The organism is Cupriavidus pauculus (assembly GCF_003854935.1).
In the GTDB taxonomy this organism is placed as follows: Bacteria; Pseudomonadota; Gammaproteobacteria; order Burkholderiales; family Burkholderiaceae; genus Cupriavidus; species Cupriavidus pauculus_C.
Genome location: NZ_CP033969.1, coordinates 226864 through 340641, shown reverse-complemented (window position 1 = coordinate 340641; position 113778 = coordinate 226864). Strand labels below are relative to the sequence as shown.

100 protein-coding genes and 1 tRNA gene (2 of these 101 cut by a window edge) are annotated in these 113778 nt (G+C 69.2%); 36 read left to right on the top strand and 65 right to left on the bottom strand.

What is annotated here, in order from left to right:
• From EHF44_RS03240 to EHF44_RS03210, 7 genes are all read right to left on the bottom strand, one after another.
• Positions 1 to 1069 carry the 5' portion of a UbiH/UbiF/VisC/COQ6 family ubiquinone biosynthesis hydroxylase gene (locus EHF44_RS03240; RefSeq protein ID WP_124682417.1) on the bottom strand. It extends 221 nt beyond the left edge of the window, so 1069 of the gene's 1290 nt are visible here — the first part of the coding sequence; its start codon is at positions 1067 to 1069; its stop codon lies beyond the left edge, outside the window.
• Positions 1047 to 1520 carry a hypothetical protein gene (locus EHF44_RS03235; RefSeq protein ID WP_124682416.1) on the bottom strand — a complete coding sequence of 158 codons (474 nt, stop codon included), beginning with the start codon at positions 1518 to 1520 and terminating at the stop codon, positions 1047 to 1049. Before EHF44_RS03235 ends, EHF44_RS03240 begins: the two co-directional genes overlap by 23 nt.
• Entirely contained in the window at positions 1517 to 2914 is a 1398-nt protein-coding gene (locus EHF44_RS03230; RefSeq protein WP_124682415.1) for an aminopeptidase P N-terminal domain-containing protein, read from the bottom strand. The genes EHF44_RS03235 and EHF44_RS03230 overlap by 4 nt, the downstream gene beginning before the upstream one ends.
• A 117-nt stretch (positions 2915 to 3031) precedes the next feature.
• Complete coding sequence (murU, locus tag EHF44_RS03225; RefSeq protein ID WP_124682414.1) at positions 3032 to 3742, bottom strand: N-acetylmuramate alpha-1-phosphate uridylyltransferase MurU; 711 nt, start codon at positions 3740 to 3742, stop codon at positions 3032 to 3034.
• Positions 3739 to 4062, bottom strand: coding sequence for an AzlD domain-containing protein (locus tag EHF44_RS03220; protein WP_124682413.1), 324 nt, complete (start codon positions 4060 to 4062; stop codon positions 3739 to 3741). Before EHF44_RS03220 ends, murU begins: the two co-directional genes overlap by 4 nt.
• A complete protein-coding gene (locus EHF44_RS03215) occupies positions 4059 to 4745 on the bottom strand; it encodes an AzlC family ABC transporter permease (protein ID WP_253700031.1) in 687 nt (228 codons plus the stop codon). Before EHF44_RS03215 ends, EHF44_RS03220 begins: the two co-directional genes overlap by 4 nt.
• A gap of 87 nt (positions 4746 to 4832) precedes the next feature.
• Positions 4833 to 5891, bottom strand: a complete 1059-nt coding sequence (locus EHF44_RS03210; protein WP_124682411.1) for an aminoglycoside phosphotransferase family protein — start codon at positions 5889 to 5891, stop codon at positions 4833 to 4835.
• Positions 5892 to 6071: 180 nt separating this feature from the next.
• On the opposite strand from EHF44_RS03210, the gene EHF44_RS03205 reads away from it, so the two are divergent.
• The 5 genes from EHF44_RS03205 to trpS all read left to right on the top strand — a co-directional run bounded on the left by EHF44_RS03205 (position 6072) and on the right by trpS (position 13058).
• A complete protein-coding gene (locus EHF44_RS03205) occupies positions 6072 to 8552 on the top strand; it encodes an LPS-assembly protein LptD (RefSeq protein ID WP_124682410.1) in 2481 nt (826 codons plus the stop codon).
• A 9-nt stretch (positions 8553 to 8561) separates the two neighbouring features.
• Positions 8562 to 10037, top strand: a complete 1476-nt coding sequence (locus EHF44_RS03200) for a peptidylprolyl isomerase (protein ID WP_124682409.1) — start codon at positions 8562 to 8564, stop codon at positions 10035 to 10037.
• An 18-nt stretch (positions 10038 to 10055) separates the two neighbouring features.
• On the top strand, positions 10056 to 11120 hold the full coding sequence (gene pdxA, locus EHF44_RS03195) for a 4-hydroxythreonine-4-phosphate dehydrogenase PdxA (RefSeq protein ID WP_124682408.1): 1065 nt from the start codon (positions 10056 to 10058) through the stop codon (positions 11118 to 11120).
• A 3-nt stretch (positions 11121 to 11123) separates the two neighbouring features.
• Positions 11124 to 11966 (top strand): 16S rRNA (adenine(1518)-N(6)/adenine(1519)-N(6))-dimethyltransferase RsmA, encoded by an 843-nt coding sequence (rsmA, locus tag EHF44_RS03190; protein ID WP_124682407.1) that lies wholly within the window; start codon positions 11124 to 11126, stop codon positions 11964 to 11966.
• 63 nt (positions 11967 to 12029) lie between these two features.
• Positions 12030 to 13058, top strand: a complete 1029-nt coding sequence (gene trpS / locus EHF44_RS03185) for a tryptophan--tRNA ligase (protein WP_124682406.1) — start codon at positions 12030 to 12032, stop codon at positions 13056 to 13058.
• A gap of 67 nt (positions 13059 to 13125) precedes the next feature.
• Here trpS and EHF44_RS03180 read toward each other — a convergent pair whose 3' ends face one another.
• A complete protein-coding gene (locus EHF44_RS03180; RefSeq protein WP_124682405.1) occupies positions 13126 to 14031 on the bottom strand; it encodes a DMT family transporter in 906 nt (301 codons plus the stop codon).
• Between the two features lie 20 nt (positions 14032 to 14051).
• Entirely contained in the window at positions 14052 to 14459 is a 408-nt protein-coding gene (gene gloA, locus EHF44_RS03175; RefSeq protein WP_124682404.1) for a lactoylglutathione lyase, read from the bottom strand.
• 286 nt (positions 14460 to 14745) lie between these two features.
• On the opposite strand from gloA, the gene EHF44_RS03170 reads away from it, so the two are divergent.
• The gene (locus EHF44_RS03170; protein ID WP_124682403.1) at positions 14746 to 17478 is read left to right on the top strand and encodes an autotransporter family protein; all 2733 of its coding nucleotides are present in this window, start codon (positions 14746 to 14748) and stop codon (positions 17476 to 17478) included.
• 54 nt (positions 17479 to 17532) lie between these two features.
• On the opposite strand, the gene EHF44_RS03165 is transcribed toward EHF44_RS03170, so the two are convergent.
• From EHF44_RS03165 to EHF44_RS03105, 13 genes are all read right to left on the bottom strand, one after another.
• Positions 17533 to 18414 (bottom strand): M48 family metallopeptidase, encoded by an 882-nt coding sequence (locus EHF44_RS03165; RefSeq protein ID WP_124682402.1) that lies wholly within the window; start codon positions 18412 to 18414, stop codon positions 17533 to 17535.
• Positions 18411 to 19172: a lysophospholipid acyltransferase family protein gene (locus EHF44_RS03160; protein ID WP_124682401.1), complete on the bottom strand. Its 762-nt coding sequence runs from the start codon at positions 19170 to 19172 to the stop codon at positions 18411 to 18413. The genes EHF44_RS03165 and EHF44_RS03160 overlap by 4 nt, the downstream gene beginning before the upstream one ends.
• Before the next feature lie 25 nt (positions 19173 to 19197).
• Positions 19198 to 19788, bottom strand: a complete 591-nt coding sequence (gene gmhB, locus EHF44_RS03155; protein ID WP_124682400.1) for a D-glycero-beta-D-manno-heptose 1,7-bisphosphate 7-phosphatase — start codon at positions 19786 to 19788, stop codon at positions 19198 to 19200.
• Between the two features lie 30 nt (positions 19789 to 19818).
• Positions 19819 to 21942, bottom strand: a complete 2124-nt coding sequence (gene glyS / locus EHF44_RS03150) for a glycine--tRNA ligase subunit beta (RefSeq protein WP_124682399.1) — start codon at positions 21940 to 21942, stop codon at positions 19819 to 19821.
• A gap of 30 nt (positions 21943 to 21972) precedes the next feature.
• On the bottom strand, positions 21973 to 22590 hold the full coding sequence (locus EHF44_RS03145; protein ID WP_124682398.1) for a hypothetical protein: 618 nt from the start codon (positions 22588 to 22590) through the stop codon (positions 21973 to 21975).
• Positions 22587 to 23540: a glycine--tRNA ligase subunit alpha gene (gene glyQ / locus EHF44_RS03140; protein WP_124682397.1), complete on the bottom strand. Its 954-nt coding sequence runs from the start codon at positions 23538 to 23540 to the stop codon at positions 22587 to 22589. Before glyQ ends, EHF44_RS03145 begins: the two co-directional genes overlap by 4 nt.
• Before the next feature lie 447 nt (positions 23541 to 23987).
• Positions 23988 to 25625, bottom strand: coding sequence for an apolipoprotein N-acyltransferase (gene lnt, locus EHF44_RS03135; protein ID WP_124682396.1), 1638 nt, complete (start codon positions 25623 to 25625; stop codon positions 23988 to 23990).
• A complete protein-coding gene (locus tag EHF44_RS03130; protein ID WP_124682395.1) occupies positions 25622 to 26509 on the bottom strand; it encodes an HlyC/CorC family transporter in 888 nt (295 codons plus the stop codon). The genes lnt and EHF44_RS03130 overlap by 4 nt, the downstream gene beginning before the upstream one ends.
• A 188-nt stretch (positions 26510 to 26697) precedes the next feature.
• Positions 26698 to 27453 carry an rRNA maturation RNase YbeY gene (gene ybeY, locus EHF44_RS03125; RefSeq protein WP_124682394.1) on the bottom strand — a complete coding sequence of 252 codons (756 nt, stop codon included), beginning with the start codon at positions 27451 to 27453 and terminating at the stop codon, positions 26698 to 26700.
• A gap of 2 nt (positions 27454 to 27455) precedes the next feature.
• Positions 27456 to 28451 carry a PhoH family protein gene (locus EHF44_RS03120; RefSeq protein ID WP_124682393.1) on the bottom strand — a complete coding sequence of 332 codons (996 nt, stop codon included), beginning with the start codon at positions 28449 to 28451 and terminating at the stop codon, positions 27456 to 27458.
• A 6-nt stretch (positions 28452 to 28457) separates the two neighbouring features.
• The gene (gene miaB, locus EHF44_RS03115) at positions 28458 to 29810 is read right to left on the bottom strand and encodes a tRNA (N6-isopentenyl adenosine(37)-C2)-methylthiotransferase MiaB (RefSeq protein WP_124682392.1); all 1353 of its coding nucleotides are present in this window, start codon (positions 29808 to 29810) and stop codon (positions 28458 to 28460) included.
• Between the two features lie 63 nt (positions 29811 to 29873).
• Positions 29874 to 30275 carry a hypothetical protein gene (locus tag EHF44_RS03110; RefSeq protein ID WP_124682391.1) on the bottom strand — a complete coding sequence of 134 codons (402 nt, stop codon included), beginning with the start codon at positions 30273 to 30275 and terminating at the stop codon, positions 29874 to 29876.
• Positions 30276 to 30457: 182 nt separating this feature from the next.
• The gene (locus EHF44_RS03105; protein WP_124682390.1) at positions 30458 to 32146 is read right to left on the bottom strand and encodes a ClcB-like voltage-gated chloride channel protein; all 1689 of its coding nucleotides are present in this window, start codon (positions 32144 to 32146) and stop codon (positions 30458 to 30460) included.
• Positions 32147 to 32387: 241 nt separating this feature from the next.
• Between EHF44_RS03105 and EHF44_RS03100 the strand changes: the two genes are divergently transcribed.
• Positions 32388 to 34019 (top strand): DEAD/DEAH box helicase, encoded by a 1632-nt coding sequence (locus tag EHF44_RS03100; protein WP_124682389.1) that lies wholly within the window; start codon positions 32388 to 32390, stop codon positions 34017 to 34019.
• A 24-nt stretch (positions 34020 to 34043) separates the two neighbouring features.
• Positions 34044 to 35093 (top strand): serine/threonine protein kinase, encoded by a 1050-nt coding sequence (locus EHF44_RS03095; RefSeq protein WP_124682388.1) that lies wholly within the window; start codon positions 34044 to 34046, stop codon positions 35091 to 35093.
• 36 nt (positions 35094 to 35129) lie between these two features.
• Here the strand turns inward: EHF44_RS03095 and EHF44_RS03090 are convergent, their stop codons facing one another.
• Positions 35130 to 35579, bottom strand: coding sequence for a universal stress protein (locus tag EHF44_RS03090; protein WP_124682387.1), 450 nt, complete (start codon positions 35577 to 35579; stop codon positions 35130 to 35132).
• A 308-nt stretch (positions 35580 to 35887) separates the two neighbouring features.
• Here EHF44_RS03090 and EHF44_RS03085 point away from each other — a divergent pair, with 308 nt between their 5' ends.
• Together EHF44_RS03085 and EHF44_RS03080 are read left to right on the top strand one after the other, a co-directional pair.
• A complete protein-coding gene (locus tag EHF44_RS03085; RefSeq protein WP_124684975.1) occupies positions 35888 to 36340 on the top strand; it encodes a hypothetical protein in 453 nt (150 codons plus the stop codon).
• Complete coding sequence (locus tag EHF44_RS03080) at positions 36337 to 36861, top strand: glycine zipper family protein (protein WP_124682386.1); 525 nt, start codon at positions 36337 to 36339, stop codon at positions 36859 to 36861. Before EHF44_RS03085 ends, EHF44_RS03080 begins: the two co-directional genes overlap by 4 nt.
• On the opposite strand, the gene EHF44_RS03075 is transcribed toward EHF44_RS03080, so the two are convergent.
• The 9 genes from EHF44_RS03075 to recA all read right to left on the bottom strand — a co-directional run bounded on the left by EHF44_RS03075 (position 36858) and on the right by recA (position 46223).
• On the bottom strand, positions 36858 to 38678 hold the full coding sequence (locus EHF44_RS03075) for a PglL family O-oligosaccharyltransferase (protein ID WP_124682385.1): 1821 nt from the start codon (positions 38676 to 38678) through the stop codon (positions 36858 to 36860). The two genes, EHF44_RS03080 and EHF44_RS03075, sit on opposite strands and share 4 nt — an antisense overlap.
• A gap of 117 nt (positions 38679 to 38795) precedes the next feature.
• A complete protein-coding gene (locus tag EHF44_RS03070) occupies positions 38796 to 39284 on the bottom strand; it encodes a pilin (protein ID WP_301337472.1) in 489 nt (162 codons plus the stop codon).
• Positions 39285 to 39496: 212 nt separating this feature from the next.
• On the bottom strand, positions 39497 to 39937 hold the full coding sequence (locus EHF44_RS03065) for a pilin (protein WP_253700025.1): 441 nt from the start codon (positions 39935 to 39937) through the stop codon (positions 39497 to 39499).
• A 390-nt stretch (positions 39938 to 40327) separates the two neighbouring features.
• On the bottom strand, positions 40328 to 41026 hold the full coding sequence (locus tag EHF44_RS03060; RefSeq protein WP_124682383.1) for a TerC family protein: 699 nt from the start codon (positions 41024 to 41026) through the stop codon (positions 40328 to 40330).
• A 289-nt stretch (positions 41027 to 41315) separates the two neighbouring features.
• Positions 41316 to 42197, bottom strand: coding sequence for a succinate--CoA ligase subunit alpha (sucD, locus tag EHF44_RS03055; protein ID WP_124682382.1), 882 nt, complete (start codon positions 42195 to 42197; stop codon positions 41316 to 41318).
• A gap of 68 nt (positions 42198 to 42265) precedes the next feature.
• Positions 42266 to 43432 carry an ADP-forming succinate--CoA ligase subunit beta gene (gene sucC / locus EHF44_RS03050; RefSeq protein WP_124682381.1) on the bottom strand — a complete coding sequence of 389 codons (1167 nt, stop codon included), beginning with the start codon at positions 43430 to 43432 and terminating at the stop codon, positions 42266 to 42268.
• Between the two features lie 87 nt (positions 43433 to 43519).
• A complete protein-coding gene (locus EHF44_RS03045; RefSeq protein ID WP_124682380.1) occupies positions 43520 to 44191 on the bottom strand; it encodes a DUF2889 domain-containing protein in 672 nt (223 codons plus the stop codon).
• Positions 44192 to 44531: 340 nt separating this feature from the next.
• A complete protein-coding gene (recX, locus tag EHF44_RS03040; protein ID WP_124682379.1) occupies positions 44532 to 44984 on the bottom strand; it encodes a recombination regulator RecX in 453 nt (150 codons plus the stop codon).
• A 177-nt stretch (positions 44985 to 45161) separates the two neighbouring features.
• The gene (gene recA, locus EHF44_RS03035) at positions 45162 to 46223 is read right to left on the bottom strand and encodes a recombinase RecA (protein ID WP_124682378.1); all 1062 of its coding nucleotides are present in this window, start codon (positions 46221 to 46223) and stop codon (positions 45162 to 45164) included.
• Positions 46224 to 46486: 263 nt separating this feature from the next.
• On the opposite strand from recA, the gene EHF44_RS03030 reads away from it, so the two are divergent.
• From EHF44_RS03030 to EHF44_RS03010, 5 genes are all read left to right on the top strand, one after another.
• Positions 46487 to 47176: a response regulator gene (locus tag EHF44_RS03030; RefSeq protein WP_124682377.1), complete on the top strand. Its 690-nt coding sequence runs from the start codon at positions 46487 to 46489 to the stop codon at positions 47174 to 47176.
• Between the two features lie 27 nt (positions 47177 to 47203).
• Positions 47204 to 48772, top strand: a complete 1569-nt coding sequence (locus tag EHF44_RS03025; protein ID WP_124682376.1) for a sensor histidine kinase — start codon at positions 47204 to 47206, stop codon at positions 48770 to 48772.
• Positions 48769 to 49116: a DUF4212 domain-containing protein gene (locus tag EHF44_RS03020; RefSeq protein ID WP_124682375.1), complete on the top strand. Its 348-nt coding sequence runs from the start codon at positions 48769 to 48771 to the stop codon at positions 49114 to 49116. Before EHF44_RS03025 ends, EHF44_RS03020 begins: the two co-directional genes overlap by 4 nt.
• 315 nt (positions 49117 to 49431) lie before the next feature.
• Positions 49432 to 51123: an MFS transporter gene (locus EHF44_RS03015; RefSeq protein ID WP_124682374.1), complete on the top strand. Its 1692-nt coding sequence runs from the start codon at positions 49432 to 49434 to the stop codon at positions 51121 to 51123.
• A 194-nt stretch (positions 51124 to 51317) separates the two neighbouring features.
• Positions 51318 to 51394, top strand: a tRNA-Met gene (locus tag EHF44_RS03010).
• Between the two features lie 113 nt (positions 51395 to 51507).
• On the opposite strand, the gene panP is transcribed toward EHF44_RS03010, so the two are convergent.
• From panP to moaC, 3 genes are all read right to left on the bottom strand, one after another.
• Positions 51508 to 53151, bottom strand: a complete 1644-nt coding sequence (gene panP, locus EHF44_RS03005) for a pyridoxal-dependent aspartate 1-decarboxylase PanP (RefSeq protein WP_124682373.1) — start codon at positions 53149 to 53151, stop codon at positions 51508 to 51510.
• Between the two features lie 109 nt (positions 53152 to 53260).
• A complete protein-coding gene (locus tag EHF44_RS03000) occupies positions 53261 to 53938 on the bottom strand; it encodes a response regulator transcription factor (protein ID WP_124682372.1) in 678 nt (225 codons plus the stop codon).
• A gap of 193 nt (positions 53939 to 54131) precedes the next feature.
• Positions 54132 to 54608 carry a cyclic pyranopterin monophosphate synthase MoaC gene (gene moaC, locus EHF44_RS02995; protein ID WP_124682371.1) on the bottom strand — a complete coding sequence of 159 codons (477 nt, stop codon included), beginning with the start codon at positions 54606 to 54608 and terminating at the stop codon, positions 54132 to 54134.
• 254 nt (positions 54609 to 54862) lie between these two features.
• On the opposite strand from moaC, the gene EHF44_RS02990 reads away from it, so the two are divergent.
• Positions 54863 to 56644, top strand: a complete 1782-nt coding sequence (locus tag EHF44_RS02990; protein WP_253699947.1) for a beta-barrel assembly-enhancing protease — start codon at positions 54863 to 54865, stop codon at positions 56642 to 56644.
• 202 nt (positions 56645 to 56846) lie between these two features.
• On the opposite strand, the gene EHF44_RS02985 is transcribed toward EHF44_RS02990, so the two are convergent.
• From EHF44_RS02985 to EHF44_RS02960, 6 genes are all read right to left on the bottom strand, one after another.
• Positions 56847 to 57416, bottom strand: a complete 570-nt coding sequence (locus tag EHF44_RS02985; protein ID WP_124682369.1) for a DUF2946 family protein — start codon at positions 57414 to 57416, stop codon at positions 56847 to 56849.
• Positions 57404 to 58453, bottom strand: coding sequence for a YheT family hydrolase (locus tag EHF44_RS02980; RefSeq protein ID WP_124682368.1), 1050 nt, complete (start codon positions 58451 to 58453; stop codon positions 57404 to 57406). Before EHF44_RS02980 ends, EHF44_RS02985 begins: the two co-directional genes overlap by 13 nt.
• Before the next feature lie 14 nt (positions 58454 to 58467).
• Positions 58468 to 58908, bottom strand: coding sequence for a YybH family protein (locus tag EHF44_RS02975; protein ID WP_124682367.1), 441 nt, complete (start codon positions 58906 to 58908; stop codon positions 58468 to 58470).
• A gap of 10 nt (positions 58909 to 58918) precedes the next feature.
• Positions 58919 to 59941, bottom strand: a complete 1023-nt coding sequence (gene waaF, locus EHF44_RS02970) for a lipopolysaccharide heptosyltransferase II (protein ID WP_124682366.1) — start codon at positions 59939 to 59941, stop codon at positions 58919 to 58921.
• Between the two features lie 112 nt (positions 59942 to 60053).
• Entirely contained in the window at positions 60054 to 60248 is a 195-nt protein-coding gene (locus EHF44_RS02965; protein WP_029051276.1) for a zinc-finger domain-containing protein, read from the bottom strand.
• 46 nt (positions 60249 to 60294) lie between these two features.
• Positions 60295 to 61215, bottom strand: a complete 921-nt coding sequence (locus tag EHF44_RS02960) for a branched-chain amino acid transaminase (protein ID WP_124682365.1) — start codon at positions 61213 to 61215, stop codon at positions 60295 to 60297.
• Between the two features lie 132 nt (positions 61216 to 61347).
• Between EHF44_RS02960 and EHF44_RS02955 the strand changes: the two genes are divergently transcribed.
• The 5 genes from EHF44_RS02955 to EHF44_RS02935 all read left to right on the top strand — a co-directional run bounded on the left by EHF44_RS02955 (position 61348) and on the right by EHF44_RS02935 (position 69023).
• Positions 61348 to 64275: a DEAD/DEAH box helicase gene (locus EHF44_RS02955; RefSeq protein ID WP_124682364.1), complete on the top strand. Its 2928-nt coding sequence runs from the start codon at positions 61348 to 61350 to the stop codon at positions 64273 to 64275.
• A gap of 587 nt (positions 64276 to 64862) precedes the next feature.
• Positions 64863 to 66338: an amidase gene (locus tag EHF44_RS02950; RefSeq protein ID WP_437340326.1), complete on the top strand. Its 1476-nt coding sequence runs from the start codon at positions 64863 to 64865 to the stop codon at positions 66336 to 66338.
• 30 nt (positions 66339 to 66368) lie between these two features.
• The gene (locus EHF44_RS02945; protein ID WP_124682362.1) at positions 66369 to 67691 is read left to right on the top strand and encodes an MFS transporter; all 1323 of its coding nucleotides are present in this window, start codon (positions 66369 to 66371) and stop codon (positions 67689 to 67691) included.
• A gap of 214 nt (positions 67692 to 67905) precedes the next feature.
• A complete protein-coding gene (locus tag EHF44_RS02940; RefSeq protein ID WP_124682361.1) occupies positions 67906 to 68703 on the top strand; it encodes an AzlC family ABC transporter permease in 798 nt (265 codons plus the stop codon).
• A complete protein-coding gene (locus EHF44_RS02935; RefSeq protein WP_124682360.1) occupies positions 68700 to 69023 on the top strand; it encodes an AzlD domain-containing protein in 324 nt (107 codons plus the stop codon). Before EHF44_RS02940 ends, EHF44_RS02935 begins: the two co-directional genes overlap by 4 nt.
• On the opposite strand, the gene EHF44_RS02930 is transcribed toward EHF44_RS02935, so the two are convergent.
• Both EHF44_RS02930 and EHF44_RS02925 read right to left on the bottom strand, forming a co-directional pair.
• Entirely contained in the window at positions 69020 to 70255 is a 1236-nt protein-coding gene (locus EHF44_RS02930) for a helix-turn-helix transcriptional regulator (protein WP_124682359.1), read from the bottom strand. The genes EHF44_RS02935 and EHF44_RS02930 overlap by 4 nt on opposite strands.
• 120 nt (positions 70256 to 70375) lie before the next feature.
• Complete coding sequence (locus tag EHF44_RS02925) at positions 70376 to 71482, bottom strand: helix-turn-helix transcriptional regulator (RefSeq protein WP_124684973.1); 1107 nt, start codon at positions 71480 to 71482, stop codon at positions 70376 to 70378.
• Positions 71483 to 71841: 359 nt separating this feature from the next.
• On the opposite strand from EHF44_RS02925, the gene EHF44_RS02920 reads away from it, so the two are divergent.
• From EHF44_RS02920 to EHF44_RS02890, 7 genes are all read left to right on the top strand, one after another.
• Positions 71842 to 73038, top strand: coding sequence for a phosphoglycerate kinase (locus EHF44_RS02920; RefSeq protein WP_124682358.1), 1197 nt, complete (start codon positions 71842 to 71844; stop codon positions 73036 to 73038).
• An 88-nt stretch (positions 73039 to 73126) separates the two neighbouring features.
• On the top strand, positions 73127 to 74572 hold the full coding sequence (gene pyk, locus EHF44_RS02915) for a pyruvate kinase (RefSeq protein WP_124682357.1): 1446 nt from the start codon (positions 73127 to 73129) through the stop codon (positions 74570 to 74572).
• A 117-nt stretch (positions 74573 to 74689) separates the two neighbouring features.
• A complete protein-coding gene (gene fba / locus EHF44_RS02910) occupies positions 74690 to 75754 on the top strand; it encodes a class II fructose-bisphosphate aldolase (protein WP_124682356.1) in 1065 nt (354 codons plus the stop codon).
• Positions 75755 to 75884: 130 nt separating this feature from the next.
• The gene (locus EHF44_RS02905) at positions 75885 to 76793 is read left to right on the top strand and encodes a phosphoribosylaminoimidazolesuccinocarboxamide synthase (RefSeq protein ID WP_124682355.1); all 909 of its coding nucleotides are present in this window, start codon (positions 75885 to 75887) and stop codon (positions 76791 to 76793) included.
• 17 nt (positions 76794 to 76810) lie between these two features.
• On the top strand, positions 76811 to 77308 hold the full coding sequence (gene purE / locus EHF44_RS02900) for a 5-(carboxyamino)imidazole ribonucleotide mutase (RefSeq protein WP_124682354.1): 498 nt from the start codon (positions 76811 to 76813) through the stop codon (positions 77306 to 77308).
• Positions 77309 to 77352: 44 nt separating this feature from the next.
• Entirely contained in the window at positions 77353 to 78597 is a 1245-nt protein-coding gene (locus EHF44_RS02895) for a 5-(carboxyamino)imidazole ribonucleotide synthase (RefSeq protein ID WP_124682353.1), read from the top strand.
• Between the two features lie 6 nt (positions 78598 to 78603).
• Complete coding sequence (locus EHF44_RS02890) at positions 78604 to 79596, top strand: L-threonylcarbamoyladenylate synthase (protein WP_124682352.1); 993 nt, start codon at positions 78604 to 78606, stop codon at positions 79594 to 79596.
• Positions 79597 to 80347: 751 nt separating this feature from the next.
• Here the strand turns inward: EHF44_RS02890 and dacB are convergent.
• Both dacB and EHF44_RS02880 read right to left on the bottom strand, forming a co-directional pair.
• Positions 80348 to 81937, bottom strand: coding sequence for a D-alanyl-D-alanine carboxypeptidase/D-alanyl-D-alanine endopeptidase (gene dacB / locus EHF44_RS02885; protein WP_124682351.1), 1590 nt, complete (start codon positions 81935 to 81937; stop codon positions 80348 to 80350).
• Between the two features lie 106 nt (positions 81938 to 82043).
• The gene (locus tag EHF44_RS02880; protein WP_124682350.1) at positions 82044 to 82514 is read right to left on the bottom strand and encodes a PACE efflux transporter; all 471 of its coding nucleotides are present in this window, start codon (positions 82512 to 82514) and stop codon (positions 82044 to 82046) included.
• Positions 82515 to 82631: 117 nt separating this feature from the next.
• On the opposite strand from EHF44_RS02880, the gene EHF44_RS02875 reads away from it, so the two are divergent.
• Positions 82632 to 83531 carry a LysR family transcriptional regulator gene (locus EHF44_RS02875; RefSeq protein ID WP_124682349.1) on the top strand — a complete coding sequence of 300 codons (900 nt, stop codon included), beginning with the start codon at positions 82632 to 82634 and terminating at the stop codon, positions 83529 to 83531.
• Between the two features lie 15 nt (positions 83532 to 83546).
• Here EHF44_RS02875 and EHF44_RS02870 read toward each other — a convergent pair whose 3' ends face one another.
• From EHF44_RS02870 to EHF44_RS02850, 5 genes are all read right to left on the bottom strand, one after another.
• Positions 83547 to 83975 (bottom strand): hypothetical protein, encoded by a 429-nt coding sequence (locus EHF44_RS02870; RefSeq protein ID WP_124682348.1) that lies wholly within the window; start codon positions 83973 to 83975, stop codon positions 83547 to 83549.
• Positions 83976 to 84117: 142 nt separating this feature from the next.
• Complete coding sequence (locus EHF44_RS02865; RefSeq protein ID WP_124682347.1) at positions 84118 to 85635, bottom strand: efflux transporter outer membrane subunit; 1518 nt, start codon at positions 85633 to 85635, stop codon at positions 84118 to 84120.
• Complete coding sequence (locus EHF44_RS02860; protein ID WP_124682346.1) at positions 85635 to 88943, bottom strand: efflux RND transporter permease subunit; 3309 nt, start codon at positions 88941 to 88943, stop codon at positions 85635 to 85637. The genes EHF44_RS02865 and EHF44_RS02860 overlap by 1 nt, the downstream gene beginning before the upstream one ends.
• Positions 88940 to 92134, bottom strand: a complete 3195-nt coding sequence (locus EHF44_RS02855) for an MdtB/MuxB family multidrug efflux RND transporter permease subunit (RefSeq protein ID WP_124682345.1) — start codon at positions 92132 to 92134, stop codon at positions 88940 to 88942. The genes EHF44_RS02860 and EHF44_RS02855 overlap by 4 nt, the downstream gene beginning before the upstream one ends.
• An 18-nt stretch (positions 92135 to 92152) precedes the next feature.
• A complete protein-coding gene (locus EHF44_RS02850) occupies positions 92153 to 93649 on the bottom strand; it encodes an MdtA/MuxA family multidrug efflux RND transporter periplasmic adaptor subunit (protein WP_124682344.1) in 1497 nt (498 codons plus the stop codon).
• 309 nt (positions 93650 to 93958) lie between these two features.
• Between EHF44_RS02850 and EHF44_RS02845 the strand changes: the two genes are divergently transcribed.
• Both EHF44_RS02845 and EHF44_RS02840 read left to right on the top strand, forming a co-directional pair.
• Positions 93959 to 94693, top strand: a complete 735-nt coding sequence (locus EHF44_RS02845; protein ID WP_124682343.1) for a response regulator — start codon at positions 93959 to 93961, stop codon at positions 94691 to 94693.
• Positions 94694 to 94702: 9 nt separating this feature from the next.
• The gene (locus EHF44_RS02840) at positions 94703 to 95986 is read left to right on the top strand and encodes an ATP-binding protein (protein WP_124682342.1); all 1284 of its coding nucleotides are present in this window, start codon (positions 94703 to 94705) and stop codon (positions 95984 to 95986) included.
• A gap of 96 nt (positions 95987 to 96082) precedes the next feature.
• Here the strand turns inward: EHF44_RS02840 and plsY are convergent, their stop codons facing one another.
• The 6 genes from plsY to EHF44_RS02810 all read right to left on the bottom strand — a co-directional run bounded on the left by plsY (position 96083) and on the right by EHF44_RS02810 (position 100545).
• Positions 96083 to 96691 (bottom strand): glycerol-3-phosphate 1-O-acyltransferase PlsY, encoded by a 609-nt coding sequence (gene plsY, locus EHF44_RS02835; protein ID WP_124682341.1) that lies wholly within the window; start codon positions 96689 to 96691, stop codon positions 96083 to 96085.
• A gap of 105 nt (positions 96692 to 96796) precedes the next feature.
• Positions 96797 to 97288 (bottom strand): aminoacyl-tRNA deacylase, encoded by a 492-nt coding sequence (locus tag EHF44_RS02830; RefSeq protein ID WP_124682340.1) that lies wholly within the window; start codon positions 97286 to 97288, stop codon positions 96797 to 96799.
• A 22-nt stretch (positions 97289 to 97310) separates the two neighbouring features.
• The gene (gene xerD / locus EHF44_RS02825) at positions 97311 to 98219 is read right to left on the bottom strand and encodes a site-specific tyrosine recombinase XerD (RefSeq protein ID WP_124682339.1); all 909 of its coding nucleotides are present in this window, start codon (positions 98217 to 98219) and stop codon (positions 97311 to 97313) included.
• Positions 98216 to 98695 carry a methylated-DNA--[protein]-cysteine S-methyltransferase gene (locus EHF44_RS02820; protein WP_124682338.1) on the bottom strand — a complete coding sequence of 160 codons (480 nt, stop codon included), beginning with the start codon at positions 98693 to 98695 and terminating at the stop codon, positions 98216 to 98218. Before EHF44_RS02820 ends, xerD begins: the two co-directional genes overlap by 4 nt.
• A 155-nt stretch (positions 98696 to 98850) precedes the next feature.
• Positions 98851 to 99831: a tripartite tricarboxylate transporter substrate binding protein BugE gene (locus EHF44_RS02815; RefSeq protein ID WP_124682337.1), complete on the bottom strand. Its 981-nt coding sequence runs from the start codon at positions 99829 to 99831 to the stop codon at positions 98851 to 98853.
• 96 nt (positions 99832 to 99927) lie between these two features.
• The gene (locus tag EHF44_RS02810) at positions 99928 to 100545 is read right to left on the bottom strand and encodes a chalcone isomerase family protein (protein WP_124682336.1); all 618 of its coding nucleotides are present in this window, start codon (positions 100543 to 100545) and stop codon (positions 99928 to 99930) included.
• A 163-nt stretch (positions 100546 to 100708) separates the two neighbouring features.
• Here EHF44_RS02810 and EHF44_RS02805 point away from each other — a divergent pair, with 163 nt between their 5' ends.
• The gene (locus tag EHF44_RS02805; protein WP_124682335.1) at positions 100709 to 101602 is read left to right on the top strand and encodes an AEC family transporter; all 894 of its coding nucleotides are present in this window, start codon (positions 100709 to 100711) and stop codon (positions 101600 to 101602) included.
• 4 nt (positions 101603 to 101606) lie between these two features.
• On the opposite strand, the gene queG is transcribed toward EHF44_RS02805, so the two are convergent.
• The gene (queG, locus tag EHF44_RS02800; RefSeq protein WP_124682334.1) at positions 101607 to 102806 is read right to left on the bottom strand and encodes a tRNA epoxyqueuosine(34) reductase QueG; all 1200 of its coding nucleotides are present in this window, start codon (positions 102804 to 102806) and stop codon (positions 101607 to 101609) included.
• Between the two features lie 16 nt (positions 102807 to 102822).
• Between queG and tsaE the strand changes: the two genes are divergently transcribed.
• The gene (gene tsaE / locus EHF44_RS02795) at positions 102823 to 103368 is read left to right on the top strand and encodes a tRNA (adenosine(37)-N6)-threonylcarbamoyltransferase complex ATPase subunit type 1 TsaE (protein WP_124682333.1); all 546 of its coding nucleotides are present in this window, start codon (positions 102823 to 102825) and stop codon (positions 103366 to 103368) included.
• Positions 103362 to 104864 (top strand): N-acetylmuramoyl-L-alanine amidase, encoded by a 1503-nt coding sequence (locus EHF44_RS02790; RefSeq protein WP_124682332.1) that lies wholly within the window; start codon positions 103362 to 103364, stop codon positions 104862 to 104864. The genes tsaE and EHF44_RS02790 overlap by 7 nt, the downstream gene beginning before the upstream one ends.
• Before the next feature lie 73 nt (positions 104865 to 104937).
• Here the strand turns inward: EHF44_RS02790 and EHF44_RS02785 are convergent, their stop codons facing one another.
• Entirely contained in the window at positions 104938 to 105963 is a 1026-nt protein-coding gene (locus EHF44_RS02785) for a bile acid:sodium symporter family protein (RefSeq protein ID WP_124682331.1), read from the bottom strand.
• Between the two features lie 94 nt (positions 105964 to 106057).
• On the opposite strand from EHF44_RS02785, the gene EHF44_RS02780 reads away from it, so the two are divergent.
• Complete coding sequence (locus EHF44_RS02780) at positions 106058 to 106960, top strand: LysR family transcriptional regulator (RefSeq protein WP_124682330.1); 903 nt, start codon at positions 106058 to 106060, stop codon at positions 106958 to 106960.
• Between the two features lie 27 nt (positions 106961 to 106987).
• Here EHF44_RS02780 and EHF44_RS02775 read toward each other — a convergent pair whose 3' ends face one another.
• The 7 genes from EHF44_RS02775 to EHF44_RS02745 all read right to left on the bottom strand — a co-directional run bounded on the left by EHF44_RS02775 (position 106988) and on the right by EHF44_RS02745 (position 112266).
• Positions 106988 to 107746 (bottom strand): 3-hydroxyacyl-CoA dehydrogenase, encoded by a 759-nt coding sequence (locus EHF44_RS02775; protein WP_124682329.1) that lies wholly within the window; start codon positions 107744 to 107746, stop codon positions 106988 to 106990.
• 172 nt (positions 107747 to 107918) lie between these two features.
• Positions 107919 to 108584, bottom strand: a complete 666-nt coding sequence (adk, locus tag EHF44_RS02770) for an adenylate kinase (RefSeq protein ID WP_124682328.1) — start codon at positions 108582 to 108584, stop codon at positions 107919 to 107921.
• A gap of 334 nt (positions 108585 to 108918) precedes the next feature.
• Complete coding sequence (gene kdsB, locus EHF44_RS02765; RefSeq protein WP_124682327.1) at positions 108919 to 109728, bottom strand: 3-deoxy-manno-octulosonate cytidylyltransferase; 810 nt, start codon at positions 109726 to 109728, stop codon at positions 108919 to 108921.
• Between the two features lie 44 nt (positions 109729 to 109772).
• The gene (locus EHF44_RS02760) at positions 109773 to 109973 is read right to left on the bottom strand and encodes a Trm112 family protein (RefSeq protein WP_101680194.1); all 201 of its coding nucleotides are present in this window, start codon (positions 109971 to 109973) and stop codon (positions 109773 to 109775) included.
• Positions 109954 to 111075: a tetraacyldisaccharide 4'-kinase gene (lpxK, locus tag EHF44_RS02755; RefSeq protein ID WP_124682326.1), complete on the bottom strand. Its 1122-nt coding sequence runs from the start codon at positions 111073 to 111075 to the stop codon at positions 109954 to 109956. Before lpxK ends, EHF44_RS02760 begins: the two co-directional genes overlap by 20 nt.
• Positions 111076 to 111195: 120 nt before the next feature.
• Positions 111196 to 111627: an ExbD/TolR family protein gene (locus tag EHF44_RS02750; protein WP_124682325.1), complete on the bottom strand. Its 432-nt coding sequence runs from the start codon at positions 111625 to 111627 to the stop codon at positions 111196 to 111198.
• A gap of 18 nt (positions 111628 to 111645) precedes the next feature.
• Positions 111646 to 112266 carry a MotA/TolQ/ExbB proton channel family protein gene (locus tag EHF44_RS02745; RefSeq protein ID WP_124682324.1) on the bottom strand — a complete coding sequence of 207 codons (621 nt, stop codon included), beginning with the start codon at positions 112264 to 112266 and terminating at the stop codon, positions 111646 to 111648.
• 1032 nt (positions 112267 to 113298) lie between these two features.
• Here EHF44_RS02745 and xseA point away from each other — a divergent pair.
• A protein-coding gene (gene xseA / locus EHF44_RS02740; RefSeq protein ID WP_124682323.1) for an exodeoxyribonuclease VII large subunit crosses the window boundary here: on the top strand, positions 113299 to 113778 show its 5' end (the start). Its footprint extends 906 nt past the window's final position; the window shows 480 of its 1386 coding nt (coding positions 1-480); its start codon is at positions 113299 to 113301; its stop codon lies beyond the right edge, outside the window.

The window sequence follows — 113778 nt, the reverse complement described above, 5'->3', positions numbered from 1 at the left end:
GGGAATCGGCCAGCGCGAAGGCGTCGCGCAGGCCCAGGTTCAGGCCCTGGCCGGCCACCGGATGTAGCGTCTGCGCCGCATTGCCGACGGCCACCACCCGGTGCTGCACCGTGACCGGTGCCGCGTTCAGGCCCAGCGGAAACGCGTGGCGCTTGCCCACCAGCGTGAAGCGGCCCATGCGCGTGCCGAAGGCGCGGCCCAGTTCATCGGCAAACAGGTCGTCCGGCAGTGCCAGCCGCCGCTGCGCCTGCTCCGGGGCGCAGCACCAGACCAGCGCGTAGCCGGTGACACCATGGTCCTCGTGCGGCAGCAGCGCCAGCGGCCCCTCGTCGGTGAACCGTTCCCAGGCCCAGCCCGGCAGCGGTTGCGTGCAGGTGACGTGGCCGATGATCGCCGTCTGGCCGTAGTCGCGGCGGCGCGCCGGATCGGTGCCGCGCGACAGGCGCTGCGCCTGCTGGTGGAACAGCCCGCCTTCGGCCTGCACGGCGATGCGGGCCGCAAAGGCCACGGGCAGGCCCTCATGGTCGGCGTGCGACACGCCGGTCAGCCGGACCACGGCGCCGGGCTGGCGTGCGCGCGCATCGTCGCCGCTGCCCTGGTCGAGATCGTCGATGCGGGTCTCGAACGCGCGTTCCAGCCGGCCGGGCGCCGCGTCGGCCGCCCGCGCCAGCGCGCGTTCCAGCGCCAGGCACAGGTCGCCGTACTTGACCACGTGGCCCAGCGCGGGCACGCCGTAGTCGTCGTGATGAAGCTTCACATGGCCAAAGCGGCCGCGCTGCGACACGTGGATGTGCTCGATCGGCTGCGCCGGCACGGGCCACGCGCCAATCTGCTCCAGCAACTGGCGGCTGCCGTGCGACAGCGCGATGGCGCGCGGGTCGCGCGCGGCGCGGGCCGGCGTGGCGGCATCGATCAGCACGATGCGCCATGGCGTGGTGCGCAGCAACTGGCAGGCCAGCGCCAGCCCCACCGGGCCGCCGCCGACGATGGCCACGTCGTGCGGCTCGCCGTGGCCGGTGCCAGGGGTGCCCAGGGTACCGAGGGTGTCAGCGTTGGCCGGCTGTGTCATGGTCGGGCTCCTCGTGCGCCGGGGCGGCGTTGGCCGCCGGGGCTTCGCCGCGCTTCCAGAGGTTTGCATCGGTGCGGGCCTTGCCCGCGGCCGCGTCGCGCATCGCGTTGTCGAGCTTCTGCTGGTGGAAGCCCGGCAGCGCCTGCAGGCGCCGCAGCAGCGCGTCGTGGTTGGCGGCGGTCATCGGCACCACGCAGCCCTGCTGGCTCTGCGCGTCGCCGGCCAGGATCAGCCACGGCGTGCCGGTCCACGGTGCGCGGTCGGACACCCGCACCACCACGCGCTCCAGCGCGTCCCACGCCAGTTCTTCGCGCTGGCCGTCCGGGCGATGCACGACCAGGCGGTCGTCATGGAGATTCACCACGAACGGCTGGTTCGGATCCACGGGATGCACCGTGCTCCGGTGCTTCGGTACGCCCACGCCAAACAGCTTGCTCAACAACGCCTTCATCGCGCCGCTCCTCCGTTGCCGCGCATCAGTGCCTCGATCTCGTCGGCCTTCACAGGCACGCCGCGCGTGATCAGTTCGCATTCGCCCGCGCGCACCACGGCGTCATCCTCGATGCGGATGCCGATATGCCAGTAGCGCTCGGGCACGTCCTCGGCCGGCCGCACGTAGATGCCCGGCTCGATCGTCAGCACCATGCCGGGTTCCAGCGGCCGCCACGGGCGCTCGCCCTCGTGGCCGGCCGGCAGCGGGCCGGGCACGCGGTATTCGCCCACGTCGTGCACGTCCATGCCAAGCCAGTGGCCGGTGCGGTGCATGTAGAAGCGGCGGTAGCTGCCGCTGGCCAGCACGTCGTCGAGCGTGCCTTCCTTGTTGCGGTCCAGCAGGCCCGTGTCGAGCATGCCCTGCGCCAGCACCTTCACCGCGGCGTCGTGCGGCACGTTGTACGGCACGCCGGCGCGGGTCTCGGCGATGGCGGCTTCCTGCGCGGCCAGCACCAGGTCGTACAGCTCGCGCTGGGCCGGCGAGAAGCGGCCCGAGACCGGGAACGTGCGCGTGATGTCAGATGCATAGCCGTCCAGCTCGCAGCCGGCGTCGATCAGGCACAGGTCGCCGTCGCGCAGTTCGCCGGGGCCGGCGCGGTAGTGCAGCACGCAGGCATTGGCGCCGCCGGCCACGATCGAGTTGTAGGCCACGCTCTGGGCGCCATGGCGGCGGAATTCGTACAGCAGCTCGGCTTCCAGGTGGTACTCGCGCAGCCCGGCGCGCGACGCGCGCATGGCGCGCACGTGGGCCTGCGCCGAGATCTCGGCCGCGCGGCGCATCGTCGCCAGCTCGCCGGCATCCTTGAACAGCCGCATTTCGTCGAGCAGCGTGCGCACGTCCATGGCCACCGACGGCGACGAGACCCCGGCGCGGCCCTGCATGCGCACGCCATCGATCCAGCGGCGCACGTCGGCGTCGATGGTGGCGGTGGCGGCCAGCGGGTAGGCCAGCTGGGCGCGGTTGGCCAGCAGCGGGGGCAGCAGCTTGTCGATGTCCTCGACCGAATGGGCCTCGTCGAAGCCGAACGTCGCGCGGGCGCCTTCGGGGCCGAAGCGGAAGCCGTCCCAGATCTCGCGTTCCTCGTGCCTGGGGCGGCAGAACAGGATGCTGCGGTCGCCGTCTTCGCCCGGCGCGCCGGCCACGAGCACCAGCACGGCCTCGGGTTCGGTGAAGCCGGTCAGGTAATAGAAATAGCTGTCGTGCCGGTATGGGTAGTCGCTATCGCGGTTGCGCATGGCTTCCGGCGCGGTGGGCACGATCGCCACGCCACCGCCGGTGGCGCGCAACTGTTGCAGCACGCGGGCACGGCGGTCGCGGCACGCGCCAAGGAGAGCGGAATCGGGTGCGGACATGAGGCAGGCCGGTGAGGGGAATGTGCCGATTCTAAACCCGCCGGCCGGCGGTGCGGGCACGCCATGCGCCGCAACGGGCGCCCAGTAGGCCGCTTGGCGGGGCGGCGGGCGCGGGCGTCAGGCCCGCAGGGCGCGGTCCAGCGCGTCCAGCTGGGCCGGCGTGCCGACGTTTTCCCAGCGGCCGTCGAAGCGCTCGCCGGTGGCGGTGCCGGCCCCGATCGCAGCGCGGTAGTACGGCGACATGGCCACCTTCTGCCCCGGCGCGATGTCGCGGAACAGCCGCGTGTCGTAGAGGCCGATGTTGCCGAACGTCAGCGCCTGGCCCGGCTGGCTGGCGTCGGGCAGGTGCAGCCGGCCGTCGTCGCCGAGCACGAAGTCGCCGCGCGGATGGAAGTCGGGATTCGGCACCATCACGAGGTGCATCTGCGGCCGCGCCGCGCCGGCCATCCTGCGCGCGCGCGGCAGCAGCGACGCGTAATCGAAATCGCAGAAGATGTCGCCGGATACGGCCAGGAAGACGTCGTCGCCCGCGCCGGCGGTCAGCAGCGGCAGCGCCTGCGCGATGCCGCCCGCCGTCTCCAGCGCCGTGCCTTCCGCCGACCAGTGCAGGCGCACGCCAAACTGGCGGCCGTCGCCCAGCGCCGCTTCGAGCCGGTCGCCCAGCCAGGCATGGTTGATGACGATATCGGACAGCCCGGCGCGGGCCAGCGCCTCGATCTGCCAGACGATCAGCGGCTTGCCGCCCACGGCCAGCAGCGGCTTGGGCGTGGTGTCGGTCAGCGGGCGCATGCGGTCGCCGCGCCCGGCGGCAAATATCATCGCTTTCAAAGCAGGCACTCCAGGGCGATCAGCGTGGCCATGCCGCCGGCAATGGTCCAGCCGACGCTGCGCGTGCGCGCGGCGATCACGATGGCGACCAGGCCGGCCACCAGCCGCGCGTTGTAGGGGCTCAGGTACACCGCGCCGTCGCGCATCAGCAGGTCCGGCGCGATCAGCGCGGACAGCATCGCGGCCGGCACGAACTGCAACGCCGTGCGGAACCACGGCGGCAGGTGCACGCGGCCTTCGACGGCGATGAACGACAGGCGGATCAGGTAGGTGGCCAGGCCCGCGCCCAGGAACACCCAGAGCAAGGTCAGCGAACTCATGCCGCGTGCTCCTTGCCGTCGGCGCGGGGCGCGCGCTGGCCGCCACGGGGGTGCCCCCGCAGCAGCAGCATGCCCGCCGCGATGCCGCCCAGCGCCGCCACCATGATCCCGAGCTTGTGCGGCATGGCGTAGCACACCACGGCCAGCGCCGTGGCCACCAGCGCGGCGGCCACGTGGGCGCGATGCTTGAGGTTGGGCACGATGATCGCGATGAACGTCAGCGGCAGGAAGAAGTCGAGCGGCCAGTCGCGCGGCACCTGGGCGCCCACCAGCACGCCGGCCAGCGTCGACACCTGCCAGCTCGTCCAGAGCGAGACGCCGGCGCCGAAGTAGAACCAGTGGCGATAGCGCGCGCGGGGGCCGGTATCGCCCAGCCGGCGCGTCATGGCGGCGAAGGCCTCGTCGGTCAGCAGGTAGGCCACCAGCGCCTTCCAGCGGCGCGGCAGCGGCGCCAGCGACGGCGCGATCGTGGCCGAATAGAGCGCGTGCCGCAGGTTGACCATCGCCACGGTGAACGCGATGACCAGCGCCGGCGTGCCGGCCGACCAGAGCTGGGTCAGGATCATCTGCGACGCGCCGCCGAAAACGATGGCGCTCATCGCGCAGGCCAGCCAGGCCGGCATGCCGGCGTTGACCGCCAGCACGCCATAGATCAGGCCGAACGGCACCACGCCGAGCAGCATCGGCGCCAGCGCGCGCACGCCGGCCCACCACTCGCCACGGCGGGTGATGGCGGGGTCTGCGGCGGCGTCAGGGGGCGTCGGCACGGTTCAGAACGTCAGGCCGGTGGGGCGCTCGGTGCCTTCCAGCGCGTCCAGCAGCCGCACCAGCTTGCGCATTTCGGAGTAACGGCCGGCCACGCTGCGCGTGTACTTGAGCACCAGCGGCAGGTTGGCCAGGTAGCCGTCCTTGCCGTCGCGGTGGTACAGCCGCGCGAAGATGCCAAGCACCTTCAGGTGGCGTTGCAGGCCCATCCACTCGAAATCGAGGTAGAAATCGCCAAAATCGGCCGCCACGGGCAGGCCGGCCTTGCGGGCGCGTTCCCAGTAGCGGATCAGCCAGTCGAGCTGCTGCTCTTCTTCCCACTCGATATAGGCGTCGCGCCACAGCGACACGGCGTCGTAGGTGATCGGCCCGATCACGGCGTCCTGGAAGTCCAGGATGCCGGGGTTGGCACCCACGCTGGCGCCTTCGGGCAGGACCATCAGGTTGCGCGAGTGATAGTCGCGGTGAACGTAGACCTGGGGCTGGGCCAGGTTGTTGGCCAGGATGGTGTCGAAGACTTCGCGCAGGTCGGCCTGCTGGCGGTCGTCCAGCGTGGCGCCGAGATGGCGGGCCACGTACCACTGCGGGAAAAGGTCCAGCTCGCGCTGCAGCAACGCGCGGTCGTAGGCCGGCAGCTCGCCGGGGCGCGTGGCGAGCTGGATGCGGACCAGCGCGGCGGCGGCGTCCTCGTACAGCGGGCGGGCGGAGGCCTCGTCCAGGCGCGACAGGTAGGTCTGGCTGCCCAGGTCGGCCAGCAGCAGGAACCCCTGGTCGAGGTCCTGCGCCAGCACGGTGGGCACCGTCACGCCGGCATCGCCGAACAGCCGGGCCACGTGGATGAACGGGCGGCAGTCCTCGTGCGCGGGCGGGGCGTCCATCACGATGGCGGTCGGATGGGCCGGATGGCCGGTGCGCACGCGGAAGTAGCGGCGGAAGCTGGCGTCGGCCGAAGCCGGCGCGCAGGAAGACGGGTCGATCGACCACGCCGCGCCGAGCCCGGCTACCCACGATTTCAGTTGTTCGATACGCGGGTCGTGGCCCGGGTCGTCATTGAGTGCTGCCATGCCGGAAAGGGAGAATACGATGCCCCGTATAATACCCGACCAGACCCGGGCGCCGGGTGGCCCCCGGGAGGGGCCTTTGTCGCCCCGCAGCCCGCTCTGGCATTGGGCTGGGGGCCGTTGGGAGCCGCCATGCGGCGTCCCGCGCCGCGCCCGCCGCCGAGCCGACCGACAACCGTTTGCATGACCGAACAACAACGACGATCGCCGCATACAACGGCCACCCGACCGCCTGCGCGCCAGGGCCAGCCCCGGCGCGCCCTTGCGCATGCCTCGGCCTTGCGGCCGCTCGTGCTGGCCATGGCCGGCCTCTCGGTCAACGCGCACGCCCAGTACGGCGGCGCGTCGGCGATTCCCAACATCGAGATGGTGGAGCCCGTCGTCACCGAGGTGGTCGAGCCTCCGCCCCCGCCGCCCGAGGCGGGCGAACTGGTACCAAGCCTGACCGAGCCGCCGCGCCGGCCAGGTACCGCCAGCAGCAACACGCTGGGCGTGGCGCCCGCGTCGACGCCGTCGAACCCGAATGCGCCGGCCTACGTGTCGGGCGACCGCATGACGGGCTACAACGAGAAGGGCGTCGAACTGGAAGGCAACGCCGAACTGCGCCGCGACGGCGGCGTGGTCAAGGGCGACAAGCTGACCTATGACCAGGACACCGACGAGGCCCATGCCACGGGCAATGTGCGGATGTCCAAGAGCGGCACGCTGGCGGTGGGCCCCGAGGCCAAGCTGCGCGTGCAGGCCAACGAAGGCTACATGCTGTCGCCGGACTACTATTTCCAGCAGACCGGCGGCTCGGGCAGCGCGGAGCGGATGGATTTCATCGATCCCGACCGCAGCACGCTCAAGAAGGCCACCTACACGACCTGCTCGCCCGACAACGCGGACTGGTACTTCAGCGCCCGCAAGCTCGACCTGGACAGCGACCGCGAAGTGGGCGTCGCCTATGGCGGCGTGCTGCACTTCTTCGGCGTGCCCGTGGCCGGCGCGCCGGCGTTCTCGTTCCCGCTGAACAGCGAGCGCCGCAGCGGCGTGCTGCCGCCGCTGTTTGGCTACAGTTCCAAGTCCGGCGCCGATATCACGGTGCCGTACTACTTCAACCTGGCACCGAACCGCGACCTGACGCTGTTCCCGCGCATCCTGTCGTCGCGCGGCCTGCAGCTCGGCGGCGACTACCGGTACCTGGGCGACGGCTACAGCGGCCGCATCCGGGCGGAAATCCTGCCCGACGACAAGAAGGCCGACCGCGACCGCTGGGCCTACTCGATCCAGCACACGCAGCGGATCATCCCCGGCATGACGGCGTTTGCCAACGTCAGCAAGGTGTCGGACGACCAGTATCCGGACGACCTGACGCGCAGCGTCTCGCAGTCCACGCTGCGCCAGTACACGCAGCAGGGCGGGGTGACCTACAACTGGGGCGACTTCACGTTCCTGGCGCAGGTCCTGAAATTCCAGACGCTGCGGCCCAGCGAGCCCTCGTACGAGCGCGAGCCGCAGCTCAATGCGAAGTACACGAAGTACGACGTAGGCGGCTTCGACATCGCCATCGACACCGACTACACGCGCTTCAAGATCCCGCTGACGTCCACGGGGTTCCAGCAGCCGGAAGGCAACCGCGCGTACTTCCAGCCGACCATCAGCTACCCGATCATCCGGCCGGGCTGGTATGTGACGCCGAAGGTCATCTTCAACGCGGCCCAGTACAACATGGACGCCGGCACGAACACGGCCGGGGCGCCCAACACGCTGAGCCGCACGATCCCGACGGTCAGCCTGGACTCGGGCATGACCTTCGAGCGCGAGGCGCCCGGCATCAGCCGGCTGTTCGGCGTGAACTACACGCAGACGCTGGAGCCGCGCCTGTTCTACGTCTACACGCCGTTCCGCGACCAGAGCCAGTTCCCGCTGTTCGATACGGCGCAGTCCGACTTCAGCTACGGCCAGATCTTCACGGAAAACCCGTTCAGCGGCGCGGACCGGATTGCCGACAACAACAAGCTGACCGCGGGCCTGACCACGCGCCTGATCGAGTCCGAGACCGGCGTGGAGCGCTTCCGCGGCACGATCGCGCAGCGCGTGGACTTCACCGGCCAGCGCGTGCAGATCAGCGGCACGCTGAACGACACCAAGCCGTCGTATTCCGATCTGCTGGCGGCCACGACGATCCAGCTTTTCCGCGGCTACTACCTGGACGCGGGCATCCAGTGGAATCCCGACGAAAACCGCGTCAACTACTCGAACGTGGCGTTCCAGTGGCGGCCGGACTCGCGCAAGCTGCTCAACATGGGCTATCGCTACCGCCGTCCGACGTCGGTCACCGACAACACGGCCATCGACCAGTTCGAGGTCTCGGGCCAGTGGCCGATCACGCAGCGCGTCTACGGTATCGGCCGCGTGGCGTACGACCAGTCGGCCAGCCAGCTTGTGGACGCGCTGGCCGGCTTCGAATACGCGGCGGACTGCTGGGTGGGCCGCTTCGTCTACCAGCGCTTCCGCAACACGACCAACGGCTATACCGGACGGGTGTTCCTGCAGGTGGAATTCCGCGGCCTGTCGAAGGTTGGCTCGAATCCGCTGGACATGCTGCGCCTGAACGTGCCGGGCTACGAGCCCGTGACCGCGCGGCCGGTGCCCACGTCCCCGTACGATCACTATGAATGACGGACCAAGATGAAACGTCAAGCTTTTTCGGTAATGTTCCGCCTGAACTCGTGGCAGCAACTGCTGCTCTCCGCGGTGCTGGTCACGCTGGCCGCACCGGCCGCCGCGCAGCTCCGCGCCCCGGGGTCCAGCGGCCGCACGCAGGGCATCTTCATGCCGGGCGGGTCGCCGTCGTCGTCCACGGTGGCGCCGAGCCAGCCACAGCTCGGCGTGCCGCAGCCGGCGCAGAAGCGCTCGCAGCTGGTGGACGAGGTGGTGGCCATCGTCAACAACAGCGTGATCACGCGGCGCGAGCTGCTTGACCGGGCCGACGAGGTCGAGAGCCAGCTCCGCGCGTCCAACCGTCCGGTGCCCGAGCGGCCCGACCTGCTGGGCGAGGTGCTGGAGCGGCTGGTGATGGACCGCGTGCAGACGCAGGCCGCCCAGGACGCCGGCATCAAGGTGACCGACCAGGAAGTGGACCGCGCGATCGAATCGGTCGCGCAGCAGAACAAGATGTCCGCCACCGAGCTGCGCCGCCGCGTGGAAGCCAGCGGCATGACGTGGTCCAAGTACCGCGACGAACTGCGCAAGCAGGTGCAGGTGATCCGCCTGCGCGAGCGCGAGGTCGATTCGAAGGTGCAGGTCTACGACGGCGAGATCGACAACTACCTGGCCGCCCGCAGCGGGCAGTCGGCGGCCACGGGGCCCACCGAGTACAACGTGCAGCAGATCCTGGTGCGCGTGCCCGAGGACGCCTCCGAAGCCCAGAAGGCCCAGTTGAAGGCCAAGGCCCAGGGCCTGCTCAAGCAGGCGCAGGGCGGTGCCGACTTTGCCGAGCTGGCGCGGTCGAATTCCGACGCGCCCGAGGCGGCGCAGGGCGGCGCGATCGGCTTCCGCGAAATTGGCCGCCTGCCGGCGCTGTTCGCCAACGCCATCGTCGACCTGCAGCCGGGCGGCGTGGTGCCGGACGTGGTGGAATCGGCCAACGGCTTTCACGTGCTGAAGCTGGCCGCCAAGCGCACCGGCGCGCCGGCCCAGCAGGCCGCCAGCGACCGCATCACGCAGACGCAGGTGCGTCACATCCTGATCCGCACCGGCCCGAACATGCCCGAGGCCGAAGCCCGCCGGCAGATGACCACGCTGCGCGACCGCCTGACCCACGGCACCGATTTCGCCGATGCGGCGCGGCGCTACTCGCAGGACGGCTCGTCCCAGCAGGGCGGCGAACTGGGCTGGGTGTCGCCGGGCGAACTGGTGCCCGAGTTCGAGCAGGCCATGAACCGCCTGCGTCCGGGCGAGATCTCCGAGCCCGTGGTCACGCAGTTCGGCGTGCACCTGATCCAGGTGGAAAACCGCCGCGAGACCGAGGTATCGGCCGAGAAGCAGCGCGACTTCGCCCGCCAGGAAGTCCGCGAGCAGAAGCTGCGCGCCGCCTATGATGACTGGGTGCGCCAGCTCCGCAGCGCGGCCTACGTGGAATACCGGATCAACCGCCAGCGCTGACGCGCCGGCCAGCCTGCCATGCCCGACCCTGCACCCGCTCCCCTCGCGCTAGCCATCACGACCGGCGAACCCGCCGGCATCGGCCCCGACATCACGATCGGTGCCCTGCTGCAGCTCGTGGGCACCGGCAACGGCATGGGGCAGGGGCACTACCGGTTCCATGTGATCGGGGACGCGCGCCTGCTGGCGCAGCGTGCCCAGGCGCTGGGTGTGGCGCACGCGTGGCAGCGGCGCATCGCCGACGGCCAGGTGGTGGTGGAAGACGTCGCGCTGGGCGTGCCCTGCGCGCCCGGCCAGCTCGACGCGCGCAACGGCCGCTACGTGCTGGCGCTGCTCGATGCCGCCATCGACGGGCTACGCGATGGCCGCTATGCCGCCATGGTCACCGCGCCGGTGCAGAAGAGCACGATCAACGACGCCGGCGTGCCGTTCACGGGCCATACCGAATACCTGGCCGAGCGGGCCGCCGTGCCGCGCGTGGTGATGATGCTGGCCGGCCCGCAGCCCGCGCATGACAACGCGATGCTGCGCGTGGCGCTGGCCACCACGCACTTGCCGCTGCGCGCGGTGCCCGACGCGCTGGCCGTGCCGATGCTGCTGGAAACGCTGACCATCGTCGACCACGACCTGCGGCGCCACTTCGGCATCGCGCGGCCGCGCATCCTGGTGACCGGCCTCAACCCGCATGCCGGCGAGTCCGGCCACATGGGCCGCGAGGAAATCGACATCATCTCGCCCGCGCTGGCGCTGGCCGTCGACGCCGGCATCGACGCGCGCGGCCCCTATCCCGCCGACACGCTGTTCCAGCCGCGCCACCTGCGCGATGCCGACTGCGTGCTGGCGATGTACCATGACCAGGGACTGGCGCCGCTCAAGTACGGCACCTTCGGCCACGGCGTCAATGTCACGCTGGGCCTGCCCTTTATCCGCACATCGGTGGACCACGGCACCGCGCTCGACCTGGCCGGCAGCGGCCGGGCCGAGCACGGCAGCATGATCGAGGCCATCCGGTGCGCCACTTTGATGGCTGGCCACGCCAGCGGACGCCACGGCAACGGCGCGTCCGCCAACGGCCGCCACTGACCTATGCGTTCAAACGTGCACCAGGGCCATGTGGCCCGCAAACGATTCGGGCAGAACTTCCTGGTCGACGACGGCATCATCTACGGCATCGTCAACGCGATCGACCCGCAGCCGGACGACGTCGTCGTCGAGATCGGCCCGGGCCTGGGCGCGCTGACCAACCCGCTGCTCGAACGCCTGCCCGCCATGCAGGTGGTGGAACTCGACCGCGACCTCGTCGAGCGCCTGCGCAACCGCTACACCGACCGCCTGACCGTCCATGCCGGCGACGCGCTGGCATTCGATTTCGGGCAGCTCAAGCAGGCCGGCCGCGCGCTGCGCATCGTCGGCAACCTGCCGTACAACATCTCCAGCCCGCTGCTGTTCCACCTGATGGATTTTGCCGATGTGGTGCGCGACCAGCACTTCATGCTGCAGAAGGAGGTGGTCGAGCGCATGGTGGCCGAGCCCGGCAGCAAGGTGTTTGGCCGGCTGTCGATCATGCTGCAGGTGCGCTACCACATGGAACACGTGCTCGACGTGCCGCCCGCGTCGTTCAACCCGCCGCCCAAGGTCGATTCGGCCGTGGTGCGCATGATCCCGTGGCCGCGCGGCGAGGACGGCGCGCTGCAATCGCCGTACCCGGCCTGCGACCCCGAAGTGCTTGGCGACGTGGTGACGGCGGCGTTCTCGCAGCGCCGCAAGGTGCTGCGCAACACGCTGTCGTTCCTGCGTGACCAGGTCGACTTCGACGCGCTCGGCTTCGACCTGGGCCGCCGCGCCGAGGAAGTGCCGGTGGCCGAGTACGTCGAGCTGGCGCGCATCGTCGGCAAGGGCGCGGCGCCGCCCGCCCGCGGCGTGGCCTGAGGCCGGCCGCCGCCCACAGCATTCCCAGAACCCCCGAACATTCCCGAAGCTTTCGCGACGCTCATGACCGAACCGACCAAGACCGACCCGCGTCCCGTCATCCTGACCGGCGACCGCCCGACCGGCCCGCTGCACCTGGGCCACTACGTGGGCTCCCTAAAGAGCCGCGTGGCCCTGCAGGAAACGCATCGCCAGTACGTGCTGCTGGCCGACACGCAGGCGATGACCGACAACGCCCACGATCCGGACAAGGTGCGCCGCAACGTGCTGGAAGTGGCGCTGGACTACCTGGCCGTCGGCATCGACCCGGCCAAGACCACGATCACGGTGCAGTCGCACCTGCCGGCGCTGGCCGAGCTGACGCTGATGTACCTGAACTTCGTCACGGTGTCGCGCCTGGAGCGCAACCCGACGATCAAGGAAGAGATCCAGGCGCGCGGCTTTGGCCGTGACATCCCGGCCGGCTTCCTGTGCTACCCGGCGTCGCAGGCCGCCGACATCACCGGCTTCAAGGCCGTGCTGGTGCCGGTGGGCGAGGACCAGGCGCCGCTGATCGAGCAGACCAACGAGATCGTGCGCCGCATCAACCACCAGGTGGGCCGCGACGTGCTGCCCGAGGCCGCCGCGCTGATTCCCAAGCACGGCCGCCTGCCGGGCGTCGATGGCAAGGCGAAGATGAGCAAGTCGCAGGGCAACGCCATCCCGCTGGGGGCGTCGCCGGACCAGATCCGCGAGGCCGTGCACAAGATGTACACCGACCCGAACCACCTGAAAGTGTCGGACCCCGGCCAGGTGGAGGGCAACGTCGTGTTCACGTACCTGGATGCGTTCGATCCCAACGTCGAGGAAGTGCAGGCGCTCAAGGATCACTACCAGCGCGGCGGCCTGGGCGACATGGTGCTCAAGCGCCGGGTGGAAGGCATCCTGCAGGAAATGCTGCGCCCGATCCGCGAGCGCCGCGAGGCGCTGGCGAAGGACCCGGGCTACGTGTTCGACATCCTGCGCAAGGGTACCGAGGTCAGCCGCGAACTGACCCAGCAGACGCTGGACGAAGTGCGTGGCGCGCTGGGCATGTTCTCGTTCCCGCGCTAAACCCGTCCGTTACCGTCCCTCCGCCGCCTGGCGGAGGGGCCGGCCAGCCCCCTCCCAGCCGCGGGCGTCAGCCCCGCCGGTTCACCAGCACGATTCCCGCCAGCACCAGCACCGCCGCCACGGCGAAGCGCAGGGCGACCTGGTCGTGCATCAGCAGCACGCCGAATGCCACGCCGAACAGCGGCGTCAGGAACGAGAAGACCGACAGCCGCGACGCCAGGTACTGGCGCAGCAGCCAGAACCAGATCAGGTAGCTGGCAAAGGCGATCAGCACCGACTGGTAGAACAGGCTGGCCACCACGAAGCCGGTGACTTCCACGCGGTGGACCTGTCCGGCCGCCAGCGCCATCGCCAGCAGCAGCACCGCCGACACCGCCAGCTGGTACAGCAGCGTCTTGCTGGCCGGCGCGTGGGACAGCTTGCTGCCGCGCACGAGGATCGTCGTGGCGGCCCAGAGCGCGCCGGCCAGCACGCCCAGCGCGTCGCCGAACAGCGTGCCGCCCTGCGCCGACGGCGAGACGATGCCATCGGCAAATGCCAGCACCATGCCGACGAAGGCCAGCACCACGCCGGCCCACTGGGCGCGCTGCAGGTGCTCGCCGGCGACGAACAGGTGCAGGCCCAGCGCCGTGAAGATCGGCGCGGTGTACAGGAACACCGCCATGCGCGACGCGGTGGTGTGTCCCAGCCCGACGAAGATGCAGAAGAACTCGGCGCCGAACAGCAGCCCGGCGCCGATGCCCGCGCGCAGCGTGCCGTCGCGTTCCCAGAGCGGGGTGCCGCGCCAGGCGGCAAACGCAAAGACCAGCAGCGCGGCGATGGCGGAGCGGACGCCGGCCTGCAGCACGGCGCCCATCAAGGGGGCGGTGACCTTGATCACCACCTGCTGGAGTCCCCATGCGGCGCACAGCAGCACCATCAGGCCGATGGCCGTGCTGTCCAGCGGGCGCCTTGTTATCGTTTGTGTACCCATCGCGGCGTGGCGTACGCCGCTTACGGGCGCGCCGCGTCGCGCGTGGAATTGCGCTCGATCAGCTCGATCTTGTAGCCGTCCGGGTCTTCCACAAACGCGATCACGGTGGTGCCGCCCTTGACCGGGCCGGCCTCGCGCGTGACCTTGCCGCCGGCGGCGCGGATACGCTCGCACGCCTCGGCGGCGTTCGGGGTCTCCAGCGCAATATGGCCGTAGGCCGTGCCCAGGTCGTACTGATCCACGCCGTAGTTGTAGGTCAGCTCCAGCACCGCGGTCTCGCTCTCGGGGCCGTAGCCGACAAAGGCCAGGCGGTACTTGTACTCGGGATTGTCGCTCTCGCGCAGCAGCTGCATGCCCAGCACGCGCGTGTAGAAGTCGATCGAGCGCTGGTAGTCGCCAACGCGCAGCATGGTGTGAAGGAGTCGCATAGGGGGGCCTTGGGTTGTTATGGCTGCGGAATCCGCCATTTTAGTCCCGTCGGCCGACATCCGCCGAGGACGCTAAATTCCCCTTGCGACAAATTTCAGGACGCCACGCCGGGGGCCGGGGCCGGCAAGTTGCTACAGTGAAGCTACCTGCACCGCATGTGCGGGGTCGCCTACGCCGTCTTGACGGCGCGGCAGCGCCGAAGATCGCGGCAGCGACTTTCCCTGACAGGAGAGACACTGTATGACGCGATGTTTCCGACGCAGCGCCTTCAAGGCGCGAATCTGCATGCTCGCAGTCTGCGCCGCCGGCGAAGCGCACGCGGCGGCTTGTCCGCCCCCGGCGTCCGGCGCCACGTCGTATGTCGCGGATGGCTGCGACGGCACCGTCGCCGGCGGAACATTCGACACCGGCGCCACGGCCAACGCGCTGGTATTCCAGGCGGTCAACAACGGCAGCATCACGACCACGGCCCCGGTGACGCTGCGCGCCGGCGGCGACGGCGCGACGGGCGCATATGCCAGCGCGGGCGGCGCCATCCGCCTCGACGCGCCCGGCAGCACGCTGAGCTTGTCGGGCGCCGATGCGCGCGGCGTGCATGCGTCGGGCACGGGTGCCGTGGTGTCGGGCCAGGCCGCCATCACCACCACCGGCGCCAGCGCCCACGCGGCGCTGGCCACCGACGGCGGCCTTGTGCAGTTGCGCGATTCGGTGCTGGCGACGCAGGGCCAGGACGCGGCCGGCATCGCCGTCTCGTCCGGGCGCGTCGAACTGCTCGGCGCCAGCGCCATCACCACCACGGGGCTGGCCGCGCCGGGCGTGGTCCAGACCGGCACGCTCGGCTCGGTCCTGGTCGATGGACAGGCGGGCCGGGCGAGCATCCGCACCACGGGCCGCGAAGCGCCGGGCGTGGCGGTGCTGTCGCCCGGCAACGTCCATTTGCGCAACGTCGACGTGTTGTCCGAGAACGATCGCTCGTACGGGCTGTTTGCCTCGGGCGTCGGGGCCAGCGTGACCACGGAAAACACCACCGTGCAGTCGCTGGGCCGGATTGCCAGCGCGGTGGAAGTGCTGGACGGCGCCAGCGCGCGGCTGGTGGGCGGCAGCGTGGCGGCGACCGCGGCGGTGGCCGACGGCATCTCGGTGCTCGGCCCGGGCAGCCGCGTCGACGCCGACGGCACCACGGTCACCGTGAGCGGCCTCTACGCCTACGGCATCCGCGTGCGCGACGGCAGCACGTTCACGCTGTCCAACGGCGCGATCGAAGCCACGGGGCTCTATGGCGTCGGCGTGGTGGCGCTGGGCATCAACGCGCCCACCATGCAGACCGTCACGCTGTCCAACACGCGGCTGAGCACGCTGCTGGGCCCGGCCCTCACGGTCAGCGGCGGCAATGGCGTGATCACGCTGACGGACGCCACGGTCTCGGGCGCGCAGATCTGGCTCGATGTGGAGGGCGACCGGCAGTTCGAGACGCGCGCCGACGTGACGGCCAGCCGGTCCACGCTACGTGGCACGGCCATCCTGATCGATGGCATCGAGGGGGTGCTGCCCACCACGTCGAATGTCACGCTGCGCGACCGCTCCACATGGTGGGTGACCGGCCACTCGCGGCTGACCCGGCTGGACAACGTCGACAGCACCGTGGCGTTCACCCCGCCGGTCGACGGCATCTTCCCGACGCTGACCGTGCGCGACTACGCCGGCAGCGGCGGCACGCTGGTGCTGTCGGCCGCACTGGGCGGCGACGGCTCGCCCGCGAACCGGCTGGTGGTGAATGGCGGCACGGCCAGCGGCGCCACGGCGCTGCGCGTGGTCAACGCCGGCGGCGCCGGGGCGCTGACCAGCGAAGGCATCCGCGTCGTGGAAGTGACCGGCGGCGGCAGCGCGCCGGCCGGCACGTTCGCGCTGGCCGGGCGCGCGGTGGCCGGCCCCTACGAATACCGGCTCTATCGTGGCGGCGTGCGGCAGCCCGACGACGGCAACTGGTACCTGCGCTCGCAGCAGATGCCGGACCCGCCCACGCCACCCGATCCGCCCGTCCCGCCGATCCCGCCGTCGCCCCCCGCGCCGCCCGATCCGCCACGGCCGCTCTACCGGCCCGAAGTGCCGGCCTACATCGCCAACGAACACGCCGCCGCCACGCTGTTCCAGCACAGCCTGCACGACCGCATGGGGCAGTTGCAGTTCTCGGGCGCGCCGGCCGCCTGGCTCAGGCTGGCCGGCAAGACCGGCGAGAGCGGCAGCCGGGGCCACGACTACAGCGCGCGGGCCGATACCGTCGTGCTGCAGGGCGGCGGCGACATCGCGCGCGGGTCGTTGTTCGGCGCGGCGGACCGCCTGCACCTGGGCGCCATGCTGGGCTACGGACACGTGCAGACCGACGGCCTTGCCGCCGGCAACAGCGCGCGGGCCAAGGGCGAGGTGAACGGCTACGGCGTGGGCCTCTATGCCACGTGGTTCGGCCAGGCGACGACGGACCTGGGCCCGTACGTCGACACGTGGTTCCAGTACGCGTGGTTCGACAGCAACGTCCGGGGCGACCAGCTGCCGAAGGTGGACTACCGCAGCCAGGCGTGGAATGCGTCGGTCGAAGCGGGCTGGGCGCTGCCGCTGGGCGCCACGCCATGGCGCGTGGAGCCGCAGGCCCAGGCGGTGTGGGTGCGCCATCGCGGCGTCAGCGTGAACGAACCGGGCGGCACGCAGGTGACGGGCGGCGATACCAAGGGCGTGGTGACGCGGCTTGGCATGCGGGTCTTCCGCACGCTGGAGCGCGACGATGGCGGCCGGCTGCAGCCGTATGCCACGCTGAACTGGTGGCACGACCGCGCGAGTACGTCGATCGGGTTCAGTGACACAGTGCTCGGGCAGCTGTTCCCGCGCGACCGCTACGAGGTCAAGCTCGGCCTGGCCGCCCGGATGGGGCGCGGCTGGACCAGCTGGGGCAACGTGGGCGGGCAGTGGGGCAGCCAGGGCTACCGGCAGTACGCGCTGCGGCTGGGCGCGCGGTATGCGTGGTGAGGGGCGGAAGGGCTGGAAGGGCTGGAAGGGGTGGGCGGGGCAGGGCGCCCCGCCTCAGAACGTCGGCAGCAGTTCGGGGGGATGCGCGCGCAGTTGGGCGCGGGCGTCGCGGAACTCGGGGAAGATTGATGCCACGGTTTCCCAGAAGCGCGGGCCGTGGTTCATCTCCTTGAGGTGGGCCAGCTCGTGCGCGGCCACGTAGTCGATCATCGACAGCGGAAAATGCATGAGCCGCCAGTTCAGCCGGATCTTGCCGTCGGCGGTGCAGCTACCCCACCGCGTGGCGGCGGACGTCAGCGCAAAGCCGGTATGGCGCACGCCGAGCTTGTCGGCGTAGATGTCCAGCCGCTGCGCCAGCAGCCGGCGCGCCTGGTTCTGCAGCCAGCCCTGCACGCGGTCCTTGACCTGCTGCTCGTCGGCGTGGGCGGGCAGGGCCAGGTGCAGCACGCGGGTGTCCGCGTCGAACATCAGCACGCCGGCCGGCGATTCCAGCCGCAGCGTCAGCGGCTGGCCCAGGAACGGCAGTTCGGCGCCGTCGCGCCACTGCACGGTCGGCAGCACGCGCCGCGTCTCGCGGTGGCGCCATTCGCCTAGCTTGGTGAAGATCCAGCGCTGTTTCTCGAAGATGGCGGCCTCGACGTCGGCCTGCGTCACCCAGCGCGGCGCCGTGATCGACAGGCCGCGGTCATCTACGGTGAAGCCAATGGTCCGCCGCGACGAGCGCTTGAGCGAATAGTGCAGCGTGCGTTCCCCCACCTGGAGCCGGCGGCCGTTGGGCAGCGCGGGCGGCCACGGCTCGGCCGGCGGGGCCTGGTCGGGCGCAGGCGCCAGGCCATCCACCGGTACCGGGGGCACGGCGGCCGCTGGCGGCGTGGCATCGGCCAGCGGCAGTTCCAGCTGGGCGCCGGGGTCGGCGGTGGGTCGCAGCAGCTTCATGCGGTGGCCTGGCTCCCGGCGCGGCGGTAGCTTTCCGGGTCGATGCGGCGCATCTCGGTCTCGATCCAGGCCTGCACCTCCTGGTTCAACTGGTCGGCCGTCTTGTTGGCCGACGGGATCGCGTCGCCGATCGAAATCGTCACGGTGCCCGGATGCTTCAGGAATGTGTTGCGCGGCCAGTGGCGGCCCGAATTGACCGCCATCGGGAACACCCACGCGCCGGTTTCCACGGCCAGCCGGGCGCCGCCGCTCTTGTAGCGCGGATGCTCCATGCCGGACGGCGTGCGGGTGCCCTCCGGGAACATGATGATCCAGGCGCCCTCGTTGAGCCGCTCGCGGCCCTGCCGGGCGGCCGACGCAAACGCGCGCGAGCCGTCCTTGCGGTTGATGTGGACCATCTTGAGCATGCCCAGCGCCCAGCCGAAGAACGGCACGAACAGCAGCTCGCGCTTGAACACGAAGCACAGCGGCTTGGGCATCAGCGCCACGTAGGCCACCGTTTCCCAGGCCGACTGGTGCTTGGACAGCAGCACCACGGGCTTGTCCAGCATCGCCAGCATCTTGTCCATGCCCTCGATGCGGTAGTCGATGCCGCAGATCAGCCGCGCGGCGCCGATCACCAGGCGCGGCCAGCCGCGCACGAAGCGGAAGCGGTTTTCCGCGTTCATGAACGGGAAGACGATGAAGCAGGCGCACGCGTAGGGCGGCGTCAGGACGATCAGGTACAGCGCGAACAGCAGGGAGCGGATAAAGGTCATCGGGGGGCGACGATGGGTCGTGATGTCAGGGGGCGGGCGATGCGTGCGCCACGGTCTTGTGCGTGCCTTCGGCGATCAGCCAGCGGGCAAACGCCGCCAGGTCGTCGTGCACGCGGGTGCCGGCCGGCAGGCCGCCCTTTTCCAGCGTGCGCAGGCCCTTGCCGGTGCGCACCAGGTGCGGCACGCAGCCCACGGCCACGCCGGCTTCCAGGTCGCGCAGCGAATCGCCGACGGTCGGCACGTGGCGCAGTTCGATGCCAAAGCGCTCGCCAATCTGCTCGTACAGGCCGGACTTCGGCTTGCGGCAGTCGCAGTTGTCGGCCGCCGTGTGCGGGCAGAAGAACACCGCCTCCACCCGGCCGCCAAGGTTGGCCAGCGCCTTGTACATCTTCTCGTGCATCGCGTTCAGCGCGCTCATCTCGAACAGCCCCCGCCCGATGCCGGACTGGTTGCTGGCGATCACCACGCGGTAGCCGGCCTGGTTCAGCATGGCGATGGCTTCCAGGCTGCCGGCGATCGGCACCCATTCGTCGGGCGTCTTGATGAACTGGTCGCTGTCCAGGTTGACCACGCCGTCGCGGTCCAGGATCACGAACTTGGGCAGGGACTGTGGCATGGCTGCTCTCCGATGCGTGCCGGCCGCGGCTTACGCCGCCAGCTTGGAAATGTCCGCCACGCGGTTGGCCAGGCCGTGCAGCGTGGCCAGCAGCGCCAGGCGGTTGGCGCGCAGCTTCGCGTCGTCGGCCATCACCATCACGTCGTTGAAGAAGCGGTCGACGGCGTCGCGCAGTTGCGCCAGGTCGCGCAGCGCGGCCGTGAAATCGCCGCCGGCGAACGCGGCTTCCACGCCCGGGCGCACGCGCTCGATGGCGGCGTGCAGCGCGCCCTCGGCGGGCTCCTGGAACAGCGCCGTGTCGACGGAGCCGATCGCCTCGTCGGTCTTCTTCAGGATGTTCGTGATGCGCTTGTTGGCGGCGGCCAGCGCCTCGGCCTCGGGCAGCGCGGCAAACGTGCGCACGGCCTCCATGCGGGCCAGCACGTCGTGCAGCGACTGCGGGCGCAGGCTGACCACGGCTTCCACCTCGTTCGTGGTGTAGCCCTTGTCCTTCAGGTAGCCGCGCACGCGGTCATAGAGGAAGTCGGCAATCGCGTCGCGCGCCGGCTTGACGGCGGCGATGCCCGCGAACGCCTGCTCGGTCAGCGCCAGCAGCGTGTCCAGCGGCACCGCCAGCGGCTTTTCGATCAGCATGCGCAGGATGCCCAGTGCGTGGCGGCGCAGCGCGAACGGGTCCTTCTCGCCGGTCGGCTGCAGGCCGATGCCCCAGATGCCCACCAGCGTTTCGAGCTTGTCGGCCAGCGCCACGGCCGTGCTGACGTTGCCCGCGGGCAGCGCGTCGCCGGCAAAGCGCGGGCGGTAGTGTTCGGAGCACGCCAGCGCCACGTCCTCGGCCTCGTCGTCGTGGCGGGCGTAGTAGGTGCCCATCGTGCCCTGCAGCTCGGGAAACTCGCCAACCATGTCGGTCAGCAGGTCGGCCTTCGCCAGCTCGGCGCCGCGCATGGCGGCGGCCTTGTCGACGCTGGCCCCGGCGGCGTTCATGGCGTCGGCCACGTGGCCGGCAATCTGCTGCAGCCGCTGCACGCGGTCGAGCTGGCTGCCGATCTTGTTGTGGTAGACCACGTTGGCCAGCTGCGGCACGCGCGACGCCAGCGACTTCTTGCGGTCCTGGTCGAAGAAGAACTTGGCATCGGCCAGGCGCGGGCGCACCACGCGCTCGTTGCCCGAGATGATCGACTCCGGCGTGTCGGTGGCCAGGTTCGACACGATCAGGAAGCGGTTGCGCAGGTGCCCGGCGGCGTCGGTCAGCGCAAAGTACTTCTGGTTGGTCTGCATCGTCAGGATCAGGCACTCCTGCGGCACGGCCAGGAACGCCTGCTCGAAGTGGCACGGGTAGACCACGGGCCATTCGACCAGCGAGTTGACCTCGTCGAGCAGCGCATCGGGCATCACCACTTGGTCGGCGCCCGCTTCCTTGAGCAGCGCGGTGCGGATGCGCTCGCGGCGGTCGGCATAGCTGGCCACCACGCGGCCGCGCGATTCCAGCAGGCCGGCATACTCGGCGGCGTGCGGAATCTCGATCGTGCCCTGCGACAGGAAGCGGTGGCCCTGCGTCACGTTACCGGCCGGCAGGCCCAGCACCGACACCGGCACCACTTCGGCACCGTACAGCGCGATCAGGCTGTGCGCCGGGCGCACGAAATGCACGGTCTCGCCGTCCGGGCGCTGGTAGCTCATCACCTTCGGGATGGGCAGCTTGCCCAGCGTGTCGTCCAGCGCGGCCTGCAGGCCGTCGGCCAGCACCGCGCCCTTGGCGGTATAGCGATAGAAGAACGCCTCGGCCTTGCCGTCGGATGCGCGCTCCAGCGTCTGCCAGTCGATCTCGGCCACGCCGACGGACTTGGCCAGCGCGGCCAGCTTCTTGCCCAACGGGGCGGTGGGGGCGCCATTGGCGTCCAGCGCCACGGTCAGCGGCAGCACCTTTTCGCGCTGCTCGCGGTCCGGCGCGGTGCGGCGCACGCCGGTCACCAGCGCGGCCAGGCGGCGCGGCGTGGCAAACGGCGTCACGGCGGCGCCGGCTTCGAGCAGGTCCCGCGCGCCGAGGCCGTCGAACAGGCCCTGGGCGAAGGCGTCGCCCAGGCGGGCCAGCGCCTTCGGCGGCAGTTCTTCGGTGAACAGTTCGATCAGCAGCGAATCGGTCATGGGTTGCGACATGAATCTATCCAACAGGTATGGGCGCGCGCGTCAGCAGCGCGGCGCGAGATTGGGTTCCACGCCAGACAGCAGCCACAGGCCGTTCTGCTGGCGGAATTGCAGCGTGGTGTAGGCGCATTGCGCGGCCACGCCGGACGCGCCGCGCGCACCGGCCGCCGGAAAGCGCGCGTCGATGCGGTGCGAGCGGCGGTCGTAGCGGATCTCGTCGATGCGCCCGCCCACCCAGAAGTCGATCTTCGCCGGGAGCTGGGTGGCCGAGTAGTAGGTGCGCACGGTGCGGCGCGAGCGGCCGGCGCGCTCTTCCCATTCCACCCACTGCAGCGGGTAGCGGATGGCGCTCTCGTAGGCGCGCAGCGGCACGCGGTGCCAGCCGAGGTCGCGCGAGCCCGAGAGGTCGCACGAGAACGAGCGCACGAGCTGCGTCCACTGGTCGATCGACGTCAGCGACGGCCGCCAGTGCCGCGTGATGGCCTGCTGCAGTGCCTGGGCGTCGGCCTCGCAGATGTTGGCCAGCTCCGCCGGCAGGTACAGGGCCTGCGGGGAGGGCGCGGGGACGGCGCGGGCGGCGGCAACGGCGCCGGTGGGCGACAGCGCCACCGGCAGGGCGAACGCGGCCAGCGCCAGGGCGCCGCGCACGCGGGCCGTCATGCGCGGGCCCCGTTGTTGCACATCGGGAAGCCCAGCGCCTGGCGCGAATCGAAATACGCCTGCGCCACGGCGCGCGACAGGTTGCGGATGCGGCCGATGTAGGCGGCCCGCTCGGTCACCGAGATCGCGCCGCGCGCGTCCAGCAGGTTGAACGTGTGGGCGGCCTTGAGCACCTGCTCGTAGGCCGGCAGCGCCAGGCGGGTGTCGGTGGTCTTCGGCGTGCCGTCGTCGTTCTTCTCGCCGGTATCGCCCATCAGCCGCCGGGCCTCGCTCTCATGCTCGGCGAAGTGGCGGAACAGGATGTCGGTGTTGCTGTGCTCGAAGTTGTAGGTGGACTGTTCCACCTCGTTCTGATGGTAGACGTCGCCGTAGGTCAGGCGGCGCGTGACGCCGTTCTCTTCCCACTCGGTCCAGACCAGGTCGTAGACGTTTTCCACCTTCTGCAGGTACATCGCCAGGCGCTCGATGCCGTAGGTGATCTCGCCCGTGATCGGCTTGCAGTCGATGCCGCCCACCTGCTGGAAGTAGGTGAACTGGGTCACTTCCATGCCGTTGAGCCAGACTTCCCAGCCCAGGCCCCAGGCGCCGAGCGTGGGGTTTTCCCAGTCGTCCTCGACAAAGCGGATGTCGTTCTGCTTCAGGTCCAGGCCCAGCGCCTCCAGCGAGCCCAGGTAGAGCTCCAGGATGTTCTCGGGCGCGGGCTTGAGCACCACCTGGTACTGGTAGTAGTGCTGCAGCCGGTTCGGATTCTCGCCATAACGGCCGTCCTTGGGGCGGCGCGACGGCTGCACGTAGGCGGCGCGCCACGGCTCCGGGCCGATCGCGCGCAGGAACGTGTGCACGTGCGACGTGCCGGCGCCGACCTCCAGATCGATCGGTTGCAGCAACGCGCAACCCTGCCGGTCCCAGTAGGCCTGCAGGGTGAGAATCATTTGTTGGAAGGTCAGCATAGGAATACGAAAAGGAAAGCCGGCGGGCAAGTGCGCGAACCGTCTCGCGCGGGGTTTGCCAAACCTTGGATTCTATCGGGTTTTTGCCCCCGTTCCGCCGGGCCGGGGCAGGAAAAGCAGGCCGGACGGCACGGATCGTGCATGGGACGGCCATGTCGGGCGGGCGCAACGGGTCGGGTAAATCCTGACAGGGGATTCAGAACCGTCTGATAGTTGCCGATACCGTTTTTGTATACAGTGGTCGCACGCAGTCACCGCAATACAAACCAGATGACTGCCAGGCCGGACCGGCTGCCCCGCAACGCTTCAGCGGGCCAGGCGGGACGGGCTCGAAACAACAACTTCAAGGGGATTGGTCATGTCGCTGCTTTCTCGCAAACCTTACCTCGTCGCCATCGCCGTGATGGCGGCCGCCGCCGCCGTGTCGATGGCTACCTCGCTGGTCGGCTAGGCCCCGCGCCGGCGCTGCGCCCGCAGCGCCAGCAGCAGCACCAGCACGCTGCCGGCCAGTGCCGGCACGTTGCCCCAGCGGATATACGGCGTCAGGCCTTGCATGCCCTGCACGTCGGCCGCAAGCGTGCCCGCTTCGAACGTCGGCAACCTCGCCTGGACCGTGCCGTCCGGCCGCACCACGGCCGTCATGCCCGTATTGGTCGCCCGCAGCATCGGCCTGCGCATTTCCAGCGCGCGCATGCGCGAGATCTGCAGGTGCTGGTCCAGCGCGATCGTGTCGCCGAACCAGGCCAGGTTGGTCACGTTCGCCAGCAGGTTGGCCGGCGTGGCCTGTTGCCGCAGCGTGGTGGCGATTTCCTCGCCGAACAGATCCTCGTAGCAGATGTTGGGCGCCACGTGGATGCCGCGCACCGGCACGGCGGGCTGGTCCAGCGTGCCGCGCCGGAAGTCGCCGAGCGGCATCTTCATCATGTCCACGAACCAGCGGAATCCGAACGGGATGAACTCGCCGAACGGCACCAGATGGTGCTTGTTGTAGCGGTACAGCTCGTGCTGCTCGGGGCCGATGGCGAACACGCTGTTGGTGAAATCCACCGGCGAATCGGCGCCGGCCGCGCCAAATACCACGGTCGTGCCGGTCTGCTCCATATAGGTGCGGACCGCCTTGGCGATGTCCAGCGGCAGGTCCTGCAGGATCACCGGGAACGCGGTTTCCGGCGTGACCACGAGGTCGGCCGGCGCGGCGGTGATCATGTCGCGGTACAGCTCCAGCGAGCGCTGGATGCCGACCGGCTCGAACTTGATGTCCTGCGCCACATTGCCCTGCAGCAGCCGGACGCTGATCGGCTGGCCGATGGGCGTCGTATAAGCCACGCGCGACAGCGTCAGGCCGCCGCCGAGCATCCCGACGACCAGCCCGGCCGCCCACGCCACCGTGCGCGTCGCGCCGGGTGCCGACCGCCGCAGCGCTGCCCGGACGGCCGCCACCAGCAGGGCCGCCGCCGAAGCGGCCAGGAATGCGATGCCATAGACGCCGATCACCGGTGCGAAGCCCGCCAGCGGGCCATCGGTGTGCGGATAGCCGCTGCCGAGCCACGGGAAGCCCGTGAACACGACGCCGCGCAGCCATTCCGACAGCGCCCACGCCGCGCCAAACGCCAGCGCCGCCAGCACGCCATCGCGGCCGCGCCGGGTCAGCCAGTGCCAGGTGCCGGCCGCCAGCGCGGGCCAGATCGACAGATAGCCGGCGAACAGCACCACGGCCAGCGCGGCCATCCATGCCGGCATCTCGCCGTAGACGTGCATGCTGATGTAGAGCCACCAGATGCCGGACAGGAACCAGCCCATGCCGAACGCGTAGGCCGTCGCCGCCGCCGCGCGGGGGCGCGGTGCATCGGCAACCAGCGCCACCAGCCCGGCCAGCGACAGGATCTGCAGCCACCACCAGTCATGCGGGGCGAACGCCTGGGTATGCGCCACGCCCAGCACGGCGGCCAGCAGCAGGCGCGACAGCGCGCCGCGGGCCACGGCGGGCCGGGCGCCGGCAGGCATGGAAGAAGGGGAAGCAGGGTTGCCGATCGTCGGATCGGCGCGATGGGTACCCACGGCGTCGGGCGCGCCGGCGCGCTTCATGCGTCGGCCACGCCGTCGGTCTCTGCCGGGGCCTCCCGGCGCACCTGCAGCAGGTGTACCTGCCGCGCGTCGGCCCGCAGCACCTCGAACCGGATCGGCGGCAATGTGATGATTTCGCCACGATGCGGCACGTGGCCCACGTGGTTGGTCAGCAGGCCGCCCACGGTATCGACGTCCTCGTTCGAGAACGCCGTGCCGAATGCCTCGTTGAAATGCTCGATCTCGGTGAGCCCGCGCACGCGCCAGGCGCCGTCGCTGGTCGGCAGGATCATGTCCTGGTCCTCGTCGAGGTCGAACTCGTCCTCGATGTCGCCAACGATCTGCTCCAGCACGTCCTCGATCGTCACCAGCCCGGCCACGCCGCCGTACTCGTCCACGACGATCGCAATATGGTTGCGATTGATCCGGAATTCACGCAGCAGGATGTTCAGCCGCTTCGACTCGGGGATGAACACGGCCGGCCGCAGCGTTTCGCGCAGGTCGAACTCCGCGTCGGTGTAGTACCGCAGCAGGTCCTTGGCCAGCAGGATGCCGATGATGTTGTCGCGGTTGCCCTCGTACACCGGAAACCGCGAGTGCGCGGTCTGCTGCATGAACGGGATGAACGTTTCTGGCGCATCGGCGATGTTGACCGCGTCCATCTGGGCCCGGGGCACCATGATGTCGCGCGCGGTCAGCTCCGACACCTGGAACACGCCCTCGATCATCGAGAGCGAATCGGCATCGATCAGGTTGCGCTCATGCGCGTCCTGCAGCACTTCGAGAAGTTCGGCGCGGGTGTCCGGCTCGGGAGAGATGAAATCCGAAAGGCGTTCGAGAAGGGATCGGGGCCGATCCGGCTGCTTGAAGTGGGCAGCCTTCGAACTGGGATAGGGGTCGTTCATGTCGCGGCGAGCGCGTGGTGGAGATCGTCTGAAGCATACACTAAAAGGCTTGCAGCCCCGTGACGGGGGGATGACGGGTGGCGGGGGCGGCGCTTTGCCCGCCCGTGCGACCGGCGGACCTGACGGCTCTCAGGAAACTCGCCAGGCGGTCAAGGGCTGACGCCTCGGCCCCAGCCCGCCGCCCTGCCTCAGATTTCCCGGACCGGTTCGTACGGGTTGTCGAAACCCAGCGCCTGCAGCGTCTCGGTCTCGATGGCTTCCATTTCCTCGGCTTCGGCGTCGTCCTCGTGCTCGTAGCCCTGGGCGTGGAGCACGCCGTGGACGATCAGGTGGGCGTAGTGGGCCTGCAGCGGCTTCTTCTGCTGGCGGGCCTCGGCCTCGACGACGGGGCAGCACAGCACGATGTCGCCGGTGACCGGATCGTCGTCGGTTTCCGCGTAGGCGAAGGTCAGCACGTTGGTAGCGTAGTCCTTGCCGCGATAGGTGCGGTTCAGCGCGCGGCCTTCTTCCTCGTCGACGAAGCGGACGGTCAGCGCGGCGTCGGCGTAGAGCGCCGATTTCACCCACTTTTCGATCGGCTTGCGGCCGGGTACGCCGGCGCGCTGGCGCGTGCCGTCGCCGAACTGGATGTCCAGTTCCACCTCGGGCGGCGTGGCGGGCGTGCCGGTGGTGGTGACCAGCGGCGTGGCGGTGACGGCCACCGACAGCGCGTCGGCGTTGTCGGGCCGGACCAGCAGGCCGGCCTGCTGGCGCGGGTCGGTGTGCTCGGCCAGCAGCGCGACCACGCCGTCGTGGGCCTGCGACAGGTCCAGCGTCAGGCTGCGGCCGTCGGCAAGCTGCAGGCGCAGCGCGTGGGCAGATGCCTTGCGGGCACGGCCGTCGGCGTCGAACAGGACGACGCGCGTGGCGTCGGAGGGGCGGGTGGCGGGAGACTTCTTGGTCAAGTTCAGGCGTCCTTGTGCTGGGCGTGATATTCGTCGTAGGCCTCGACGATGCGCGCCACCAGCGGATGGCGCACCACGTCGACGCTGGTGAATCGGGTAAAGGCCACGCCGCGCACGTCGCGTAGCACGTGCTGCGATTCCACCAGGCCGCTCTTCTGGCCGCGCGGCAGGTCGATCTGTGTCGTGTCGCCGGTGATCACGGCCTTGGAGCCGAAGCCGATCCGCGTAAGGAACATCTTCATCTGCTCCGGCGTGGTGTTCTGGGCCTCGTCCAGGATGATGAACGCGTGGTTCAGCGTGCGGCCGCGCATGTAGGCCAGCGGGGCGATCTCGATCATCTGGCGCTCGAACATCTTCTGCGTGCGGTCAAAGCCGAGCAGGTCGTAGAGCGCGTCGTAGAGCGGGCGCAGGTACGGGTCCACCTTCTGCGCCAGATCGCCGGGCAGGAAGCCCAGCCGCTCGCCCGCCTCCACGGCCGGGCGGGTCAACACGATCCGCTTGACCACGTCGCGCTCCAGCGCGTCCACGGCGCAGGCCACGGCCAGGTAGGTCTTGCCGGTGCCGGCCGGGCCGATGCCGAGCGTCAGGTCGTGCGACAGGATCGCGCGCAGGTATTCGCGCTGCGTGGCCGTGCGGCCCTGCAGCCCCGTGCGCCGCGTGTGCAGCACCGGGGAATCGTCCTCGGGGCTCTCCGGGCCCGCGTCGCCGTTGCCGGGCAGGTAGGCGCCATGGGCCGACACCTGGCGCGATTCCACCAGGCCGAGCTGCACGTCGTCCACCGACAGCGCGACCCGGGCATTGTTGTAGAACCGCTCCAGCGCCAGCGCGGCGTCCTGCGCGCGCTCGCCGCGCACGGTCATGCGATGGCCGCGGCGCTGGATCGTCACGTCGAGCGCCTGTTCGATCTGGCGCAGGTTTTCATCGAGCGGCCCGCACAGGTTCTGCAGGCGCGTGTTGTCGTCCTTGGGGGCGACGAATTCCGCGGAAGGGATCTTCATGGTTGCTTATTGGCGCACGACGATGTCGCCGCGCAGCGAGTGCGGGAACGCCTGCGTGATGTTTACGTCGACCATCTGGCCGACCAGGCGGTCGCGCTGGGCCTGGGGCACGCCCGGCAGCGCGAAGTTGACCACCCGGTTGTTCTCGGTGCGGCCGTGGAGCTCGGTGGGGTCCTTGCGCGCGGGGCCTTCCACGAGGATGCGCTGCACCGTGCCGACCATGCCCTGGCTGATGCGCACGACGTTTTCCTCGATGGCGGCCTGCAGCACCTGCAGGCGGCGCAGCTTGACGTCGTGCGGCGTGTCGTCGTGCAGGTTGGCGGCGGGCGTGCCGGGCCGGGGGCTGAAGATGAACGAGAACGACGTGTCGTAGCCGATCTCGTGGACCATCGCCATCAGCTTGTCGAAGTCGGCATCGGTCTCGCCGGGGAAGCCGACGATGAAGTCCGACGACATCGACATGTCGGGCCGGATCGTGCGCAGGCGGCGGATGATGCTCTTGTATTCGAGCACGCTGTAGCCGCGCTTCATCGCCATCAGCACGCGGTCCGACGCATGCTGCACGGGCAGGTGCAGGTGGTTCACGAGCTTGTCGCAGCGCGCGTACAGATCCACCAGCCGCGAGGTGAATTCCTTCGGGTGGCTGGTCGTGTAGCGGATGCGCTCGATGCCGGGAATCTCGGCCACGTATTCGATCAGCAGCGCGAAGTCCGCGATCTCGCTGGTGCCGCCCATCGTGCCGCGGTAGGCGTTCACGTTCTGGCCCAGCAGCGTCACCTCGCGCACGCCCTGGTCGGCCAGCCCGGCCACCTCGGCCAGCACGTCCTCGAACGGGCGCGACACTTCCTCGCCGCGCGTGTAGGGCACCACGCAGTAGCTGCAGTACTTCGAGCAGCCTTCCATGATCGACACGAATGCGCTGGGCCCGTCCACGCGGGCCGGCGGCAGGTGGTCGAACTTCTCGATTTCGGGGAACGAGATGTCGACCTGCGACAGGCCGGTGGACTGGCGGCGGTGGATCAGGTCGGGCAGCCGGTGCAGCGTCTGCGGGCCGAACACCACATCGACGTACGGCGCGCGCGAGACGATGGCGGCGCCTTCCTGGCTGGCCACGCAGCCGCCCACGCCGATCACCAGGCCGGGCTTGGCGGCCTTCAGGGCCTTCATGCGGCCCAGTTCGGAGAACACCTTCTCCTGGGCCTTCTCGCGGATCGAGCAGGTGTTGAACAGGATGACGTCGGCGTCCTCGACGTTGTCCGTGGGCTCCATGCCCTGCGTGGCGTTCAGCACGTCCACCATCTTGTCCGAGTCGTACTCGTTCATCTGGCAGCCGTACGTTTTGACAAATACCTTCTTCATGGTGCCGGTCTCAGTGTTATACCTGGGGGCATCGGGGGCACGACAGGTCGATTCGAAAAGGGGTCAGTGCGCGGCCTTCCACGCCTTCACCTCGGCGTCGGTCAGGACCCACGCGGTCAGAAGCTGGCCGTAGAGGTCGAGCTTGTATCGCACATTGAGCTTCCTGCCCGCCACCGCGCCGGCGTTCAGCAGCACGGTGTCGGTGCTGAAGATCCGCAGGCCGGGCGCCACGCCGACGGTCTTGCCGTCCAGCCTGGCACGCATCGGCTCGGTGGCCGACGGCGGGGCCAGTTCCATGCGCGCCAGCGGGGCATCCGCCGGGATCACACGCACCGGCGCGCCGGGCATCTGGCCTGGCACCGGCGGGGCCGTGGTCTGAACTTCCTGCGCCAGGGCAGGGATGGCGGACAGCAGCAGCACGGCGATGCACGCCAGGCGCGGCGCACGCGAATATGGCTTGGACATGAAAGCTCCCGACAAGAAAAACAGCGATCTCTTTTATTGGAATACCGCCGGCGCCGGACGCCATCACGCTTGCAGCCCATCGCGCAGGCAGGGTAGCCCGCGATTTTACCCGTTTGCGCCGCGCGCTGGGGAACGGCGCAGCGCGTCAATGTGGCGTGTACCGTACATCGGCCGCGCCGGAATCAGAACAGGCAGGACGCTTCCTGCAGCACGCGCTGCTTCGACACGGTACCCATCAGCTCGCGGCTGGCCGCGTCGCGCACCAGCGGGATGCGGTTGATGCCGTGCTCCGAGAAGATGGCCAGCGCATCGCGCAGCCGCGAGTCCGGCGTGAGCGACGGGAAGGCGAGGTCGCCCAGCGACAGCAGCGTGGCGTCGGGCGCCTCGCGCTGGGCGCGCTGGACGGCGTGGATCGAGATCGCACCAAGCAGCCGGCCGGTGGCATCGACGAGATAGAGGTAGCGCGTGCCGGTCTCGGCGAACTTGTCGGCCGCCTGGGCCACGGTGGCGGCCGGGTCGATCACGGTATGCGTGGGGTCGCAGAGCCCGGCCAGCCGCAGCCCCCGGGCGCGCTCGACGGCGGCAGAAGCCTGCGCGCGCTCCACCACCACGCTGTAGAGCGACAGCGTCTGGCAGCGCGACGCCGTGTAGTAGGCCGCCACCGCGCCGATCATCAGCGGCAGCAGCAGCGTGGGCGCCAGCGTCATCTCGAAGACCATCAGGATCGACATCAGCGGCGCCTGGCTGGTGGCGGCCAGGAACGCGGTCATGCCGACCAGCGGCAGCACCGGCGTGGCCGTGCCGCCCGGCACCGCCAGCGCCACAAGCTGCCCCAGCGCCGCGCCGACGAACATCGACGGCGTGAACACCCCGCCCACCGCGCCGGAGCCCATGCTGACCACGGTGGCGACGAGCTTGGCCAGCAGCACGCCCCAGACCGCCACGGACAGCGGCTCGTTGCGCAGGATGGTCTGGACCGTGTAATAGCCGTTGCCGACCACCTCGGGTACCACCACCGCCAGCAGCCCCACCAGCAACCCGCCCAGCGCCAGCCGCGCCACGGGGCCGCCCGGCACGTGTTGGAAGCCGTTGCGGGCCAGCGTATTGGCCCGCATGAAGACGGCGCCGGACACACCCGCGATCAGGCCGATGCCGGCCGCCGCCAGCAGCAGGTGCGGCTGCTGGAGCAGGTCTGGCCCGATATGCAGGCCCGTGTAGAGCGGTTCCAGCCCGCCGTGCCACTGGCTGACCATCGTGCCGGCCACCGATGCCAGCAGCAGCGGCATCAGGCGCTGTACCGCCAGTGCGCCGAACACCACTTCGGCAACGAACACGGCGGCGGAAAGGGGGGTGTGATAGGCGGTGGCCAGCCCGGCGGCGGCCCCGCAGGCGGTCAGCATGCGGCGCATGTTGCTGTCGCCGGTGGCCTGGTCGGCGCGCCCGGACGGAAAGACCGACCCGGTCAGCGCGGCAAGCTGGATCATCGCGCCTTCTTTGCCGACCGAGCTGCCCGAGACGATCGAGCAGAACGACGACAGCGCGCGCAGCAGCGTGATCCGCACCGGCAGCCGACCGGTGCCGCGCGCCACGGCTTCCATGTATTCGCTGGGCAGCGTCTCGGTGCGCGCAAAGTGCTGCGCGGCCACCAGCAGCGCGCCGGCCAGCGCGCCGCCCACGGCGGGAATCAGCACGCGCCACGCCACGGCCAGCCCGGCAAAGACCAGCACGATGTCGGCGTCCTTGCCGAACATCACCAGCCCGCTGGCTTCCAGCGCGTCCTTGAACAGCGTGGTCACGATGCCCGCCAGCAGGCCGACCGGAATGGCCGCGAAAAGGGTGACTTCCTGGTCTTCGATGAAACGGAACCGCATGGCGATGAGGAGGGGCTGGGGCGCGCCGGCACCGGGTGGCCGCATGATAGCGCAGCGCCACCCGGCCACCGATGGCAGGGCGCCGGTTTCCACAGACTGGTACACTACGGGCCTTTCCTAGCCCGGGAACGGGGGCAATCGACCCATCCCGCCGGCCTGGTTCCCAGGCACGGTCATCTACCCGAGCCGCTCCACGATTGGCGCACACCTGCTGCGCGAAGGGCGGCCGAAGCGTCTTTTCATGTCTTTTTCCGAACTCGGCTTGTCCGACAAGCTGGTGCGTGCCGTGGCCGAACAGGGCTACACCACGCCGACCCCGATCCAGGCGCAAGCCATTCCCGCAATCCTGAAAGGTGGCGATCTCCTTGCCGGCGCGCAGACCGGCACCGGCAAGACGGCCGGCTTCACGCTGCCGATGCTGCAGTTGCTGGCCGATTCCGCGGCCCGCAATCCCGCCCCGCGCGGCGCCCGCCCCCAGGTGCGCGCGCTGGTGCTGACGCCCACGCGCGAACTGGCCGCCCAGGTCGAGGAAAGCGTGCGCAACTATGGCAAATACCTGAAGCTGCGCTCGATGGTGATGTTCGGCGGCGTCGGCATCAATCCGCAGATCGACGCGCTCAAGCGCGGCGTGGACATCGTGGTGGCCACTCCCGGCCGCCTGCTGGACCACGTGGCCCAGCGCACGATCGACCTCGCGCACGTGGAGCTGCTGGTGCTCGATGAAGCCGACCGCATGCTCGACATGGGCTTCATCCACGACATCCGCAAGATCCTGAACGTGCTGCCGGCCAAGCGGCAGAACCTGCTGTTCTCGGCCACGTTCTCGGACGATATCCGCGCGCTGGCCGACCGCCTGCTGAACAACCCGGCGTCGATCGAGGTGGCCCGCCGCAACACCACGGCCGAGACCGTGGCGCAGCGCGTGTTCCCGGTGGACCGCGAACGCAAGCGCGAACTGCTGGCCCACCTGGTGCGCCAGCACGACTGGCACCAGGTGCTGGTCTTCACGCGCACCAAGCACGGCGCCAACCGCCTGGCGGAACAGCTCACCAAGGACGGCCTGTCCGCGCTGGCGATCCACGGCAACAAGAGCCAGTCGGCCCGCACGCGCGCGCTGAGCGAGTTCAAGGCCGGCACGCTGCGGCTGCTGGTGGCCACCGACATCGCCGCGCGCGGCATCGACATCGACCAACTGCCGCACGTGGTGAATTTCGACCTGCCGAACGTGCCCGAGGACTACGTGCACCGCATCGGCCGCACGGGCCGCGCGGGCGCCGAGGGCGAGGCGATCTCGCTGGTCTGCGTCGATGAGCACGCGCTGCTGCGCGACATCGAGCGCCTGATCAAGCGCCAGATCGAGCAGGTGGTGCTGCCCGGGTTTGAAGTGGACCCGTCGATCGCGGCCGAGCCGATCCAGAAGGGCCGCCAGCAACGGGGCGGCGCCGGCCAGGGCCAGGGCCGTGGCGCCCAGCCGCGCGGCAATGCCGGTGGCAACGCTGGCGCCGGTGAGCGCCGCGCGCCGCGTGCGCCGCAGGGCCGCGACGGACAACGCCAGCCGCAGGCTGCCCAGCCGGCGCGCCAGGGCGCGAACGGGGGCGGCAATGGTGCGAATGGTGGCAATGGTGGTAATGGCAACGGCAACGGCGGCGCCCGTGGTGGCGCGCGCAATGCCGGTGCCAATGGTGGCAACGGTGCCGGCAAGCCGGCCGGCCAGCGTCCGCAGGAACCGCGCGGCCAGCAGCAACGTCCGCAGCAGGCGCGTCCGCAACAGGCGCGCCCCGCGCAGGACGCCGCTGGCGCACCGCCGGCCCGCAATCGCCGTCCCGCGCCGCAGGCGGCGCTGCTCGGCGGCAGCCGCAAGCCGGCGCCCTGAGTCGCACGACAAGGCGAATTGCCGATGACCGCACCGGCCCCCCGGTCCCCCGCCGATGACGTGCCGTACGCCGGGCTGACGCCCGAGTGCATCCTGGACGCGCTGGAGTCGGCGGGGTTCTATCCCGATGGCCGGCTGCTGGCGCTGAACAGCTACGAGAACCGGGTCTGGCAAGTCGGCATCGAGGACGCCTCGCCGGTCGTCGTCAAGTTCTACCGGCCCGGCCGCTGGAGCGACGCGGCGATCCTGGAGGAACACGCGTTCGTCCAGCAACTGGCTGACGCCGAAATCCCGGCGGTGCCGGCGCTGGCCGCCAGCGTGGCCGGGCAGCCGGCCAGCACGCTGCTGTCGCACGCGGGGTTCCGCTTCGCGGTGTTCCCGCGCTGTGGCGGCCGCGAGCCGCCGCTGGACCAGGCGGCCGCGCGCACCTGGCTTGGCCGTTTCATCGGCCGCATCCACGCCTGCGGCGCCGCCACGTCGTACCAGGCGCGCCCGGCGCTGGACATCGACACCTTCGGCGTGGCGTCGCGCAACTACCTGATCGAGCACGATTGCATTCCGGCCGAACTGCTGGCGCCGTGGCGCGCCGCCGTGGACCTGGCGCTGGATGCCGTGCGCCGCTGCTACGAGCGGGCCGGCGACGTGCGGCGGCTGCGCCTGCATGGCGATTGCCATCGCGGCAACGTGCTGTGGATCGACGAGGCCGACGCGCGCGGCCGGGGCACGCCGGGGCCGCATTTCGTCGACTTCGACGACAGCCGCATGGGCCCGGCCGTGCAGGACATCTGGATGTTGCTGGAAGGGGACCGCGCCGCGATGTGCGACCAGCTGGCCGACATCGTGGCGGGTTACGAGGATTTCGCCGAGTTCGACACGCGCGAACTGTGGCTGGTGGAAGCGCTGCGCACGCTGCGGCTGCTGCACTACAGCGCCTGGCTGGCCAGCCGCTGGCGCGATCCGGCGTTTCCGGCGGCGTTTCCGTGGTTCGGCACCGCCCGCTACTGGCAGGACCGCATTCTCGAACTGCGCGAGCAGATCGCGCTGATGGACGAACCGCCGCTCTGGTCGGCCTGACCCCGGCTGGCCCGGGGCCCTCTGGCAGTGGCCGCGTCAGGCGGCCGGCGTCTCCGCCTTCACCATCACTACCGGGCAATTGGCCTGCGCCAAGACCCGGCCGGCCACCGACCCCAGCACCGCATCGAAGAACGTGCCCCGGCCGTGGGTGCCCATGACGATGGCGCCCGCATTCACCGACTTGGCGTAACCGAGGATCTTCTCGGGCGGATAGCCGTGCAGCGCGTGGCGCTCGAACGGCACGTTGGCGGCCTGCAGGATCGCGCAGACCGACGCCATCGCCTTTTCGCTGGCTTCGTTGTGCCAGGCGTCGATCGTTTCCTTGCTCACGAACGCGCGCACCTGCCCGGTCACGTCGGGCGATACGTGCACCACGTGCACGGTGAATCCGGTCTGCAGCAGCTTGCCGTCCGCGAGAAAGCGTGCCGCGGCATCGCTGAAGGCAGAACCGTCGGTGGCAAGCACGATATTGGACGTCGAGGGCATGGCGCAATCTCCTTGGAAAGACATTGGGCGCGGGTGGCGCACGAAGATCATCTTGGCACGCAAAAGGTGCGCATACCGTAACGTAGATCAAATCGTGTCCAAATTTTTAAGGATTTCACGATTGTCATTCGCTTGTTAGTCTGAAGGCATCCGCCCGTAATAAAGGTAACGCTGCATTTCGGAATGACCCGAAAGGCCCCTCGTTCGCACGGTTTGATATTCAATACAAGGCAGCCACGGGCGTTGGCCGGTCAGCCGGACGCGCCGACGGGGCGTTGAAAGACAGGCAGCAACTTGGGATGCAGATCATGAAAGGGCGCAAGCTCTGCCAGATCGTTCTGGCATTGGCCGCGGTGAGCGCGGCGGGGTACAGCACGACGTCGCTGGCCGGCGGATACCACCACACCCGCGCGCGCGTGGGGGTCGGGGTCTACGTCGGGCCCGGCTGGGGCTACGGCCCGGGCTGGGGGCCGGGATGGGGTCCCGGCTGGTATCCGTATGGTCCGTACTACTACCCCGGCTACTACCCGGCGCCCGCCGTGGTGGCCGTGCCGGCGCCCAATCCGCCGCAGTACATCGAACAGGGCAGCGACGGCAATCCGACGCTGACCGACGGATCGTCGCCCAACGCCTGGTGGTACCACTGCACGCAGCCCGAGGGCTACTACCCGTACGTGCGCGAATGCCCGGGCGGCTGGCAGCGCGAGCAGCCGCGCGCCCCGTCCTCGGCCGTTCCGGCCACGCCTGGAGTCACATCATGAGAACGCGTTCGATCTGCCTGCTTGCGGCCGCCTCGCTGGGCCTGGGCGCCTGCGCGGTGATGCCTTCCGGGCCGAGCGTGATGGCGCTGCCCGGCACCAACAAGTCGTTCGACCAGTTCCGCGGCGACGACTACAACTGCCGGCAATACGCGTTCGCGCAGATCGGCGGCACGTCGCCGCAGCAGAACGCCAACGCGGCGGCCGTCGGAAGTGCCGCAATCGGTACCGCGCTGGGCGCGGCGGCCGGTGCGGCGTTCGGTGGCGGCGAGGGTGCCGCCGTGGGCGCGGGCGTCGGCTTGCTGACCGGCTCCGCCGTTGGGGCGGGCAATTCGTACAACGCCGGCTATGGCTCGCAGCGCGCGTACGACGCCGCCTACGTCCAGTGCATGTATGCGAGCGGCAACCGCGTGCCCGTGTACGGCCAGATGGTCACCTCGCAGCCGCCCGTGCGCGCGGCGGTGCCGCCGGCCAACTATCAGCCTTACTACCCGCCGCCCCCGCCGCCCGGCTATACGCGCTAGTTGCTGCCCGGCGCGGCCCGGCCGTGGCCGCGCTGCTCGCGCACGCGGACCCACGTGCAGAAATCCCTCGGCCGGCGGTCGGCGCCCAGCGCCTCGCAGTCGCGCGATAGCGCCGCAAACTGTGCCGCCTCGTCGCCCTGGTAGTAGAAGCGCAGGCGTTCCATCAAGAGCCGCGCGCGGGCCTGATCGCCGGTCAGTGCCAGCAGCCAGGCGCTACGCCGGATCAGGTTCGGCGTCGGCAGCAGGTGCAGCGCGTCCAGATGCGCCGGCAGCAGGCTCGCGGCGCTGTCGGGCGTGATTGTCGTGTGCTCGGCGATGTCGGCCGCCGCATGTTGCCGGAACCAGAAGCGCGGCAGCGGCAGCGACACGCGGTGCTCGTCGCTGGCGTACTCGCGCGCCTCCACGCGCTTGTAGTCCTGCCAGAGCGTGGCCAGCACGCCCGCGGACACGATCACGAATGCCACGCAGGCCACCGTGGCCACGCCGCGCGGCCACGGCCGGCCGACCCCGGCCGGTTCCAGCCACGCCAGCAGAAAGCAGAACGGCAGGAAGAAATAGAGGTAGTGCAGCGGGTATTCGAGCATGGAGTGGGCGGCCAACATCGCCAGCCAGACCAGCAGTAGCGCCGTCGCACCCCGTTCCACCGTGGCGCCGCGCCAGAGCCGGTCGCGCACCACGCGCCAGAGCCACGCGGCCAGTATGACGACGACGCCGACGGCGCCCACGCCGCCAGCCTTGGCCATCAGGTCCAGCAGCGCGTTGTGGGCATGCAGTGACATCTCGGCCACCACCTGCACTTGCGCCGCCTGCTGGAACTGCGCCCAGCCAAATTCGCCATAGCCGACGCCCAGCCACGGATGGGCGCGGAACATCGCCAGCGCCTGGCTCCAGAGCGCGCCCCGGTACGACATCTGGTTGCCGGACTGCAGTTGCGAGACGGTGTCGAACAGGCGCCAGTCGAACGCCTTGCCGGCCAGCTTGATGCCCGGCTCCATCGCCACGATGCCGACGACGAGGATGACCGCGGCCGCCACAAGCCCCGGCGTCCGGTGCATCGGGCTGGCGCCACGCGGCGTACCGCGCGCCATCGCGGCCGCCAGCAGCGCGTACAGCGCCGCCAGCCCCACGTGGACGATCAGCCCCGTACGCGAGCCCGACAGCACGATGCCGCTTTCGAGCAGCAGCGTCGCGGTCAGCCACGCGGGAAACTGCAGCCAGCCGCGCGTGGCGAGCCAGATGGCCGCGGCCAGCGCCAGTCCGTTGACCGTGGCCTGGTGGTTCGGCTGGTTGAGGTTGCCCCAGAGGCGGCGATTCGCATCGTAGAAGTATTCGGACACCAGCCCCAGCGTCTGGTCCTCCAGATGGAAGACCTGGATCCACTGCGCCAGCGTGCCAAGCAGCCCGGCGACGATGAAGGCGATGGCCAGCGCATCGACAATGCTCGCGCGCCGGTCGGCGGACATCGACCGGCCGGTCCGCCACGCCCCGATCATCACGGCCGCGCCGAGCGCCAGCACCAGTTGCGTGGTCAGGCGGCTGCCGGTGACGTCCGGCATGCCGGACGCTCCCTGCAGCAGCGTGGTCAGCAGCAGCCAGACCGGGAAGGCCGCTACCCAGGGGAAGGCCCGGGCCGGCATGGCACCCGGAGCATCGGCAGATCGCAGCGCCAGCACGGCGACAAGCGCCACGCCAAGCGCGCCGGCCGTCCATTCGCCGAAGAAGGTGGCCAGGGGCAGCGTATGCCGGGAGATCAGCAGGGGAAGCGTGAAGGCGACGACGATGGCCGTCGCCGGGAGCGTGGCTCTGTGGACCGGCATGCGCACGGGGGCTCGAAAAGGGCGAAGGCGCCATGATAGCGTGGCAGCCAGCGCCCGGGCGTCAGCCCCGCCTGGCCAGGCGGCCTGGCGGGGCGCCTTCGCCGGCTCCCCCGGGGATCACCGGCCGGCGGACACGTACGAGCAGCTTTGCGGCAGGAAGCGCTGCTCGGCGCTCGACGTGCAGTTCCACGTGATGGCGCCCTGGTCGGCGTTGTCCATCCGCAGCGTCAGCGTGTGGCCGGCGATGGCTTTGGACACGTCGGTGGTCCGGAAGGTGCTGACGATCGTGCAGTTGCCCTTGTCGTTCGGCGTGCCGCCCACGGTCACGCGTGCCACGTACTTGCCCGAGATGTTGTTGGCCGCCGGGATGCCATGGGAAGCCTGCTCGGCGTTATCGGGACAGATCCCGCCCTGCGAAAACGTTTCGGTGACGGCCGCCTTCTGGCCCGCTGCCAGGTTGAGCGCCTCGGAGACCTGCGCCCGGGCGATGTAGTCCTGGTACTGCGGAATTGCGATGGCCGCGAGGATGCCGACGATCGCCACGACGATCATCAGTTCGATCAGCGTGAAGCCGGCCTGGCGCATACGGGTTTGGATTCGGTGCATTGGCATGGTGACCCCTTGACGACGTTGTTTATGTGAGCCGCCATCTTGAGCGGGGCGGGGGCGGGACGAAATTGATGCACGGCAACTCGGCTGCCAATGTCGCAATCGCGTGTAAGTACGCCATAGCTGCTGCAATCCCGCCCCTCGTCCCGTTCCGAGGCGGCGGATCAGACAATGCTGATCCGCCGCGTTGCCGGGCTAGTGGCCCGTCGTCACTTGCCGCGCGCCTGCGAGAGTTGCGTGCATGCCTTGGGCAGGTACTTCTTGTCGGCCGACGACTCGCACTTCCACGTGACCGAGCCCTTGTCCGCGTTGCCCATCGTCAGCTTCACGTGCCGGCCCGTGAGCCCCCTGGCAATGCCGTCGTCCTTGAAGTTGGCCGTGATCGTGCAGCCGCCGGACTCGGTGGCCGTGCCGCCCACCTGGACGTTCTTGACGTAGCTGCCGGAGATCGACGTGGCACCGGGAATGCCGTCCACGGCGCCGCTGGCGTTGTTGGGACAGCTCCCCGCGTACGAGAACGCCTCGGTGACGGCCGCCTTCTGGCCGGACGCGAGGTTGATGCCTTCGGAGAACTGCGAGCGCGCCACGTAGTCCTGGTACTGCGGGATGGCGATGCCGGCCAGGATGCCGATGATCGCCACGACGATCATGAGCTCGATCAGCGAGAAGCCGCGCTGCGCGGCATGGCGGCGGCCCCGACCCTGGACGTGGCGGTGGACGTGGCCCTGGACGTGGCTGTGGACGTGGCTGTGGACTGCGTTGGAACTGGTTTGCATGGTGACCCCTTTCGTTGACGTTCTGGATGGAAAGTGCTGCGGCGCGCGGCATGCCGTCGAGGCGTGCGTGGCGTCGCGGGGTCATGATCGGAAGAACGGGGGTGGAGGCCCAATGACCTCGGACAATTCCCACAGGCTTGTGGGAATTGTTTGGAAATCCGCAGGATTCCGTGGCGGGCATGCCGCGGCACGGGTGTTGTAAAAACAAAACGGGCGACCCGTCGTGGGTCGCCCGTTCAGGCGTGATGCGGTGCGCGGCGAGACTCAGGCCGTCTTGGCGGCGCCCCGTTTCTGCAGCAGCTTGCCCACCAGCACCACCAGCGCGGCACCGGCGATGCCGAAGATCAGGTGGGCGTGCGGCACGTGCACCTGGAACCATTCGGCGTCCACCGGATCGCTGATCAGCATCTCGCCGGCCAGGTAGCCCAGCAGGGCGGCGCCCAGCACGATGATGATCGGGAAGCGCTCCATCACCTTCAACAGCAGCGTGCTGCCGAAGACGATCAGCGGAATCGACAGGCCCAGGCCGATGATCAGCAGCATGAGCTGGCTGCCCTCGGGGCCCTTCTGCGCGGCGGCGGCCACGGCCACCACGTTGTCCAGCGACATGACCAGGTCGGCAATCAGGATCGTGCGGATCGCGGCCCAGATGTTGTCCTTGGCGTCATGCCCTTCCTCGCCGTCGTCGCCCGTCAGCAGTTGCACGCCGATGTAGACCAGCAGGATGGCGCCCACGATCTTCAGGTACGGCAGGCTCAGCAGCTTCACGGCGGCCACGGTCAGCACCACGCGCATGATGATGGCGGCGGCGCTGCCCCAGAAAATGGCCTTCTTCTGCTGGGCGGGGGGCAGGTTGCGCGATGCGAGCGCGATCACCACGGCGTTATCGCCCGACAGGACGATGTTCGTCAGGATGATCGACCCCAGCGCAATCCAGAACGTGCTGCTGGACAACAATTCCACGGCAAGACTCCTCGAAATTCAAAGTTATGTTCCGGGCCCGCTGCGTGTTGCCAACTGCGGACTTTCGGATGTCTGAACGACCAGACATGAGATTTATCGCAGAAACCTTACGATTCGGTTTCAACGTGGCGCCGCCGCCCTCCGGATATACCCTAGGCGGTGCATCGCCAGAACGACATTGCCCCCGCCGGTGAAGACGGGGGCAATGCGCAGCGGCCAGAAGCCGCGAGGACTGCATGCCACGCGGGACGCCCGCCGGGCGGGCCCCCACATGGCTGCTGGGTGCTGCTTACAGCATGCCCTTCAGCAGGCGGCCCATTTCCGACGGGTTCTTGGTCACCTTGATACCGCAGGATTCCATGATTTCCAGCTTGGCCTGGGCCGTGTCGGCACCGCCCGAGATCAGCGCGCCGGCGTGGCCCATGCGCTTGCCCGGAGGCGCGGTCACGCCAGCGATGAAGCCCACCACCGGCTTCTTCATGTTTTCCTTGATCCAGTAGGCCGCGTTGGCCTCGTCCGGACCGCCGATCTCGCCGATCATGACCACGGCGTCCGTATCCGGATCGTCGTTGAACATCTTCATCACGTCGATGTGCTTCAGGCCGTTGATCGGGTCGCCACCGATGCCGACGGCCGACGACTGGCCCAGGCCCAGCGCGGTCAGCTGGCCCACGGCTTCGTACGTCAGCGTGCCCGAGCGCGACACCACGCCGATGCGGCCCTTCTTGTGGATGTGGCCCGGCATGATGCCGATCTTGATTTCGTCCGGCGTGATCAGGCCCGGGCAGTTCGGTCCCAGCAGCAGCGTCTTCTTGTTCTGCTTACGCATCTTGTCCTTGACTTCCATCATGTCGCGGACGGGGATGCCTTCGGTAATGCAGACCACCAGGTCCAGGTCGGCGTCGACGGCTTCCCAGATCGCGGCAGCGGCGCCGGCGGGCGGCACGTAGATCACCGACACGGTGGCGCCGGTCTGTTCCTTGGCGTCCTTGACGCTGGCGTAGATGGGAATGCCTTCGAAGTCCTCGCCGGCCTTCTTCGGGTTCACGCCGGCAACAAACGCGTTCTTGCCGTTGGCATAGTCGCGGCAGCCACGGGTGTGGAACTGGCCCGTCTTGCCGGTGATGCCCTGGGTGATGACCTTCGTGTCCTTGTTGATCAGAATGCTCATTTGCTAGTCCTTTTAGTCGTCCCGCCCGGCCCGTCGCTCACGTCGGCCTGGCGGCAACGCAGTTGTCCTTACTTGCCGGCGGCAGCGGCCACGACCTTCTGGGCAGCTTCTTCCATCGTGTCGGCCGAAATGATCGGCAGACCGGATTCGGCCAGCATCTTCTTGCCCAGGTCCTCGTTCGTGCCCTTCATGCGGACGACCAGCGGCACGCCCAGCTGCACGGCCTTCGACGCCGAGATCACGCCTTCGGCGATCACGTCGCAGCGCATGATGCCGCCGAAGATGTTCACCAGGATGGCTTCCACGTTCGGGTTCTTCAGCATCAGCTTGAAGGCTTCGGTCACCTTCTCGGTGGTGGCACCGCCGCCCACGTCCAGGAAGTTGGCCGGCTCGCCGCCGAACAGCTTGATCGTGTCCATCGTGGCCATGGCCAGGCCGGCGCCGTTCACCAGGCAGCCGATGTTGCCGTCCAGCGAGATGTAGGCCAGGTCGAACTTCGAGGCTTCGATCTCGTTGGCGTCTTCCTCGTCCAGGTCACGGTACGCGACGATTTCCGGGTGGCGGAACAGGGCGTTGGAGTCGAAGTTGAACTTGGCGTCCAGCGCGATGACCTTGCCGTCGCCGGTCAGGATCAGCGGGTTGATTTCGGCCAGCGAGGCGTCGGTTTCCCAGAACGCCTTGTACAGGCCCTGCAGCGCCTGGCGGGCCTGGGCGATGCTGGCGTCGGGCACGCCGATCTTGCGGGCGATGTCATCGGCGTCCGAATCCTTCAGGCCCTCGGCCGGGTCGACCAGCAGCGTGTGGATCTTTTCCGGGGTGTGGGCAGCGACTTCCTCGATGTCCATGCCGCCTTCGCTCGACGCCATCAGCGCCACCTTCTGCGACACGCGGTCCACCACCAGCGACACGTACAGTTCCTTCTTGATGTCGGCGCCTTCCTCGATCAGCAGGCGGTTGACCTTCTTGCCTTCCGGACCGGTCTGGTGCGTGACGAGCGTCATGCCCAGGATGTTCGTGGCGTAGGTCTTGACGTCCTCGATGCTCTTGGCCACCTTCACGCCGCCGCCCTTGCCGCGGCCGCCTGCGTGGATCTGTGCCTTGACGACCCACACCGGGCCGCCGAGCTGTTCAGCCGCCTTCAGGGCCTCTTCGACCGAGAAAGCCGGGATGCCGCGCGGAACCGGCACATTGTATTTGCGCAGGATTTCCTTGCCTTGGTACTCATGGATATTCATGCGTGTTTCCTTTCGGGTAGGCGTAAAGGGATGGGAAAAAAGGTGGAATCGAAGGGCTTTCGCCTGTTCCTGGGCCGACCGTGACGGTCAGCCCGACGTACCGTTGGGCCGGTGGGCCAGGGTGTCCTCGCCACCTGATGCCGGAGCATCGGCGCGTGACGCGGGCTGGGGGGGCGACGCCGCGGCGCCGGCTCTCGGTTTCGGCTGGTGACCATACCAGCGCGGGTAAAACTGGCGAACCACCTCGCCCTCGAAGTGCAGGGCGTGGCAGCCATGAAGCTGCATCGGCGGTTCGGGATTGGGGTCGTCGGCGCCGTCGCGGATCTTGAACACGTCGCCCGCGAAGGCCTGGATGGCGGTGGTCGGCAGCACGCCGGCCAGTTCGGTCAGATGGCTGCAGCCGGCCACGCTGCCAAGCCGGTCGCGCACGGCCTTGCGGAAGCCGCGCATCAGGTTCAGCCCGATCAACTGGCGGTAGGCCGGGCCGATCGTGTCGCAGTGTGTCGGATAGGGCACCCAGTCCGAGCACGCCTCTGCATCGACGATGTTGAGCCGCAGGTCGATCGTCACGCGCAGCCACAGGTCGTGCAGCGGCTGGCCTTCCGGACGGATGCGGTTGCCGGCCAGCTCGATGTCGCGCGGCTTGGTGTCCGTCAGGCGCGCCTCGATGTCCCAGAGGCCGTCTTCCCGCAAATAGGCCTCGGCCGTGATGGCACGGCGATGACGCAAGGCGCGGTTGACGGGCGGGGAAAGCGGCATGACGGCGGGGCTGAGGCGGCAGGCTGATGTGTGGCGGTATTCGGGGGCAAGGCTCGACGCGCCCTCCGCGCCCGCTGATCTGCCGACAGTCCGGACCGTGCCGGACGGCCGCCTGGGCCGGAGAACCCGTGGAGTTTAACATGCCGCGATGCTTTGACCGGGAACATCCTGCCGAACGCCTTGTCGGCCCGGGATTGTTGCAGGGGCATCGGCGGCCAAGCCGCGCCGGACAAGGGCTGGCGGTAAATCGGACAGCGCGCCGCTGCGTTGCATCAGTGGTACGACAACTGGGTTGACGGCGCGCCCAATACCCCTTATGCGTACGGTGGTATGCAGCCGGCTACGCCTCGTCCTCGGCGCCGCGGATGATCTTGCCGACGACGGCGCGCGAGAAGCCGCGCGCGACCATGAAGCGGATCTGCTTGGCCCGCGCCTCGGGCGAATCGGGCGGCGTGCCAAAGCGCTTGCGCCAGACTTCCGTCGCGCGCGCCAGTTCGCTGTCGCGCAGCTTTTCCTGCAGGTCGCGCAACTGGTCGTTGCCTAGCTGGTGGGTCTTGGCTTCCTGCATCACGCGGGCGGCGCCGTAGCGGCTGGCCCGGCGATGAACGAGGCTGTCGACAAAGCGTTCGTTGGACAGCCAGTTCTCGCGCTCCAGCGCGTCGAGCAGCGCCTCCAGTTGCACGGGCGATTCGGCATGCGGCGCCAGCTTGCGCGCCAGTTCGACGCGGCTGTGCTCGCGTCGCGACAGATAGCCGACGGCGCGGGCCTTGAGGGACAGGGGAGGGCGGGGCATGGGCCGGACTGGGAGGTGGGGAAGGGCCAGCGAGGGCCGGCGTCGACAGGTACGGTGCGATGGACCAATTAACCGATAGACCGATTAACCCATTAACCGATGGACCGATCGACCGTCAGAAACGACAAAGCCGCCGCAGGGGCTGCGACGGCTTCGGCTACCGGATCCGCGTGGCGATTAGTTGTCGACTTCGGCCGGTGCGGCCAGCACCGGGTTGGTCAGCGCCACGCCCAGCGCGGCACGGACCTTGTTCTCGATTTCCGAGGCGATGTCCGGGTTCTCGCGCAGGAATTCGCGGGCGTTGTCCTTGCCCTGGCCGATCTTCTCGCCGTTGTAGCTGTACCAGGCGCCCGACTTCTCGACGATCTTGGCGTCCACGCCGAGGTCGATGATCTCGCCCTGGCGCGAGATGCCCTGGCCGTAGAGGATGTCGAAGAACGCCTCGCGGAACGGCGGCGAGACCTTGTTCTTGACCACCTTGACCTTGGTCTCGTTGCCGACCACCTCGTCGCCTTTCTTGATCGAGCCGATGCGGCGGATGTCCAGGCGCACCGACGCGTAGAACTTCAGCGCGTTACCGCCGGTCGTCGTTTCGGGTGATCCAAACATCACGCCGATCTTCATGCGGATCTGGTTGATGAAGATGACCAGGCAGTTGGTGCGCTTGATCGTGCCGGTCAGCTTGCGCAGCGCCTGGCTCATCAGGCGGGCCTGCAGGCCGGGCAGGGAATCGCCCATCTCGCCTTCGATTTCGGCCTTCGGCACCAGCGCGGCCACCGAGTCGATCACGATCATGTCGATCGAGCCCGAGCGCACCAGCGCGTCGGTGATCTCCAGCGCCTGCTCGCCCGTGTCCGGCTGCGAGATCAGCAGGTCGCCCACGTCCACGCCCAGCTTGCTGGCGTACTGCACGTCCAGCGCGTGTTCCGCGTCGATGAACGCGCAGGTGCCGCCCAGCTTCTGCATCTCGGCCACCACCTGCAGCGTCAGCGTGGTCTTGCCCGACGATTCCGGACCGTAGATCTCGACCACGCGGCCGCGCGGCAGGCCGCCGACGCCCAGCGCGATGTCCAGCCCCAGCGAGCCGGTGGACACCACCTGGATATCCTGTTCCACGTCGCCATCGCCCAGGCGCATGATCGAGCCCTTGCCGAACTGCTTTTCGATCTGGGAGAGCGCGGCGGCAAGCGCCTTCTGCTTCTCAGCGCTCACGCCGGCGCCGGCCTTCTTGTCGTCCATGGTCGTCCTTCGGTTCAATTGATGGCAATTGGTGTATAAATAGGCCGCATGCGGCGCGGCGCCCCGTTTTTAAGCCTTTTCCGATGGATTTCGGAGGCTTCGGCGCCTGGCCCGACCCCTGCGCAAGCCCCTTGCGGGACCACTCGCGCGGAATGACGGGTACTGTATAAAAAAACAGTATGCTTGGCAAGCCCCACCGGTACCGCAACCGGTGCGATGGCGATGCCGGCCACGAAAAAAGCTGGACAAGGGTGGAGACAACCATGCGGATTCTGATCGCCGAAGATGACGACGTGCTGGCAGACGGCCTGACACGGTCGCTGCGCCAGTCGGGCTATGCCGTCGACCACGTCGCCAACGGCGTGGAAGCCGATTCGGCGCTGTCCACGCAGACCTTCGACCTGTTGATCCTGGACCTCGGCCTGCCGCGCATGCCCGGGCTGGAAGTGCTCAAGCGGCTGCGCGCGCGCGGCGCGATGCTGCCCGTGCTGATCCTGACCGCGGCCGACGGCGTCGACGAGCGCGTCAAGGGGCTGGACCTGGGTGCCGACGACTACATGGCCAAGCCATTCGCGCTGTCCGAACTGGAAGCCCGCGTGCGGGCGCTGGTGCGGCGCGGCGCGGGCGGCGGCGCCACGCTGATGCGCCATGGCCCGCTGGCGTTCGACCAGGTGGGCCGCATCGCCTTCCTGAACGACCAGATGCTGGACCTTTCCGCCCGCGAGATCGGCCTGCTTGAGATTCTGCTCACGCGCAGCGGCCGGCTGGTGTCCAAGGAGCAACTGGTCGACCACCTGTGCGAATGGGGCGAGGAAGTCAGCAACAACGCGATCGAGGTGTACGTGCACCGGCTGCGCAAGAAGATCGAGGTGGGCGGCATCCGCATTGCCACGGTGCGCGGGCTGGGCTACTGCCTGGAGAAGTTCCAGCCGGCCATGGCCACTCATGGCTGACGCCGTGCCGCACGCCATGCCCCGCCGATGAGCCTGCTGCGCCTGCCCTGGCGACGCCCCGCCACGCCGGGCGCCGCCCGTCCCGACACCGCGCGGCCCACGCTGGCAGATGCCGCGGCCGAGGACACGGCGCTGGCCGACGCGCTGCCCCACCTGGAAGAATCCTCCGCCCATCCCGCCCCGCGCTCGCTGTTCGGCGAGATCCTGGACTGGATGCTGGCGCCGCTGCTGCTCCTGTGGCCGATGAGCATCGCGGTCACGTACCTGGTGGCCAAATCCATCGCCAACGGGCCGTTCGACCGCGCGCTGGAGGCCAGCGCCATCGTGCTGTCCCAGCAGGTGCGCGAGGTGAACGGGCGCGTGACGTTGCAACTGCCGCTGTCGGCCCGCGAGATCCTGCGCGCCGACGAGACCGACAATATCTATTACCAGGTGGTGGGGCGGCGCGGCGAATACGTGGCCGGCGACCACGACCTGCCGCTGCCGTCCGAGGAAGAGCAGGGCCATGCCGGGCTGGTGTCGATGCGCGACGACCGCGTGGCCGGCAACGACGTGCGCGTGGCCTACACCTACGTCGACCTGAAGAACGTGGGCGGCAACCAGCCGGTGCTGGTGCAGGTGGCCGAGACGCTGGACAAGCGCGCGCGGCTGGCCAACGAGATCATCAAGGGCGTGATCCTGCCGCAGTTCGTGATCCTGCCGCTGGCCGTGGTGCTGGTCTGGTTCGGCCTGACGCGCGGGCTGGCGCCGCTCACGGCCATCCAGCAGCGCATCCGCGCGCGTAATCCCGGCGATACGAGTCCGATCGACGAGCGCGCGGCGCCGCAGGAAATCACGCCGCTGGTGGCGTCGTTCAACGGGCTGCTGGCGCAGCTCGACCAGTCGGTGCAGACGCAGAAGCGCTTCATTGCCGACGCCGCGCACCAGATGAAGACGCCGCTGGCCGGGCTGCGCATGCAGGCCGAGCTGGCGCAGCGCGAGCAGTCGCCGGAGGAGTTGCGGCGCTCGCTGGCGCAGATCGCCGGCAGCTCGGAGCGCACGGCGCACCTGGTGACGCAGCTGCTGTCGCTGGCGCGTATGGAGAACCTGGCCGGCGCGGGCGGCATGGTCCCGCTGGACCTGTGCGCGCTGGCGCGCGACGTGGTCAAGGACTGGCTGCCGCAGGCGTGGGCGCGGCATATCGACCTGGGGCTGGAAGCCGACGACCATCCCGTGCTGATCACCGGCAACCGGCTGATGCTGACCGAGATGCTGAACAACCTCGTCGACAACGCCATCCGCTATACGCCGGCCGGCGGCCATGCCACGGTGCGGGTGGGGACCGATGCGTTCGAGCCGTTCGCGTACCTGGACGTCGAGGACACCGGCCCCGGCATCGCGCCGGCCGACCGCGAGCGGGTGATGGAGCGCTTCTATCGCGTGCTGGGCACCAATACGGAAGGCAGCGGGCTGGGGCTGGCCATCGTGCGCGAGATCGTGCAGCAGCATGGCGGCGAGGTGTCGATCGACGACAACGTCTACCAGACGTCGCCGCGCATGGCCGGCGCGCGCTTTCGCATCACGCTGCGCCGCACGCCCGCGGAAGGTGACGCATGAAGCACGCCCCGCGTGACCGCATGACGCCGCAGGAGCGGCGCGCCTGGTATCACAACGTGCGCTGGATCGGCGGGCTGCTGGCCGTGTGGTTCCTGGCGACGTTCGGCGTAAGCTGGTTCGCCCGCGAGTTGCGGTTCGATTTCCTGGGCTGGCCGTTCTCGTTCTGGATGGCCGCGCAGGGCTCGCTGATCCTCTATGTCGCAATCGCCGCGCTCTATGCCTGGCGCATGAACCGCGCCGACGACGAGGCCCACGCGGCCGAACAGGCGCTGGCCGGTGCAGGCGCCCAGCCTGCCGCCGAACCTGACAGGCCCGCGCATCCGCCCGGTCCGGGCACCATCTAAGGGTTTCCTCTCGGCCGCCGCCGGCCGCGTCTAATTGCTGCGACGCAACAACCGCGCAACCCTTGCGCCATGCGCCATCCCGGCCGGGCGCGCTGCGGCGCACCATGGCAGGTGCCGTCCCGTGCCCTGCGCCGGCTAGCGTATACCCCGACCGAAACCGGCCGCGCCGGCGTGGATCTGTCAGAACGCAGTAAGTTTCGCCTCCCACAATCGTTGCAACCTTGCCGTAATGGGCCGGTCCGTGCACACGGCGGCCCCGGGGACAGGGACCCTTGAAGATTTTCGACGGAAGAACGGAAACGGAGGAGACAACAAATGGCAAACGCGCAAAACGTGGGGTCGGTACCGGCCGCCCACAATGCGCCGATGACGAAGGAAGAGAAGAAGGTGATCCTGGCCTCTTCCCTCGGCACGGTGTTCGAGTGGTACGACTTTTACCTGTACGGTTCGCTGGCGGCGGTCATCGCCAAGCAGTTCTTCGCGGGGCTGGACCCGACCTCGGCATTCATCTTCGCGCTGCTGGCGTTCGCCGCGGGCTTCATCGTGCGGCCGTTCGGCGCGCTGGTGTTTGGCCGGCTCGGTGACATGATCGGGCGCAAGTACACGTTCCTGGTCACCATCCTGATCATGGGCCTGTCGACGTTCATCGTCGGCCTGCTGCCCGGCTACGCCACCATCGGCTGGGCCGCGCCGATCATCCTGATCCTGCTGCGCATGCTGCAGGGCCTGGCGCTGGGCGGCGAGTACGGCGGCGCGGCCACCTACGTGGCCGAGCACGCGCCGCACGGCAAGCGCGGCGCCTACACGGCGTGGATCCAGACCACGGCCACGATGGGCCTGTTCCTGTCGCTGATCGTGATCCTGCTGGTGCGCGAGGCCACGGGCCCGAACTTCGACGTGTGGGGCTGGCGCATTCCGTTCCTGCTGTCGATCCTGCTGCTGGCCATGTCGGTGTACATCCGCCTGTCGATGAGCGAGTCGCCGGCGTTCCAGAAGATGAAGGCCGAGGGCAAGACGTCGAAGGCGCCGCTGACCGAGGCATTCGGCCAGTGGCGCAACCTGAAGATCGTGATCCTGGCGCTGGTGGGCCTGACCGCCGGCCAGGCCGTGGTCTGGTACACGGGCCAGTTCTACTCGCTGTTCTTCCTCACGCAGGTGCTGAAGGTGGACGCCAAGACGGCCAACCTGCTGATCGCCGGCGCGCTGGTGATCGGCACGCCGTTCTTCATCTTCTTCGGCTCGCTGTCGGACAAGATCGGCCGCAAGTGGATCATCATGGTGGGCTGCGCGCTGGCCGTGCTGACCTACTTCCCGCTGTTCAAGGCGCTGACGCACTACGCCAACCCGGCGCTCGAACGTGCCCAGCAGTCGGCCCAGATCGTGGTCACGGCCGACCCGGCCACCTGCTCGTTCCAGGGCAGCCCGATTGCCCGCGAGATCGACTTCCGCAGCTCGTGCGACATCGTCAAGCGCACGCTGGCCCAGGCATCGGCCAGCTACGAGGTGGTGAACGCGCCGGCCGGCACGGTGGCCTCGGTCAAGATCGGCGACAAGGAGATCAAGGCCTTCGACGCCAACGTGGCCAAGGGCGCCTTCGACGACGCCAGCAAGAAGCAGATTGCCGACTTCAAGAAGGCAGTGGGTGCCGAGATGACATCGCACGGCTACCCGACCAAGGCCGACCCGGCCCAGATGAACACGATCATGGTGCTGGTGATCCTGGTCATCCTGGTGATCTACGTGACGATGGTCTACGGCCCGATCGCGGCCATGCTGGTCGAGATGTTCCCGACCCGCATCCGCTACTCGTCGATGTCCCTGCCGTACCACATCGGCAACGGCTGGTTCGGCGGCCTGCTGCCAACCATCTCGTTCGCGCTGGTGGCCCAGAACGGCAACATCTACTACGGCCTGTGGTACCCGATCGTGATCGCCGCGATGACCTTCGTGCTGGGTGCGCTGTTCATCCGCGAGACCAAGGACATCGACATCTACGCCAACGACTGAACGGCCGTGGCAACGCATGCGCCGGCGGCTGGCCGCCGGTAACCGCGCTCAGGATGGCTGGCCTACCGGCCAGCCGCTCCTTCCTGGCAGACCCCATGGTCTGCCATTTTTTTGGGCAACCGCCGAAGCTTGCAGAAAGCTGTCACAAAGGTGTTGACAGCCCGGAAAGCGTAGGTATAATTGCGGTCTTCGTTGGCGAATTAGCTCAGTCGGTTAGAGCGACGGAATCATAATCCGCAGGTCCGGGGTTCGAGTCCCTGATTCGCCACCATCTATATGAAAACGCCGCAGTCCTTCACGGGTCTGCGGCGTTTTGCTTTGTTGCGCCGGCTTCGGCCGGGCCAGGCCCCGCCGCAACGGCGGGGCGGCCCTGGGCAACGGTCCTCAGAGCAGGGCCATCAGCGGCGCCAGCATCGGGCTGCGCGCGGCCAGCGCGCGTTGCTCGTCCAGGATGTCCTGCAGGATCGCGTGCGTGGTGTCCGGGTTGGCCAGCACCACGCGGAACACCGCGATGGCCCGCCCGTCCCACTGCGACGACGTGAGCTGCGTCCGCGACACGAACGACCGGCCCGCATCGCGCTGCATTTCCTGGATGCTGATGGTCAACGCGTCCAGCGCCGCCTGGATGCGCTCGCGCTGCGCCGCCGGCGTGGCTGCCGATGCCAGCGCGGCGCGCACCGGCGCGGGCACGTAGCGGTAGGTCAGGATGCAGAGCTGCGGCCGGCTGTCGAGCTCGAAGTCCGGCTGCCGGTCGATCAGGTCTGCGAAGAACCGGGCATTGTCGATGCCGGTGTCGATCAGCCGGGCCAGCCCCTTGCGCCCGAGCAAGTGCAGGTTCGCATAGAGCATCACCGCCGCCGCGCCGCGCGACCCTTCGAGCGTATGGCGCCCAAGGTCAACCGAACCCTTCCGCACGATGTAGTTGGCGTGCTGCACGATTTCCTGCGTCCACGCCGGGTCGCGGAACAGCACCATGCCGGCGCCCATCGGCACGTAGAACTGCTTGTGCGCGTCGATGACGACCGAATCGGCACGCTCGATGCCGGCAAACCGCCAGCGCTCGCGCGCCGACAGCAGCGTGGCGCCCCCCCAGGCGGCATCGACGTGGAAATGGCAGCCGGCCTCCTGCGCGACATCGGCGAGGGCGTCGAGCGGGTCCACCGCGCCGGTCTCGGTCGTCCCGGCGATGCCGACGATGGTCATCGGCTGGATATTGCGCTGCTGAAGGTCGCGCAGCGTGGCGCGCAGCGCATCGACGCGCATGCGCCCGTCGGCGTCCACCGCCACCGGCACAAGGTTGTCGCGGCCGATGCCGAGCACGTCGGCCGCCTTGCGCAGCGAATAATGGCCGCGTTCCGATACCACGATCGCCAGCCCGTCATAACCATAGTGGCGCAGCGCCGCCGCCAGCCCCGCGCGATGGATGCCGGCAAAACCGTCCCGCGCGCGCAGCACCTGGTTGCGGCTGGCCCACAGCGCGGCCAGGTTGGCCGTGGTGCCGCCCGCGCCGAACGCGCCCAGCGAGTGCTCGGGGTCGTGCAGCCATCGGCCGTAAAAGCCGGCGTCCTGCCCGAAGACGAGCTTGTGCATCATGCCGATAACCTGCCGCTCCAGCCCCGTGAGCGCGCCCGACGTCTCCAGCTTCACCACGTTCTGGTTCAGCGCCGCCACGATCTTGGCCAGCGACGGCATGAACGACGGCAGCGACGACGTCATATGGCCGACAAACGTCGGCGCCGCCACGGGCATGACGTGGCGGAAGACATCGTGAAGCAGGTGGTCGGCATGCGCCTGCGGCGCGGTGGGGTTCTCGGGCAGGTCCACCGACGCGAACCGCGCCTCGCGCGTGGCGCAGGCGCCCACGGGATCGAAGTCCGCGCTGGCGAAGAATTCGGCCGGATGGTCGGCAATGCGCCGCTCAAGGTCTTCGAACGCGCCCCGGTCGGCGTCGAACCAGTGCAGCGGGCAGTCGGCCTGCCGGGATGGGTCTTGGGGGTTGTCTGACGTTTCCGTCTGCGGCGCCTTCATTTGCAATGCCCAGTCAGTTCCGTGCCGCGCCCGGTGCGGCTCGGATGTGGCTGGATTATGCCGGATAAGGCCGGCGGCAGGCCGTCACACCCGCCCCGGCCTGTTGCCGCTAGGGCGCCAGCCCGCCGTGGCCCCGCACGCGCGGCAGCGGCGGCGGCACTACCTCGGGCGGCGCCAGCCGGTGGATCCGCGCAAACTCGGCCAGGTCGATCAGCGAACTGAGCCCCAGCTTGGCCATGATGCTGGCCTTGTGCGAACTGACGGTCTTGTTGCTGATGTTCAGCACCATCGACACTGACTTGTTCGAGTGCCCGGCCGCCAGGAACCGCAGCACCGTCAGCTCGCGCCGGCTCAGCAGCGTGCGCGGATCGGCCGGATTCGTGGCCGCGCGCCGGAACGTGGGCAGCGCCTTCAGCGGAAAGGCGGCGTACCCGCCCATCAGCGCCCGCACCGCATCGACCAGCCCGTCCAGCCCGTTGTTCTTGTCGATGAAGCCATGCGCGCCGGCCAGCAGCGCCCGCTCGGCCGCCCGCCGCTGCGCGGAAACCACCAGCACGCGTGTTTCCGGCCAGCTCGATACCACTTCCTCCAGCACGGCGTCGCCGGGCACATCGTCGAGCTGGAGGTCCGTGACCACAAGGTCGGCGGCACGCTCGCGCAGCGCCAGCAGGGCAGTGGACCCGCCAGGGGCCAGGCGGACTTCCCGGAACCCGGCCTGCGCCGTCAGCGCGCCATGGACGGCCTCGCGGATGGCGGCGTGGGGATCGATAACGAGGGCATTCGGCATATCGGATCTCGCAGAGTGAACGACAGGCCAGAGCTTAGAAGTCTGGCAGACGGTGCGGATACCGAATGGTCCGAATTTGCATGCAGAAACGGCCGAAAAACCTTGGGGAAATTTCTGCTGTTGCGAGGTTGTGTCGGGGGGTGGGGTGGGACGGATGTCTGGCGCGATGGACGCCAGGAATCTGGTGGAAATGCTATGCCGCCACCCAATCCCCCGACTTCCCCCCATGCTTCTCCAGCAGCTTCACGTTGCCGATGACCATCCCCCGATCCACCGCCTTGCACATGTCGTAGATCGTCAGCAGGGCCACCTGTACGCCCGTCAGCGCTTCCATTTCCACGCCGGTCTGGCCGTGGGTTTCGGTGCGGACGATGCAGGCGATGGTGGCGCTGGGTGCGTCCAGCGCGAAGTCGACGGCCACGCGGGTCAGGCCGATGGGGTGGCAGAGCGGGATCAGGTCGGCGGTGCGCTTGGTGGCCATGATGGCGGCCACGCGGGCGATGCCCAGGACGTCGCCCTTCTTGGCCGTGCCGTCGCGGACCAGCGCGAAGGTGTCCGGCAGCATCGTGATGGTGCCGGTGGCCACAGCCACGCGGTGGGTGTTGGCCTTGTTGCCGACGTCGACCATGTGGGCCTGGCCGGCGTTGTCGAAATGGGTAAGCTGACTCATGGGCGAGGCGCGTAGGACGCAAGCAGGGAAAAGGGGGCCGAGATCGGATCGGAAAAGGGGGCCGGAATCGGATCGGAAACGGGGGCCGAAAAAGGGGCCGAAAACGCCGGCCGGGTGCCGTGGGCCACGCCGGGACTTGCCCGATGGGAACGCCACCCGGAGGCCGCTATCATAGCAACATGCCAAAGATTTCATGGCCTCGCCGCCTGCCCGACCGGTCGAGCGCCCGCGCCGTCTCTCCCGCCGTGCCAGCCATGCGTGCGTCACATCCGACGCGCGCGCTGGCGGCTGCGCTCGTGCTGACGATGTCGGCGCCGGCCTGGCCGCAGGGCGCGGCGTCGGCGCCGCAGCCGGCCCGGCCCGGCGCGGCGGCGGCCGCCAATGCGCGGCTGGCTGCCGCCGGGGTGTCGCCGGCGCAGGGTGGCGCGCCGCTGCCGACGCCCAAGCTGAACAACGCGCTGAATGGCCAGGTCGATGGCGGCGTCAGCGACCAGGTCTACGACAACCTCAACCGCAGCGTCCGGGCCGGCCAGAAATCAGAATTCGGCCTGCGCAGCGGCAATACCGTGGTGGAGAGCGCCGGGCTGCAGTTGCCGGACCTGGGCGATCCGTCCACGGCGTCGCTGTCGCCGGACATGGAAAAGCGGCTCGGCGACCGCATCATGCGCAGCATCCGGCGCGACCCCGACTACGTGTCCGACCCCCTGCTCAACGACTACCTGAACGCGCTTGGCTACCGGCTGGTGCAGGCCGCGCGGCGGCTGAACGTGGCCGGGTCGAACGGTTCGGGCACCTTCGCCACGGGTTTCGAGATGTTCGGCGTGCGCGACCGGTCGATCAACGCGTTCGCCATGCCGGGCGGCTATATCGGCGTGCACACGGGGCTGCTGGTGCAGTCCGATACCGAGTCGGAACTCGCCTCGGTGCTGGGCCACGAAATCGGCCACGTGATGCAGCGGCACATCGCGCGCGGCATCACGAGCCAGGACCAGTCGATGTGGATTGCGCTGGCGTCGATGGTGCTGGCGGGCCTGGCCGCCACCAAGAGCGGCGACGCCGCGGCGGCGCTGGCGCTGGGCGGGCAGGGCGCGGCCGTTGCCAACCAGTTGTCGTTCTCGCGCGGCGCCGAGCGCGAGGCGGACCGCGTGGGCTTCCAGATCATGACGGCGGCCGGCTTCGACCCGCAGGGCATGCCCGATTTCTTCCAGCGGCTGCAGCGCGTGATGGGGATCTCGGACAACTCGGTGCCGGCCTACGTGCGCACCCACCCGCTGACGTCCGAGCGGATCGCCGACATGCAGGACCGCGTGCGCCATGTGTCGGCGCGCAAGGTCGGCAACACGCCCGACTACGAATTTGCCCGCGTGCGGGCGGCGGTGCTGCAATCGCCCACGCCCAACGACCTGCGCAACCTGCTGGCCAACTTCCGCGCCCAGGTGCCCGGCGCGCCGGCCATGCGGCTGCCGGCGGTGTACTACGGCATCGCGTTCGCCAGCCAGAAGCTGGGCCGCTTTGCGGACGCCGACAAGGCGCTGGCCGAGGCCCGCCGCCTCTACGGCACGATTCCCGGCGCCACGTCGGGCACGCCGATGCTGGACGTGATGGCGGTGGAACTGGCGCGCGGCGAGGGCCGCTCGCAGGACGCGCTGACGCAGGCATCGGCCACGCTCAGGGCGTTCCCGCTGTCGCACGCGGCCGCCGTGACCTACGCGGACACGCTGCTGGCCGCCAACCGGCTCGACGACGCCGTGACGTTCCTGCGCTCGCGCACGCGCGAGGAATCGGGCCGTTCGGAATGGTGGGAGATGCTGGCGCGCGCCTATGCCGCCCAGGGCAAGCGCCTGCAGCAGCATCAGGCACTGGCCGAAAAATACGCGATGGACGGCTCGTACCAGGCCGCCATCGAACAGCTCCAGATCGCCCGCAAGGCCGGCGACGGCGACTTCTACACGCTGTCCGAGGTCGACGCGCGGCTGCACCAGCTGCAACTGCAGTACAAGGAAGACCGCCAGGACAGCAAGGGGATGCCGAACTAGCCGGCGGTGGCGGCGATGGTTGCTTCCCTCTCCCTTTGATGTTTTGCTCCCCTCTCCCGCTTGCGGGAGAGGGGCTGGGGGTGAGGGCCGGCGGTGCAAGCTGCAATCCGTCGCAATTTGAACCTCAACGCCCTCTCCCCCAACCCCTCTCCCGCGTGCGGGAGAGGGGAGCAAACCTACAATTCACCCCCGGCTCACCAACCTACCCCGCCACCGGCTCCCTGACGAACCCGAACCGCTTCGGTACCTCGGCCTCGACGATGGGTTCGATGTCGATGTCGCGGCCGTCGTGGTGGAAGACGCCCAGCGTGGCGCCGCAGGCTTCGCCGTGCCAGTCGCTGGTGGTGCTGAAGGCGTCGAGGTCGTGGTCGTGCAGCACGGCGGCCTGTTCGCCCGGCACGCCGTCCACGGTGCCGCCCAGCACCACGTTGCCGTGCTCGTCGACGTAGCATGACGACGGCGTGAACGCCTGTCCCGTCGATGTGGCCAGCGCGCCGTTGTGCAGCCGCGCCACCCACGGCGTGTAGGCCAGCGACACGAACACGCGCTGCGGTCCGTTCTGGAAGTACCACGCGCCGTGGGCGTCGCGCGTGTAGTTGCGCTCGATGAAGCCGATCAGCGCCGCGTGGCGGATCGGGTCGCCCGACAGCCCGTGCTGCTGCGCGAACTCGTTGCGCATGCGCCATTGGCCGCGCCGGTCCAGCGCCAGCCAGCCGAAGCAGTTCGGCACGTTGGGCCAGCGGGCCATGGCCTGCTTGACTACCTCGTCCATGATGTCTCCCCCTGTATGCCGACGCTGTCGAAGAAGCCCAGGATGCGCCCCGGCAGCCAGTCGATGTGCCCGGCCAGCGGCAGCAGCGGCAACTGGCCCAGCAGGCCGCCACGCGGCGTCATGAAGCCCACGTGGCCGCCGTGTTCGGGCTGCTCCAGCAGCACGTCGGCGCTGACGTCGGCCGGCCCGGGCAGGTGCCGGCCCGGCAGGAACGGGTCGTTGCGGGCGTTCAGCACCAGCGTCGGAATGCGGATCTCGCCCAGGATCGGCTTGCTGGCCGCGCGCGCCCAGTAGTCGTCGGTGTCCTTGAAGCCGTGCAGCGGCGCGGTGACGATGTTGTCGAACGCGTACAGGTCGCGGCTGCGCAGCATCGCGTCGCGGTCGAACAGGCCCGGGAACTGGTCCAGTTTGGCCAGCGACTTGCGCTTGAGCGTCTGCAGAAACATCCGCGTGTAGAGCATGTTGAAGCCGCTGGACAGCGCCGCGCCGCCCGCCGCGAGGTCCAGCGGGGCCGAGATGGCCGCCGCCGCGCGCAGGAAGCCGGCATCGCGGCCGTCCTCGCCCAGAAAGCGCAGCAGCGCGTTGCCGCCCAGCGAGATGCCGACGGCCAGCATCGGCCGGTCGGGCCCGCTGCGCGGTTGGCCGCGCAACTGGTCCCGCAGCCGGTGCAGCACCCAGCGGATCTCGGCCGAATCGCCCGAATGGTAGAAGCGCGGCGCCTGGTTCAGCTCGCCGGAGCAGCCGCGGAAGTGCGGGATCACGCCCTGCCAGCCGCGCTCGCGCAGCGCGGTCATCAGCGTCTGGGCGTAGTGGCTGTTGGAATCGCCCTCCAGGCCGTGGAACATCACCACCAGCGGTGCGTCCGGCGCGGCGGGGTGGGTGGTCCAGTCAAGGTCGATGAAGTCGCCGTCGGGCGTGTTCCAGCGTTCGCGCCGGAAGCCGATGCGGCGGTAGCGGGTAAAGCGGGCCGGCAGGATGGTCTGCGCGTGGCCGCCGCGCAGCCACCAGGGCGTGTGGAACGTATCGCCGAACGGCATGGCCCGCATGGGCGTCAGTGCAGGGCCTGTCCCGGCGCGGCGGCCACGGCGGCCACCTGCACCGCGTTGGCCGGGCTGCAGTGGATGTGGGCCAGGCGCCAGCCCTCGTGGTTCTGCATCAGCACGTACGTGGTGTGCACGAACAGGTCGGCTTCCACGCGGCCTTCGCCAAAGCGCAGCGCCTCGGTGACGTCGAAGATCGACACGCCCAGCGACGCATGGCTGCTGGTCTCGATGGCGTCGATCAGCACCGGCTGCTCTTCCAGCAGCTGGGCAAACGCCTGGCGCAGGCTGTCATGGCCGATCAGCCGCTGGCCGTCGGGCATGATGCACGTGATCGAGTCTTCGTCCAGCCAGAGCCGCAGCGCGCCATCGGCGTCGCGCAATTTCATGGCTTCACGGAAGGCATCGACGATGTCTTCGGCGGAATCGAACAGGCGGGCGAAACGGGGCATGTTGGTTGGATCAGGGACGGTGCAGGAGCTTGCGCAACTCGACGAACACCATTTCGGGCTCGATTTCCTTCAGGCAGCGCAGGTGGCCCAGCGGGCACTCGCGCTTGAAGCAGGGGCTGCACTCGAGTTGAAGCCACATGATACTCGCTGCCTGTGACAGCGGGGGCGTATGGCGGGGGTCGCTCGACCCGTAGACGGCCACCTGCGGCCGGTTCAGCGCGGCGGTCACGTGCATCAGGCCCGAGTCGTTGCAGACGGCGGCCTCGGACAGCGCCAGCAGGTCCACCGCGTCGTCCAGCGACGTCTGGCCGCACAGGTTGCGCACGAACGGCGCGCCCTGGACGATGGCCTCGGCAATCTCGGCGTCCTTGGCCGACCCCAGCGTGACGATCTGCGCGTACGGGTACGACCGGCGCAGCATCTGCGCCAGCGCGGCAAAGTGCGCGGCCGGCCAGCGCTTGGCCGGGCCGAACTCGGCGCCGGGGCAGAACGCGATCACGCGGGTGCCGGGGGCAATGCCGAAGCGCCCGGCCGTGGCGGCCATGCGCGCCGGATCGACCTTGAGTTGCGGATCGGGAATCGACTCGGGCAGCCGGGCGCCGGGCTTCAGCGCCAGCCGGGCGTAGTGTTCCACCATCGGCGGGCGCCGGTCGCGCGGCGGGTTCTTGTGGCGGATGTTCAGCATGCCGAAGCGCGCCTCGCCCCGGTAGCCGATGCGCAGCGGAATGCCGGCCAGGAACGGGATCAGCGACGACTTCAGCGAATTCGGCAGCACGTAGGCCACGTCGTAGCCTTCGTGCTTGAGCTGCTGCGCGAACATCAGCCGCGCGCTCAGCTGGAGCTTGCCGTGCGCGAGGTCGCTGGGGAATACCTTGCCGATCTCGGGCATGCGGGCCAGCACCGGCGCCACCCATTTGGGTGCCAGGGCGTCGATGACCAGGCGCGGGTGGCGCGCCTTGAGCAGGGCGAACAGCGGCTGCGCCATCAGGGCGTCGCCGATCCAGTTGGGGGCGATAACGAGGGCTTTTCTCATGGAGTGGGTGGTACGCGGCCCTTTTCTTGTGCGAGGTGCCCGGGCATGTCAACGCCCCGGGGCGCGTGCGCGGCCCGGGGCGTGGGGAAGCATTGGCGTCGCGGCGCCGCGGTCAGTGGTGGCCCTTGAGCACGGTGCCCGGCTTGAGCTTGTACACGGTGCCGCAGTACGGGCACTTGACCTCGCCGGTATCCACCACGTCCAGGAAGACGCGGGGATGGTAGTTCCAGGCCGGCGTGTTGCCGGTGGGGCAGTGCAGCGGAATGTCTTCGGCGCCGATCTCGACGACGGTTGCGGTTTGCGTCATGATGTTACGGTTGTCTTGCGGGGAATTCGGGATGGATGGCGCCGGATCAGACCAGCGTCAGCCACTTCTTGTACTTCTCGTCGGTGCCGCCCACGGCTGCGAAGAACGCGTCCTGGACGCGCTTGGTCACCGGGCCGCGACGGCCTTCGCCGATGACGCGGTCGTCCAGTTCGCGGATCGGCGTCACCTCGGCGGCGGTGCCGGTGAAGAACGCCTCGTCGGCGCAGTACATCTCGTCGCGCGTGATGCGCTTCTCGCGCACCTCGATGCCCAGGTCGCGGGCAATCGTCAGCGTGGCGTCGCGCGTGATGCCGTCCAGGCACGAGGCCAGGTCCGGCGTGTAGATCACGCCGTTGCGCACGATGAACACGTTCTCGCCGGAGCCTTCGCTCACGTAGCCGTCGGTGTCCAGCAGCAGCGCCTCGTCGTAGCCCAGGCTGGTGGCTTCCTGGTTGGCCAGGATCGAGTTGATGTAGTAGCCGCTGGCCTTGGCGCGCACCAGCGACACGTTGACGTGGTGGCGCGTGAACGACGACGTCTTGACGCGGATGCCGCGCTCCAGCCCTTCCTCGCCCAGGTAGGCGCCCCAGGGCCAGGCGGCAATGGCCACGTGGATCGTGTTGCCCTTGGCCGAGACGCCCAGCTTTTCCGAGCCGATCCAGACCAGCGGGCGGATGTAGCACGACTCCAGGTTGTTGGCGCGCACCACCTCGCGCTGGGCGGCTTCGAGCGTGGCCTCGTCGAACGGCATCGCCATCTGGAAGATCTTGGCCGAATTGAACAGGCGGCGCGTGTGCTCCTTCAGGCGGAAAATCGCGGTGCCGTCCGGGGTCTTGTAGGCGCGCACGCCCTCGAATACGCCCATGCCGTAGTGCAGGGTGTGCGTCAGCACATGAATCTTGGCGTCGCGCCATTCAATCAGCTTGCCGTCCATCCAGATCTTGCCGTCGCGATCTGCCATCGACATGGTCGTCTCCCCGTCACCAACAAAAGTCGTAAAGGCGCCATTGTAAGCCGGGGGGCCTTGTGTGCCAACGCGGGGTGGCGTGCGCGCCGTTCTACAATCGCACGTTCCCTGTCCCGACCATCCGCGCCGTTCGTGTCCCATTCCCCGCCCAGCCCCCCCGACTCCGACGTGCCGGACGGCGACGACCGCTGGCGCGACGCGCTGGGGGCGCTGGAGGCGCTGGCCGGCGGCGCGCCCGCCCCGGAGCCGGGCGCCGCGCGCCGGCTGGTCTGGGCGCTGACGCTGGGCGCCGACGGCGAGGTGGATGCCATCGAGCCGATGGAGCAGGCGTGGAGCGCGCGCGGCTGGAGCCGGCCGCGCCCCGTGCCGCTGGCGCGCGTGGCCGCCGATGACGCCCTGCCGCCGTGGGATGCCCGCTTGGCCCGGGCCATCCGGCGCGATACCTCCCGCAACCGCCGCCACGTGCTGGACCGCGCCGCCGCGGCGCTGGCGCTGGTCGGCCACCCGGCCGTGGTGCTGGCCCACGCGCCGACGATCCCGATGGAAGTGCTCGAAGCGACGCCCGCGCTGGAAGCCGTGCGCGAGGGCGACCGCTACCTGCTGCGCATCGTGCCGCCGCTGCGCGCCGCGAAGTCGATGGAGGATTTCCTGCCCGCCGCTGCCCGGCAGGAGGCCGAGGCGCTGCGCCACATCACCGTGCTGCAGGACGGCGCCCGCCGGCTGCGCGTGTACCGCTTCACCGCCGCGCAGGCCGAGGCCGCCAAGCTGATGGCCGGCGGGCTGGCCGTGCCCGCCACCGCGCAGGCCCGGCTCGACAGCACGCTGCGGGCGCTGGCCGGGCACTTCCAGATCCATGCCGACAGCTCGGGCGAGGCCCGCGAGCGCGAGCCCGAAACGCGGCTGCGCGCCGAGGTGGCCCCGGTGGGGCGGGGCATCAGCCTGCGGCTGGTGGTCACGCCGCTGGGGCCGCTCGGGCCGCGCCTGGCGCCGGGCCACGGCCGGGCGAAGCTGATGGCGACGCTGGGCGGCGAGACGCTGGTCACCGAACGCCAACTCGACGCCGAACTCGCGCACGTGGCCGAGGTCTTCGACGCGCTACCCCGGCTGGTGCAGCTGGCGCCGGCCAGCGGCGAGCTGGCCTGGACGCTCGACGATCCCGAGGACGCGCTGACGGCCATCGAAACGCTGCCCGGCCTGCCGGGCGTGATCGACCTGGAATGGCCGCGCGGCCGCGAACTGCGCGTGCTGCCGGCCGACCTGCCGCAATTGGCGGTCAGCGTGGAATCGGGCAGCGAATGGTTCAAGCTGGTCGGCGAACTGCACGTGGCCGAGGGGCTGGTGCTGTCGCTGGAAAAGCTCGTGGCGTGGGCGCACGGCCACGCGGGCCGCTTCATCCCGATGGACCACGGCGTGTACGTGGCGCTGACGGCCCAGTTGCGCGACCGGCTGCGCGACCTGGCCGCCGTGGGCGATGGCGTGCGCGACGGCATCCGCGTGCCGCTGGTGGCCACGCCGTGGCTCGACGACGTGCTGGCCGGCGCCGGCGTCGATCCCGACGCGCACTTCCGCACGCGGGTGAAGCGGCTGCACGCGGCGCGCGCGCATGACGCCCCGGCGCCGCCCGCGCTGGCGGCCGAGCTGCGGCCGTACCAGCTGGAAGGCTATCGCTGGATGATGTCGCTGGCCGAGGCCGGCTTCGGCGCCTGCCTGGCCGACGACATGGGGCTGGGCAAGACGCTGCAGTCGCTGGCGCTGCTGGTGGCGCGCGCGCCCGGCGGGCCCGCGCTGGTGGTGGCGCCCACGTCGGTCTGCGGCAACTGGGCGGCCGAGGCGCGCCGGTTCGCGCCCACGCTGACCGTCCATGTCTACGCCGAGGGCGACCGCACGGCCATCGTCGGCGCGGCTGGCGCGGGGGACCTGGTCATCGTGTCGTACAACCTGCTGCAACAGGCGCGCCGCGATTTCTGCGCGCGGGGCTGGCACACCGTGGTGGCCGACGAGGCGCAGTCGTTCAAGAACCCGTCGTCGCGGCGCGCGCAGGCGATGTTCGCGCTGCCGGCCGACTGCCGCGTGGCGCTGTCCGGCACGCCCGTGGAAAACCGCCTGGCGGAACTGTGGGCCGTGATGCGGTTCTGCAACCCGGGGCTGCTCGGGTCGCTGGCCCGCTTCAACGAGCATTTCGCCAACCCCATCGAACGCAACGGCGCCCGCGAGCCCCGCGCGCGGCTGCGCCGGATGATCGCGCCATTCGTGCTGCGGCGGACCAAGGCGCAGGTGCTGGACGAACTGCCGCCGCGCACGGAACTGGTCATCCGCGTCACGCCCGAGCCGGCCGAGGCGGCCCATTACGAGGCGCTGCGCCGCCAGGCGCTGTCCGAGGCCGAACGCGCACTGCTGCGGCCGCGCAAGCCGGCCAGGGCGCGGGCCACGCCGCCCGAGCCCGACGCCCGCATCCACGTGCTGGCGCAACTGATGCGGATGCGCCGCGCGGCCTGCGATCCCCGGCTGGCGACGCCGGAAACCGGGCATCCCGGCGCCAAGGTCCGCGCCTTTGCCGAACTGGCCGCCACGCTGGCCGCCAACGGCCATCGCACGCTGGTCTTCAGCCAGTTCGTCGACTACCTGCAGTTGCTGCGCCAGCCGCTGGACGAGGCCGGGCTGGCCTGCCAGTACCTGGACGGCGCCACGCCCGCCGCCGAACGCACGCGCCGCGTGGCGGCATTCCAGGCGGGCGAGGGCGACGTCTTTCTGATCAGCCTGAAGGCCGGCGGCTTCGGCCTGAACCTGACGGCCGCCGACTATGTGGTCATCGCCGACCCCTGGTGGAACCCCGCCGCCGAAGACCAGGCCATGGGCCGCGCCCACCGCATCGGCCAGCAACGGCCGGTCACCGTCTACCGCCTGATCACGGCCGGCACCATCGAGGAACGCATCGTCGACCTGCATCAAGGGAAACGCGCGCTGGCCGAAGGCGTGCTGGACGCCACCGCCGACGAAGCCACCGGCCGCGAGGCGGCGCTGCTGGATGTGGATGAACTGGTGGGTTTGCTGCGGCGGTAGGGGTTTGGGGGCAGGCGGTGGGATCCGGGACAAGTCGTGGTTGGAACCGCCCGGCCCTCTCCCTAACCCTCTCCCGCAGGCGGGAGAGGGGACTGGCTTGTGGTGATTCGCAAGCGTTCGACTCCCCCAAATCTCCCGCCGGTTCGCTCCCGCAAGACTCCCGAAGTCCGCCGGTTTGCTCCCTCTCCCGCAGGCGGGAGAGGGGACTGGTCTGTGGTGATTCGCAAGCGTTCGACTCCCCCAAATCTCCCCCCGGTTTGCTCCCCTCTCCCGCCTGCGGGAGAGGGGTTGGGGGAGAGGGCCGGCCGCGCCAAATCTGATCGCGGTGCACCAAACGGTATACAACTTTGGCGTCATTGTGGTGCTTGGGAACGGGCGTGGATGGCAGTCATAAACGCTGACCCTCACCCCCGCACCCCTGTCCCACTGGGCGGGAGCGGGAAGCACCCACCCGCTAGCCGGGCTGCCGCAGCGCACACCACCCTGGCATAAATACTGCCTTGTGATTCTCTGAAACCTGAATATAGTATACCGAACCCCGCAAGCCAGCCGACCTGGCCCAAGCCCAAAACGGAGCCCCCGTGACCCTGCCGCCCCCGACTGCCGCCAATCCGTCCGATGCCTGCTGGCTGCCTGCCCATGTCGCCGCCGCGCAACTGGCGCGCCGCGAGACCACGGCGGTTGCGTTGGTGGATGCCTGTCACGCGGCCTGGCAGGCGCGGCATGCGGCGGTCAATGCGATGGTGCTGGCCGATTTCGAGGCGGCGCGCGAGGCGGCGGCGGGCAGCGATGCGCGGCGGCAGGCCGGGCGGACGCGCGGGCCGCTCGATGGCGTGCCGTTCTCGGTCAAGGAGTCGTTCGACGTGGCCGGCTGGCCGACCACCTGCGGTGCGCCGGCGCGGGCCACCCATCGTGCCGCCGCCGATGCCGTGGTCGTCGAGCGCCTGCGCGCGCATGGCGCGGTGCTGCTTGGCAAGACCAACGTGCCGCTGGGCCTGCGGGACTGGCAGACCTACAACGCCGTCTACGGCACCACGCGCAATCCGCACGACCTGTCGCGTACGCCGGGCGGGTCGTCGGGCGGCAGCGCGGCGGCGGTCTGCGCCGGGATGAGCTATTTCGATATCGGGTCCGATATCGGCTCGTCGCTGCGCAACCCGGCCCACTACTGCGGCGTGTTCTCGCACAAGAGCAGCCACGGCATCGTGCCGTTGCGCGGTCATGGCAATGCCCAGGCCGGGTTTGCCGCGCAGGACATCAACGTGGCTGGCCCGGTGGCGCGCAGCGCGCGTGACCTGGAACTGGTGCTGCGGGCCATCGCCGGACCCGACGCCGCCGAGGGCGCCGCGTGGCGGCTAGACCTGCCGCCGTGCGACATCGCCCGGCTCGACGGCTTTCGCGTGGCCGTGCTGCCGACCCACCCGCTGGCGGAGGCCGACGCCGCCGTCAGCGGCGCCATCGAACGGCTGGGCCACTGGCTGGAGGCGGCAGGCGCGCAAGTGGCGTGGCACGTGCGGCCCGATTTCGATCCGGCCGAGCTGTGGCGCGTCTACGTGCTGCTGCTGCGCGCCACGACCTCGCTCTACATGGACGACGCCGCGTTTGCCGACGCCCTGGCGCGTGCCGGGCAGCCCGACAGCGACGATGCCGACTACGCCACGCTGCAGTTCACCGGCGCCGCGCTGAGCCACCGCCACTGGCTGCGGCTGCAGCCCGCGCGCGAGCGCTTTGCCCGCGCCTGGCACCGCTTCTTCGGCGACTACGACGTGCTGCTGTGTCCGGCGGCGTCCACCACCGCCTTTCCGCTCGACGAGCAGGGCGAGCCGTGGCAGCGGTCGATCACGGTCAACGGCCGGCCGTGGCCGCTGACGTCGCAACTGTTCTGGGCGGGCCATTCGGGCCTGTGCGGGCTGCCGTCGACGGTGGCGCCGATCGGGCCGGCCAGCGACGGGCTGCCCGTGGGCGTGCAGGTGGTGGCGGGCCGCTACCACGACCTCACGGCGCTGCGGTTTGCACAGTTGCTGGAGGACGCGGGCTTCGCGTTCCGCGCGCCGCGCATCTGACGATCATCGCTACAAAAGGGGAGGGCGATCATGCTGGACTGGTTCAGGGAGTTGTCGCGCGCGGAGCGCAAGGGGTTCTACGGGGCGTTCCTGGGGCATGCGGTCGACGTATTCGACTTCATGATCTATTCGTTCCTGATCTCCACGCTGCTGGCGCAGTGGGGCATGAGCAAGTCGATGGCGGGCGCCATCGTGACGTGGACGCTGGTGTCGTCGCTGGTGGGCGCGGTGGGCGCCGGGCTGCTGGCCGACCGCTTCGGGCGGGTGCGGGTGCTGCGCTGGACCATCCTGGTCTTCGCGGTCTCGTGCTTCCTGTGCGGCATCGCCAATTCGCCGGAACAACTGATGGTGTTCCGGATGCTGCAGGGGCTGGGCTTTGGCGGCGAATCGTCGCTGTGCATGGTGCTGGTGACCGAACTGATCCGCAACCCGGCGCACCGCGGCAAGTATTCGGGCTTCACGGCCAGCAGCTATTCGTTCGGCTGGGGCGGGGCGGCCATCGCGTATGCCATCACGTTCAGCCTGTTCGAGCCGGAAGTGGCGTGGCGCGTGTGCTTCTTCCTGGGCATCCTGCCCGCGCTGGTGGTGGTCTACCTGCGCCGCAACCTGCAGGAGCCCGAGGTGTTCCTGAAGAGCCGGGCCGAGCGCGGCGCGGTGTCGCCGGGCGCCGACCTGGCGCGCGTGTTCCGCAAGCCGCTGCTGCGCAAGACCGTGCTGTGCAGCCTGCTGTCGGGCGGGATGCTGGGCGCCTACTACGCCATCGCCACGTGGTTGCCCACGTTCCTGAAGACCGAGCGCGGGCTGTCGGTGTTCGGCACCAGTTCCTATCTGGCCGTGACGATCCTGGGGTCGCTGGTCGGCTACGTGGCCGGCGCCTACGCAACGGACCGCTGGGGCCGGCGGCTGACCTACATCGCGTTCGCGGCCGGCGCGTTCGTGATGGCGATGATCTACATGGTGATCCCGGTCTCGAACACGTCGATGCTGTTCCTGGGCTTTCCGCTCGGGGTGCTGATGCAGGGCGTGTTCTCGGGCATCGGGGCGACTATCTCGGAGTCGTACCCGAGCAGCGTGCGCGCCACCGGCTACGGCGTGTCGTACAACCTGGGCCGCGTGATCGGATCGTTCTTCCCGCTGGCCGTGGGCTGGCTCAACAGCGGGCGCACGTCGCTGGCGCTGGCCATCGCCATGGTGGCCGGGGTGGGCTACGCGCTGGTGATGGTGTCGGCCGCGCTGCTGCCGGAGACGTCGGGCATCGACCTGAACCAGGCGGGCGGCGGCGACGACCACGACCCCGAGGCGGCCCGGCAGCCGGCCGTGGCGTCGGGCGCGCCGGCCGGCAAGCTGGCCTGAATGGCCGCCGGGACCCGTCCGGCGAGGGGCGGGGCGCGGCCGTTTGACCTCGATACAACAGTTGCCCGGACACTTTTAAGCTGCTGCTTACCAGCGGCGGTCGCGGGCCTATAATGGCTGCTCCGCCATCGGCCACGCGCGTGCGTGGCCGATGGTCTTTCCTGACGGCAATGCCGCGCCAGACGGCCTGCCGTGCCTCTCTTCTCATCTCGCCATGACACCCCGAACGTCGTCCCCGGTGTGGTTGCGCCTTTGGCTACGGTTTGCCGAGGTGGAGCGCACTGCCTTTCTCGCGGGCGCGCGGTTCTTCGCGCCTTCCCTGCCCGCCGTGTTCTCGTGGGGCCTGGTCACCGGGGTGGCCATGAGCAAGTCGGCGCTGACCGTGCCGGAGGCCATCGGCATGTCGCTGCTGGTCTATGCCGGCTCCGCGCAGCTGGCGGTGCTGCCGCTGTTCGCGGCCGGCATGCCGATCTGGACGGTCTGGCTGACGGCGGCCGTGGTGAACCTGCGCTTCGTGATCTTCAGCGCCGCGCTGCAGCCGCATTTCAACTACCTGTCGGGATGGCGCCGCACGCTGCTGGGCTTCTTCAACGGCGACCTGCACTTCGTCTATTTCATGCAGCGCTATACCGAGCCGGGCCACGTGCCGGGCAAGGAAGGCTATTTCTGGGGCATGGCGCTGATCAACTGCGCCACGTGGCAGGTGTCGTCGATCATCGGCATCCTGCTGGCCAGCCTGTTCCCCGATAGCTGGGGCCTGGCGCTGGCCGGCACGCTGGCGCTGATCCCGGTGATGATCGCCACGATCAACTCGCGCTCGACGCTGATGGCGGTGGTGGTGTCGGCGGTGGTGGCGCTGCTCTGCTTCGACCTGCCGTACCGGCTGGCGCTGGTGCTGGCCGTGGTGGCCGCGATTGCCGCCGGCATGGTCAGCGACGAGATGGCCGCGCGGGCCACGCTGCGCGGCATCCGCGCGCGCCGGCGCGAGCAGCCGACCGGAGACCAGGCATGAGCCATGTGGAGACCTGGGTGGCCATCGTCGGCATGACCGTGGTGACGGTGCTGTCCCGCGCGCTGTTCCTGATGGCCGGCGAGCGCGTGACGGTGCCGGACCGCATCCAGCGCGCGCTGCGCTACGCACCGGCCGCCGCGCTGGCGGCCATCATCCTGCCGGACCTGCTGACCTTCGAGGGGCATTTCACGATCGCGCCGGGCAACGACAAGCTCATGGCCGGCATCGCCGCCACGCTGTGCTACGTGTTCACGAAGCGCATGGTCGGCATGATCGTGGTGGGCATGGCCGTCTACACCGCGCTGCGGCTGCTGGGCTAGGCCGCGTCGCGCGTGCGGCCGCCCGGCTCGGCCAGGATGCTGGCCAGCCGCGTGAGCAGGTGCGCCAGCTGCGCCTGCGTGCTGGTGCTGGTCTTGGTGAAGATGGCCTTCAGCTGCGAGCGTCCGGTCTCGCGCTTGATGCCGAGCTGCAGGCAGGCGTCGGGCAGGCCGATGCCGGTGGTCAGCAGCATCGCCAGCCGGTTCTCGGCCGGGGTCAAGCCATAGAGGTCGCGCAGCACGGCCGGCACCGCGCGGGGCGGCCCCTGGCTTTCGTGGATGGCCACCAGTACCGGCTGGCCCTCCCATTGCGACGGCAGCGAGAGCGACGGCGACAGCGCCACGGCCACGATCTGCGCGCCGCGGCCGTCGGCGCCGGTGGCCTGGATGGCCTGCGCCGGCTGCAGCGAGCCGGGGTCGCATAGCGCGCGCATCACATCGGCAAACGAGCGCGACAGCCGCCAGGCGTGGCCGTTGCCATTTCCGTTGCCATGCCCGCCGATATTCCCGCCGATATTCCCGCCGATATTTCCGCCGATATTCCCATGGTCCGGGCCGTCAGCCGCGCCGGGCACCTCCGAGCTCTCGCCCGGCAGCAGCCGCCGCGCCCAGGGCAGCCCCGCCGCGTTGGACAGCAGCAGCCGGCCCGATTCAGCGAACACCAGCACGCCGAACGGCAGCCGGTTGAGCAGGTCGGCCGACACATGGCCCTGCTGGGCCGCGGCGTGGGTGCGGTCGCGCAGCGCCAGCGCCTCGCGCAGGTGCGGGATGGCCCAGTCCAGCGCGCGGGCGTCGGCTTCCGCATAGCCTTCCTCGCCGGCCGGCCGTTGCAGCGCCAGGTAGATCTCGTGCGTGGGCCGGCGGTCGACCAGGCAGGCCATGACCGACGTCAGCGCGACGTCGTCGAGCGCCTGGCCGCGCAGCGGCGCGTGGCCGGTCTCCATGCCAGGCAGGTCGCGCCGGTCGATCTGCCAGCCGCCCACCGGCAGCACGCCGGCGAACGGCATGCCGCCGTGCACGCGGTACGGCGGCGGCAGGATGGCCAGGTTGTCCGGCGCGCGATTGACCAGATGGCGCACGTGGACGGTCTGGTGCCGGGTATCGAGCACCAGCAGGGACGCCTGGATGCTGCCGCTCCACTTGCACAGCGCGTAGAGGCTGCGTTGCCATGCCAGGGGATCGAGCACCCCCTGGTAGAGACCGCGGATGGTCTCGTGCATGTCACCTTCGGTCATGCAGAAATCCTTTCTTCTAGCTTTTTTGTGTGATGAAACGAGCGCACGCACGCCGGCTGTCGCTCGCGTGGCGCTGTCCGTCGCTGACAGTGTTGACAATGGCCGCCCAATGGCGGGCCGCTAGGCGCCGTGAAGCGTGGTGGCGAGCCTGGTCAGGAGGTGGGTGAACTGCGCCTGGCTGGTGCAGCCGGTCTTCTGGAAGATCGACTTGAGCTGGGTGCGGGCGGTTTCATGGCGGATGCGCATGTGCCGGGCGGCATCGGGAAGACCTTCGCCGGTGGCCAGGCGCGATGCCAGGCGGGTCTCGGCGGGGGTCAGGGAGAACAGGTTGCGGAGCACGGTGTCCAGCAGGACCGACGGGGCGCCGGCCTCGTGCACGACGACCAGCGCCGCGGGTTGTTGCCAGGCCGAGGCAAAGGCGTGCGTGGCGGGCAGCGGCAGCACCAGCACGTCGGCCACGTTGCCGCTGGCGTCGGTGGCGCGGGCGGCCTGGGCGCCCAGCGGGTTGGCCGGGTCGCAGGCGGCCTGCACCATTTCCGGAAACGGGCGCGAAAGCTGCCAGCTGGCCGTCTTGCCGGCCGGATCGAGCCGGCGCGCCCAGCGTTCGCCGGCCATGTTGGCCAGCAGCAGGTGCCGGTCGGGCGTGTAGACGGCCACGGCAAAGTCCATCCGTTCGAGCAGCCGCGCCGACAGCGACGCCATCGTCGACAGCGCCAGCGTGCGGTCGCGCATGGCCACGGCGCTGCGCATGTGCGGGATGATCCAGTCCAGCCGGCGCGTGTCTTCGCCGGAGAACGTGTCCTGCGTCAGCGCGCGCTGCATCGAGAAATAGACCTCGTAGTGCGGCTGGCGCTCCACCAGGCAGGCCACGTACGACCGCAGCTCGAAGCGGTTGAAGAAATCGCGATAGAACGGGTGGCGCGCCATGGCCTGCGGGCCCAGGTCGCGCGCGTCGATGTACCAGGCGCCCGGCACCAGCCGGGGCGCGAAGTCCTTGGCCGGGTCGATGGCCTGGAATTCGTTCTCGTAGGTGGTGAACAGTTCGACCACGGGGTTGACCACCTCGTTGACGGTCACCTGGTCGCGCACGGTGTCCCACACCATCATCGACGCATGCGCGCTATCCGCGATCTCGGTCAGCGTGCGCAGGCTCTGGTGCCACGCTGCCGGATCGAGAACGCCTTCATACAATCCACGGATGGCGCCGTGGATGGCGGACTGCTCCATCTGACTACCCCCTTGCATTTAGCTACTTCAATCCTTCCCGCGTGTCCGTCGCGCACGTCCGGGGAATGGTTGGGCGCCGATCTGTGGCCGGCTGCCGACATCATGTACCAAAATTATCAAAAGTGGTTCGAGTGTCTGACAATGCATACGTTTAGTACATTAACCGTACATTAACCGAAGCGACCGTGCGCCGGGTCGCGAAACACGCCCTACTTCAGGGGGGTCTGCGCCACCGGGGCCTGCCGCGCCACGCCCAGGGCCCGGATGGCCGCAAATTGGCCACCACGATCAGGTAAAATGCCGGCTTCCCCGACTTCTGTGGACGGATGTATGCCGTCCACGTCCCCGCGCTTACCGCCATGACCTCTGTCCTGCGTCTTTCCGATCTCATTTCCCAAGGCAACCTCTCCGGCAAGCGTGTGTTCATCCGCGCCGACCTGAACGTGCCCCAAGACGACGCCGGCAACATCACCGAAGACACGCGGATCCGCGCCTCGGTGCCGGCCATCCAGGCCTGCCTGGACGCCGGCGCGGCTGTGATGGTGACGTCACACCTGGGCCGCCCGACCGAGGGCGAGTTCAAGCCCGAGGATTCGCTGGCGCCCATCGCCACGCGCCTGTCCGAGCTGCTGGGCAAGCCCGTGAAGCTGGTGCAGAACTGGATCGACGGCGTGGAAGTGGCGCCCGGCCAGGTGGTGCTGCTGGAAAACTGCCGCGTCAACAAGGGCGAGAAGAAGAACAGCGACGAACTGGCTCAGAAGATGGCCAGGCTGTGCGACGTCTACGTGAACGACGCCTTCGGCACCGCCCACCGCGCCGAAGCCACCACCCACGGCATCGCCAAGTTTGCCCCGGTGGCCTGCGCCGGCCCGCTGCTGGCCGCCGAGATCGACGCGCTGGGCCGCGCGCTGGGCCAGCCGGCCCGCCCGCTGGTGGCCATCGTGGCCGGTTCCAAGGTGTCGACCAAGCTGACGATCCTCAAGGCGCTGGCCGACAAGGTGGACAACCTCGTGGTGGGCGGCGGCATTGCCAACACGTTCATGCTGGCCGCCGGCCTGAAGATCGGCAAGTCGCTGGCCGAGGCCGACCTGGTGGGCGACGCCCGCGCCATCATCGACATCATGGCCGCGCGCGGCGCGTCGGTGCCGATCCCCGTGGACGTGGTCTGCGCCAAGGAATTCAGCGCCACGGCCGCCGCCACGGTCAAGGACGTCAAGGACGTGGCCGACGACGACATGATCCTGGACATCGGCCCGAAGACGGCCGCCATGCTGGCCGAGCAGCTCAAGGCCGCCGGCACCGTGGTCTGGAACGGCCCGGTCGGCGTGTTCGAGTTCGACCAGTTCGGCAACGGCACCAAGGTGCTGGCCGAGGCCATCGCGTCGTCGAAGGCGTTCTCGATCGCCGGCGGCGGCGACACGCTGGCCGCCATCGCCAAGTACGGCATTGCGGACCGCATCGGCTACATCTCCACCGGCGGTGGCGCCTTCCTGGAATTCCTGGAAGGCAAGACGCTGCCCGCATTCGAGGTGCTGGAGCAGCGCGCCGCAGGCTGATCCGATCGCCCCGGACCGGGCCGGCGGGTTTGCCGGCCGGTCCGCCCGACCCGTCGTCCCCTGAAGCCCCCGAACAGGAAACGCCCGAATGACCCGCTCCACCAAGATCGTCGCCACGATTGGCCCCGCGTCCAGCTCGCTGGACATGCTGACCCGCATGATCGCGGCCGGGGTTGACGTGGTGCGCCTGAATTTCTCGCACGGCACCGCGCAGGACCATATCGACCGCGCCCAGCTTGTGCGCGACGCCGCCGCCGCGTGCGGCCGCGAAGTGGCGATCATGGCCGACCTGCAGGGCCCCAAGATCCGCGTGGGCAAGTTCGAACAGGGCAAGGTCACGCTGAAGGCCGGCGACCCGTTCGTGCTGGATTCGGCCTGCGAGCTGGGCAACCAGGAGCGCGTGGGGCTGGACTACAAGGACCTGCCGCGCGACGTGGGCCCCGGCGACGTGCTGCTGCTCAACGACGGCCTGATCGTGCTGGTCGTGGACCGCGTGATCGGCCGCGAGATCTTCACCACGGTGCGCGTGGGCGGCGACCTGTCGAACAACAAGGGCATCAACCGCCAGGGCGGCGGGCTGTCGGCGCCGGCGCTGACCGCCAAGGACATGGAGGACATCAAGACCGCCATGGCCCTGGGCGCCGACTACGTGGCCGTGAGCTTTCCGAAGAACGCCACCGACATGGAAATGGCGCGCCAGCTTGCCAACGTGGCCGGCCAGCCCCATAACCACAAGGCGCGGATGATCGCCAAGATCGAGCGGGCCGAAGCCATCCGCCCCGGCGTGCTGGAGGAAATCCTCGGCGCGTCGGACGGCATCATGGTGGCGCGCGGCGACCTGGCCGTGGAGGTGGGCAACGCCGCCGTGCCGGCGCTGCAGAAGCGCATGATCCGGCTGGCCCGCGAGGCCAACAAGCTGACGATCACGGCCACGCAGATGATGGAAAGCATGATCGTCAACCCGGTGCCGACGCGCGCCGAGGTGTCGGACGTGGCCAACGCCGTGCTGGACGGCACCGACGCGGTGATGACGTCGGCCGAGACCGCCGCCGGCCGGTATCCCGTGGAAACGGTGGAGGCCATGGCCGCGATCTGCCTGGAGGCCGAGAAGTCCGAGGTGGTGCAGCTCGACACCGATTTCCTGAACCAGACCTTCTCGCGCATCGACCAGTCGATCGCCATGGGGGCGCTGTTCACGGCCTATCATCTAGGCGTGAAGGCGATTGCCGCGCTGACCGATTCCGGCGCCACGGCCCTGTGGATGAGCCGCCACCGGATTCACGTGCCGATCTACGCCATGACGCCCAACCTGGCGTCGCAGCGCAAGATGCAGCTCTACCGCAATGTGGTGCCGCTGCCGCTGCAGTCGAGCACGGACCGCGACGAGGCGCTGGAGCAGGCCGAGGAACTGCTGCTGGCCCAGGGGGCCGTCCAGCACGGCGATTTCATCGTGCTGACGATTGGCGAGCCGATGGGCCAGGCCGGCGGCACGAACACGCTGAAGATCGTGCGGGTCGGCAGCAAGTTCAAGTAGCCCATGACGTCCGATGTGGCGTGGTGCACCGACGGCCCGCCACGGATGCGCGAACCTGCCCGGCGCAGCATCGACAAGAACACCGAGATACCCAAACCTTTCATTCAGGAGCAAGACATGCCACTCGTATCCATGCGCCAGTTGCTGGACCACGCCGCCGAGAACGGCTACGGCCTGCCGGCCTTCAACGTGAACAACCTTGAGCAGGTGCAGGCCATCATGCAGGCCGCCGACGAGGTGAACGCGCCGGTGATCATGCAGGCCTCCGCCGGGGCGCGCAAGTACGCTGGCGAGCATTTCCTGCGCCACCTGATCGAAGCGGCCGTGGAAGCCTACCCGCACATCCCCGTGGTGATGCACCAGGATCACGGCCAGTCGCCGGCCATCTGCCAGGGTGCCATCGACCTGGGCTTCTCGTCGGTGATGATGGACGGCTCGCTCAAGGAAGACGGCAAGACCCCGTCGGACTACGAGTACAACGTGGACGTGACCCGCAAGGTGGTGCAGCTTGCCCACGCCGTGGGCGTGACCGTGGAAGGCGAACTGGGCTGCCTGGGCTCGCTGGAAACCGGCGAGGCGGGCGAGGAAGACGGCATCGGCGCCGAGGGCAAGCTCGACCACTCGATGCTGCTGACGGACCCGGAGCAGGCCGCCGACTTCGTCAAGGCCACCCAGCTCGACGCGCTGGCCATCGCCATCGGCACCTCGCACGGCGCCTACAAGTTCACGCGCAAGCCCACGGGCGACATCCTGGCGATCAGCCGGATCAAGGAAATCCACGCCCGCATCCCGAACACCCACCTGGTGATGCACGGCTCGTCGTCGGTGCCGCAGGAGCTGCTGGAGGAAATCCGCAAGTTCGGCGGCGACATGAAGGAAACGTACGGCGTGCCGGTCGAGGAAATCCAGGAAGCGATCAAGTACGGCGTGCGCAAGATCAACATCGACACCGACATCCGCCTGGCCATGACCGGCGCGATCCGCCGCTTCTTTGCCGAGAACCCGAGCAAGTTCGACCCGCGCGAGTACCTGAAGCCGGCCCGCGAAGCCGCCAAGCTGGTCTGCAAGGACCGCTACGTGGCGTTTGGCTGCGAAGGCCAGGCCAGCAAGATCAAGGCCGTGTCGCTGACCGACATCGCCGGCCAGTACAAGTCGGGCAAGCTCGCCCAGGTCGTGCAGTAACCTGCCGTCCCCGCCGCCCCGCCGCGTGGCCGCCCGATGACGGGCGGGGCGCCCGGGGCGCTACCGTTTGATGGGGCTTCGGCTTGCGCGCGAAGCCCCGCCTGTTTTCCGCCGCACCCGCTTACCAACCATGCCTGACGCCCTCTACGAATCCTCCATCCAGTCCCTGCCGCTGCTCGGCAAGGGCAAGGTCCGCGACAACTACGCCGTTGGCGAGGACAAGCTGCTGATCGTGACGACCGATCGCCTGTCGGCGTTCGACGTGGTCATGGGCGAGCCGATTCCGGCCAAGGGTCGCGTGCTGAACCAGATGGCCAACTTCTGGTTCCGCCGGCTGGCCCACATCGTGCCGAACCACGAGACCGGCGTGACCGCCGAGAGCGTGGTGGCGCCCGAGGAAGTGGCGCAGGTGCAGGGCCGCGCCGTGGTGGTCAAGCGCCTGAAGCCGATCCTGGTGGAAGCGGTGGTGCGCGGCTACCTGGCCGGCAGCGGCTGGAAGGACTACCAGGCCACCGGCAAGGTCTGCGGCATCGCGCTGCCGGCCGGCCTGCAGAACGCGCAGAAGCTGCCCGAGCCGATCTTCACGCCGGCGGCCAAGGCCGAGATGGGCGAGCATGACGAGAACATCTCGTTCGAGGAAGTCGAGCAGCGCATCGGCAAGGAACTGGCCGCAAAGATGCGCGACATCTCGATCCGGCTGTACAAGGAAGCGTCGGAATACGCGGCCACGCGCGGCATCATCATCGCCGACACCAAGTTCGAGTTCGGCCTGGACGCCGACGGCACGCTGACGCTGATGGACGAGGTGCTGACCGCCGATTCGTCGCGCTTCTGGCCGGCCGATTCGTACCAGGTGGGCACCAACCCGCCGTCGTTCGACAAGCAGTTCGTGCGCGACTGGCTGGAGGCCGTGCGCATCGACGGCAAGCCGTGGCCCAAGACCGCCCCGGCCCCCCAACTGCCCGACGACGTGGTGCAGAAGACGGCGGACAAGTACAAGGAAGCACTGACCCGCCTGACCGGCGAGCAACTGCAGTAAGGCGAAGGGCGCGAACGATGACGCAAGCAGCAAAGCCCGTGGTGGGCGTGGTGATGGGCAGCAGCTCGGACTGGGACGTGATGCAGCACGCCGTGGCCATGCTCAAGGATTTCAATGTGCCGTTCGAGGCACAGGTGGTGTCGGCCCACCGCATGGCCGACGACATGTTCCGCTACGCCGAGACGGCGCGCGGCCGTGGCCTCCGCGCGATCATCGCCGGGGCCGGGGGCGCGGCGCACCTGCCGGGCATGATCGCCGCCAAGACGATCGTGCCGGTGTTCGGCGTGCCGGTGCCGTCCAAGTACCTGCGCGGCGAGGATTCGCTGCTGTCGATCGTGCAGATGCCCAAGGGCGTGCCGGTGGCGACGTTCGCGATCGGCGAGGCCGGCGCGGCCAACGCGGCGCTGCACGCCATTGCCACGCTGGCCACCACGGACGACGCGCTGGCCGCCGCGCTGGACGCGTTCCGGGCCAAGCAGACCGAGGCCGCGCGCGCGATGCAGTTGCCGGTGTGACGCCACCCTCCGTTCCAGAATCCGTAGTGACCCAAGCCTGAGCCATGCCGACCGATATCCATCCCTACCTGTCCGAAGCCCATACGCCGGAGTCGCGCGCCGAATTCGGCGTGGACGCGCCTGGCGCGCCCATCCTGCCCGGCGCGTGGCTTGGCATGCTCGGCGGCGGCCAGCTTGGCCGCATGTTCACGCACGCGGCGCAGTCGATGGGCTATCGCGTGTGCGTGCTCGACCCCGACCAGGACAGCCCGGCCGGCAACGTGGCCGACCGCCACATCTGCGCCAGCTACACCGACGAGGCCGCGCTGGCCGAGCTGTCGAAGCTGTGCCAGGCCGTGAGCACCGAGTTCGAGAACGTGCCGTCGATCTCCCTGGACCGACTGGAGCAGGCCGGCGTGTTCGTGGCGCCGCGCGGCTACTGCGTGTCGATTGCCCAGAACCGCATCGGCGAGAAGAAGTTCTTCGCGGCATGCGCCGAGCGCACCGGCGTGCCGCCGGCCCCGCACTGGGTGATCCAGCACGACGCCGACGTGGACAACGTGCCCGACACCGTGCTGCCGGGCATTCTCAAGACCGCGCGCATGGGCTACGACGGCAAGGGCCAGGCGCGCGTGAAGACGCGCGACGACGTGCGCGCCGCCTGGAAGGCGATGCAGCACGTGCCGTGCGTGCTGGAGCAGATGCTGCCGCTGGCCTACGAGGTGTCCGTGCTGGCCGCCCGCGCCGCCGACGGCAGCACCGCCACGTGGCCGCTGGCCGAGAACGTGCACCGCGACGGCATCCTGTTCTCGACGACGATGCCGTCGACGAGCGTGTCCGACGACATCGCCACGCGCGCCCGCGCCGCGGCGGCCTCCATCGCGTCGGAAATGGGCTACGTCGGCGTGCTCTGCATCGAATTCTTCGTGCTGACCGACGGCACGCTGGTGGCCAACGAGATGGCGCCGCGCCCGCACAATTCCGGCCATATCACGATGGATGCCTGCGAGACGAGCCAGTTCGAGCAGCAGGTGCGGGCGATGGCCCGGCTGCCGCTGGGCAGCACACGCCAGCATTCGGCCGGCAAGATGCTGAACCTGCTGGGCGACTGCTGGTTCGAGTTCGGGCTGGAGCGCACGCCGGCCTGGGACGAGGTGCTGGGCCTGCCCGGCGCCAAGCTGCACCTGTACGGCAAGAACGACGCGCGGCCGTCGCGCAAGATGGGCCACGTGAACTGCGTGGGCGAGCACGCCGAGGCGGCGTCCACGTCGTTCGACGCCGCGGCCACGGCGCTGCATATCCCGCTCTGACCGCCGATGTCCGCACGCATGCCCACGGCCGCCGAGCTTGACGAGGCGGTCAGACTCCTGGAAGCGGGCCAGCTCGTGGCCTTTCCGACCGAGACGGTCTACGGCCTGGGCGCCGACGCCGAGAACCCAGCCGCCGTGGCGCGCATCTTCGCCGCCAAGGGCCGGCCGTCGAACCATCCGGTGATCGTGCACGTGGTGGACGGCGGCGACGTCAGCTACTGGACCGACGAGGTGCCCGAGGCGGCCAGCAAGCTGATCGACGCCTTCTGGCCCGGCCCGCTGACGATCATTCTCAAGCGCGCCGCGCATATCCCGGCCGACGTGGCCGGCGGGCAGGACAGCATCGGCCTGCGCTGCCCGTCGCACCCGGTGGCCCAGGCGCTGCTGGCCCGCTTCAAGCGCGGCCGCGGCGGCATCGCGGCGCCATCGGCCAACAAGTTCGGCCAGGTCAGCCCGACCACGGCCGAACACGTGCGCGACGAATTTGGCGGCGATGTCTATGTGCTGGAAGGCGATGGCGTCGACGTCGGCATCGAATCGTCGATCGTCGACCTGTCACGGCTGGACACGGCCGGCCCGGTGCTGCTGCGCCCCGGCGCGATCACGGCCCAGATGATGGCCGACGTGCTCGGCACGGTGCCGCTGCCCCCCGACGCCGCCGCGCCACGCGCCTCGGGCACGCTCAAGGCCCACTACGCGCCACGCACCACCCTGACGCTGGCCACGGCCGACGGGCTGCCAGCCTACCTGGAAGCGTTGCCCGAAGGCGGCCGGCTCGCGTACGTCGGCCAGAAACCGGCCGGCGCGGACCCACGCTGCGTGTTCGTCCAGGCCCCGGCCACGCCGGACGCCTACGCCCAGGCGCTCTACGGTCTGCTGCGCCGGCTCGACAAGGAAGGCTACCAGCGGCTGGTTTTCGAACCAGTCCCGGCAACCCACGAATGGGACGGCGTCCGCGACCGCCTGGGCCGCGCAGCCGCGGCATTCGAGGAACAATAGCTTCGTTTAGCTCTTGGCTTTCTCCCCTCTCCCGCACGGCGGGAGAGGGGCCGGGGGTGAGGGCCAGCAGTGCAAATTGCCACTAGTCGGCAAGCAGACCCTCAACACCCTCACCCCCAACCCCTCTCCCGCAAGCGGGAGAGGGGAGCAAGAAAGCCGGTGGAGACCCGGACTTGACCCAATGTTTTCTCCCCTCTCCCGCATGGCGGGAGAGGGGCCGGGGGTGAGGGCCAGCGGCGCAAATTGCCACTAGTCGGCAAGCAGACCCTCAACACCCTCTCCCCCAACCCCTCTCCCGCAGGCGGGAGAGGGGAGCAAGAAAGCCGGTGGAGACCTGGACTTGAGACCCAATGTTTTCTCCCCTCTCCCGCAACGCGGGAGAGGGGCCGGGGGTGAGGGCCAGCGGTCAAAATCGCGACAGGTCGGCAAGCAGACCCTCAACGCCCTCTCCCCCAACCCCTCTCCCGCACGGCGGGAGAGGGGAGCAAGAAAGCCGGTGGAGCCTGGACTTGAGACCCAATGTTTTCTCCCCTCTCCCGCATGGCGGGAGAGGGGCCGGGGGAGAGGGCCAGCGGTCAAAATCGCGACAGGTCGGCAAGCAGACCCTCAACACCCTCACCCCCAACCCCTCTCCCGCAGGCGGGAGAGGGGAGCAAGAAACCAGTGGAGACCTGGACTTGACCCAGTGTTTTCTCCCCTCACCCGCACGCCTGCGGTACGCCAGGCAGCGCGGGCCAACCATCGCCCAGCCTTACTGCGCCCCCTTGTACACCCACTGCATCAGCGCGTCGTGCGCTTCCTGCGCGGCCGAGGCGTTGGGGTGGTTGATGTAGGCCACCACCACGTAGCGGTCGCCGTTGAGTGCGTCGACGTAGCCGGCCAGCGCGCGGACGTCGGCCAGGGTGCCGGTTTTCAGGTAGGCGTTGCCGGCAGCCGTGGCGCGCGTCAGGCGGTTGCGGAGCGTGCCGTCGACGCCCAGGATCGGCAGCGAGTCGACCAGTGTCGGGCCGACGTTGCTGGCCAGCGCCTGTTGCAGCAGGCGGGCCATGTCGTAGGCGCTGATGCGTTCCTCGCGCGACAGCCCCGAGCCGTTTTCCATCACCAGCCCCGGCATGTCCAGCCCCTGCCTGGCCAGCCACTGGTGGATCACGCGCGACGACTTGTCGGTGCTGGCCGGGCCCTTGCGGTCCATTTCCGCGCCGATCGTCAGGAATAGCTGGCGGGCCATCACGTTGTTCGAATACTTGTTGATGTCGCGCACGATGTCGCCAAGCGGCTGGCCGTAGTGGCGCGCCAGCAGGAAGGCGCCGCGCGGCACGGCGCCGCTGCGCAGCCCCGGCGTGCGTGCAAAGCGGCCGCCGGCGTTCTGCCATTCGGCGACGAACCCGCCCCAGATGAAATCGCTATGGCTCAGCGTGGCCAGGTTGACGATGTGCTCGCCGCAATCGGCCGAATAACTGCCGTCGAACGCTGCGACGACCGTGCCGTCCGGCTGCGGCATGATCGCCGGCGTGGCGCGTGACTTCCAGTCGCCGCAGCGGCCGTTGGCCAGCGTCAGCCGGTTGTCCACGCGCAACTGCGCCAGCGCCGGGGTAACAGCAACGCCGACGGTGCGATTGGCCGCGTCGGGCGTGATCGTGAACGAAAGCGTCTTGAAGGCGTAGAGCAGGGCGTCCGGATTGACGTTGTAGGCGCGCTGCGTCTCGCCGTCGATCGTGTAGCCGGCTTCGGCGCCGTCGGCAAAGAAGCTGCGGTCCAGCACCACGTCGCCGTCGATGGTGGCGGCGCCGGTGGACCGGGCCGTGGCCACGAGCTTGGCCATTTCCTCGGGCACCAGCTTGGGATCGCCGCGGCCGCGCAGGTAAACGTTGCCGTGGATCGTGCCGTCGGGGCCGGGCTGGGCGTCGGCGTAGAGCGAAGTCAGCCAGCGGAAGTCGGGCCCCAGCAGTTGCAGGCCGGCGAACGTGGTGACCACCTTCATCGTCGACGCCGGATTCATCGGCGTTTCCGCATTCCAGCTCACGCGGGCCTGCGGCGCGCCCACCTTGACGACGTAGAAACTGGCGGCCGACAGCGGCACCTGCGCGCGGCGCAGGGCCGTGGTCACCGTGGCGGGCAGGCCCGACCGCGCGGCGGCGGGATCGGCCGGCTCGGCCCTGGCGCGTGCCACGCCGGCGGTGGCGGCAGCGGTGGCCGCCGCCGTGGCGGCGCGCGCGGCCTTGGTGTTCTTCGAGGGCTTGGCCTGGGCTCCGGACAGGCCGAGGATGAGCAGCGTGGCCGCGACGATGGCGGGCGACAGGCTGCGGCGGAGCAGGGGCGGGCGGTTGGGCATGGCGAGCATGTTAACGCATGGTCCATGCAGCCCGGATGACATCATGCGGCCGTTTCCGGCCGCAATTCCCGCGCGAGGTCGACCCCGCGCCGCGTGGCGGGGCCGCGTTCGCCGGTCAGCCGTTGGCCGACTGGCAGTCGCGCGTGGCGGAGGGCGGGGCGGCGTTGGGCGTGGCGTTCGGGATCGGGAAGACCGCGTCGTACGCCCAGTTGTAGAAGAACGCGTAGACCATGTAGTAGCCGGCCACGGCAATGTCCATGATGAAGGCGTCCACGAGGCCGATGTTCAGGTACCACGCCACCGACGGCAGGAACACGATCAACAGCCCGCCTTCGAACATGACCGCATGGAGCACGCGGATCGGCGTGGACTTCTTGAGCTGGCCCGTGAACCGCAGCATGGCCCGGTCGAACAGGATGTTGTAGACGTAGTTCCACGTGGCGGCGATCAGCGCGGCGACCGCGCCGACGATGCCCATCTGGTGCAGGTCGTAGCCAAAGACCAAGCTGGCCAGCGGGGCAAAGACGATCAGACCGATGACCTCGAACCCGACGGTGTGACGGATACGGTCCGCAGTGGTACGCATGTGATTCTCCAGATGCCCGGGTATCGGGCGACGATGGGCGCCATTCTATCGGCCAGACAGCGGGTCGCAAGTTGGATACCATCTGCCAAACCGATAGATCGCGGAGTGACCCGTCCCATGAGCTTGTCCCTGGACCAACTGCAGGCGTTCGCCGCCGCCGCCGAGACCGGCTCTTTTTCCGCCGCCGCGCGGCGCCTGGGCAAGGCCCAGTCGGTGATCAGCGCGGCAGTGGCCAATCTGGAAGTCGACCTGGACACCGCGCTGTTCGACCGCAGCGCGCGCTACCCCGTGCTGACGCCGGCCGGCGAGCGGCTGCTGCTGGAGGCGCGCGTGATCCTGGAGCGCTGTGAGCATTTCCGGGGCGTCGCCAAGAGCCTGGGCGAGGGCGTGGAGTCGCGGCTCACGCTGGCCGTCGACGAGCTGTATCCCGAGGAAACGCTGGGCGAGCTGCTGACCGAGTTTTCCGAGCGCTTTCCGTCCGTCGAGCTGGAAGTCCTGTTCCCGCTGATGGAGGACGTGAGCCGGCTGGTGCTGAGCCAGTGCGCGGACCTGGGCATCATGTGGCGCCAGGAAATCCTGCCGCCGGAACTGGGCTTCCACGCGCTGGGCTGGGTGCCGATGCCGATCATCTGCGCGCCCGACCACCCGCTCGCGGCGCATCCCCGCGTCGACTTCGAGGACCTGAAGCGCTACCGCCAACTGATGGTCGCCACGCGCAGCGACAGCGAGGAAAAGAAACGGCTGCGCGTGGCCGCCGAGGTCTGGTGGGTGGAAAGCCAGTGGGTCATCGTCGAACTGGTCAAGCGCCGCCTGGGCTGGGCCTTCGTCCCCTGGCACGTGGCCGCCAACTCCCCGGCCGCCGCCGGCCTGGTATCGCCGCAGGTGACCTTCCAGGACCAGGACTGGCCCGTGGCGATGGAACTGGTCTGGCACAAGCAGCGCCCGCTGGGCAAGGCCGCCACATGGCTGCGCGAGCGGGTCAGCCAGCAGGCGCTGCCGGTGCCGGTGGGGCGCTAGGGGGGATGCCGTGGGTTACCGGTCGAGAAACCAGCGCACGAAATTGGCGGCACGCCGATCCGCCGAGGTGGGCGGGAACGTCAACGTGTGGAGCTCGAACGTCCCGCCCCGGACAGGCTGCGCGGCGTCGGTATATCGAATCTCGTTGTCGCCAACGTCGAATTTGTTTGCGGGTGACCAGGGCGCGAAGTGATAGCTGCGATGCGCCAACAGTCTCCCCAGCCGGTCGTAGACGCGAAGGCGGGCCTCATGCGGATGGCCGGCCGGGCCGTCAGGAAGGCTGCAAACCTCCAGAACATAACCCGCGCCGGCGAGTGTTCTTTCAGCAGACCCACAATCCCAGGGACGAGGGTCCAGGCGGAGGGCATAGATGGCAACGGTGCCTGCCAGAAGCAGACACAGCAGGGAGAAGGTCCGTAGCCGGACCCAGGTTTTCTCGGACATGAGTGATGGGGATTACGGGTCGTTCGTCAGCGCTCCTGTCGATGCGCGACGACGATAGCGCGACACGCTAACGCAGCCCCGGTCCGTTGTCTCTCGCACTTCTACGAATTTGCCGTCATGCCGCCGGCCGCCTTTCCCAATGTCACGACGCCCCGCCCGCGGCCCCCTGCTGCGGGGCGGGCTGTGCCGGCTGGGTGGCCTGTGGTGCGCCGTCGGCGGTCGGGCCATGCCACCCACCCCCCAATGCCTTGATCAGCGTCACGGCCGCCGTGTACTGGCGGCCCGTGATCGATAACGCCGTGCGTTCGGCGGTGTAGGCGGCGGTCTGGGCGGTCAGCACGTCCAGCAGGCCGGCGGTGCCGGCCTTGTAGCGGTTGTTGACCAGCGCCAGCGCCTCGCGGGCCGAGCGCAGGGCGTCGTACTGGACCTGCGCTTCCTCGTCCAGCAGGCGGGCGGCGGCGAGGTTGTCCTCGACTTCCTGGAAGGCTTCCAGCACGGTCTGGCGATAGTTGGCGACGGTCTGGTCGTAGGCGGCCACGGCCTGGGCCTTGGCGGCGCTGCGCAGGCCGCCGTCGAACACGGTGCCGGCCAGGCCGGCGCCGACCGACCATACGCGGTCCGGCAGCGACAGCCAGCGCGCGAGCGTGCTGGCTGTCAGCCCGCCCGATGCGGACAGCGAGAGCGTCGGGTAGTAGGCGGCCTGCGCCACGCCGATGTCGGCGTTGGCCGATGCCATGCGGCGTTCGGCGGCGGCGATGTCCGGACGGCGTTCGAGCAGCGTCGACGGCACCGCCACGGGCACGCGCGGCAGCGTGACGTCGGCATCGGCCACGGCCAGCGCCAGGTCGGCCGGCGGCTTGCCAACGAGTACGGCCAGCGCGTGTTCGTACTGGGCGCGCGTGATCCGGATGTCGATCAACTGGGCCTGGGCGGACTTGAGCTGGGTCTCGGACTGCAGCACGTCGGAGCGCTGCGCCGTGCCGGCCTGGTACTGGTTCTGCACCAGTTGCAGCGAGCGCTGGTAGTCGGCCACGGTGCGTTCCAGCAACGCGCGCTGGGCATCGGCCACGCGCAGCAGGAAGTAGCTCTGCGCCAGCGTGGCCTGCGTGGACAGCAGCGTCGATGCCAGGTCGGCCTCGCTGGCCTGCGCGCCGGCCTGGGCGCTTTCCACCTGCCGGCGGATGCGGCCCCAGACGTCGATCTCCCATGTGGCGGACAGCGTCGCGTTCTGGCCGTTGGTGATGCGGCCGCCCGAGCTGGACGCGCCGCGCGACACGCCCGCGTTGGCGCCCACCGTCGGGAAATAGCCGGCGCGCGCGGCCGCCAGCGCGGCGGTGGCCTGGCGGTAGACGGCCTCGGCGGCCTTGATGTTCTGGTTCGATACCTGGACCTGCGACATCAGGCCGTCGAGCACCGGATCGTCGAACGCGCGCCACCAGTCGGGGCGCGCCATCGTGTCCTGCGGCTCGGCGGTCTTCCAGTCGCCGGTCCAGGCGGGCATCGCGTCGCCGGCTTCCTTGAACGCCTTGGGCACGGGGGCGTCGGGGCGCTGGTAGTCGGGGCCCACCGCGCAGCCGGCCAGCAGGGCGCAGGCCAGGGCAACGGCGGAGAACGAAGCCGAGATCGGGAAATGGCGGCGGAACATTGCGGGAGCTTTCATCAGTGTTCAAGGTGCGGCGCGGCGCCATCGCCACGGCCGCGCTGGCGGCGGGCGCGCCAGGCGTTGACTTTCAGGCGCCAGCGGTCGAGCGTCAGGTAGACCACTGGCGTCGTGTAGAGCGTGAGCAACTGGCTGACCACCAGGCCGCCGACGATGGAGATGCCCAGCGGGGCGCGCAGCTCGGCGCCGTCGCCGCGGCCGATGGCCAGCGGGATGGCGCCCAGCAGCGCCGCCGCCGTGGTCATCATGATCGGCCGGAAGCGCAGCAGGCAGGCGCGGAAGATGGCGTCGCGCGGGCTCAGGCCGTCGCGGCGTTCGGCGTCGATGGCGAAGTCGATCATCATGATCGCGTTCTTCTTGACGATGCCGATCAGCAGGATCACGCCGATCAGCGCGATGATGCTGAACTCGGTCTTGAACAGCAGCAGCGCCAGCAGCGCGCCCACGCCGGCCGACGGCAGCGTCGACAGGATCGTCAGCGGGTGCACGTAGCTTTCGTACAGAATGCCCAGCACGATGTAGATCGTGATGATGGCCGCCAGGATCAGCAGCGGTTGGCTCTTGAGCGAGTCCTGGAACGCCTTGGCACCGCCGGCGAAGTTGGCCTGCAGCGTCTCGGGCGCGCCGATCTGGGCCATCGCCAGCTTGATGGCGTCGGTGGCCTGCGACAGCGAATAACCCTCGGCGAGGTTGAACGAGATGGTCGACGCCGCGAACTGGCCCTGGTGGTTCACGCCCAGCGGCGTGCTGGTGGGCACCACGCGGGCAAAGGCCGACAGCGGCACGCGGTTGCCGTTGCCGGTGACCACGTAGATGTCCTGCAGCGCGTGCGGCCCCTGCAGGTACTCGGGGCTCAGTTCCATGACCACGCGGTACTGGTTCAGCGGGTGGTAGATCGTCGACACCAGCCGCTGGCCGAAGGCATCGTTCAGGATGGCGTCCACCTGCTGGGCCGTCACGCCGAGCTTGGACGCCGTGTCGCGGTCGATGATGACCGACGTCTGCAGGCCCTTGTCGTTGGTGTCGGTGTCCACGTCCTCCAGCCCCTTGATGTTCGAGATGGCCGCGCGCACCTTGGGTTCCCAGGCGCGCAGCACCTCCAGGTCATCGGACTGCAGCGTGAACTGATAGGCCGAACTGCTCTGCCGGCCGCCCACGCGGATGTCCTGCACCGGCGTCAGGAACAGGCTTGCGCCGGGCTCCCTGGCCAGCTTCACGCGCAGCCGGGCGACGATCTGGTCGGCCGTCTCGGTGCGCTCGGACAGCGGCTTCAGCGTCACGAACATCTGGCCCGTGTTGCGCTGGGAGCCGCCCGTGAAGCCGGTAACGTTGACCACGGCCGGATCGGACTGGACGATCTTGATGAAGCTGTCGAGCTTGGTCCGCATCAGCTGGAACGACGTGGCCTGGTCCGCGCGGATGAAGCCGATCAGCCGGCCCGTGTCCTGCTGCGGAAAGAACCCCTTGGGCACGATCACGTACAGGTACACGTTCAGCGCGATGGTCAGCAGCAGCACGATCCAGACGACCGGGCCGTGCCGCAGCGCCACGCCCAGCGTGCGGCCGTAGGCGTCCTGCATCCAGGTGAAGACGCGCTCGCTGGCGCGGTAGAAGCGGCCCTGCGGCACGTCCGGGCGGGGCGTGCGCAGCAGCCGCGCGCACATCATCGGCGTGGTGGTCAGCGACACCACCAGCGACACCAGGATGGCCACCGACAGCGTGATGGCGAACTCCTGGAACAGCCGGCCGACGATGCCGCCCATCAGCAGCAGCGGGATGAACACGGCGATCAGCGACAGGCTCATCGACAGCACCGTGAAGCCTACCTCGCGCGCGCCGCGCAGCGCGGCGGCCAGCGGCTTCATGCCTTCCTCGATGTGGCGCGAGATGTTCTCCAGCACCACGATGGCGTCGTCGACCACGAACCCCGTGGCAATCGTCAGCGCCATCAGCGAGAGGTTGTTCAGCGAGAAACCGGCCAGGTACATGACCGAGAACGTACCCACCAGCGACACCGGCACGGCCACGCTGGGGATCAGCGTGGCGCGCACGTTGCGCAGGAACACGAACACCACCATGATCACCAGCGCCACCGAGATCATCAGCGTGTGCTCCACCTCGCGCAGCGACGCGCGGATGGTGGGCGTGCGGTCCATCATCACGTCCATCGAGATCGTGGCCGGGATCATCTTGCGCAGCGTCGGCAGCATCGCGTTGACGCGGTCCACCGTCTCGATGATGTTGGCGCCGGGCGACCGGTTCAGCACCAGCAGCACCGACGGCTTGCCGTTGGCCGACCCCGCATTGCGGATGTCCTGCACCGAATCCACCACATTGGCCACGTCCTGCAGCCGCACCGGCACCGCGAACGAATTGGGGCCCGGGTTGGCCGTGTTGCCGCCCGTGGCGCCGGTGCTGATGGTCTGCGTGCCGCTGCTGGTGGTGATGGTGGTCGTGGTGACGCCGTTGACGGTCTTGGTGCTGACGTTGCCGCCGGCGGCCGCGTTGGCCGTGCTGGCGATCAGCGCACCGGCCGAGGTAGACGAATACGTGCCCGGCGTGGCGTAGCGGATGATCAGCGGCATGTAGTCCTTGGCCGCCATCGCCTGGTCGTTGGCATACACCTGCCACGCCGTGCTGGCGTTGTCCAGGATGCCCAGCGGCCGGTTGGCGTTGGTGGCGCTGATCGTGTTGCGCACATCCTCCAGCGAGATGCCGTACTGGTTCAGCGCCGTGGGATTCAGCTCCACGCGCACGGCCGGCAGCGACGAGCCGCCAATCGTCACCTGGCCCACGCCCTCCACCTGCGACAGCTTCTGCGAGAGGATGGTGGACGCCGCGTCGTAGAGCTGGCCGCGCGACATCGTGGGCGACGTCAGCGCGATGATCATGATCGGCGCGTCGGCCGGGTTGACCTTGCGATAGGTGGGATTGTTCGGCAGGCTCGTGGGCAGCGTGGCGCGGGACGCGTTGATGGCGGCCTGCACGTCGCGCGCGGCGCCGTCGATGTCGCGCGACAGGTCGAACTGCAGCGTCACGCGCGTGGAGCCCAGCGAGCTGCTCGACGTGATCTCGGTGACCCCGGCTATCGCGCCAAGCGCGCGCTCCAGCGGCGTGGCCACGGTGGCGGCCATGGTTTCCGGGCTGGCGCCGGGCAGCGACGCCGAGACCGAGATCGTCGGAAAGTCCACCTGCGGCAGCGGCGATACCGGCAGCAGCCGGAACGCGGCCAGCCCCGCCAGCAGGATGCCGATGGTCAGCAGCGCGGTGGCAACCGGGCGATGGATAAAGGCGGCCGACAGGTTCATCGCAGGGTCGGCTCCTGCGGATGGCGCGGCGCCACGCCGCCGTCACCGCTGTCGTCGCCAGCGTTGCCCGTGCTGCCCGTGCCGTCATCGCCACCCTCGTCCGGGTCGCCGAAGCGGCGCTTGCGCCAGCCCTTGAGCCGGTACGCCACGCGGTCGAACGCCAGGTAGATCACCGGCGTGGTGAACAGCGTCAGCACCTGGCTGACCAGCAGGCCGCCCACCATCGTGATGCCCAGCGGCCGGCGCAGCTCGGACCCGATGCCCGAGCCCAGCATCATCGGCAGCGCCGCCAGCAGCGCGGCCATCGTGGTCATCAGGATCGGCCGGAAGCGCAGCAGGCACGCCTGGAAGATCGCGTCGTACGGCTTCATGCCGTGCTCGCGTTCGGCTTCCAGCGCGAAGTCGATCATCATGATCGCGTTCTTCTTGACGATGCCGATCAGCAGGATGATGCCGATGATGGCGATGATGCCCAGGTCCTGCCGGAACAGCAGCAGCGCCAGCAGCGCGCCCACGCCGGCCGACGGCAGCGTCGACAGGATGGTCACCGGGTGGATGGTGCTCTCGTACAGCACGCCAAGCACGATGTACATCGTCACCACGGCGGCCAGGATCAGCCAGAGCGTGTTCGACAGCGACGCCCGGAACGCCAGCGCGGCGCCCTGGAATTCGGTGGCCATCGAGATCGGCAGGCCGATTTCCTGCTCCACCTTCGTGATCTTGTCGACGGCGGCGCCCAGCGACTCGCCCGGCGCCAGGTTGAACGAGATCGTCGCGGCCGGGAACTGGCCCTGGTGGTTGATCACGAGCGGCCCGGTACGCTCGGAAATACGCGCGATCGACCCCAGCGGCACCTGCCCGCCCGACGACGACGGCAGCCGCAGCTCGGCCAGCGACGCCGGGCTGGTGCGGAATTCCGGCATGGTCTCCAGCACCACGCGGTACTGGCTGGCCTGCGTGAAGATCGTGGAGATCAGCCGCTGGCCGAAGGCGCTGTAGAGCGCGCTGTCGATCACGGCCGTGGTGATGCCGAAGCGGGCGGCGGCGTCGCGGTCGATCTCGACGAACGCGCGCAGGCCGTTGTTCTGCTGGTCGCTGGCCACGTCGCGCAGCTCGGGCTCGCGCTGCAGGCGTTCCACCAGCTTCGGCACCCATTCGGCCAGCACGTTCGGATCGGGGTCCTCCACCGTGAACTGGTACTGCGTGCGCGCGACGCGGTCCTCGATCGTCAGGTCCTGCACCGGCTGCATGTAGAGCGCCACGCCGCCCAGCTTCTGCACGGCCGCCTGCAGGCGGTCGGTCACCACCGCCATGCTGTCGCGCTCGTCCTTGGGCTTCAGGTTGATCAGCATGCGGCCGGCGTTGATGGTCTGATTGGTGCCGTCCACGCCGATGAACGACGAGACGCTGGCCACGGCCGGGTCCTCCAGGATCACCTTCTGCACCGCTTCCTGCTTGCGGCCCATCGACTGGAACGAACTGGTCTGCGCGGCCTCGGTGATGGCCTGGATCACGCCGGTGTCCTGCACCGGGAAGAAGCCCTTGGGCACCAGCAGGTAGAGCAGGCCGGTCAGCACCAGCGTGCCGACGGCCACCACCAGTGTGGCGGTCTGGCGCGCCAGCACCCATTCCAGCGCCCGGCCGTACCTGGCGATCACGTTGTCGAAGAAGCGGCCCGTGGCCAGGTGGAAGCGCGACTGTTCGGACTCGGGCACGTGGCGCAGCAGCCGCGCGCACATCATCGGCGTCAGTGTCAGCGACACCACGGCCGAGATCAGGATGGAGACCGCCAGCGTGATGGCGAACTCGCGGAACAGCCGGCCCACCACGTCGCCCATGAACAGCAGCGGGATCAGCACGGCCACCAGCGAGAACGTCAGCGAGATGATCGTGAAGCCGATCTGCTTGGACCCCTTGAGCGCGGCCGCCATCGGGGAATCGCCTTCCTCGATGTAGCGCATGATGTTCTCGATCATCACGATGGCGTCGTCCACCACGAAGCCCGTGGCGATGGTCAGCGCCATCAGCGTGAGGTTGTTGATCGAGAAGCCGGCCAGGTACATCACGCCGAACGTGCCCACCAGCGACAGCGGCACCGCCACGCCCGGGATGATCGTGGCCGACACGTTGCGCAGGAAGATGAAGATCACCATCACCACCAGCGCGATGGCCAGCAGCAGCTCGAACTCCACGTCGCGCACCGAGGCCCGGATGGTGGTCGTGCGGTCGGTCAGCAACTGCACGTGGACCGACGCCGGCAGCGCCGCCTGCAGCTGCGGCAGCAGCGTCTTGATGCGGTCTACCACCTCGATCACGTTGGCGCCGGGCTGGCGCTGGATGTTCACGACGATGGCCGGCCTGGCGTTGGCCCAGGCGGCCAGGCGGCTGTTCTCGGGGCCGTCGACGATCTCGGCCACGTCGGTGATGCGGATCGGCGCGCCGTTCTGGTAGCCGATGATGATCTGCCGGTACTCGTCGGCGGACTTGAGCTGGTCGTTGGCGTCGATGGTGGACGCGCGCGACGGGCCGTCGAAGCTGCCCTTGGCGCCGTTCACGTTGGCGCTGCCGATGGCCGTGCGCAGGTCGTCGATCGACATGCCCAGGTTGGCCAGCGCCGTCGGGTTGGCCTGGATGCGCACGGCCGGGCGCTGGCCGCCGCTGATCGTCACCAGCCCCACGCCCTGGATCTGCGAGATCTTGGCCGCCACGCGGGTGTCCACCATGTCCTGCAGCTTGGGCAGCGGCAGCGTGTCGGACGTCATCGCCAGCGTCATGATCGGCGCGTCGGCCGGGTTGACCTTGCTGTAGACGGGCGGCATCGGCAGGTCGGCCGGCAGCAGGTTGCCGCCGGCGTTGATGGCGGCCTGCACCTCCTGCTCGGCCACGTCGAGCGACAGCGACAGCTCGAACTGCAGCGTGATCACCGACGCGCCGCCCGAGGACGACGACGACATCTGCTTCAGGCCCGGCATCTGGCCGAACTGGCGCTCCAGCGGCGCGGTGACCGACGACGTCATCACGTCGGGGCTGGCGCCGGGGTAGAGCGTGGTCACCTGGATGGTCGGGTAGTCGACCTCAGGCAGCGCGGAAAGCGGCAGCAGCTTGAATGCGACCAGCCCCGACAGCAGGATGGCCAGCATCAGCAGCGCCGTGGCGACCGGCCGCTCGATGAAGATGCGTGAAGGATTCATGCCTTGCCCGTCCTGCGCTTACTGCTGCGGCCGCTGACCGACGCTGGCGCCCGGGTTGGCCGGCGAGTTCGTGGTCGGGTTGGGATTGGTGTCGGCGTCGCGCAGGCGGCGGCGCTCGCCGGGCAGCCCGGCGGCATCGCTGGCCGCGCCATGCGCCGCGCTGGCCCCGTGGGCACCGCTGGCACCGTGCGCGCCGCTGGCGCCGCCCCAGTTGCCGCGCCGGCCCCGCGCGCGCGGCGCGCTGGACGGCTGCAACTGCGCGGCCCGGGCGGCCGGGTCTACCGCCTCCACGACCATGCCTTCCTTGAGCCGGTCGGCGCCGTCCACGACCACGCGCTGGCCCGGCTCCAGGCCCTTCAGCACGACGGTGCGGGTGCCGTCGGTCGGTCCCAGCGTCACCACCTGGACCTTCACGGCGCTGTCGTCGCCCACCACGTAGACAAAGGTGCCCTGCTGGCCACGCTGGATGGCGGCCACGGGGATCACGGTGGCATCCTCCATGGTGTCCACGCGCGTGCGCACGTTGACGAACTGGTTCGGGAACAGCATCCCGTCGGTGTTCTGAAAGATCGCCTTGAGCTTGACCGTGCCGGTGGTGGTGTCGATCTGGTTATCGGTCGTCAGCAGCGTGCCTTCGGCAAGCTGGTTGCGCATCTGGCGGTCCCAGGCCTGCACGGCCAGCTTCTCGCCGGCGTTGAGCTTCCTGAGCACCGACGGCAGGTTGTCCTCGGGAATCGTGTAGAGCACGGTGATCGGCTGGATCTGCGTGATCAGCGCGATGCCGTTGGTGTCGCCGGTGTTGACGATGTTGCCCGGATCCACCTGGCGCAGGCCGATGCGGCCCGACGTGGGCGCCACGATCCGCGTGTAGCCCAGGTTCAGCCGCGCGTTGTCGACGTTGCCCTGGTCGGTCTTGACCACGCCCTCGTACTGGCGCACCAGTGCGTCCTGGGTGTCCACCTGCTGCTTCGAGATCGAATCCTGCGCCAGCAGCGTCTTGTAGCGCTGCTGGTCCAGCCGGGCGTTCTGCAGCAGCGCCTGGTCGCGCGCAAGCTGGCCCACGGCCTGGTCCAGCGCGGCCTGGAACGGGCGCGGATCGATCTCGGCCAGCACGTCGCCGGCCTTGACCATCTGGCCTTCCTTGAACAGCACCTTGAGAAGCGGCCCCGACACCTGGGCCCGCACCGTCACGTTGGCCACCGGCGTGACGTTGCCCAGCCCGTTGAGCACCACGTCCATGTTGCGCCGGGTGACCGTGCTGACCACCACCGGCGAGCGCGGCATCGCGTTCGCCCCGCCCGGCCCCCGCCGGCCCGCGCCCATGCCCGGCGCGCCACTGGCGCCCCCGGCGGCGGCCCCGGCTGCCGGGGTGTCCGCGCGGTGGCCGTACCAGTACCAGGCGGCACCCGCCAGCACGACGATCACGGCGGCGGCAATCCAGGTGCGGCGGCGCGGGCGCGACGGACCGCGCGGCGGGGTGGGGGGGAGAGGCTGACCTTGTTGTGGGTTGGACATGAACGGAATCCTGGGAACCGGCACGACGAAAAAAGGGGGCGCGTGCCAAACGTATCGCACAGCGGTTGTGACGGCGAAGTGGCAGAAGTATGCCGCATCGCGGGGGCAGGGCGACCCGCCGTCGGATGGGATGGCGCCCGGCATGGGCGCGACACGGGTTGAAGGATAATGTGCAGCCGTCAGCCCCCGTATTTCGCGCCTTCCCGCTTTTATTACACCGGGTTACGGGCGGCGCGGGTGTAACCTCCAGAAACAAAACGCCCGGCGCGGTTTGCAAAGTTGCATGCCGGTCCTGACTATCATGTGCCTATGCGTACAAACCAGCCCACCCAGATCCTTGTCGTCGACGACGACCCCGAACTGCGCGACCTGCTGCGCGAGTACCTGACATCGCAAGGCTTTGCCGTGTCGGTGCTGCACGACGGCGACGGCCTGCAGGCCCGGCTGGAGCGCGAGCGCCCCGCCCTGATCGTGCTGGACCTGATGATGCCCAAGGTCGATGGCCTCACGGCCCTTCGCAACCTGCGTGCCAAGAACGACGACATCCCCGTGATCCTGCTGACCGCCCGGAGCGACGAGATCGACCGGATCGTCGGGCTGGAGATTGGCGCCGACGACTACCTGGGCAAGCCGTTCTCGCCGCGCGAGCTGCTGGCGCGGATCAACGCGGTGCTGCGCCGCAAGCTGGCCCGGCCCGCCGCCGCGCCCGAGGACCGCGAATCGGTGGCTTTCGGCCCGTTCCGCGTGAACTTCCGCCAGCGCTCGCTGGAACGCAGCGGGCAGGCCGTCAACATCAGCGACACCGAGTTCGCGCTGCTGAAGCTGCTGCTGATGCATCCGCTGGAGGTGCTGTCGCGCGAGCGGATCGTGGAGCTGATGTACGGCACCGCCAACGGCATCAGCGACCGCGGCATCGACGTGCAGATCTGGCGCCTGCGCCGCCTGCTGGACGAGGACGCGCAGCGCCCGCGCTATATCCAGACCGTCCGTGGCCGCGGCTACACCTTCGTGCCGGACGAGGCCGAAGACAGCGTCCCGCAATAACTTCCTGGCATGAAGCTGAGAATCGATACCCTGTTCGGGCGGATGGCGCTGCTGATTGCCGCCGTGCTGGTGATCAGCCATTTCTCGTGGCTGGCCATCCTGCGCATGGACCGGCGCCAGCAGCAGATCGACTATTCGGTGGAACAGATGCTGTTCCAGCTCGACAGCATCCAGCGCGCGCTGGACGCCAGGCCGCCGGTGCCGCTGCCCAGCCTGGTGGAGGTGGCGGACACGGCCGCCGCCGACGAGCACGCCGGTCCGGCCAAGGCCGGCCGCCCGCGCCGGCTGGTGGAGCAGTTCACGGGCCGCCTGCCGCCGGGGTCCGAGGTGCGGCTGGAGGACGAGCTGTCCACGCCCCGGCTCTGGATCAAGCTGCCGAACCGCAGCCGCTGGATCGCCATGCCGATCCTGTTCGTGCACAACCCGCCGCCCGACAACCGGCTGATGCCGGGCGTGGTGCTGGTGGTGGGCGTGGCCATCGTGTTCGCGCTGTTCGTGGCGTGGCAGATCCAGCGCCCGGTGCGCGACATGGCCGAGGCGGCCGAGAAGGTGTCGCGCCAGCAAGTGGTGCCGCCGCTGCGCGAGCGCGGGCCGCACGAGCTGCGCCAGTTGATCGAGCGTTTCAATCGCATGGTGGCCGACCTGTTCCGCATCGACCAGGAACGCAACACGATGCTGGCGGGCATCGCCCACGACCTGAAGACCCCGCTGGCCCGGCTGCGGCTGCGCGCCGAGATGCTGTCCGATCCCAAGGCGGCGGCCGGGGTGACGCGCGACGTCGACTCGATGTCGGCCATCGTCGAGCAGTTCCTGAGCTTCGCCCAGAGCAGCGAGCCCACCGCCCGCCCGGTGCCGGTGGACAAGCGCATCGGCGAACTGGCCGCGTCGCTGCAGGAACAGGACCGTCAGGTGGTGCTGGAACTGGCCGCCGGCGACGGTTTCCGGATGATCGCCACGCAACTGGACCGCATCATCGGCAACCTCGTGGACAACGCCTACGCCTACGGCGCGCCGCCCGTGTGCGTGGCGACGGCCCGCACCCAGGAGGGCTGGCGGCTGACCGTGGAAGACCAGGGGCCGGGCATCCCGGCGGAAGCCATCGAGCGCGTGACCATGCCGTTCGTCCGGCTGGACCCGGCCCGTGGCGGCAACGCCCACTCAGGGCTGGGCCTGGCGATTGTCGACCGGCTGGTCCGCCAGGGCGGCGGCCGCCTGACCATCAGCAACCGCGAGGAAGGCGGCCTGCGCGTGGAAATGGTGTTCCCGTTCACGGCACTGGCCCAGGCCGCCTAGGTCGCGTAGATATTGCGCTGGTTTGCGCCCCTCTCCCGCACGCGGGAGAGGGGCGGGGGAGAGGGCCGGCCGTCCAGTCAGCGACTGGCCGCCCCCTCAAGCCTTCTTCTTCTCCCCGATCCGGCTTTCCTTGCCGGCCAGCAGCTTGGCGATGTTGGCGCGGTGGCGGGCGATCAGCAGGATGCTGATGACCAGCACGGCGCCGGCGATGATGTCCACGCCGGACGTCAGCACGTAGAAGAACGGCGCGAAGATCGCGGCCACCAGCGCGGCCAGCGACGAATAGCGGAAGAAGAACGCGATGATCAGCCACGTGGCCAGCGTGCCCGCGCCCAGGATCGGGTCGATGGCGAACAGGATGCCGGCCGCCGTGGCCACGCCCTTGCCGCCCGCGAAGCGGTGGAAGACCGGGAACAGGTGGCCCAGGAACACGGCCAGCGCCGCCAGCGCGATGCCGGTGTCGTCGATGCCATAGCGCGCGCCGACGTACCGGGCCAGCATGACCGCCACGTAGCCCTTCAGGCCGTCGCCCAGCAGCGTCAGGATGGCGGCCTTCTTGTTGCCGGTGCGCAGGACATTGGTGGCGCCGGGGTTGCCCGAGCCGTAGCTGTGCGGGTCGGGCAGGCCCATGACCTTGCTGACCACGACGGCGAACGACACCGATCCGATCAGGTAGGCGATGACGGCAGAAATCAGGTTGACCATTGTTGGGTGATGAAGACAAGGAATTTCAGGCTGGCGCGATTGTAGCGCGGCAGCGGGGCCGTTGACTCCGGGGTTACCCCACGGGCCACGGGCCGGCCATCGGGCTCAGTCCGGCAGCGCGCAGGCCACCGGGCTGGCTTCCAGCACGTCGGTCAGCACGGCCGGCGCGATGCTGACCAGATAGCCGCGCCGCCCGCCATTGATATAGATCGTTTCCAGCGCCAGCACGCTGCCTTCCACGTACACCGGCATCCGCTTCTTCGTGCCGAACGGCGACGTGCCGCCCACCAGGTAGCCGCTGTGCCGCTGCGCCACCTCGGGCTTGCACGGCTGCACGCTCTTGGCGCCGATCTGGCGCGCCAGGTTCTTGGTCGACACCGAGCAGTCGCCGTGCATCAGCACGATCAGCGGCCGGGCGGCCTCGTCCTCCATGACCAGCGTCTTGACCACGTTGTGCTCGGGCACGCCAAGCTGGCGCGCCGATTCGCCGGTGCCGCCGTGGTCGACATAGTCGTAGGGATGCTCGCCGAAGACCACGCCGCGCTTGCGCAGCAACTGCGTGGCCGGGGTCTCGGAGACGTGTTTCTGTTTGCTCATGGGATGCAAGCCCGCGCTGGCGTCAGCCGCGCGGATGGTGGTGCAGGTGCAGCTCGCGCAGGCGCTCGCGCGCCACGTGCGTGTAGATCTGCGTCGTGGAGATGTCGGCGTGGCCCAGCAGCAGCTGCACCACGCGCAGGTCGGCGCCATGGTTGAGCAGGTGCGTGGCAAACGCGTGCCGCAGCGTGTGCGGCGACAGCGGCGCATGGATGCCGGCGTCGCGCGCGTGCTTCTTGATCAGGTGCCAGAACGCCTGGCGCGTCATGCCCTCGCCGCGCTGGGTCACGAACAGCGCGTCGCTGGCGCGGCCGGCCAGCAGCGCGGGACGGCCCTCGGCCAGGTACTGGCGCAGCCAGTCGCCAGCCTGGGCGCCGAACGGCACCAGCCGCTCCTTGTTGCCCTTGCCGCCCACCACGCGCGCCACGCCCTCGTTCAGGCCGATCTCGATCGTCTTCATGCCGGTGAGTTCGGAGACTCGCAGCCCGCTCGCGTACATCAGCTCCAGCATCGTGCGGTCGCGCAGGCCCAGCGGCGTGCCGGTGTCGGGCGCTTCGAGCAGGGCTTCCACCTGCGCCTCGGACAGCGTCTTCGGAAAGCGCGGCGGCTGCTTGGCCGGCCGCAGCAGCAGGCAGGGGTCGGCCTCGATCATGTGCTCGCGCAGCGCCCACTGGTAGAAGCGGCGGAATACGGTGAGCCGCCGGTTGGCCGACGACGCGCGCGTTTCCGTATGGCGCGCCGAGAAGTAGCCCGACAGCGCCGTATCGTCCACGGCCAGCAGCGCGCTGGTGCCGGTCTCGTGCAGCCAGCGCGCCAGCAGCGCCAGGTCGCGGCGGTAGGCGTCGATGCTGTTGCGCGACAGGCCGTCCTCCAGCCACAGGGCGTCGCAGAACCGGTCGATCAGCGCCAGGTCCTCGTCCAGCGTGGCGCTCATAGCAGCATCGCCCCTTCGTGCCGCAGCAGCCAGCGCTTGACGCCCAGGTGGAAGCCTTCTTCGCCATGGTGGGCAAAGCCGCCCAGCCCGTTGGCGGCCACCACGCGGTGGCACGGAATCACGATCGGAAACCAGTTCTGGCCGCACGCCTGGCCCACGGCGCGCGGCATGCTCTGCAGCCCGCGCGCGATGGTGCCGTAGGTGGTCAGCCCGCCGCGCGGGATGGCGCTGATCGCCTGCCAGACCTTGCGCTGGAAGTCGGTGCCGCGCGTGGCCAGCGGCAAGTCGAACACGACGTCGGGGTTGGCGTAGTAGGCGTCCAGCTGGGCGGCAACCTGGCGGGTCAGCGCGTCGGCCGGGGCGATGTCGGCGAACGATTCGGGCAGGTAGACGATTTCCCGCACCTGCCCGCCCTCGACGCGCACGCCGACCTTGCCGAAGGGCGCGGGCAGGACGGCATCGAAGGGACGTGACATGGCGGCGGGGCAGGAACGAAGGCGAGGCCCCGATTTTATGCCGATTCTGGCGGGCCGGCGCCAGGACCCTCGCCGCCAGCCCGCCGCCCGGAAAAGAAAAACCACCGGCGCGCGGTGGTTTTTGTCGTCGGCGGGTGGGTGCATCCGCCGCTGGCTTACTGCTCCAGCTTGATGTTCTGCACCTTGACCAGGTTTTTCATCTTGTCGAATTCCTTCTTGATCTCGGCGGCGTGCTGGGCCGGGGTGTTGCCCGACGGCTCGGCGCCGGCAGCCTGCAGGCGGTCGACAAAGCCCTTGTCCTGCAGCGCCTTGACCACGGCGCCGTTCAGCTTGGCGATCACGTCGTCAGGCGTGCCGGCCGGGGCCACCAGGCCGTACCAGGCCGGGTCGTTCGGCTCCTTCAGGCCCATTTCGCCAAAGGTCGGCACGTTGGGCAGGCCCTCCACGCGCTTGTTCCAGGCCACCACGATCGGGCGCAGCTTGCCGGCCTTGATGTACGGCATCGACGACGGCAGGTTGTCGACCATGATCGGCACCTGGCCGGCCAGCACGTCGTTCAGCGCCGGGCCCGCGCCACGGTACGGAATGTGGACCATGAAGGTCTTGGTCGACACCTTGAACTGCTCGCCCAGCATGTGGCCGAAGCCGCAGGTGCCCGACGACGCGTACGAGTACTTGCCCGGATTGGCCTTCAGCACGGCCAGGAATTCCTTGTAGTCCTTGGCCGGGAAGCTCGGGTTCACCGCGATCACGTTGGCCACGTTCGCCACGTTGGCGATGGGCTTGAAGTCCTTGATCGGGTCGTACGACAGCTTGGGGTTGCAGGCCGGGTTGACGGCCATGGTCGACACCGTGGAGATGCCGATCGTGTAGCCGTCCGGGGCCGACTTGGCGATGGCGTCGGCGCCAATCGAGCCGCCCCCGCCGGCGCGGTTTTCCACCACCACCGGCTGGCCCAGGATGCGGCTCATCTGGTCGGCCACGCCGCGGCCGACGATGTCGGTCGTGCCGCCCGGCGCGAACGGGATGATCAGGCGGATGGGCTTGCTAGGGTAGTTGCTCTGCGCGTGCGCAATCGATGCCACGGACGCGGTGGCCGCGATGGCCAGGGTCAGTGCGGTCTTTACAGCTTGCATGGATGAGGGTCTCCCGTCGTAAAAGCCGGGCAGGTCGCCCGGGGAGGTCATGAATCACCGGCGCCACGGATGGCGTGAGGCGCCGGCGTGCTTGGATCAGCCGCCCAGCAGGCCGCGCTTCAGGTTGCGGTCCACCGGGTGTTCGCCCAGGAAGATCCGCAGCACGGCCTGATAGAAATCCTCGCCCGGGATGGCCTGGCCGCGCGGAATGCCGTTCAGCGTGACCGCGGTGCCACCATCGGGGGTGAAGTCGAAATTGATGATGTCGCCGCGCTGCGCCGTGCCCAACTGGGTCATCGTGCGTTCCAGCAGCAGCACCCGGTCTGACAGAAGCTGCAACTGCAGCTCGGAATGGTTCTCGCGCAGCCCTTCGTTAAGGGCCTTCACGAACTGGGCCGATTCCACCTCGCGCAGCGGCCGGATCTGCAGCCGTTTCGGCCCCGGCGATCCCAGCGCCACCGTGGCGTTGCGCGCCCGCTCGGGCAGGTACAGCGCCGCCGCGTAGCCCTTGATCACGAACACCTGCCGCAGCCCGGTGCCGTTCAGCGGCAACTGCTTGCCGCCCAGGCGCGCCATGTCGTCGAACCGCACGCCCTCGATCTCCATGGCCGATGCCGCCGGCAGCAGCAGGCCGAACGCCAGCGACGCGCACAGCGAGACGGCAAGGCGGCGGGAAAGCAGGGCGCGGCGGGACGAAGACGGCTCGGACTTCATGGTGCGACAGGCGGTTGCGGCGGGCGGTGCAAAACCGAGGGCAAGGCAAATTCAGCGTGCCATCGTGCATGAAATCTGAAAAAATACCCATCCGTATCTGCCCTAGGCTTCACTTTTGACGAAGCCTGCCGTCGGGCCGGACGATAACGACAACATTCGAGACATGTCTGCCGCCCTGCTGCTCGTGCCGGACTTCAGCCTGATCCTGATCGGCTGGCTGCTGGTCCGATATACCCCGTTTGACCGCACGTTCTGGGCTGGCGTCGAGCGCCTGGTCTATTTCGTCCTGTTTCCCGCGCTGCTGTTGCAGTCGACCAACAGTGCGCGGTTCGATTTCTCCACCACCTCGGCCATGCTGGGCCTGGCGCTGGCCACGATGGCCTTCGGCATGGTCACCGGCTTCCTGGTCAGGTTCGTCCTGCGGCCTGACCCGGTGGACTTCGCCTCGGGCTTCCAGACCGCGTTCCGTTTCAATTCCTATATCGGCCTGGCGCTGGCGTCCCGCATCGGCGGTGGCGAGGGGCTGGCGCTGATGGCGCTGGTCGTCGGCATCACCGTGCCCATCTGCAACGTGGCGGCGGTCTGGGCGCTGGCCCGGCAGGGCGAGGCACGGCTGCTGCGCGAACTGGCGCGCAACCCGCTGATCCTGGCCACGGCCATCGGGCTGGCGACCAACCTGCTGGGCCTGCATCCGCCCGAGGTGGTCGGCATGACGCTGGGCCGCCTGGGCTCGGCGTCCACGGCGCTGGGCCTGATGACGGTGGGCGCCGGGCTGCAACTGAGCGGCGCCACGGGGGCAGTGGGGCCGATGGCGTGGTGGACGGCCGTCAAGCTGCTGGCCATGCCGTGCTTCGCCTGGCTGGCCGGGCGCCACCTGCCGCTGACCACGCTGCAGTACGAGATCGTGGTGGTCTACGCCGCGCTGCCGACCGCGTCCAGCGCCTACATCCTGGCCGTGCGCATGGGCGGCAACGGACCGATGGTGGCGGCCACCATCTCGGCGATGACCGTCGCGGCCGTGGTCACCACGCCGGTCTGGCTCTCGCTGGTCAGCTAGTCGATCAGTCTGCGGCGGGGTCCTGGGCCAGCGCCCAGTCGACATGCTCGCGCACCAGCGGCGTGGCCGTGTCCTGGCAGGCCCGCAGCGCGGCGCGGATGCGCGCGGCCAGCGCCGGATCGTCCGCCGCCGCCCGCCGCAGGCTGTTGCCCAGCCCCACGGCCAGGTTGCGCAGCCAGCGTTCGTGGCCGATGCGCCGGATCGGGCTGCCTTCCAGCCGCTGGTTGAACTCGGCTTCCGTCCAGCCGAACAGGTCGACCATGTCCGGCGCGTCAAAGCCGTTGCGGACGTCGAAATCGGGCAGCGTGGCACGGTGCGCGAACTTGTTCCACGGGCAGGCCAGCTGGCAGTCGTCGCAGCCATAGACGCGGTTGCCCATCGGCGCGCGCAGCGGCTCGGGAATCGGCCCCTTGTGCTCGATGGTCAGGTACGAGATGCAGCGGCGCGCGTCCAGCCGGTATGGCTCCAGGATAGCGCCGGTGGGGCAGATATCGATGCAGCGGCGGCAGCTTCCGCAGTGCGGGGCTTCGGCCGGGTCCGCCGGCAGCGGGATATCGACCAGGATCTCGCCCAGGAAGAACATCGACCCCCCTTCGCGGTCCAGCAGCAGCGTATGCTTGCCGCGCCAGCCCAGCCCGCCCTGGCTGGCCAGCGCCACCTCCATCACCGGCGCCGAGTCGGTGAACACGCGATACCCGAACCTGCCGATCTCGGTCTCGATGCGGGCCGCCAGTTGCTGCAGCCGGTTGCGCAGCACCTTGTGATAGTCCCGGCCGCGCGCGTACAGCGAGACGACGGCCGTGGCCGGATCGTCCAGCCGGGCCAGCTCGTGGCGCCGCCAGTCGGCGGGGCCGTCGGCCGGCAGATAGGGCATCCGTGCGACGATGGCGCGCACCGTGCCCGGCACCAGTTCATGCGGCCGCGCGCGCCGTGTGCCGTGGTTCGCCATATAATCCATGTCGCCGTGGCAGCCCGCCTGCAACCACGCGAGCAGGCCCGCCTCGGCGTGCCGCAGGTCGACGTCGGCCACCCGGATCTCGTCGAAACCCAGCTCGCGTCCCCACCCGCGCAACGCCACCGCGAGCGAGTCCAGCGCCGCCTGCCCGATGACGGGGGCGGTGGCGGCGGGCGTCGGGACGGCGTCTTGCGCGGGCGGATTCCCGCGGCTCGGCGGGGTGGGGGCGGGCACTGCACGGTCGATCATCCCTGAATTGTACGCAATGCCCCTGCTTGAAGAACGCATCCTCCCGCTGCCCGACGAAGCCGCCACCGGCCGGCTGGGCGCCGCGCTGGCCGGGGCCGTGCGCGCCATGCCGCCGCGCACGGTGCACGTGCAGCTTTCCGGCGACCTGGGCGCCGGCAAGACCACGCTGTCCCGGGCCGTGCTGCGCGCGCTGGGCCACGCCGGCAAGGTCCGCAGCCCCACCTACACGCTGTGCGAGCCGTATCCGGTGCAGCGCGCCGATGGCTCGGCGCTGACCGTCTACCACTTCGACCTGTACCGCTTTGCCGATCCCGAGGAGTGGATCGACGCCGGTTTCCGGGACTGTTTTGCCGAGCCGGCCTTCAACCTGGTGGAATGGCCCGAGAAGGCCGGGCGCCTGCTCGGGGAACCGGACCTGCACGTGTGGCTCCAACCGGACAGCCGCGTGCTGCATTCTGGCGACAATCGTGCCGATAACGGTGCCGATGACGACGCGGATCGCCGCATGGCGACGTTGCGCGCCTATACTCCCACTGGACTTATCCTGCTGAACGCATGCTGATCAAGCGACTTGCCACTGACCGACCCGATGGACCCGACGGCCTGCTGCAGGCCCGCCGGAAATGGATGGCGCAGGCCCTGAAGGTGGGCGCCGGAACGGTCGTCCTGTCGCTCGCGGGCCCGCAGATCGCGTTCGGCGCCGGCATCGTGGCCGTGCGCGTCTGGCCGGCCGAGGACTACACCCGGGTCACCATCGAGTCCGACGAGAAGCTCGTGGCCGTGCATCAGATGATCCGCAACCCGGACCGGCTGGTGGTCGACATCGACGGGCTCGACCTGTCGCCGACGCTGCGCGAGCTGGTGGCCAAGATCACGCCGAACGACCCATACATCCAGTCGGTGCGCGTGGGCCAGAACCGGCCGCGCGTGGTGCGGATGGTGTTCGACCTGAAGGAAGACGTCTCGCCGCAGGTGTTCACGCTGCTGCCGATCGCCGAGTACAAGAACCGGCTCGTGTTCGACCTGTATCCGGTGAATCCGCCCGACCCGCTCTGGAAGCTCGTGCGCGACACCGAGGACAAGCAGCGCCGCTTTGCGTCGAATCCGCCGCCCGCGGGCACCGACGCCGCCATCGCGGGCGCGCCCGCCGGGGCCGAGGAAGACGCCATCGGCGCCATCGTGCGCAAGTTCGAGGACCGCGACCAGTTGCCGCCGGCCACCACCGCGCCGCCGCCCGTGGTGGCGACCGTGAGGCCGAAGCCGTCGGCACCGGACAAGCCGTCCGCGCCGCCCGCGCCGCCGCCGCTGGCCCAGACCAATGTGCCGCCGCCCAGCCAGTTCAAGATGCGCCGGCTGCTGACCGTGGCGCTGGACCCCGGCCACGGCGGCGAGGACCCCGGCGCCATCGGCGCGGCCGGATCGCGCGAGAAGGACGTGGTGCTGCAGATTGCCACCCGGCTGCGCAAGAAGATCGACAACGAACCGAACATGCGCGCGATGATGACGCGCGACTCGGACTTCTTCGTGCCGCTGAACGTGCGCGTGCAGAAGGCCCGGCGCGTGCAGGCGGACCTGTTCGTGTCGATCCACGCCGACGCGTTCGTCTCGCCCGAGGCGCGCGGGGCGTCGGTCTTCGCGCTGTCCGAGCGCGGCGCGTCGAGCTCCGCCGCGCGCTGGCTGGCCAACAAGGAAAACAACGCCGACCTGATCGGCGGCACCAACATGGGCAACAAGGACGCCCAGGTGTCGCGCGTGCTGCTGGACCTGTCGACCACGGCCCAGATCAACGACAGCATGCAGGTGGGCAAGTCGGTGCTGGCCGAGATCGGCGGCATCAACAAGCTGCACAAGGGCAGCGTCGAACAGGCCGGGTTTGCGGTGCTCAAGGCGCCGGACATTCCGTCGATCCTGATCGAGACCGCCTTCATCTCGAACCCCGAGGAAGAGCGCAAGCTCAACGACGACGCCCACCAGGAACAACTGGCCAACGCCATCCTGCGCGGCATCAAGGCCTACTTCGCCAAGAACCCGCCGCTGTCGCGGAATCCGTCGGTGTAGGCGGCGCCACAACACCCGCACCACCAAACAAAAACCGGCGCCGAGGCGCCGGTTTTTTCATGGGCAGGACCGCTCAGGCCCGTACCGTGTTGCGGGCTTCCTTCACGTCGTCGCGGCTGGCGTAGCGGGCGGCCAGCACCGAGCAGACGATCAGCTGGAGCTGGTGGTAGACCATCAGCGGCAACACCAGCAGGCCCAGCGCCGGGTGGCCGGCGAACAGGATCTTGGCCATCGGGATGCCGTTGGCCAGGCTCTTCTTGGAGCCGCAGAACACCGCCGTGATCTCGTCTTCCACCGAGAAGCCCAGCCGGCGCGCCGTGAACGTGGTCGTGCCCAGGATCACGAACAGCAGGATGGCGGCGATGCCCATCACGGCGCCAATGGTCTGCCACGAATACTGATGCCACAGGCCCGCAGCGGTGGCATCGCAAAACGACGAATACACGATCAGCACGATCACGCCGCGGTCGATCTTGTTGGTGATCTGCTTCCTCCTGGCCAGCCAGTTGCCGATCAGCGGCCGGAACGCCTGGCCCAGCGCGAACGGCAGCAGCAGTTGCAGCGCCACGCCCATCAGCGCGCGGCCCAGCGGCATCGACGCGCCGCTGGCGCTGATCACCAGGCCCATCAGCAGCGGAGTCAGCGCCATGCCGATAAGCCCCGAGATGGTGGCGTTGAAGATGGCGCCGGGCACATTGCCGCGCGCCATCGACGTCATGGCGACCGACGACGACACCGTGGACGGCAGCGCGCACAGGTAGAACACGCCCAGCAGCAGCTCCGGCGGCAGCGTGTTGCGCAGCGACAGCATCAGCAGTGCACCCACGATCGGGAACACCACATAGGTGAACGCCTGCACGAACGTGTGCAGCCGCCAGTGCTTGGCCCCGGCCACCAGCTTTTCGCGCGACAGCGCGGCGCCGTGCAGGAAGAAGACCAGCGCGACACCCAGGTTGGTGACGATGCCGAGGTGGAGCGGGCCGTCGCCGGCGCCGATCTCGGGCGCGAGCAGCGCCACGGCGATGGCGCACAGCATGATCAGAACGAACCCGTCGATCAGGTCGTAGGCTTTCTTGAAAGGAGCTAGGAAGGCAGACATCGGGGATAGTGCTTAAGGGTTTCCGCTTGGTATTGGACGCTTGTCTTGCTTAGAATGCAAATTCATTTATTGCATCTATCTATCGCTTCGTTGCATGAATTACACACTGCGGCAATTAAGGGTCTTCCTGGCGGTGGCGGCGCACGGCAGCTTCAGCCGGGCGGCGGATGCCGTGGGACTCACCCAGCCGGCCGTGAGCCGTGGTGTGGCCGAGCTGGAAGACGCGCTGGGCGTCCGGCTGCTCGATCGCACGACCCGCGAGGTGGTGCTGACCGATGCCGGCACCGCGCTCGTTCCGGCACTGGAGCGACTTTTGGGCCAGCTCGATGACACGCTCGAAGAAACCCGCCAATTAGGCGAGCGCTATCGGGGGAGGGTGGTGATAGCCAGTGCGCCGACGATCTCGGCGCGGCTGATGCCGCTGTACGTGTCGGCCTGCGCCAGCCAGTACCCGGAGATCCGGCTGTTCGTGCGCGACAACGTCCAGGCCGACGGCCTGGAGCAGATCCGGGCCGGCGCGGTGGACTTCGGGGTGCTGATCGATCCGCTGGCGCGCGAGGGGCTGACCATCGCGCCGCTGGCGACCGATCCGTTTTGCTTCGTCTGCCGGCGCGACCATCCGCTGGCGCAGGCCGAATCGGTGCCGTGGAGCGCGCTGCATGGCGAGCGGCTGGTGCTGCTGGACTTTGCGTCGGGCAGCCGGCCGCTGATCGACCGGATACTGGCGCGCCACGGCGTGGCGCCGCAGGTGGTGCAGGAGCTGGGCCACTCGGCCAGCGTGTTCGGCATGGTGGAGGCGGGCATCGGGGCGTCGGTGCTGCCGTCGTTCTCGCTGCCGCTGCCGGAAGCGTCGCCGCTGGTGTCCCGCCCGCTGACGCCGCGCGAGGAGCGCAGCATCGTCATGGTCCGCCGCGAGGACCGCTCGCTGTCGCCGGCGGCCGCGGCGGTCTGGGAGCTGGTCCGGAACCTGCCGATCCCCGCCGAGGCGGCGGGCTGATCAGCCCGTCCCCGGCGGTATCCAGCCTTACTTCGGCTGCATCCGGATCGCGCCGTCCAGCCGGATCACCTCGCCGTTCATCATCGTATTGCCAATGATGGCCTGCGCCAGCCGCGCAAACTCGGCCGGGCGGCCCAGGCGCGGCGGGAACGGCACCATCTTGCCCAGCGCGTCCTGCACTTCGGGCGGCATGCCCAGCAGCATCGGCGTCTCGAACAGGCCCGGCGCGATGGTCATGCAGCGCACGCCGTCGCGGGCCAGGTCGCGGGCGATGGCCAGCGTCATGCCGACCACGCCACCTTTCGACGCCGCATAGGCGGCCTGGCCGATCTGCCCATCGAACGCAGCCACCGACGCGGTATTGATGATCACGCCGCGCTCGCCCTCGGCGTCGGGCGTGTTCTGCACCATGGCCGCCGCCGCCAGCCGGATCATGTTGAACGTGCCGATCAGGTTCACGCGGATCGTCTTCTCGAACGCGTCCAGCGGGTGCGGGCCGTTCTTGCCCACCGTCTTCGACGCCACGGCAATGCCCGCGCAGTTGACCAGCCCGGCCAGCCGGCCCAGCTTCACGGCCGCGTCCACTGCCGCCTGGCCGTCGGCCTCGGCGCTGACATCGCACCGGACGAACTGGCCGCCCAGTTCCTGCGCCAGCGCCGTGCCGGCCGCCTCGTTCAGGTCGGCGATGACCACCTTGCCGCCGGCCTTGGCCAGCATCCGCGCCGTGCCTTCGCCCAGCCCCGAGGCGCCACCGGTCACGATGAATACGTTGCCCTGGATGTCCATCCGTCCGTCTCCTTGTTCATTGTTGCGTGCTGTGGGGGTCCCGCATCGCATGCCGTTTACGTTAACGTAAATCGCCGGGCGGCGGAACCCGCATCGATACGGAGCCCCGGCCGGAAAGCAAAACGGCCCAGCCGAAGCTGAGCCGTTTGTCACGGGCGGGGATGCGCCAGGATTACTTCAGCGCCTCGAACACGCTGGCGGTGATCTTGTCGACGTCGCCGACGCCCGAGATCTTGCGGTACTGCGGCGGCGCCACCTTGGCCGAGGCGTCGCCCTTGGCGGCCCAGCCCGAGTAGTAGTCCACCAGCGGGCGCGTCTGCTGCGAGTAGACGTCCAGGCGCTTGCGCACGGTCTCTTCCTTGTCGTCGTCGCGCTGGATCAGCGGCTCGCCGGTCTCGTCGTCGACGTTTTCCACCTTGGGCGGGTTGTAGCGGACGTGGTACGTGCGGCCCGACGCCACGTGCACGCGGCGGCCGCTCATGCGCTCGATGATCGCGTCGAACGGCACGTCGATCTCCAGCACGTAGTCGATGGCCACGCCGGCTTCCTTCATGGCCTCGGCCTGCGGGATCGTGCGCGGAAAGCCGTCGAACAGGTAGCCCTTTTCGCAGTCGGGCTGCTTAAGGCGGTCCTTCACCAGGCCGATAATGATGTCATCGGACACCAGACCGCCCGCGTCCATCACTTTCTTGGCTTCGATGCCCAGCGGCGTGCCGGCCTTCACGGCGGCGCGCAGCATGTCGCCGGTGGAGATCTGCGGAATACCGAACTTCTCGCAGATGAACTTGGCTTGCGTGCCTTTGCCGGCGCCAGGCGCGCCCAACAGGATCAAACGCATTTACGGGTCCTCAAGGTATTTGAATTCGGTCTGGCGGGGGGTATGGAAGGAGGGTACCGCCGCAACTTGACGCGGGACTTACGCGGTGCGTGCCGTAGGGCGCGTGCCCAGGCATGTGCCGGCGTCCGCTCATGCGGCGCCCGGCGCGGCGGCAACGCGCATCCGGGCTGGCTCGATCTCTCTATCTCCCCACCGAGCCTTTGCAGCCGTGCCTCTCACGGTCTGCGGGCTCTGTATCGGCAGGCATTATGCCACGGGCGATGCCGGTTCGGCCTTCGTCCAGGTTGCAGCAGTATGAACCCCGGCGTGAAACCGGGGTCTACGGCAGCCGCCGTCAGGGGCCTTCCTGCGCCATGCCCTGCGTCCACAGCGCGCGCACGCGTTCCAGGTCGGCCGGGGTGTCCACGCCCGGTGCCGGGGCGGCGGCCGTGACCATCACGCCGATGCGCTCGCCATGCCACATCGCGCGCAGCTGTTCCAGCGCCTCCACCTGTTCCACCGGCGAGATCGCCAGCGTCGGGAAGCGGCGCAGGAAGCCCGCGCGGTAGGCGTACAGGCCGATATGGCGCAGCACGGGCATGTCCGGCAGCGGCACGCTGGCCAACGCGGCCGGCTGCGTGGGCACCGCCGACCAGGCGTCGCGCGCCCACGGGATCGGCGCGCGCGAGAAATACAGCGCCCGGCCCGCGTTGTCGCACACCACCTTCACCACGTTGGGATTGAAGACCTCGGCCACGTCGTCCAGCGGATGCGCGGCGGTGGCGATGGCGCAGTCCGGGTGCGCGGCCAGGTGCAGCGCCACGGCGTCGATCAGGTTCGGATCGATCAGCGGCTCGTCGCCCTGCACGTTGACCACGATGGCGTCGTCATCGAGCCCGAGCAGCGTGGCAACTTCCGACAGGCGGTCGGTGCCCGAGGGGTGATCGGCCCGCGTGATGACGGCCTCGACGGCATGCGCCGCGCAGGCCGCGGCCACCTCGGGGGCGTCGGTGGCCACCACGGTGCGCCGGGCCGACGACGCGTGCGCCCGCTCGGCCACGCGGACGACCATCGGATGGCCGCCGATGTCGGCCAGCGGCTTGTTCGGCAGCCGCGTGGAGGCCAGCCGCGCCGGAATGACGACGGTGAATGCGGGAATGCTCATGATGCGCGGGAGGGCGGAAGACGGAAGGGGCGGGGGGCGCGGGCTCAGTTGCCGGACGGCTCCACGGGCACCACGCGGCCGGGCACCGACTGGCGGGCCTCGTCGGCCAGCATGACCGGAATGCCGTCGCGGATCGGATAGGCCAGCTTGTCGGCGTGGCAGATCAGTTCCTGGGCGGCGCGGTCGTATTCCAGCTTGCCCTTGCAGAGCGGGCAGACGAGGATTTCAAGCAGCCGGTTGTCCATCCTGGTGTTCCTTGTCGAGCCCGGTCGTCGTGCCGCTGGCGGCGGATTGTCCCGTGGTGACGGGCGTGGCGACGGCCGGGTTGCGCGCCAGCACGGCGCGGCGGATTTTATCGATCAGGCCCGCGTCGATCACGGGCGTGGTGGGGACGACCCAGATCCTCGGGTCGTCAAAGCGCTCGCATTTTACGGCATCCTTCTCGGTGATCAGGATCACGTCGGCATGCAGCGCGGCGTCGTTGTCCGCGAACGGGTCGGCGGCAAAGTCGTAGTGGTCCGGCAGCGGCAGCGTGGCGATCGACGTCAGGCCCGCCGCGCGCAGGCTGGCGAAGAAGCGTTCCGGATTGCCGATGCCGGCCGCGGCCAGCACGCGCTGGCCCGCGAACCGCGCCACCGGGCGCGCCATCGTCGGGTCGGCAAGCTGCCAGGCATCGGCAAGTTCCAGCCGCATGCCGTAGACGTCGGGCTTGTCGGGCGTGGCGCGGAAGTGCGGGTCGTTGATCAGCGTGGCGTCGCGCGGGCGGTCCAGCGGCTCGCGCAGCGGCCCGGCCGGCAGCAGCATGCCGTTGCCGCCCATGCGCGCGTCGAACATGACGATCTCGAAGTCGCGCTGCAGCCGGTAGTGCTGCAATCCATCGTCGAGCAGCAGCACGTTGACGCCCGGATGCGACACCAGCATGGTCTGCGCGCACAGCGCCCGGTCCGGAAAGACCCAGACCGGCACGTCGGTGGCGCGCGCAATCAGCAGCGGCTCGTCGCCCACGTCGGCCGCCCTGGACGTTGGCTTGACCCGGCGCGGATGCGTGAGCGTCACCCCGTAGCCGCGCGAGACCACGCCCGGGCGCAGGCCCGCTTCCGACAGCGCATGGGCCAGCGCGATGACGGCGGGCGTCTTGCCGGTGCCGCCCACGGTGACGTTGCCGACGACGATCACCGGCATCGGCAGCCGCGTGGACTGGAACCAGCCGCGCTGGTAGCCATGGCGGCGGATGCGCGCCACCAGGCCGAACAGCAGCGACAGCGGCCACATCAGCCAGGCAAACCAGCCGCGGCGCTGCCACTGGGCGGTGACGAAGTCGGCAAGGGCGTGTCGGGGTGCGGGCATGAAAGGGAGGGAAGCAGGCCGGGCCGCCGTCCAGGGCTGGATGGGCGGCGCCGGCCGAATGCGGACATTATGCATGGCGCGGCGCACGCGCCCAAGCGTGGCGCCGGCCGTGGCCGCCGGCTAGCGCGGCTGCGAACTCTGCGTGGCGAAGGTCAGCCGCGACAGGCCGGCCACGCGCGCGGCCTCCATCACGTTGATCACGGCCTGGTGGGTGGCCTGGGCGTCGGCATTGACGATCACCACGGGCTGCTGGCCGCTGCCGGCCGGGCCGGCGGCGCTGCGCAGCTGGTCGGCCAGGCTGGTCACGTCCTTCTGCTCCAGCACCTGCTTGTTGACGGAATAGACGCCGCGCGCCGATACCGAGACGACGATCTCGGTCGGATGCTGCTGCGCGCGGTCGGCATCGGCGGTGGGTAGCTGGATCTGCAGCTCGGTGAAGCGCGAGTACGTGGTCGTGATCATCAGGAAGATCAGGATCACGAGCAGCACGTCGATGAGCGGGATCAGGTTGATCTCGGGCTCCTCGCGCCGCTGGCGGGAACGGAAACGCATGGCGTGCTCCCGGCCGCGTCAGGCCCGCCGCTGCGGCAGGATGGCGTCCAGGAACGCGGTGGCGCGGAATTCCAGCTCGGCCACGTAGTCGTCCACGAGCCGGCGGAAGTAGCGCCAGAAGATCAGGGCCGGAATCGCCACGATCAGGCCGAAGGCCGTGTTGTAGAGCGCCACCGAGATGCCGTGCGCCAGCTGTTCGGGGTTGGCGCCGGTGCCGCCCTGGCTGCCGAAGATCTCGATCATGCCGATCACGGTGCCCAGCAGGCCCATCAGCGGCGCCACCGACGCAATCGTGCCCAGCGCGTTCAGGTAGCGCTCCAGGTCGTGCGCCACCACCCGGCCGGCTTCTTCCACCACATCCTTGGCGGCGTCGCGCGACGTCTGCGGCTGCAGCACCACGTGGCGCAGGCCGGCGGCCAGCACGCGGCCCAGCGGTGAATTCTTTTCGAGCGTGTTGACCACCTCGGGCGTGGCCTTGCGCTGCTGGGCGGCGGAAAGCGCCTCCTCGTACAGCCGCGGCGGCAGGATCTTGCTGCGCTTGAGGGAGATGAAGCGTTCGACGATCAGCGCCAGCGCGATGACCGAGGCCAGCAGCAGCGGCCAGATCGGCCAGCCGGCCGCTTGAATGATGGAAAACACGTGGACCCCCGAAATTCTACGTAGACGACAGACCCGAAATGGACGGCTTGAAGCACGAACGACGTGGCAGCCTTTGATGCGGGTCGCGCCCAACGCGCGCCGCACCGGCGATGCTCGAAAAATTGCAGGCGCCACTCTAACCCGCCCGCCGCCAGCGCGGCAAGCCACGCACACCGGCCGCTGTCTGCGGCTTTCCACACATAACCGGGACAGGATTGTGGACCGGTTGTGGACAGCCTTCGGAAAGGTCGCGTAAACCTTTGATTGCAAAGGGCCTCGGGTCGATTGCTTGTTTTTTGGGCAAGCGGGGCAAAGCGGCCATGTGGCGCCCGCTTTCCTTGCCGAACAGGGTTTGCGGACGGTCTGCGGGCGCTCCCAGCCCCTGAATGGGCAGCTTTCCACATTTGCACGGGACACGGCTGTGGACGGGCTGTGGAAAGCCTTTGAAGATTCTACGTAAACCATTGATCCGAAACGAAAAGCTGTTTCGTGCCTAATTATTGGGCAATCGCACGCCGCGATCCGGGCGCCAAACAGCCTGCTGGCGGGGCGACGCTTTCCACACCGGGGCAGGAAAGGATTGTGGATCGGTTGTGGATAAACCGGGGAGAAGCGGGCTAACCCGTTGATCCATAACGACGTATACGTTTCTGCCTAAATTTTGTGCAAACGTAGGCTCACGTGCCTTGTGCGTCGCGGTCGACAATCCGGGGCCCCAGGCCGTTACCACAGCCGGCTCTGGCCTGTCACGTATACGTTGTCCACAGATCCGACGCTTGACAAATCCATTATCCAAAGCTTCTGTGGATAACTTTGTGAACAAGCGTCCCCGGATTTTGGTAAGTCGTTGACGCGTAAGGTTTTCTCTTACATTGCCTGTTTTTTGGACCGGGGCGAATCTTCAACAGAATCAAAGGCTTGTACGGATTCATGCGGATTCCGGGGCCTGCCGTGTGCACCGCGCGATGCCTCTTGACATAGCGGTTATGCTGTGGACATGTCCATCCCACGCCGCCTGCGCGGCCGTGCCCCATGCCAGAGAACGAGAACCTTTCGCGTTTTGCGCCGTCCCAGGCGCCTTCGCGCACGCGCGACGTGATCCCGGTCAGCGAACTGAACCATGCCATCGCCGGCGTGCTCGAACGCAGCTTTCCGCTGGCGTGGGTGCGGGGCGAAATCTCGAACTTCACGCGCGCGGCCAGTGGCCACTGGTATTTCTCGCTGAAAGACGCCCGCGCGCAGATCCGCTGCGTGATGTTCCGCGGCCGCAACCAGCATGTCGACTTCACGCCGCGCGAGGGCGAGGCCGTGGAGGTACGCGCCGTGGTGTCGATGTACGAGGCGCGCGGCGAGTTGCAGCTTGGCGTGGAAGCCATGCGCCGCGCCGGCCTGGGCAACCTCTACGAAGCGTTCCTGCGGCTCAAGGACAAGCTCGCGCAGGCCGGTCTGTTCGATAGCGCACGCAAGCGGCCGATTCCGCGCCATCCGCGCACGATCGGCGTGGTCACGTCG

Bases quoted from the DNA above. Each gene is read 5' to 3' on its own strand.
- EHF44_RS03235 (WP_124682416.1), bottom strand. From the start codon at position 1,520: ATGAAGGCGTTGTTGAGCAAGCTGTTTGGCGTGGGCGTACCGAAGCAC.
- EHF44_RS03230 (WP_124682415.1), bottom strand. From the start codon at position 2,914: ATGTCCGCACCCGATTCCGCTCTCCTTGGCGCGTGCCGCGACCGCCGT.
- EHF44_RS03220 (WP_124682413.1), bottom strand. From the start codon at position 4,062: ATGAGTTCGCTGACCTTGCTCTGGGTGTTCCTGGGCGCGGGCCTGGCC.
- EHF44_RS03215 (WP_253700031.1), bottom strand. From the start codon at position 4,745: ATGCTGCTCGGCGTGGTGCCGTTCGGCCTGATCTATGGCGTGCTGGCG.
- EHF44_RS03210 (WP_124682411.1), bottom strand. From the start codon at position 5,891: ATGGCAGCACTCAATGACGACCCGGGCCACGACCCGCGTATCGAACAA.
- EHF44_RS03205 (WP_124682410.1), top strand. From the start codon at position 6,072: ATGACCGAACAACAACGACGATCGCCGCATACAACGGCCACCCGACCG.
- EHF44_RS03200 (WP_124682409.1), top strand. From the start codon at position 8,562: ATGAAACGTCAAGCTTTTTCGGTAATGTTCCGCCTGAACTCGTGGCAG.
- pdxA (WP_124682408.1), top strand. From the start codon at position 10,056: ATGCCCGACCCTGCACCCGCTCCCCTCGCGCTAGCCATCACGACCGGC.
- rsmA (WP_124682407.1), top strand. From the start codon at position 11,124: ATGCGTTCAAACGTGCACCAGGGCCATGTGGCCCGCAAACGATTCGGG.
- trpS (WP_124682406.1), top strand. From the start codon at position 12,030: ATGACCGAACCGACCAAGACCGACCCGCGTCCCGTCATCCTGACCGGC.
- EHF44_RS03180 (WP_124682405.1), bottom strand. From the start codon at position 14,031: ATGGGTACACAAACGATAACAAGGCGCCCGCTGGACAGCACGGCCATC.
- gloA (WP_124682404.1), bottom strand. From the start codon at position 14,459: ATGCGACTCCTTCACACCATGCTGCGCGTTGGCGACTACCAGCGCTCG.
- EHF44_RS03170 (WP_124682403.1), top strand. From the start codon at position 14,746: ATGCTCGCAGTCTGCGCCGCCGGCGAAGCGCACGCGGCGGCTTGTCCG.
- EHF44_RS03165 (WP_124682402.1), bottom strand. From the start codon at position 18,414: ATGAAGCTGCTGCGACCCACCGCCGACCCCGGCGCCCAGCTGGAACTG.
- EHF44_RS03160 (WP_124682401.1), bottom strand. From the start codon at position 19,172: ATGACCTTTATCCGCTCCCTGCTGTTCGCGCTGTACCTGATCGTCCTG.
- gmhB (WP_124682400.1), bottom strand. From the start codon at position 19,788: ATGCCACAGTCCCTGCCCAAGTTCGTGATCCTGGACCGCGACGGCGTG.
- glyS (WP_124682399.1), bottom strand. From the start codon at position 21,942: ATGTCGCAACCCATGACCGATTCGCTGCTGATCGAACTGTTCACCGAA.
- EHF44_RS03145 (WP_124682398.1), bottom strand. From the start codon at position 22,590: ATGACGGCCCGCGTGCGCGGCGCCCTGGCGCTGGCCGCGTTCGCCCTG.
- glyQ (WP_124682397.1), bottom strand. From the start codon at position 23,540: ATGCTGACCTTCCAACAAATGATTCTCACCCTGCAGGCCTACTGGGAC.
- lnt (WP_124682396.1), bottom strand. From the start codon at position 25,625: ATGAAGCGCGCCGGCGCGCCCGACGCCGTGGGTACCCATCGCGCCGAT.
- EHF44_RS03130 (WP_124682395.1), bottom strand. From the start codon at position 26,509: ATGAACGACCCCTATCCCAGTTCGAAGGCTGCCCACTTCAAGCAGCCG.
- EHF44_RS03120 (WP_124682393.1), bottom strand. From the start codon at position 28,451: ATGAAGATCCCTTCCGCGGAATTCGTCGCCCCCAAGGACGACAACACG.
- miaB (WP_124682392.1), bottom strand. From the start codon at position 29,810: ATGAAGAAGGTATTTGTCAAAACGTACGGCTGCCAGATGAACGAGTAC.
- EHF44_RS03110 (WP_124682391.1), bottom strand. From the start codon at position 30,275: ATGTCCAAGCCATATTCGCGTGCGCCGCGCCTGGCGTGCATCGCCGTG.
- EHF44_RS03105 (WP_124682390.1), bottom strand. From the start codon at position 32,146: ATGCGGTTCCGTTTCATCGAAGACCAGGAAGTCACCCTTTTCGCGGCC.
- EHF44_RS03100 (WP_124682389.1), top strand. From the start codon at position 32,388: ATGTCTTTTTCCGAACTCGGCTTGTCCGACAAGCTGGTGCGTGCCGTG.
- EHF44_RS03095 (WP_124682388.1), top strand. From the start codon at position 34,044: ATGACCGCACCGGCCCCCCGGTCCCCCGCCGATGACGTGCCGTACGCC.
- EHF44_RS03090 (WP_124682387.1), bottom strand. From the start codon at position 35,579: ATGCCCTCGACGTCCAATATCGTGCTTGCCACCGACGGTTCTGCCTTC.
- EHF44_RS03085 (WP_124684975.1), top strand. From the start codon at position 35,888: ATGAAAGGGCGCAAGCTCTGCCAGATCGTTCTGGCATTGGCCGCGGTG.
- EHF44_RS03080 (WP_124682386.1), top strand. From the start codon at position 36,337: ATGAGAACGCGTTCGATCTGCCTGCTTGCGGCCGCCTCGCTGGGCCTG.
- EHF44_RS03075 (WP_124682385.1), bottom strand. From the start codon at position 38,678: ATGCCGGTCCACAGAGCCACGCTCCCGGCGACGGCCATCGTCGTCGCC.
- EHF44_RS03070 (WP_301337472.1), bottom strand. From the start codon at position 39,284: ATGCACCGAATCCAAACCCGTATGCGCCAGGCCGGCTTCACGCTGATC.
- EHF44_RS03065 (WP_253700025.1), bottom strand. From the start codon at position 39,937: ATGATCGTCGTGGCGATCATCGGCATCCTGGCCGGCATCGCCATCCCG.
- sucD (WP_124682382.1), bottom strand. From the start codon at position 42,197: ATGAGCATTCTGATCAACAAGGACACGAAGGTCATCACCCAGGGCATC.
- sucC (WP_124682381.1), bottom strand. From the start codon at position 43,432: ATGAATATCCATGAGTACCAAGGCAAGGAAATCCTGCGCAAATACAAT.
- EHF44_RS03045 (WP_124682380.1), bottom strand. From the start codon at position 44,191: ATGCCGCTTTCCCCGCCCGTCAACCGCGCCTTGCGTCATCGCCGTGCC.
- recX (WP_124682379.1), bottom strand. From the start codon at position 44,984: ATGCCCCGCCCTCCCCTGTCCCTCAAGGCCCGCGCCGTCGGCTATCTG.
- recA (WP_124682378.1), bottom strand. From the start codon at position 46,223: ATGGACGACAAGAAGGCCGGCGCCGGCGTGAGCGCTGAGAAGCAGAAG.
- EHF44_RS03030 (WP_124682377.1), top strand. From the start codon at position 46,487: ATGCGGATTCTGATCGCCGAAGATGACGACGTGCTGGCAGACGGCCTG.
- EHF44_RS03025 (WP_124682376.1), top strand. From the start codon at position 47,204: ATGAGCCTGCTGCGCCTGCCCTGGCGACGCCCCGCCACGCCGGGCGCC.
- EHF44_RS03020 (WP_124682375.1), top strand. From the start codon at position 48,769: ATGAAGCACGCCCCGCGTGACCGCATGACGCCGCAGGAGCGGCGCGCC.
- EHF44_RS03015 (WP_124682374.1), top strand. From the start codon at position 49,432: ATGGCAAACGCGCAAAACGTGGGGTCGGTACCGGCCGCCCACAATGCG.
- panP (WP_124682373.1), bottom strand. From the start codon at position 53,151: ATGAAGGCGCCGCAGACGGAAACGTCAGACAACCCCCAAGACCCATCC.
- EHF44_RS03000 (WP_124682372.1), bottom strand. From the start codon at position 53,938: ATGCCGAATGCCCTCGTTATCGATCCCCACGCCGCCATCCGCGAGGCC.
- moaC (WP_124682371.1), bottom strand. From the start codon at position 54,608: ATGAGTCAGCTTACCCATTTCGACAACGCCGGCCAGGCCCACATGGTC.
- EHF44_RS02990 (WP_253699947.1), top strand. From the start codon at position 54,863: ATGCGTGCGTCACATCCGACGCGCGCGCTGGCGGCTGCGCTCGTGCTG.
- EHF44_RS02985 (WP_124682369.1), bottom strand. From the start codon at position 57,416: ATGGACGAGGTAGTCAAGCAGGCCATGGCCCGCTGGCCCAACGTGCCG.
- EHF44_RS02980 (WP_124682368.1), bottom strand. From the start codon at position 58,453: ATGCCGTTCGGCGATACGTTCCACACGCCCTGGTGGCTGCGCGGCGGC.
- EHF44_RS02975 (WP_124682367.1), bottom strand. From the start codon at position 58,908: ATGCCCCGTTTCGCCCGCCTGTTCGATTCCGCCGAAGACATCGTCGAT.
- waaF (WP_124682366.1), bottom strand. From the start codon at position 59,941: ATGAGAAAAGCCCTCGTTATCGCCCCCAACTGGATCGGCGACGCCCTG.
- EHF44_RS02965 (WP_029051276.1), bottom strand. From the start codon at position 60,248: ATGACGCAAACCGCAACCGTCGTCGAGATCGGCGCCGAAGACATTCCG.
- EHF44_RS02960 (WP_124682365.1), bottom strand. From the start codon at position 61,215: ATGTCGATGGCAGATCGCGACGGCAAGATCTGGATGGACGGCAAGCTG.
- EHF44_RS02945 (WP_124682362.1), top strand. From the start codon at position 66,369: ATGCTGGACTGGTTCAGGGAGTTGTCGCGCGCGGAGCGCAAGGGGTTC.
- EHF44_RS02940 (WP_124682361.1), top strand. From the start codon at position 67,906: ATGACACCCCGAACGTCGTCCCCGGTGTGGTTGCGCCTTTGGCTACGG.
- EHF44_RS02935 (WP_124682360.1), top strand. From the start codon at position 68,700: ATGAGCCATGTGGAGACCTGGGTGGCCATCGTCGGCATGACCGTGGTG.
- EHF44_RS02930 (WP_124682359.1), bottom strand. From the start codon at position 70,255: ATGACCGAAGGTGACATGCACGAGACCATCCGCGGTCTCTACCAGGGG.
- EHF44_RS02925 (WP_124684973.1), bottom strand. From the start codon at position 71,482: ATGGAGCAGTCCGCCATCCACGGCGCCATCCGTGGATTGTATGAAGGC.
- EHF44_RS02920 (WP_124682358.1), top strand. From the start codon at position 71,842: ATGACCTCTGTCCTGCGTCTTTCCGATCTCATTTCCCAAGGCAACCTC.
- pyk (WP_124682357.1), top strand. From the start codon at position 73,127: ATGACCCGCTCCACCAAGATCGTCGCCACGATTGGCCCCGCGTCCAGC.
- fba (WP_124682356.1), top strand. From the start codon at position 74,690: ATGCCACTCGTATCCATGCGCCAGTTGCTGGACCACGCCGCCGAGAAC.
- EHF44_RS02905 (WP_124682355.1), top strand. From the start codon at position 75,885: ATGCCTGACGCCCTCTACGAATCCTCCATCCAGTCCCTGCCGCTGCTC.
- purE (WP_124682354.1), top strand. From the start codon at position 76,811: ATGACGCAAGCAGCAAAGCCCGTGGTGGGCGTGGTGATGGGCAGCAGC.
- EHF44_RS02895 (WP_124682353.1), top strand. From the start codon at position 77,353: ATGCCGACCGATATCCATCCCTACCTGTCCGAAGCCCATACGCCGGAG.
- EHF44_RS02890 (WP_124682352.1), top strand. From the start codon at position 78,604: ATGTCCGCACGCATGCCCACGGCCGCCGAGCTTGACGAGGCGGTCAGA.
- dacB (WP_124682351.1), bottom strand. From the start codon at position 81,937: ATGCTCGCCATGCCCAACCGCCCGCCCCTGCTCCGCCGCAGCCTGTCG.
- EHF44_RS02880 (WP_124682350.1), bottom strand. From the start codon at position 82,514: ATGCGTACCACTGCGGACCGTATCCGTCACACCGTCGGGTTCGAGGTC.
- EHF44_RS02875 (WP_124682349.1), top strand. From the start codon at position 82,632: ATGAGCTTGTCCCTGGACCAACTGCAGGCGTTCGCCGCCGCCGCCGAG.
- EHF44_RS02870 (WP_124682348.1), bottom strand. From the start codon at position 83,975: ATGTCCGAGAAAACCTGGGTCCGGCTACGGACCTTCTCCCTGCTGTGT.
- EHF44_RS02865 (WP_124682347.1), bottom strand. From the start codon at position 85,635: ATGAAAGCTCCCGCAATGTTCCGCCGCCATTTCCCGATCTCGGCTTCG.
- EHF44_RS02860 (WP_124682346.1), bottom strand. From the start codon at position 88,943: ATGAACCTGTCGGCCGCCTTTATCCATCGCCCGGTTGCCACCGCGCTG.
- EHF44_RS02855 (WP_124682345.1), bottom strand. From the start codon at position 92,134: ATGAATCCTTCACGCATCTTCATCGAGCGGCCGGTCGCCACGGCGCTG.
- EHF44_RS02850 (WP_124682344.1), bottom strand. From the start codon at position 93,649: ATGTCCAACCCACAACAAGGTCAGCCTCTCCCCCCCACCCCGCCGCGC.
- EHF44_RS02845 (WP_124682343.1), top strand. From the start codon at position 93,959: ATGCGTACAAACCAGCCCACCCAGATCCTTGTCGTCGACGACGACCCC.
- EHF44_RS02840 (WP_124682342.1), top strand. From the start codon at position 94,703: ATGAAGCTGAGAATCGATACCCTGTTCGGGCGGATGGCGCTGCTGATT.
- plsY (WP_124682341.1), bottom strand. From the start codon at position 96,691: ATGGTCAACCTGATTTCTGCCGTCATCGCCTACCTGATCGGATCGGTG.
- EHF44_RS02830 (WP_124682340.1), bottom strand. From the start codon at position 97,288: ATGAGCAAACAGAAACACGTCTCCGAGACCCCGGCCACGCAGTTGCTG.
- xerD (WP_124682339.1), bottom strand. From the start codon at position 98,219: ATGAGCGCCACGCTGGACGAGGACCTGGCGCTGATCGACCGGTTCTGC.
- EHF44_RS02820 (WP_124682338.1), bottom strand. From the start codon at position 98,695: ATGTCACGTCCCTTCGATGCCGTCCTGCCCGCGCCCTTCGGCAAGGTC.
- EHF44_RS02815 (WP_124682337.1), bottom strand. From the start codon at position 99,831: ATGCAAGCTGTAAAGACCGCACTGACCCTGGCCATCGCGGCCACCGCG.
- EHF44_RS02810 (WP_124682336.1), bottom strand. From the start codon at position 100,545: ATGAAGTCCGAGCCGTCTTCGTCCCGCCGCGCCCTGCTTTCCCGCCGC.
- EHF44_RS02805 (WP_124682335.1), top strand. From the start codon at position 100,709: ATGTCTGCCGCCCTGCTGCTCGTGCCGGACTTCAGCCTGATCCTGATC.
- queG (WP_124682334.1), bottom strand. From the start codon at position 102,806: ATGATCGACCGTGCAGTGCCCGCCCCCACCCCGCCGAGCCGCGGGAAT.
- tsaE (WP_124682333.1), top strand. From the start codon at position 102,823: ATGCCCCTGCTTGAAGAACGCATCCTCCCGCTGCCCGACGAAGCCGCC.
- EHF44_RS02790 (WP_124682332.1), top strand. From the start codon at position 103,362: ATGCTGATCAAGCGACTTGCCACTGACCGACCCGATGGACCCGACGGC.
- EHF44_RS02785 (WP_124682331.1), bottom strand. From the start codon at position 105,963: ATGTCTGCCTTCCTAGCTCCTTTCAAGAAAGCCTACGACCTGATCGAC.
- EHF44_RS02780 (WP_124682330.1), top strand. From the start codon at position 106,058: ATGAATTACACACTGCGGCAATTAAGGGTCTTCCTGGCGGTGGCGGCG.
- EHF44_RS02775 (WP_124682329.1), bottom strand. From the start codon at position 107,746: ATGGACATCCAGGGCAACGTATTCATCGTGACCGGTGGCGCCTCGGGG.
- adk (WP_124682328.1), bottom strand. From the start codon at position 108,584: ATGCGTTTGATCCTGTTGGGCGCGCCTGGCGCCGGCAAAGGCACGCAA.
- kdsB (WP_124682327.1), bottom strand. From the start codon at position 109,728: ATGAGCATTCCCGCATTCACCGTCGTCATTCCGGCGCGGCTGGCCTCC.
- EHF44_RS02760 (WP_101680194.1), bottom strand. From the start codon at position 109,973: ATGGACAACCGGCTGCTTGAAATCCTCGTCTGCCCGCTCTGCAAGGGC.
- lpxK (WP_124682326.1), bottom strand. From the start codon at position 111,075: ATGCCCGCACCCCGACACGCCCTTGCCGACTTCGTCACCGCCCAGTGG.
- EHF44_RS02750 (WP_124682325.1), bottom strand. From the start codon at position 111,627: ATGCGTTTCCGTTCCCGCCAGCGGCGCGAGGAGCCCGAGATCAACCTG.